We start from the raw sequence: 115343 nt of genomic DNA on the forward strand, positions 1-115343 counted from the left end.
ACTTCGGCGGCGCCGTCATCGACGAGAAATCGTTCAGGCGCAACGCGGCCGCCATCGATCGCGCCAAGAGTGCTGGGGTGACGATCGCCGCGGGCGGTGAATACGACGACAGTCAAGGGTATTTCGTCCGCCCCACCGTGCTGCTCTCGGATGATCCGACGGATGAGGCATTCTCCACCGAATACTTCGGTCCGATCCTGGCGGTGCACGTCTATCCCGACGACGACTACCAGCGCATCCTCGATGTCGTCGACACCGGTTCGCGGTACGGACTGACCGGTGCGGTTATCGCCGATGATCGTCAGGCGGTACAGACGGCCAGTGACCGGCTTCGTTACGCGGCGGGAAACTTCTATATCAATGACAAGCCCACGGGCGCCGTTGTCGGCCAGCAGCCCTTCGGCGGGGGCCGGGCATCGGGCACCGACGATAAGGCCGGATCGCCACTGAATCTGCAGCGCTGGCTGTTGCCCCGGTCCATCAAGGAAACCTTCGACGCTCCAACGGAACACCGATATCCGCATATGGATGATCCGGGTGCGGGAAGACGGGTAGCGGGGGAGCGTGAGGATGGCTGAGTGGTTCGGGAAGACGGCCAGGCCGGCCATTCTGGCGGCCAGCAGGTCGGCTCGGTTGCGGCATGCCGCCGAACGGATGCCACTGACCCGGCAGGTGGTGCGCCGCTTCGTCCCCGGTGAATCTCAGGAGGATGTGCTCGGGGCAAGCACCGTGCTGCTCGATTCGGGGCGGTTCATCTCGATTGACTACCTCGGTGAGGACACCACCGACAGCGAGCAGGCCACCCGCACGGTGTCGGCCTACCTGTCGCTGTTGGATGCGCTGGCCCAGCGCAGTGACACCGTGCATACCGGTGTTCGGCCACTGGAGATCTCGCTCAAGCTGTCCGCGCTGGGGCAGGCGTTGCCGCGCGATGGGGAGCGTATCGCCCTGGAAAATGCGCAACTGTTGTGTGCCAAGGCGGATCAAGCCGGAGTGTGGGTCACCGTCGATGCCGAGGACCACACCACCACGGATTCGACCCTGGGCATCGTCCGTGAACTGCGGGCCGACTTCCCGTGGCTGGGCACCGTGCTGCAGGCATATCTGAAACGCACCTACGCCGACTGCGGTGACCTGTCAGGCAAAGGCTCGCGCATTCGGCTATGCAAGGGTGCCTATGACGAACCCGCGTCCGTCGCGCACCGGGACCCGGAGGACGTGGACGTCGCGTACTTGCGCTGCTTGCGCGTGTTGATGGAGGGCGACGGGTACCCGATGGTAGCCTCGCACGATCCCGCCATCATCGAGGCGGCGACCCTGATGGCACGCGAGACCGGCAGGGGTCCCGGCGATTACGAGTACCAGATGCTCTATGGGATTCGTGATGCTGAGCAGCGCCGGTTGAACGCCGAGGGCCACCATATGCGGGTGTATGTGCCGTTCGGTGAGGAGTGGTACGGGTACTTTGTGCGACGTATCGCCGAACGCCCCGCGAACATGACCTTCTTCCTTCGTGCATTGGTCCCGGGAGGCTAGCTTTAGGCTGGCTTCATGCTGCTGAAGTCCCTTCACCCCAAGTCGCCAGATCTCGCGGACGCGGTCCGCATCGGTGAGGACAGCTGGGGGCGCGCCGACCTGGTGGGCGCCGCGACCGCAGCTGCTGAGCGCATCGGCGGTGCTCCGGGGCCGATCGCAGTACTCGCCCGGCCAACCATCGACACGGTCCTGGCAGTGGTCGCCGGACTCATCGCCGGTGTTCCGATTGTGCCGGTACCGGCGGACGTCGGCGTGGCGGAACGCCGCCACATCCTTGCCGACAGTGCTGCGGTGGCCTGGCTGGGCGAATCACCGGACGAATCAGAGGGATTGCCGCATGTGCCGGTGCGCCGGCACGCACGGTCGTGGCATCAGTACTCCGAACCGAACCCCGAGTCGACGGCGCTCATCGTGTACACCTCGGGGACCACTGGCGCGCCGAAGGGGGTGCAGCTGAGCCGGCGCGCGCTGGCCGCCAGTCTGGACGGCCTTGCGGACGCATGGGCATGGACGCCCGACGACGTTCTGGTGCATGGACTTCCGTTGTTCCATGTGCACGGGTTGGTTCTCGGTGTACTCGGGTCACTGCGCGTGGGAAATCGGTTTGTGCACACCGTCAAACCGACACCCGAGGCCTATGCGGCGGCGGGGGGCAGTCTGTATTTCGGCGTGCCGACGGTGTGGTCCCGGATGGTGGCCGACGAATCCTGCGCCCGCGCATTGTCAGCCGCGCGGCTGCTGGTATCGGGCAGCGCGCCACTGCCGGTGCCGGTTTTCGATGAGTTGTTGCGGCTCACCGGACATGCGCCGATCGAGCGCTACGGTGCTACCGAAACCGTCATCACGCTTTCCACGCGCGTCGACGGGGAACGACGCGCCGGTTGGGTTGGTCACCCATTGACGGGTGTCCAAACTCGCCTGCTGGGGGAGGACGGTTCCGTGGCCGCCCACGACGGGGAAACCGTTGGCCAGCTACAGGTTCAGGGACCCACACTGTTCAGCGGCTATCACAACCTGCCCGAGAAGACGGCCGAGGTGCTTACCGATGACGGGTGGTACCGCACCGGTGACGTCGCCGTCGTCGACGCCGATGGGATGCACCGCATCGTGGGACGCGAATCGGTTGATCTGATCAAATCCGGCGGTTACCGAATCGGTGCCGGTGAGATCGAAACCGTGCTGCTGGGGCATCCCGGGATCGTGGAAGTCGCGGTGGTCGGCGTGCCCGACGATGACCTGGGACAACGGATTGTCGCCTACGTTGTCGGCGACGTGACGGAAGATGACGTCATTGGCTTCGTGGCGCAACAGCTCTCGGTGCATAAGCGCCCCCGTGAGGTGCGCCGGGTCGATGCGCTACCCCGGAACGCCATGGGCAAGGTTCTCAAAAAGGAGTTGATCAGGTGAACGTGACCGAGGAGGTCGTTGACCAGATCAATTGGCACTGGACATCTCAACTGCGGCCCCGCCTCGATGGGCTCACCGACGACGAATATTTCTGGGAACCGGTGCGGGGCTGCTGGAGTCTGCGGCCGCGCGGCACCGCGACCACGCCGCTGCAGGGAGGCTCGGGCGACTACGTGATCGAATTCGCGGCTCCGCCACCCGAACCCGCGCCCGTTACCACGATCGCCTGGCGGCTCGGCCACATCCTGGTTGGCGTGCTGGGGGCGCGGATCGCCAGTCATTTCCCGGATAATCGGGCCGGGCCACCCGTCGATTACCTGACCTACGACTATCCGGTGACGGCGGCCGATGCCTTGGAGCGCCTTGACCTCATGTACGCGGCATGGCGGGACGGCGTGCTCAGTAAAGACGATGCCGCGCTGGCTTTTCCGGTCGGGCCGGCCGAAGGGCCCTGGGCCGAGAAACCGTTTCTGACGCTGGTGCTGCACATCAATCGCGAGCTGCTGCACCATGGCGCGGAGATCGCGCTACTGCGCGACTTGTACGCCTGGCAGTGATGTCCCGGAACCTATTTCGTGTTGAGGGCCTTGTTGATCCCGGCAGCGATTGCGGTCATCGCGCGCAACGTGGGGTGGTAGGCCATCGGTCCGTAGTTCAGTGGGGTTGCCGAGAACGTGTAGCCGTAGACCCAGGGATCCTTGGAACAGATATCGTGACCGCGGGTGAGACCGGCAGCGGATACCAGCAGCGACCCGGTCGCGCGAGCGGCTTCCTCAGTCTTGGCGACAAGTGTTTTCGCCAAGACGCGTGCGCGGTCGAATTGAGCGTCGGTGATCGGCATTTTGTCCGGGCAATACCCGGCATCGGGTAGGACAGTCGTGTAGTCGACATAGACGACAGTGGCATTCGGCGCTCGCCTGTGCGCCTCGCGGCCGATCTCTTGCAGGCTCGCGCCGACCTGCGCCACAGCCCTGTCGACCTCATCGTCGGCCCTGACGTCACAGACACTCAGCCGCCACGAAAACGACAACGCGCCGGGATCTTTCGCGCAGGACCAGGCGAAGAGGTTCGGCAGATAGTAGATATCGTTTCCGCCCGCGGTGATGGTGACAAGTGTGGTGTCGCTGCGGACCGCATCGAGCTGGGGTGGCTGAAAGTACTGGCCACCGTGCAGAACGTTCTGTGCGGTGGCCCCCGAACAGGTGACATCGGTCAGGTCGAGGTGACGCAGCCTGGCCAGCTGATGGGCGTAGTTGTTGTCAGACCGGATGCAAAGGACCGGGCTCGTCGGATCACGGTTGGGCACTCCCGGACCCGCCCCGAACGAACTTCCCAGGGCGACGTACTCGTGATTGCCTGTGGGGGCCCGCTTGCCCTGATACGCGATCAACGCGGTTGCCGTGCTCATCACCATGAGAACCGCGACGATGAACGCGCCAAAGATCTTCAGCGAGAGCAGCAACCCCCGCGCCAGCCGCGACCGTTGTGCCGGGCCTTGCGAAGGCGAGTCGGTCTCTTCCGGCGACGAGGACATTGCGGAACTAGTTGGCGTGCAGCGCCGCGTTCAGCTCGAACGCGCCACCGTCACGCGAGACCACCTCAACCGCGCCGGTCTGCGAATTGCGCCGGAACAGCAGGTTGTTCGCGCCGGAGAGCTCCAGCGCCTTGATGGTCTTGCCGTCGGGCGTGCCAACCTTGGTGCCCGCCGTGACATACAGCCCGGCCTCGACGATGCAGTCATCACCCAGGCTGATGCCCACACCCGAGTTGGCGCCGAGTAGCGAGCGCTGGCCCACCGAGATGACCTGGCTGCCACCGCCGGACAGGGTGCCCATGATCGATGCGCCACCGCCGATGTCGGAGCCGTCACCCACCACGACACCGGCCGAGATGCGGCCCTCCACCATGGAGGCGCCCAGCGTGCCGGCGTTGAAGTTGACGAAGCCCTCGTGCATGACGGTGGTGCCGGGCGCCAGGTGCGCGCCGAGGCGTACCCGGTCAGCGTCGGCGATACGCACACCCGTCGGCACCACGTAGTCGACCATCCGCGGGAACTTGTCGATGCCAAAAACCGTCACCACACCGCGCCCACGCAGTCTGGCGCGTACCGTCTCGAATCCCTCCACCGCGCAGGGGCCGAAGTTTGTCCACACCACATTGGTCAGCACGCCGAACAGCCCGTCGGTGCTGGCGCCGTGCGGCTGGATCAGTCGATGCGACAACAGGTGCAGACGCAGATAGGCGTCATAGGCATCAGCGGGTTTGTCGCTGAGCGAGCCAATGGTGGTGCGCACCAACACCTTCTCCACGCCACGATCCGGGTCCGAGCCGGCCAGCCCGGACAGCGCTGCGGGTGCTTCTGGCTCGAAGATTCGCTCGGTACCTGGGGTACCGGGGGTATCGGTCAATTCGGGGGCCGGGAACCAGGTATCCAGAACCGATCCGTCTGCCGCGATGGTCGCCAGGCCAAGTGCTACTGCTCCGCTCACGGTGTACACGCTAGCCTGAATCGATGGCGCTCGAACTCGCTGGTGACCCGATAGCCCTGACGGCTGCCCTGGTAGACATCCCCAGCGAGTCCCGGAATGAGACCCAGATCGCCGACGTGGTCGAGGTTGCCCTGCGGGAACAGACCACCGGATTCGAGGTCATCCGCAACGGCAACGCGGTGCTGGCCCGAACCAACCACGGCCACGGCACCCGGGTGATGCTGGCCGGACATCTCGACACCGTGCCCGCCGCCGATAACGTGCCCAGCCGTTGGGAACGCGGGGAGGGCGGCGACATCCTGTTCGGCTGCGGCACCGTCGACATGAAATCCGGTGATGCCGTCTTCCTGCACCTGGCCGCCACCGTGACACCCCGCGTCGACCTGACACTGGTGTTCTACGACTGCGAGGAGATCGAGTCCTCGGCCAACGGACTCGGCCGCATCGAACGTGAGCTCCCCGAGTGGCTCGACGCCGACCTCGCCATCCTGGGTGAGCCCACCGCTGGACTCATCGAGGCCGGCTGTCAGGGCACCTTGCGCGTGGTGATCCGTGCCGCGGGCACTCGTGCACACTCGGCGCGATCCTGGCTGGGGGACAACGCCATTCACAAGCTCGGCGCCGTTCTGGACCGGCTCGCCGCGTATCGGGCACGTATCGTCGATATCGACGGCTGCGAGTACCGCGAAGGACTATCGGCCGTACGGATCGACGGGGGCGTCGCCGGAAACGTCATCCCCGACGCAGCGGCGGTCACCGTCAACTTCCGGTTCGCGCCCGATCGCAGCCCCGAGCAGGCACTCGCGCACGTCCACGAGGTCGTCGGCGGACTCGATGTCGAAATCGAACTCACCGACTCCGCTGCCGGCGCCCTGCCGGGCCTGGATCGGCCCGCCGCCGCCGAATTGGTCGGCGCGGCAGGGGGAGTGGTACGTGCCAAGTACGGCTGGACCGATGTGTCCCGATTCGCGGCGCGCGGTATCGCCGCGGTCAATTACGGGCCGGGTGACCCCAATTTGGCGCACACCCGCGGCGAGCACGTTCCCGTCGAGCAGATCACCGAGGTCACCGAGGTACTCCGCCGGTACCTCAGCGTGTGACCGGCGCGGCGTACGTCCCCGGCGTCTGGCCGAGGGTGCGCCGGTACACGTCGATGAACGCGCTCGGCGTGGCCCAACCGCACTGGTGCGCCACATAGGTCACCGGCCGATCCTCGGCGAGCAGCCGCAACGCGTGATGAAGACGGATCTGGGTCCGCCACTGCGGATACGTCATGCCCATATCGGTGCGGAACAACCTGGTCAGCGTGCGCTCGCTGGCGCCCACCCGCCGTCCTAGATCGGCCACCGTCCACACCTGGGTGAGGTCTTCCTCCACCAACGCGCAGGCCTGCGCCAATCGATCGTCGTGTGCGGTGGGTAGCTTGAGCGCCTGCTCCGGGCTGTGCCGCAGCTGGTCGATGAGGACGACACGCAACCGTGCGACCTCGTCCTCGGGTAAGTCGCCGGGCGCCGAGCACGTGATGATCAGCTCGCGCAACAGCGGCGATACCGCGATGACTGTCGGGTTCGCCAGCTCCACGCGGTACATCTCGGGATCGAAGCCCACGGAATGAAACTCGGTGGGGCCATAGAAGCGATGTTGATGCCCGGCCCCCGCCGGTATCCATAGCGCCCGGTTCGGCGGGGCGATCCAGGTTCCGTCATCGGTGGTGACCGCGAGCACGCCGCTGGCCGGATACACGATTTGGTGTTCCTCGTGCCAGTGATGCTCGATGCGGTGCCCGCCGGCCACCGACATCACTCCGGTGATCTGGCGGTTAATCAACACAAGATGGCATTTTATCGGAGGCTTGCATGTTGGGGAATCCATAGCGTCGTCCCTCGTGACCGATTTGGCGAATGACGAACAGCTGACCGCCCATCCCGCGACGCCCTCCGCGCCCGCCCCCATTTCGGCGTGGAATCGCATGCGGTACTGGGTAATCGCGCATGCCGTCGACGACTTCTACCAGGGCTTGGTGCCCGCAGCCATCCCATTCTTCGTGCTGGAGCGCCACTACAGCTACGCGGCAGCGTCGGGTCTGGCGCTCGCCGCGACGCTGGGAAGCGCGTTGCCCCAACCACTGCTCGGTCTCATCGCGGATCGATGGCGGCTGCTGGGGATGGCTCCCGCGGGCCTGGCCGCGGCCGGAATCGGTGCGGGCCTGGCGGGGTTGGTGCCCGGCTATTGGCTGGTCTGGACCATGCTGCTCATCTCCGGTCTGGGCGTGGCGGCCTTCCATCCCGCCGCCGGCCGCGATGCCCGACGCGACGCGGGGGATAGCGCGACCGCGATGAGCTTGTTCGCCGCCGGAGGCAGCGTCGGCTTCTTCCTGGCGCCGGCGTTGGTGACACCCGCGCTGGTGTCCTCGGGACTGGGCGCGACAGCCTGGTTCATTCCGCCCGCCGTCGTCATGGGATTCGTGCTGTGGCGCTATCAGCTGCGGCAGGGTTCGGCGACCTCGGTGCCGCGGCGGCTGGCCGGGAGCGACCGCTGGGGGCCGTTCTCGGTCCTGGTTGCTGTCGAGGTGGTGCGCTCGGCCATCTACTTCGGCATGAACACCTTCATCGCACTGTACCTGATCAATCATCTGGGTGTTCCGGCAGCCATCGGTGGCCTTGGGTTAGCGATGTTCTTGGGCGGCGGCGTGATCGGGACGCTGCTCGGTGGCCGGATCAGCGACCGGATCGGCGTGATCGCCACCATCCGGGTCGGCAGCATCGCCGCGATTCCCGCGTTCGTCGCGCTGCGGCTCTGCCCGCAGCCGTGGATCGCACTGGCCCTGGCCGCCGTCGTCGGTGTCGCCGTCAACATCCCGTTCGCGGTGCTGGTCAAACTCGGCCAGGACTATCTGCCGACGCGTCCGGGCACGGCCGCCGGGGTGACGCTGGGTCTGGCCGTCAGCGTCGGCGGATTCTTCGTGCCGTTACTGGGCGTCCTGGCAGACCACCACGGACCGCAGGCGGTGCTGACCACGCTGTGCGTCGTGCCGATTCTGGCGATTGCGCTGGCCTACCTGCTGCCGCGACCCGAGCGGGAATAGCGGCTCAAACGCAGGGGGTTGGCCGAGAGGTGAAACTCGGAGTGGCCATCGGCCGACCCCTCAGCGTGCAGGGTGACACCAACCTCGTCGATGTCTTCATCGCGCACGGCCGCCGGGTCACCGACGCCGGGATTGGCACGTTGTGGCTCGGGCAGATGTATCACTACGACGCGATCACCATGGCTGCGGTGGTGGGACAAGCGATATCCCCGGAAAAACTCCGCACCGTGGGCGTTTCGGTCATCCCCATCAATCCGCGCCATCCCATCGAGGTGTCGGCGGCCGCACAGACCGCACAGGCCGCCACCCATGGCAGGTTCCAGCTGGGCTTGGGGCTCGGCGCCCCGGTGATCGAGGGCCCGAGCTATGGACTCCACGTGGACAAACCGATACGTCGTCTGCGCGAGTACCTCACCACCCTGCGGCAACTGCTGGACACCGGAACCGCGGACTTTCATGGTGAGACTCTCACCGTCGCACCTGAATTCACCACCTCGCAGCCCGGCGGCGAGAACATCCCCGTGTTGGTGGCAGCCATGGCGCCGCAGGCGCTGCGCGCCACCGGCGAGCTGGCCGACGGCACGATTCCGCTGCATGCCGGACCGCGCGCGCTCAGCCGGGAGATCGTCCCCGTCATCAACACCGCTGCCGAGCGCGCCGGACGGCCGCTCCCCCGTGTCATTGCCGGCGTGGCTGTCGTCGTCACCTCCGAACCCGAACGGGTGCGGGCATTGGCCATCGAGGACATGGCTTTCTACGAGAACATCCCGTCATACCGGAAAGTGCTTGACGCCGAAGGTGTTCAGCACACCGGAGAACTGGCGATCATCGGCGATGAGCTGCACGTCGCCACGGAGCTGCAGCGCTATTTCGACGCCGGGGCCACCGAAGTCTTCGCCAGCCATACCGAGCTGGGCGGGCCGCAGGACGAGGCCCGCACGCTGGCACTGCTGGGGGAGCTGTCCCGCGGGAATTGAGTTGCCGGCGGCCCCTAGGCTGGCTACGTGCCCGATCAACCACTAACCCAACTGCATGGACCGGTTCGGCTGCGCCGTGACCGATGTGAGAAGACCACCGCCGATCAACGTCTGCTGGACAGCCACGAATCAGGCGCGTGGACACACACAGACCAATGGCGAGTGTTGCGCATCCAGAGTGAGTTTGTGGAAGGTTTCGACGCGCTGGCGCAAACCCCCGAGGCCGTAACGGTTTTCGGTTCTGCCAGGACAAAGCCGGATTCCCCTGAATATCAATTGGGTCGAGACCTGGGTACCGCCCTGGTGAAGGCCGGCTATGCCGTCATCACCGGGGGCGGACCGGGCGCCATGGAGGCCGCCAACCGCGGCGCCAGCGAATCGGGTGGCTACTCGGTGGGCCTGGGCATCGAGCTGCCGTTCGAGCAGGGCCTCAACGAATGGGTAGACCTGGGCATCAACTTCCGCTATTTCTTCGTTCGCAAGACGATGTTCGTGAAGTACGCGCAGGCCTTCGTGTGTCTGCCCGGTGGATTCGGCACCCTGGACGAACTCTTTGAGGCGCTCACCCTGGTGCAGACCCGCAAGGTGACGCGGTTCCCGATCATCCTGCTTGGCACCGAGTACTGGTCGGGTCTTCTCGAGTGGATCCGCGGCACGATGCTGCCTGCCGGAAAGATCGGTGAGCAGGACATCGCGCTGCTCTCGGTGACCGACAGCGTCCAGGAGGCTGTCGAGATCATCCTTGCGTCGGCCGTCAACGGGAATGGGAACCACCGATGACCGCGATGAGCAGCGTGCGCGAAGAGCATCAGCCCCTGTCCGTCTGTGTGTACTGCGCCTCCGGCCCGCGTCACCCCGAGCTCTTGGACCTGGCGACTCGCCTGGGTACCGCCATCGCCGAACGCGGATGGACCTTGGTATCCGGGGGAGGCAATGTGTCGGCCATGGGGGCGATAGCCCATGCCGCGCGTGCTGCCGGCGGGCGCACCATCGGCGTCATTCCCAAGACGCTCGTGCACCGCGAGGTGGCCGATACCGACGCCGACGAGCTGATCGTCACCACCACGATGCGCGAACGTAAGCAGATCATGGAGGATCGGTCCGACGCCTTCATCACGCTGCCCGGCGGGATAGGCACCCTCGAAGAGGTCTTCGAAACCTGGACGGCCGGTTACCTGGGATTACACCAGAAGCCGGTGGTGCTGCTGGACCCCGACGGTCACTACACCGGACTGCTGCGCTGGCTCGACGAATTGCAGGACAACGGCTATGTGGCGGCCCCTGCCCGGGATCGGCTGCTGGTGCACACCGATATCGCTGCTGCTCTCGATGCATGCCGACCAACGGATTGACGGGGCCCTACCGTTCGTCAACAATGCGGTGAGCCATTGCCTACTGGGCGGTAAGAACGTGGATGACCCGCTTGCGGGAAGACCCACACGAGGATGACCCGCTAGCGGGAAGACCGACAACAGGGAGAACCAGATGTCCGCAAGCAGCACCATTCCGTCCACCGCCCGAAACCGGGTCCGGCTGACCGAGGTGCTCGCACAGCTTCCCTCGCTGGCGCTGGATTTGCCGATCATGGCGGGCGGCGTTCTGGGCGGCATCAAGGCGAACCCCAATGGCCGCCTCTCGATCGGCGCCCTGTTCGCCGAGCGCGCCGCCAAGTACGCCGACAACGTTTTCCTGCGCTTCGAAGGCAACGACATCACCTACGCGCAGGCCAACGCCACCGCCAACCGGTACGCGGCAACCCTGGCCTCGCACGGTGTGGGCCGTGGTGACGTGGTCGGCATCATGTTGCGCAACTCGCCGCAGACCGTGCTGCTGATGCTGGCGACCGTCAAGCTCGGTGCCATCGCGGGCATGCTCAACTACAACCAGCGCGGGCATGTGCTGGCCCACAGCATCGGTCTGCTCGACTCCAAGATGCTGGTCACCGATGCGGAGTTCGAGGAAGCCATCGGCGAATCCGGCGTCAACGTGGTCTCGCAGCTGACCACCGAGGAACTCGACCGGATGTCGGTATTGGCGCCCACCACCAATCCCAGCGCCACCGAGGCCGTGTTGGCCAAGGACCGTGCGTTCTACATCTTCACCTCCGGAACCACCGGGTTGCCGAAGGCCAGCGTGATGACGCACTACCGCTGGCTGCGCGGCATGTACGGCATCGGGAGCCTGGCCTTGCGCCTGCGGTCCAATGACGTGCTGTACAGCTGCCTTCCGCTGTATCACAACAACGCGCTGACCCTCGCGGTGTCGACGACGATCAATGCCGGGGCCACCCTGGCCATTGGCCGGTCGTTCTCGGTGTCGCGGTTCTGGGATGAGGTCATTGCCAGCCGCGCAACGGCTTTCATCTACATCGGCGAGCTGTGCCGTTACCTGCTGAACCAGCCGCCCAAGCCCACCGACCGGCAGCACAAGGTGCGCGTGATCATCGGCAACGGCTTGCGGGCCGAGCTGTGGGGTGAGTTCACCAAGCGATTCGGTATCAAGCGAGTGTGCGAGTTTTACTCGGCCAGTGAGTCGAACACCGCATTCGTCAACGCGCTCAACATCGACCGCACCGTGGGGCTCTGCCCGTACCCGCTTGCCTACGTCAAGTACGACATTGAGACAGGGGAGCCGGTTCGTAATTCGAAGGGGCTCTTGACCAAGGTCGGAGCCGGCGAGGCCGGGCTGCTCCTGAGCAAGGTCACCAGCATGTCCCCGTTCGACGGGTACACCGACCCGACCGCCTCGGAGAAGAAGCTGGTGCGCGACGCCTTCAAGAAGGGCGACACCTGGTTCAACACAGGCGATTTGATGCGCAACCTGGGCTGGGGTCACGCGGCGTTCGGCGACCGGCTGGGCGACACCTTCCGGTGGAAGGGCGAGAACGTCGCCACCACCGAGGTGGAGGCGGCGATCGACAACAACGATGCGGTGGAGGAGTCGACCGTGTTCGGCGTGCAGGTGTCGGGCACCGACGGCCGCGCGGGAATGGCTGCCATCAAATTGCACGATGGCGTCGAGCTTGATCCAAAGGCGCTGAGCGACACCGTTTATCAGTATCTTCCCGCCTATGCGCTGCCGCTGTTCATTCGGATTGTGGACAGCCTGGAGCACACCACCACCTTCAAGAGCCGCAAGGTGGAACTGCGTGAGCAGGCCTACGGCGAAACTGTCACCGATCCGCTGTACGTCCTGGCCGGTCGCGCGGAGGGATACGTCCCGTTCTATCCCGAGTACCCGGAGGAAGTGGCCGGCGGACAGCGGCCCAAGGGCTAGCGCGTCGTGACCCGGTGCGACCGGGTCGCCAAGATACCGTTCGACGTATGGCAGGGACTCGTCGCGCGCGGATAGCGAAGCGCCGTCGATTGCGGGTAAGTCGTGCCGACAACGACCTCACCGACGAGCAGTGGTCGGAGCTGGTGCGGGCCTGGGGTGGCTGTGCCTACTGCGGCGCGACAGAAACCGCGCTGCAGCGCGACTGTGTGCAGCCGATCTCGCGCGGTGGGCGCTACACCCAATCCAACGTGGTGCCGGCGTGCGCGTCCTGCAATTCCAGCAAGTGCAATGCGGAGGTGACCAGCTGGATGCGCCGCAAACGGTTCGACGAGACGGCGTTTCTGCGTCGCTACGTGGAGGTCACCCGGGCGCTGGCCTAGGTGGTGTAGACGCCGGTCGGCTCGTCGTGATAGCCCTTGGCGCCTATCTCACGCGCCAGCGGACTGCGGAAATCTGCTTCCGCGGCAAGGCAATCGAGGATGTGGCGGTAGTCGTACCGTGGCCGCCAGCCGAGTTCGGTTCGCGCCCGCGTGTTGACGTAGACGCGATCGATCGTCGGGAACATGGACCAGCCGCGCGCCGCATACAAGTCGGGTTGCTCCGGGAAATACCCAGCCACCATCGCGGGTGCATCGACGCGTAGTTGCGCGGTGTCGCCCGGCGCGAAGGGCGTTGTCGCCGAGATCACATACTTGGCCCAGCCGATGCCGGGGGCACATTGGGCTGCCAGCAGGTGCGCGTCGACCACATCGGCCAGATCCACCCGTCGGTACAGGTATTCGTTGGCCTTCGCGTTCTCGTCGCTATAGCGGTCACGCACCGTGTGGTTGTCGTCCTGTTCGGGGAAGAACCGTGAGGTGCGCAGCACGATGACCGGCAGGCCGCTGTCCTGATGCACCACCTGCGCGATGTCCTCGGCCGCGGTCTTGGTGGCGCCATAGATGTTCTTGGGCACCGGTGCGACGTCCTCCGTGATCCACGCCGCCTCATCCGTTCCGACCAGCGCATGGCCGAAGGCGCTGGTGGTGCTGGTGTAGACGAAGCTGCTGACGCCCGCTGCCGAGGCCTCTTCGAGGAGTGCGAGCGTGCCCTCGATGTTGGTCTCGACGAAGTCGGTACGCGGATGCGATCCGACATGCGGTTTGTGCAGGGTCGCGGTGTGCAACACCGAGGTCACCCCGGTCATCGCCTCGCCGACGAGGCGACGGTCGGCGATCGACCCGACGAGATCGGTGGCCGGACCCGCGGCTATGTCGATTCCGACCACGTCAGCCCCGGCGCGCTGCAACGTGCGGACCAACGCCTCCCCGAGATGGCCCGAGGACCCGGTGACCAGGAATCGATTCTCGCTCATGCGCTCATACTGCCCAGGCCCGCAATTCATTTCGCTCGCCGAGTGTGAAGCCAATGCGGGAAATCGGGCCACATTCCGCATTGGCTTCACACTCGGCGCGTGCAGGGCCGGGTCTGGCCTGCACAATGAGGGCGTGCTGGAGACCCCCTCGGACACTCTTCGCGTAAGCGGCTCGTCGTTCTGCGGGCGACCCGTGCGCACCGATCGTGCCCTCATCATGGCGATCGTCAACCGCACACCGGACTCCTTCTACGATCGCGGTGCCACCTTCACCGACGAAGCCGCCCAGGCCGCGGTGCATCGCGCGGTGGCCGACGGTGCGGATGTCGTCGACATCGGCGGCGTCAAGGCCGGCCCGGGAGAGAACGTCGACGCCGAGGCCGAGACCGCGCGGGTGGTGCCCTTCATCGAGTGGGTGCGTGGTGCTCATCCTGATCTGCTGATCAGCGTCGACACCTGGCGCGCCGAGGTGGCCGACAAGGCCTGTGCTGCGGGCGCCGATGTGATCAATGACACCTGGGCGGGGGCTGATCCCGAGCTGCCGGCCGTGGCGGCCGCCCATGGCGCCGGGCTGGTTTGCTCGCATACCGGCGGCGCGGTGCCGCGCACCCGGCCGTACCGCGTCAACTACGGAACCGAGGTCGACGGCGTCGTGCACGCCGTCATCGCCGAAGTGACCGCCGCCGCCGAACGTGCGGTGGCACTCGGGGTATCGCGAAACTCGATTCTGATCGATCCGACGCATGACTTCGGCAAAAACACCTTCCACGGGCTTGCTTTGTTGCGCCATGTAAACGATCTCGTTAATACCGGGTGGCCTGTGTTGATGGCGTTGAGCAACAAGGATTTCATCGGGGAGACTCTTGGTGTGGGACTCACGGAACGACTCGAGGGCACTCTCGCCGCCACCGCGCTGGCGGCGGCGGCCGGTGCCCGCATGTTCCGGGTACATGAAGTCGGGCCCACACGCCGCACGCTGGAAATGGTGGGTTCCATCGTCGGGACCCGCCAACCGGCGCGAACAGTGAGGGGGTTGGCATGACCTCAGTAGTTGGTATTGACCCAAGCTGGCTGGACACCCACAGCTGGAACCGGCCCGAATGGACGGTCGAACAGCTCATCGCCGCGAAGAAGGGCCGCACCGTCTCGGTGGTGCTGCCCGCGCTCAACGAGCAGGAGACCGTCGCTGCCGTCGTCGACACCATCAGCCCGCTGCTGGGTGGTCTGGTTGATGAGCTGATCGTGCTCGACTCGGGCTCCACCGATGACACCGCGATCCGGGCCGTGGCCGCGGGCGCGCGGGTGGTCAGTCGTGAGCAGGCGCTGCCTGAGGTGCCGCCGAATCCGGGCAAGGGTGAGGTGCTGTGGCGGTCGGTGGCCGCGACCACCGGTGACGTCATCGCATTCGTCGACTCCGACCTCATCGACCCCGATCCGATGTTCGTGCCGCACTTGCTGGGGCCGTTGTTGTTGGGCCAGGGCATCCATCTGGTTAAGGGCTTCTATCGGCGCCCGCTCAAGGTCAGCGGTGCGGAAGACGCCAACGGCGGTGGCCGGGTGACCGAGCTGGTGGCCCGGCCGATGCTCGCCGCTCTCCGACCGGAGCTCAGTTGTGTCGTGCAGCCGCTGGGCGGCGAGTACGCGGGCACCCGGGAGCTGCTGTCCTCGGTGCCGTTCGCGCCCGGATACGGCGTGGAAATCGGTCTCCTCATCGACACCTACGACAAGCTGGGGCTGGGCTCCATCGCTCAGGTCAACCTGGGCGTGCGCAGCCACCGCAACCGGCCCCTGGTCGAGCTCGGTGTGATGAGCCGGCAGGTGATGGCGACCATGCTGTCGCGATGCGGGATTCCGGACTCCGGCGTGGGTATCACGCAGTTCTTCGCCGACGGCGACGGGTTCACGCCGCGTAGCTCGACGGTGTCGCTGGAGGACCGTCCGCCCATGAACACCTTGCGCTAGGCGTCACGTCTTCCGGGTGTAGCCGAACTGTAGGTCCGGATGTCGGACCTCGCTGGCAAGATCGTTGTCGTGACGTTCGCACTGACGTATCTGCTGGTTCTTATCGCCGTGGCCGCCGTCTTGTTCGTGCTGGGCTCGATGTTGTTCGGTCGCGGCGAGGAGTTGCCGCCGCTGCCCAAGGGCACCACCGCTACCGTCCTGCCTGCCGAGAAGGTCACCGGGGCCGACGTGGATGCCGTCAAGTTCTCCCTGGTGTTCCGCGGGTACAAGGCCAGCGAGGTCGACTGGGTGTTGGACCGGCTTGCCCGCCAGGTCGACGAACTGCGTGCCGAGCTCGACGAGGTGCAGGCCGCCCGAGCCAGTATCGAAGCAAATGCCGACTAAAGAGCCCAGCCGCTGTTCCTGGGCCGTTGATTCGGCCGGGTCCACCTTGTACACGGAGTACCACGACAACGAGTGGGGGCGCCCGCTGTACGGGCGCGATGCCTTGTTCGAACGGCTCTGCCTCGAGGCATTCCAGAGCGGCCTGGCCTGGATCACCATCCTGCGAAAGCGTGAGGGTTTCCGGCGTGCGTTCGCCGGGTTCGCGCCAGAGAAGGTTGCCGGCTTTGGCGACAAGGATGTGGCCCGGCTGATGGCCGACGCCGAGATCGTGCGGAATCGCGCCAAGATCGAGTCGGCTATATCCAACGCCCGCGTCGTCCTCGATCTGGACACCGATCTTTCGGACCTGCTGTGGTCGTTCGCGCCGAAACGCCGCGCCCGGCCGCAGCATCTTTCGGACGTGCCTGCGGTGACCGACGAGAGCAAGGCCATGGCCAAGGAACTGAAACGTCGCGGGTTCCGTTTTGTGGGCCCTACCACGGCATATGCGCTGATGCAGGCCACCGGCATGGTGGACGATCATGTGCGTTCCTGTTGGGTTCCGCGAGCCGACACCACACCCTGCTGACGGTCCAGTTGAGGGTCTGCTGTCCCCAGATGCCCGCGATAGGGAAGAATGGCTCAGTGAAACGGCAGCTCAGATAGGGAACAATGGTCGGAGATGCCGAACACCCTTGGCTGGAATTTGGAGGGAGCACACGATGGCGGCCATGAAGCCCCGAACAGGCGACGGTCCTCTCGAGGCTACGAAAGAGGGGCGCGGAATCGTCATGCGAGTACCACTGGAAGGTGGCGGTCGCTTGGTGGTCGAGCTGACCCCCGATGAGGCTGCCGCGCTCGGCGACGAACTCAAGAACGTCACCAGCTAGTCCACGGCCCTCCGGGCGCTAGCTGCAGACCTTCTCGTAGATCTGCAGCGTCATTTCGGCGATATGCGCCCACGAGAACTCGTCGATGCACCGTGCTCTGCCGGCGTTGCCGTATGCGGTGGCGCGGGCCGGGTCCGCGACTAGTGCGTTGACCGCGTCGGCGAGGCCTGCCTCGAACGCCGCAGCTTCGCTGCTTTCGTACGCCACCAGGGTCCCGGTGACACCTTCGGCAACCACTTCAGGTATTCCGCCGACGCGCGATGCCACCACCGCTGTGCCGCACGCCATAGCCTCCAGATTCACGATGCCGAGCGGTTCGTAGATCGATGGGCACACAAAAACCGTTGCTGCGGAGAGCACTTCCCGCAACTTGGGAATGGGCAGGAATTCGCGTATCCAGTGCACGCCGGGCCGTGTCGCGGCCAACTCGGTGACGGCGCCGGTGATCTGCTCGGCGATTTCGGGGGTGTCGGGCTCGCCTGCGCACAGGATCAGCTGCACCTCCGGCGAGAAGCGATGCGCGGCCGCCACCAGATGTGCCAGCCCCTTCTGTCGGGTGATCCGTCCGACGAATACGACAATCGGGCGGGCCAGATCCACGCCGAGCTCGGCGAGTACCGACCCCGGTTGGGTGATCGCCGTCGCCGGATCTACCGGATACCAGGTCGCGGTGTCGATTCCGTTGCGCACCACATGAATCCGGCTGGGATCCAAACCGGGATACGTGACCATGATGTCGTCGCGCATCCCGCTGCTGACCGCGATGACGGCATCAGCGGCGTGCATGGCGGTGTGCTCCACCCACGACGACACCCGGTATCCGCCGCCGAGCTGTTCGGCCTTCCACGGGCGACGTGGCTCCAGGGAATGTGCGGTCAGTACGTGCGGGATGCCGTGCAGCAGCTTGGCCAGATGGCCCGCCATCCCGGTGTACCAGGTGTGCGAATGCACCACGGTGGCACCGGCGGCCGCGGCGGCCATCACCAGATCCGCCGACAGGGTCGTCAGCGCCGGGTTGGCGCCGTCCAGCGCGGGGTCGGGTCGGTGAACGAACGCGTTATCGCGCGGTGCGCCCATACAGTGCACGTCGACATCGCACAGTGTGCGCAGCTGCGCCACCAGTTCGGTGACGTGGACACCGGCCCCGCCGTACACCTCGGGTGGATACTCCCGCGTCATCATCGCCACCCGCGTCGTGGATGCGTCGCGTGTGGGAAGACGGTCGGTCATAGCCACGACCGTAGTAGGTGCCTCCGACTGCCGCTGCCTCTGGCTCGTCACGCGAGCGGCTCATCGCAGGCCCGCCACGGGGTGTAGCGCTGGCCGCTTCTGCCGACTGCCGATAGGTTGATTGCTATGAGGGCATCGCCACACGTTCTGGGGATCGTGCTTGCCGGCGGTGAAGGCAAGCGGCTTTACCCGTTGACCGCCGATCGTGCGAAACCGGCGGTGCCCTTCGGCGGCGCGTATCGGCTCATCGATTTCGTGCTGAGCAACCTGGTCAATGCGCGGTTCCTCCGTATTTGCGTTCTGACCCAATACAAGTCGCACTCGCTGGACCGGCACATCTCACAGAACTGGCGCCTGTCGGGTTTGGCGGGGGAGTACATCACCCCAGTTCCCGCCCAGCAGCGGCTCGGCCCGCGCTGGTACACCGGTAGTGCCGACGCCATCCACCAGTCACTCAACCTGATTTTCGACGAGGACCCCGAGTACATCGTCGTGTTCGGCGCCGATCACGTGTACCGGATGGATCCCGAGCAGATGCTCGACTTCCACATAGAAAGTGGAGCAGCGGTGACCGTCGCAGGAATCCGAGTGCCCCGCGCCGAGGCAACCGCATTCGGCTGTATCGACGCCGACGACACCGGACGCATTCGTGAGTTCGTCGAGAAGCCCGCAGATCCGCCCGGCACACCGGATGATCCTGATGCCGCATTCGTCTCGATGGGCAACTACATCTTCACCACCAAGGAACTCATCGACGTCATCCGCGCCGATGCCGAGGACGACCACTCCGATCACGATATGGGCGGCGACATCATTCCCCGGCTGGTGGCGGACGGTCGCGCGGCGGTCTACGACTTCAACACCAACCTGGTACCCGGAGCCACCGAACGCGATCACGCGTACTGGCGCGACGTCGGAACCCTCGACGCGTTCTACGACGCCCACATGGATCTGGTATCGGTGCACCCGGTGTTCAACCTGTACAACCGCCGCTGGCCGATCCGCGGCGAGTCGGAGAACCTGGCGCCCGCCAAGTTCGTCAACGGTGGCTCGGCGCAGGAGTCGGTGGTCGGTGCCGGCAGCATCATCTCGGCGGGATCTGTCCGCAACTCGGTGTTGTCCTCGAATGTCGTTGTCGACGACGGCGCCGTCGTCGAGGGCAGCGTGCTGATGCCCGGTGTGCGCGTGGGCCGCGGCGCGGTGGTCCGGCATGCGATTCTGGACAAGAACGTGGTTGTCGGTGTGGGAGAACAGGTTGGCGTCGATATTGAACGCGACCGGGAACGGTTCAATGTCAGTGCGGGCGGTGTCGTCGCCGTCGGCAAGGGCGTCTGGATCTGAGCTCAAGCGAGCACGGGATGTCGCAGCGCGCCAAACATCACCGTCCGTTGGCCTCCTGTAAGGCAGGCAGTGTGGCCAATCGGCTCACTGCCTGCCTGATTGCGGCCGGTTTGAGCTGTCCATAGCCGAGAACTAGTCCGGGGTTCAGCGGATCGGGATATGCCCGGTAGTCGTCGAGATCGGTGATGTAGATGCCGCGGGCGCGGGCCTGTTCTACGGTCGCTGAAGCTGAAACGTCTTGGCGCAGTGACGCCAAGACGTGTAACCCGGCCTCGGTGCCAGTGACGTGGGTGACGGCCGCGACCTTCTCCAGCGATTGCAACATGGTTGCGCGACGGTCTTGGTACAGCTTGCGGACGCGGGCAATGTGACGAGCCAGCTCACCGCTGGTGAGCAGGTGTGTGACGGCTTGTTGGACCGGGGCGGCCACGGTTGCGCCCAACATGTCGCGAGTTTCAAGGACGGATTCCAGCAGATGCGTGGGTACACGCAGATAACTGAGCCGCAGGCCCGGGTCCAGAACTTTCGACATCGTTCCCAGATAGATCGTGCTCGCGGCGGTGTCCAGGCCAGCCAGGCTGGGCAGTGGAGAGACCCCGAACCGGAATTCACTGTCGTAGTCGTCCTCCACGAGGATTACGTCTGCCCCATGCGCCCAACGCAAGATATGGCCGCGTATGTCGGGGTTGATTCGGTGACCCAGCGGATACTGATGGCTTGGTGTCAGATACGCCGCCTGGATTGACGTTTGGGTGGATTGAAGTCTCGTCAGGAGCTGGTCGGGGTCGGTGACATCCACCGGCACCCACTGCACGCCCAGGGCCTGGAAGATCCGTCGTATTGCGGGGTAGCCGGGGTCTTCGACGGCGACCGCTCGGCCTTGCCACTTGAAGGCAAGTGTGAGCAGGGTTAGGGCTTCGGCAGTTCCAGCGCACACCACAATTTGCCGCGGGTCGCAGGGTAGTCCGCGGGAGGATCGCAGGTAGGCGGACAGCGCTTCACGTAACGCCGGGCTGCCCGCGGGTGGGGGAGGTGTTGCGGACGGTTCGATAGACCGCCACGCCGCTCGCCAACCGACTCGCGAAACATCGTCGGGGTTGAGATCTCCTGGGCGCATGTCGATCTCGATGTCTTCGTCGGCTGAGAGTGCAGACTCGCCGTGACGGTGCGCGGTGCTATTCGTGGGGTGCGGGCGGTGTGAGACAACAGTGCCGGCCCCCTGTGAGGACTCGATCCAGCCTTCACCCTCAAGTTCTTGAAGCGCCGCCACGACGGTGCTTCTGGAGACACCCAGTCCTGCTGCAAAGGCACGGCTCGACGGTACCGACGATCCTGGGCTGAGCAGACCCGATTCCAGCGCACTCCGAAGTTGTTGGACGAGCTGTGTCCTAATACCCACCCGAGACGCGCGATCAACGCTCATCGGGATATCCAGAGTCAAGACAACACCTCACCGCCGCAGGTCACCTGTAGCATTTCACACCCGCACTGGACTGGTCGAAATCGAAGAATGTGGTCTGTCGTCACACCGTGGCTTCACGACACCATGAGTGGCATGACAGTGAGTACGACGAATGCCGATAGCCAACTGCTTGACAGCCCAGATCTTCTGGTGCGCCGCTACAAGTGGTTGCAACGGCGCGAACGTGGCGATCTGTTGGCGATTCTCGACGCAGGGACCATTGCGCATGTCGGATTTGTCCGCGCGGACGGTAAGCCGATGGTGATCCCTATGGCGTATGCACAGGACGGCGACTTCCTTCTGATGCATGGGTCCACAGGTTCAGGTCTGACCAAATCGGCCAACGCGGGTGTGGACCTCGTCGCCACGATCTCAATTTTCGATGGTCTCGTCTATGCGCAGTCGCTGTTTGATTCGACGGTAAATTATCGCTGTGCAATGATTTTCGGCAACGCCGAGCCGGTCTCGGCGGATGAGCACTTAGATTGCATCCGCATAATCTCCGATCGCCTCATGCCCGGTCGATGGGCAGAAGTGCGGCCGCCGACCAAGCGCGAACTCGCTGCCACGTATGTCTTGCGACTGCCGTTGGAAGTAGCCAGTGTGAAGGTGCGGGAAGGGCAACCCACCGAAGATGCTTGTACCGGGATATGGACGGGATACGTTCCCTTTGAGTCCGTGGTAGGAGATCCGGTATCGCAGCCTGGCGTCGATGTTGTTCAGGCTCAATCCATCACAACGGCCACGGACGTGTGGAGAGAGCGGCTGCAACGGCCATCATCGGACAGCTGAACCTCCCGGGCTTCTGACGCGCCGTGAGGCGCCTTCTCACCACACCAGTGGCACCAGCCTGCTGCGCACCTTCTCGGTGTATTCGTCGTAGCCCTGTAGATCGTGGCGCAGCATCTTCTCCTCGTCGAGGATGCGCACCACCAGCGAGGCGGCGGCCGGCGCGACGGCGAGTAGGCCCCAATACGACCCCAATGCCAGCGGGATACCCACCATCATCACCAGCGAGCCGGTGTACATGGGGTGGCGGACCAAGCCGTACAACCCGGTTGAGGTCACGGTCTGTCCGGATTCGACGGTGATGCTGGCGGCGGCGTAGTTGTTCTGGGCCACCACCAACGTGGCCGCTCCCAAACCGCCGATCACCAGCACTTCACCGACGATCACCAGCCAGGTCGGCACATGAGACCAGCCGAACCGGTGATCGAAGGCGCTCACCACGATAAGTGCCAGGAACGAGCTCAGTAGCATGGTCACCGCGAGTTTCTGCACGGGTCGAGTCTCCGCGATGGGTCCGCCACGTAAACGTCGCTGCAGCACTTCAGGATTGGAAGTCGCCAGGTAGATCGAAGAGGCCGTGGAGCTGATCACGAAAATCGCGAGGAAGACCCAGGCCTGCCAATAGTGGAATGTTCCAGCGGGCCAGAAGAGCGCCGCGCCGAACACCGCCAGGGCGATGATTCCCGAAACAAATGCTTGTACACCAGTTTTCATGGACTTTCCTTTTTCACATCGCGTCGCGTCGGCGGTATATATCGCCCGCGGCGGCAGTCAAACCGGAGCCGATCACCACAAGAAGAAACATGGTGAGCCACGGGTACTCGGCGGGAGCACTGACACGCATTACCGGAGAGAGCTTCACCAACCAGGACGGCAGCTGCAGGATCCCGGCGTAGAGCATGCCCACAGAGAACGCCACCACCAGCCAGCCAATCCAGCCCTGCCGCACTGAAACTGCGATGGCCGCTATACCGCACACCACCAATAGGGCCGGAATCTGCGCCAGCCCCGCGAGAGTGAGACGCCACACTAGATCCGGGTTGTGCAGTGTGCTCGCTGCGCCGAGTCCGCCACCGAAGCCGGCGATGGTCATCAGCAGCGCGCTGCCCAGGGCGGTCATTCCGACAGCGGACAACAGCCAGTTCCAGCGTGACACGGCGCGGGCCAGTACGGCCTCGGCGATGCCCGACTGTTCGTCCTTGGCGAGCTTCAGGATCGCCGACACCACATAGGCGGTGACCGCGATGGCGAGCACCTGGTTGAAGGTGGCGAAAATGCTGTCAAGACCATGGGCCTTGAATGCGCGGGCCAGCAGGGGGTTGGTGTCGATCGAATCTCGTAGACTCTTGGCCATCGAACCGAATGCCATACCGCCCAGGAAGATTCCGAATCCCCATCCGGTGAGCAGCCCGCGCTGCAGTTGCATGTTGAGCCCGAACACGGTCTTGATCTCAGGAGCGTTGGGGTTCTCGCCACGCGAGGGGAGTACTCCCGCGTCGTATTGGCGATGTCCCTCGAGTACATGCGCGGTCAGCATCAGTGCGAGCGTGGTGCCTACCAGCAGCAGAAACGGCCACCAACGCAGATCGACGAACGGTCGCATCTGTTGGGCCCACGCCAGCGGCGAGAACCAGCTGAGCGCACTGCCCTTGTTGTCGATGATGTCGCCGAGTCCACGAACCACGACCGCCGCCGCCAGGGCCGCCATCGCGGCGCCGCTGGCGGCTCGAGCGGTGCGCCAGAGCTGTGACGTGACGGCCGCGACGCCGGCGAAAACCATGGAGGCGCCGGTGATCCCGAGGCTGATGCCGAGACTGTTGGCAAAATCGAATCCCGCCGCGGACAGCGCCACCGTCATAGCGACCGCGAGGATGGCATTCATCAGCCCCACCACGACGAGTGCCGCGTAGGTCCGCGCCTGATGGCCGATCACTGCCGACATCACCAGCTCGGCCCCGCCAGACTCCTCTTCGGCTCGGGTATGGCGGACGACCGTCAGGATGGACATGATGGCAGCAGCGGCGATCATGACGGTCATGAGTTCGTTGGCGACCATGACCCCGACATCGGTTTCGTTGATGCCAAAGTTTGGGCCGCCCATGATGATTCCCGCCGGTGTCTTCATCATCGTGACCCGCGCCATCCGGTCGGCGGCGGTGGGATACATCGACTTGAACGCCAGTGGCGTGTAGGTCATCAGCAATGTCAGCCAGCCCACCCACATGCAGATCCGGAATCGGTCGCGGCGCAGTGCCAATGCGATCAAGGTGCTGATGCCAGTCAGTGGATGTCTTGGGGTTCCGTCCGCGATCGGGCGGCGGATGGGGAGTGTGGCGAAATCGGTGGTCACCGCGGCACACCCTGGTACTCGCGCATGAACAGTTCTTCCAGGGAGGCCGGTGCCACGCTGAGATCGACGATCCCGAGGCTTGCCAGCTGTTCCATGGTGCGGTCAAGATCGCTGCGGTCGACGGTGAAGGAAGCCCGGTTGCCGCCGATGGTGAGATCACGCAACTGTGGGATCGACTTGAGCCCTGCGGGATTGGCCAAGGTGCGTACCGTGACCGATGTCCGCATGAAGTGCCGTAGCTCGGCCAGCGAGCCGGAGAGCACGGTACGTCCGGCGCGGACGATGGTCACCCGGTGGCAGAGCTTCTCCACTTCGGCCAGAATATGGCTGGACAGCAGCACCGCGCAGCCCCGGGAGGACACCTCGGCCACGCACTGCTGGAAGACGGTTTCCATCAAGGGATCCAGGCCGGACGTCGGTTCGTCGAGGATGAACAACTCGGCATCGGAGCAGAACGCGGCGATCAAGGCCACCTTCTGCCGATTGCCTTTCGAGTAGGTGCGCGCCTTCTTGGTGGGATCCAGTTCGAAGCGTTCGATGAGTTCATTGCGCCGAGGGATTGAAATATGTTCGGCGCCTCGCATTCTGGTGAGGAAGTCAATGGCTTGTCCGCCGGTGAGGTTGGGCCACAGGGTGACGTCGCCCGGGACGTAGGCGATGAGTCTGTGCAGGTCGACTGCATTGACCCAAGGATCGCCGCCGAGGAGCTGTACCGTGCCGGCGTCGGCGCGAAGCAGACCGAGGAGTATCCGGATGGTGGTGGACTTCCCGGCGCCATTCGGTCCGAGGAATCCCGCCACTTCGCCATGCGCAACGGAAAGATCGAGACCGTCGAGGGCCTTGGTTTTTCCGAAAGATTTTGTAAGTCCGCGTATTTCGACAGCCAGATTCGGGTACGTCACGTGGTGCCTCCTTGTTGCGAGTTCTCTTCCTGTGTTGCTTTGGCTTGTGCGACAAAGGCATCCAGCATGGTGGGATCGGTCATGAGACCTTCGGTGTAGACCTCGATCGCGGGGAAGATCAGTTGATCGACATACCGGCGCAAGATCGTTCGGAGGTCCTCATCCGAGTGCATCTGCACGTAGATGGCCAGAGAACCAAGACCGTTCAGTGAAATCCACAATGCGCGCCTCTTGGGATCGCGACTTGGCTTGATGGTGCCCGCACGTACTCCGTCCTCGAGGTACTGCTCGGCATCGTCGATGGAGCGCTGTAGGAAGGCGCGACCCGGTTCTCCGCCGGACTGCACGCTGTGCAGCAGGTACCTGACCATTGGTGCAAAAGACTCGACCTCGTCGAGGGCGTCGAGCCATACCTGGGGATCGTTGGAGGTGATGGTTCGTGATTTCTCCGAGCGGATGTACTCCAGCAGGTACTCGTCCACCGACTCCCGGAGCCCATCCTTGGATCCGTAGTGGTGGATGACCAGCGCGGGGCTGACTCCCGCCGCGTCGGCGATGGCCCGCACGCTCGCGCGGTATCCCTGCTCGCCCCACAGCTTGATGGCGGCATCTCGGATACGGGCGGCGGCGGTGAGGTCGTCGACTGAACGCATGTTTAGGAGACTAAACAACTGTTCAGTCGAGGGTCAAGCATCGGACCCGCCGCGGGTTCGTGTCTTTACGGGTTTTTTGCGATTCCGGCGCAAAAAGCTGCCGTCCGAACGCTTGGGGCGTGCCGGACGGCAGGGGAGGAAGCGGGGAAACTCAGTCGCGGGTGGCGGCGAGCAGGCCGTCGCCCAGTGGGATCAGTACCGCGGTAAACCGGCCGTCGTCGGCGATGATGCGTGCGGCCTCGCGTGCTCCGACCACGTCGGGGTCGTTGGCGCCCGGATCGCCCGCGCGCCCACCTGCGGATATCCCGTGGATCACGACAGCCCCACCCGGACGGAGCAGCCGGATGCCCCCAGCCAGGAAGTCGGGTTGATCGGCTGGCGCCGCGTCGATGACGAGCAAGTCATAGGACTCATCTGCCAGCCGCGGCAGGACTTCTTGGGCACGCCCGCCGATCAGCCGGGTCCGCGATGGCGCAATGGCTGCCTCGGAAAAGGCCTGCTTGGCGCTGCGTTGGTGTTCGGGCTCCAGGTCGATGGTGGTCAGCACGCCGTCCTCACGCATACCTGAGAGCAGCCACAAACCGCTGACGCCGGCGCCGGTGCCGACCTCGACCACGGCCTTCCCGCCGGAAAGGCGTGCGAAGACGCTCAGGAGTGCGCCCACTGCGGGCGTCACAGGGCCCGCGCCCAGGTCAACGGCACGTTCTCGGGCGGCGGCGACGATTTCGTCTTCGGAAATGGCGCCCTCGGCGTGGTTGACCATTGCTTCGACGGGGGATCGGTCTGCGCTGCTGGTCACGATTCGATCCTGTCGAGCGGGAACGGATCTGTCCTGCGACACGCCGAACTCCTGATGGATCGAGCGGGTTTCTTGCTCACTAATCGCTGGTGAGATCGGATCGAGACCGCTTTCTCAGGAAGAGTTAAGTTGGCTCATAAGTGACCCACACCTAGGTGGTAGAGGGTCATTGCATGTCGCGATCCATCCTGAACCAGAGCCTGAGCGCCCCGCGCCAATCTGGGAATAACACCGGTGGCATCCGAGTTGATCGGGCTGTCAGCCTCCCCATTCAGGGTGAGGTCGCAACCGAACAGGAGGAACACGCGATTTCGCTTACGCGTATCAGCGAGCCCGAGTACACAGACTTCGCCGAGGCCATCAACCCTGACGAGCTATCCGGGACCGCAGTATTCGATGCCACTGGAGACCAGGCCGCGATGCCGTCCTGGGATGAACTGGTTCGTGAGCACGCCGACCGTGTGTACCGCCTGGCCTACCGGCTTTCGGGTAACCCCCAAGATGCCGAGGACCTGACTCAGGAAACCTTCATCAGGGTGTTTCGCTCCTTGCAGAGCTACCAGCCCGGCACCTTTGAGGGCTGGCTGCACCGCATCACCACCAACCTGTTCCTGGACATGGTTCGCCGCCGCGGACGCATCCGCATGGAGGCGCTGCCCGAGGACTACGACCGTGTGCCGGCCACCGACCCAGATCCCGAGCAGATCTACCACGATGCTCAGCTGGGGGCTGACCTGCAGGCTGCGCTGGATTCGCTGGCCCCGGAATTTCGTGCCGCAGTGGTCCTGTGCGATATCGAAGGTCTGTCCTACGAGGAAATCGGCGCGACCCTCGATGTGAAGCTCGGCACCGTCCGTAGCCGCATCCACCGCGGTCGGCAGGCGATCCGTGAGTACCTGGCCGCACGCTCCTCGACGTCCGCGCTCGCGGCCGCCGAGTAGCGCGCGACACCGTCGGCGCAGGTTGGTACGCAATGAGTACATTCGCGCGCTATCTTCGAGGTAGGTCGGTACTAGTCCGCCGGCCATTCCGAGTCGAAGGGAGCGTCGCCGTGGTGGATAGCGGCTCGTTCCGGCGGGCATTCTCGAGCTTCTCTTCCTTCTCGCGGCTGCCGTCCCCGTTCGCCTCGCAGAGCCAGGCTCCGGTGGGTGCCCCGCGCCAGTTCGGATCCACCGAGCATCTGTCCACCGAGGCGATCGCGGCGTTCGTGGATGGCGAACTGCGGATGAGCGCCCACCTGCGGGCGGCGCACCACCTGTCGATGTGCGCCGAATGCGCGTTGGAGATCGACGCGCAGCGCCAAGCGCGCAGCGCTCTCCGCGATTCCGGTGGGATTCGGGTACCGGGTTCACTGCTTGGGCTGCTCAGCCAGATTCCGCACATCCCGCATGACGTCACCCCGTCGCAACCGTCAGCACACGACGGCGACTTACCGCAGGCATTGGGGGGTGACGCGGTGCGGCCAGATAGCCGCGCACGCCGTAAGCGCCGGTAGGGTGGGCCGGTGACCGCAAATCAGGACACCGCTCCCCGGTTGGCGCCGCGCCCGGTTGACCGGCCGCCCGTCGATCCGGCTTCACAGCGGGCTTTCGGCCGTCCTTCGGGGGTATCCGGTTCATTCCAGGGCGCGGACAAGTACCGAGACCAGGGGGACTACACACCGCGGGTGGGTCCGCCCGACCCGGTGCTGGCGCAGGCTTTCGGACGGCCCGATAACGCGACTACTTCTCTGCAACGCCACCCCGCCGATGCCGGCAAGCTCAACGCCGTCGACGAGGGTCCGGACGCCGCGGAGGATCCATGGCGCGACCCCACAGCCCAGGTTCAGCTGGGCAGCCCCGCAGTCAACAAGGCACCCGTGGCGGTATCCGGTGCGCCGGCTCCGAAGCTGGGCGTGCGCGATGTTCTTTTTGGCGGCCGGGTATCCATCCCCGCGCTCGCCATTCTGGCGGCCGTCGCTCTGCTGATCGGCTTGGTCGGCGGCATCATCGGGCGCAAGACGGCGGAAGTGGTCGAGGCCTTCACCACCTCGAAGGTCACCCTGACCACCGATGACAACACCCAGCCCGACGAGTCCCGCTTCACCGCGGTGGCCAATGCCGTCAAGAGCTCCGTGGTGACCATCGAGGCCAGCTCGGATGACGAGGTGGCCCAGGGCTCGGGAGTCGTGATCGACCCCAAGGGCTACATCATCACCAATAACCACGTGATCTCCGACGCCGCGAAGAACCCCGGCAAGTTCAAGATCGAAGTCATCTTCAACGACAGTAAGAAGGTGCCCGCGAATCTCGTGGGGCGCGACCCGAAGACCGACATCGCGGTATTGAAGGTCGACAATGTCGACAACCTGACCGTGGCGCGCCTGGGTGACTCCGACAAGGTCGCCGTCGGCGCCGAGGTCATCGCGTTCGGTTCGCCGCTGGGTCTGCGCAGCACCGTGACCGGCGGCATCATCAGCGCGTTGCATCGTCCGGTGCCGCTCTCGGGTGAGGGCAGTGACACCGACACCGTGATCGACGCGCTTCAGACAGACGCCGCCATCAACCACGGCAACTCCGGTGGTCCGCTCATCGACATGAAGTCTCAGGTGATCGGCATCAACACCGCCGGAAAGTCGTTGAGCGACAGCTCAAGCGGTCTTGGTTTCGCGATTCCGATCAATGAGGCTGCCGAGGTTGCGCAGACGCTGATCCGCGACGGCAAGATCGTGCACGCGACGCTGGGCATCAGTAGCCGTACGGTCAGCAATGCGACTGCCACGGGCGCTGAGGTGGCCAACGTCAAGGCCGGCAGTCCCGCGGAAAAGGGCGGCATGCTGGAGAACGACGTCGTCGTCAAGGTCGGTAACCGGACGGTGGCCGACGCCGACGAGTTCGTGGTAGCGGTGCGGCAGTTGAAGATTGGGCAGGAAGCCACCATTACGGTGCTGCGTCAGGGTCGCCCCGTCGAGCTCAAAGTTACCCCCGGTCCAGACGGCTCCTGATGTTCGGCAGTGTCGGCTGGGGAGAGCTACTGGTCCTGCTGATCGTGGGGCTCGTGGTTCTCGGCCCGGAGCGTCTGCCCGGGGCAATCCGGTGGACCACCGAGTCGCTGCGCAAGGTGCGTGACTACGCCAGCGGTGCGACGGCTACGTTGCGCGAAGAGCTGGGGCCGGAGTTCGACGATGTGCGCAAGCCGCTCGCCGAGCTGCAGAAGCTGCGCGGTATGACACCACGTGCCGTGATCACCAAACACCTTCTAGATGGTGATGATTCGATGCTCGATTCGTTGACCCGGCCACTGGATGACGTGAAGAAGGCGGTCACCGAGCCAGCACCCACACCGGTCGTCAACCCCGAGCTCACCAAGCCCGTAGTGCCCGGGCCGACACGTTACGACGCCGACGCGACATAACCACCCCGTCCGTGAGCATGCTCGCGCAGGGGGCTTTAGCTTTAGTTACGCCGGGTGGTGTCGATGTTCAAGGACATGCCCGCCAGCCCCCGGCTGCGTGTCGAGAGTTTGTCTGCCACGGCCCGAAGAGCCTGGCCCGCAGCTGAGTCGGGCTGACTGAGCACGATCGGCAGCCCGTTGTCGCCGCCCTCGCGCACGGCAGGGTCCAGCGGGATCTGGCCGAGCATCGGTACCTTGGTGCCCACCACCCGGGTCAGGCTTTCGGCGACGGTGTCGCCGCCGCCGGAGCCGAACACCTCCATGCGGGTGCCGTCGGGCAGCACCAGCCAGGACATGTTCTCGACCACACCGACGATGCGCTGACGGGTTTGGGTCGCGATCGCACCCGCGCGTTCGGCCACCTCGGCGGCGGCCTGCTGCGGCGTGGTGACCACCAGAATCTCGGCACCCGGAATGAGTTGGGCCACCGAGATCGCCACGTCACCGGTGCCCGGTGGCAGATCCAGCAGCAGCACATCCAGATCGCCCCAGAACACATCGGCCAGGAACTGCTGCAGGGCGCGATGCAGCATCGGCCCACGCCACACCACGGGGGTGTTGCCCTGGGTGAACTGGGCGATCGAGATGACCTTCACGTCATGGGCCACCGGGGGCAGGATCATCCGCTCCACCTGGGTGGGCCGGTCGGAGGTGCCCATCATGCGTGGCACCGAGTGGCCGTAGATGTCGGCGTCGAGCAGCCCGACCGAAAGTCCCTTGGCCGCCATCGCTGCCGCGAGGTTCACTGTGACACTGGACTTTCCGACACCGCCCTTGCCGGATGCCACCGCGTACACGCGGGTGAGTGAGCCGGGCTGGGCGAACGGGATGACCGGTTCGGGGTTGTCGCCGCGCAGCTGCCTGCGCAGTTCGGTGCGTTGCTCGTCGTTCATGACATCCAGCTGCACTCGTACGGTGCCCACGCCGTCGACATCGGCGGCGGCCTGGGTGACCCGCTCGGCGATCTCGGCCTTCTTCGGGCACGCGGAGGTGGTGAGGTAGATCCCGATATCAACGTTGTGGGCGTCGTCGAACGTGATGTCCTTGACCATCCCCAACTCGGTGATGGGACGGCGAAGTTCGGGGTCGATAACCCCGGCGAGTGCGCTGCGCACGGCCGTGGTGAGCTCGGATGTCACTACCCGAGTCTAGGGCGTGCCGGTTAGGGCTTTGGCGCTGCCGGTGCGTGCGCAGGTCCGGGAGCCGGGCCCAACTCCACCGGGGGTGGCGGCGGGGCGAACGGATTGAACGGCTGCGGCGCCTGGTTGGGGGCGAACGGATTGAAGGGCTCGGCCGGAGGAGGCGGCGGCGCGAACGGGTTGAATGGCTCGGCGGGCGGAGGCTGCGGTGCACAGAAGAACATGCACGGAGCCTGAGGCGCTTCGGGTGCCGACGGTGTGGCTCCGGGTAGGCCCGCGACAGTAACGCGATCCGGTGTCAACGGGTTGACGATCGGCAGCTGGGCCAGCGGATCGTTAGGGGAGAGCCCGGCGACGTCGATGGCCGAGCCGGGGCCGAGTCCGCGAGATTCACCACCGAGGTGAGCCTTGCGTTCGGGCGCCACATCGGCAGCGGTCAGCGGCGGCAGGTTGAGCGGAATCACGCCGGTGGCGTAGCCGGCGGCCCAGGCGAGCACGTTCTGCGCGTAGGCCACCGAGTTGTTGTAGCGCAGGATGGCCGACATCACTTGCGAGTGATCCCGCAAATTCAATCCACCGCTGCATAAATACCGGGCGGCGGCCAGACTCGCGTCGAAAACGTTCTGTGGGTCGGCCTTGCCGTCGCCGTCTCCGTCGGAGGCGTAGCGACTCCAGGTGCTCGGCAGAAACTGCATGGGCCCGATGGCGCGGACGTACACCTGGGAGCCCTGAGTCCGGCTCTCTTCGTGGTCGATGATGACCTCGTTGCCCGGCAGCGTGCCGTCGAGAGTGGGGCCATAGATCGGACGGATCACGCGCCCCTTCACGTCCGTAGCACCGTTGTTGGCATGGCCCGATTCGATCCGGCCGATGCCCGCCAGCAGGTTCCAGCTCACCCCGCACCCGGGCTCGGCCTTGGCCATCATGCGTTCGGCGTTCTGATAGGCGTCCAACGCGATCTTCGGGATACCAAGACCCCCGGGGGCCATCAGGATCCCGGGCGGTGGTGGCGCAATGGCGGCGCTTGGTGCGATGCGGTACTGCGTCGGCGGACGCATCACGGTCACGAGATTCAGTTGGCCCATGTCGGCCTGCGCGGTGGCCGCAGAGACCGCGGGAACCGGAACGGGGACGACGGCCTGGCCGCTCACCTGGGCACTGCTAGCCGCAACCGCGAAGCCGGCGATGGCCAGAGTGCTGAGCCCACCGACACGCAGCCAGGGCACCGAGGCGGAGGTTTCTTTGACACGTGATGCCGCGTTACGGGCGTTCTTCACCGACGTCGCAACCCAACCCGGAAGCTCCACTCGGTTCCTTCCTTCGGGCCCGTTTCGCGGGCCCCTGCCAATATGTCAGGGTGCCATCTGTCGGCACTCATTCTGACCTATGCAGTCGTGACGGGTGTGACCGATGTGAACCGGGGAAACGATACCGGCGCGATCACGGCCGGGTTGCAAAATGGGCAAACCCCAGCGAATTTTGGATCGCCGCCAATCCGGCCTGAGCGCGCCGAGTTCGGCCTGTACGTCGGTTGCAAATTGACGGGTGGCTATCTTCCGGGCCGCACTCTCCGCGTCATCTGACTGACGGTCAGTATCTAGACGTGAACGTAATGAATTGATAGCGTTGCAGCATGACCGCATCACCGGATGTCGCCGTCCACTGGGAGCTTGGCTCCGATCGGCCCCGTGAGGACTACGGATTCTTTGGGCCGGATTCGCCGACGTGGAAGGTGTGGAGCAGCCCCACCGCACTGATCGGTTTCCAGCGCTCGGTGGTGCTGGAACATTTCGAGCCCCACCTGGCCGCCGCGGTGGCGGATTCGGCGGGTATCTATCGGGATCCGCGGGGGCGGATGGACGGAACCCTCGCCTACTTCCTCATCGTCGCGACCGCCGATTCGCGTACCGCGATCGAGGCCTCCGAGCACTTGCAGAAGGTTCATGCCCGTTCCAAGGGAATCGACCCGGTGACCGGAAAGCGCTACAGCGCCAACGACCCGGCCTCGCAGCTGTGGATCCATGTGACGGGCTGGCATTCGGTGCTCAAGTGCTACGAGATGTTCGGACCCGGGCCGTTGAGTCAGGCCGACGAGAACCGTTACTGGTCCGAGTGCGTGACCGCGGCCGAGCTGCAGACCGTTAATCCGGCCGATGTACCGCGGTCGCGTGACGAGGTTCGCGAGTACTTCGCGCAGATGCGTCCCACGCTGTGCACCTCCGAGCGCGCGCAGCACGCCATGCACTACCTGCTGCGCACCCCGCGGTCGGGCAGCAATCTGCGGTTCTGGGCGGTCAGTCGGCTGATGGCTCCGGCGACCATCGCGACCCTGCCGCGTTGGATGCGGGAACTGGGCCAATTCGACCAGCCTGGAATTGTCGATGTGGCGTACCGGCCGTTGGTATCTGCAGCGATGTCCGTCGCCAGCGTTCCGGCGATCGAAGACTCCATTGCGCGATTCGCCAAGTTACCGATGACAGCGACGACCCTGCGTGACTTCCACGCAGCCAAGGCGCCGGTTCGCACGGTCACCGTCACCCCTGCCGAGGCCAAGGAGCGGTACGGGAGGCGGGCCACCGCATAGGGCGACGCCTACGCTGACTACCTGTGACGGCTCCCGCGTACCGCCCACGTCGTACCACCCTGGCTGTTCCCGGTAGCAGCCAGAAGATGATCGACAAGGCGAAAACCCTTCCGGCAGACGAGGTTTTCCTGGATCTCGAGGATGCGGTCGCATCCCCGGCCAAGATCGAGGCGCGGCAGCGCATCGCCGAGGCGCTCAACGCCCCGGGATGGTCCGGGCAGCTGCTGTCGGTGCGTGTCAATGACTGGACCACCGAATGGACCTACGCGGACGTCGTGGAGGTCGTTTCTCGGGCCGGCGGCAACATCGACAACATCCTGCTGCCCAAGGTCACCGATGCCTCGCACGTGACAGCGCTGGATCTGCTGCTGACCCAGGTCGAGCGGTCACACGGGCTGCGGGTGGGTGCCATCGGTATCCAGGCACAGATCGAGAACGCCGAAGGGCTCACCAACATCGACGCGATCGCCTCGGCGAGCCCGCGGGTGCGCTCGCTCGTCTTCGGCCCGGCCGACTTCATGGCCAGCCTCGGCATGCGCACGCTGGTGGTGGGTGAGCAGCCACCCGGTTATGACGGCGAGGCGTATCACCATGTGCTGATGACCATCCTGGTTGCCGCGCGTGCGCACGGGATCGACGCCATCGACGGCCCCTACCTGAAGGTGCGCGACGTCGATGCGTTCCGGGTCGCGGCAAGCCGCTCGGCCGCGCTGGGTTTCGACGGGAAATGGGTGCTGCACCCCGCCCAGATCGAGGCGGGCAACGAGATATTCAGCCCGCGCCAAGAGGATTACGACAGAGCCGAACTGATCCTGGATGCCTACGAGTGGCACACCTCGGTGGCCGGCGGTGCTCGCGGTGCGGTGATGCTCGGCGACGAGATGATCGATGAGGCCAGCCGCAAGATGGCGCTGGTGATCGCGGGCAAGGGGCGCGCCGCGGGTATGGCGCGGCAGGCGCCCCCTTACGAGCCGCCGACGGGTTAGTAGGACCCCGATGTGCCGCTGCTCCCAGCGGCGATGATGATGAGAACCACTATCCAGAGCACGGGGATCACCGCGCCCAGGATGATGCCCGCAATCGCGATGCCTTTGCCGTCCTGCTGTCTGGTCTTGAGTTGATTCAGCGCAATGACGCCCAGGATGACACCGACGATACCGAGGATGATTCCCAGGTAGCAGGTGACGATGGCCGCGATCGACGTGATCAGCGAGGCGATGGCCAGCCCGTTGGTGCCGGCGGTCGGCCCATACGCCCCGTACCCATACGGGTCCGCGTACCCGGGGGCCGGATATCCGGGATACCCGCCCGCGACCGGATAGCCCGCCGGTGGCGGGTAGGCGCCGGGTTGCCCGGGCTGATAGGACGGATAGCCCTGGCTGTACTGGGGGTACGCGGGCGGTGCCGTCGGATACGGCGGAGGCGCGGTGGGATACGTGGGCGGCGCGGTCGGGTAGGCAGCGCTGGGATACGTGGCGCTCGGGTAACTCGGGTACGCGGGGTAGGACTGAGGAGCCCCGGGCGTTTCCCAGGCCGGTGAGACGTTTGGCGGCGCCTGGCTCGCCGTGGACGCGGCATCGGCCGGCGGGGCGGACTTCTCCAGGGACGGGTATTCGTATCCCGACGAGGGGTCAGGGCTGGCGCCGGAGTGTTCGTTACCCGGGGTAGTCATGGCGCAAACCTAGCGTATTGCGGGGTCTGTCGGCCGTGCCGCGGGTGGGAAAGTCGCAGGTCGCGGTCAAAGGGTCACCAACTGATGTCCCTGGGCGTTAAATAAGTGCTAGCTAGAGCGCCACCGTGCGCCGCCGACTCTCCAGGAGGATCGAACTCGTGGGACAACCGCTCACCCCCGGGCAACCACCGCGCTCGACGTCACAGCGTTCCCCGTTGTCTTCGTCGTTATCTCTGCCGACACCGCCGCAGGGCTGGCCTATCGGCTCGTACCCGACATACGCCGAGGCTCAGCGCGCCGTTGACTACCTATCTGACGAGCAGTTCCCGGTCCAGAACGTCACGATCGTCGGAGTGAATCTGATGCAGGTCGAACGGGTAACCGGCAGGCTTTCCTGGCCCAAGGTGCTCGGTGGAGGCATGCTCAGCGGCGCGTGGCTGGGTTTGTTCATAGGCCTGGTGCTGGGGATGTTCAGCACAAATCTGGCCGGATCACTCGTGGTGGGACTCACCGTCGGTCTGGTGTTCGGCTTGGTCACCGCCGCGGTGCCCTACGCCATGACGAGGGGCACAAGAGATTTCGCGTCGACGATGCAGCTTGTCGCGGGGCGCTATGACGTGTTGTGCGAGCCGGCGCAGGCTGAGGCCGCGCGCGACATGTTGGCCAAACTCGCTATCTAGGCCGGGCGGTCACGCGCCGTATGGCGCTGGCCTGCGGTGTTGCCGCTGGGTGCTGAGCCGGGTGGACAGTGGGACACTCGCACCGAACATGTTGCATGTCACCTGGTTTTCGCTCTACGGTTGCCGCGCGGGACGGGAGTGCCCGCCGTGCCGGCACGCGGAGGTGCCGAGCAACGTCAACGGACCAGGAGGCGGTCGTGCTGGAGTCGTCGGCCGGATGGTTCCGACGGAAGGGTGTGGCGCTGGGCTCGACCCTGCTGACCTGCCTGACGCTGGCTTCGCTAACCGGATGTGCTCGCTCCGACGACGGGGTCGTCATCCGCTTCTACACGCCGGCCAGCGAGGCCGGGACCTTTTCGGCTGCCGCGCAGCGATGCAACAGGGAATTGGGTGGCCGGTTCACCATCCAGCAGGTCAGCCTCCCGAAGCGGGCCGATGAGCAGCGATTGCAGCTTGCGCGGCGACTGACCGGTAACGACCGCACCCTGGACCTGATGGGTATGGACGTGGTGTGGACCGCGGAGTTCGCCGAAGCGGGTTGGGCGCTACCGCTTTCCGATGACCCGGCGGGCGTGACCGAGGCCGCCGCGCAACGTGATGCCCTCGCGGGCCCGCTGGAGAGCGCCCGTTGGAAGGGCAAGCTGTACGCGGCTCCGTTGAGCACCAATACTCAGCTGCTGTGGTACCGCAAGGATCTGGTACCCGAACCTCCCGCGACGTGGGATCAGACGGTGCAGGAGGCCGAAGCCTTCGCACGGTCGGGCGGGCCTAGCTGGATTGCGTTGCAAGGCAAGCAGTATGAGGGCCTGGTGGTTCTGTTCAACACACTGCTGGCGAGTGCGGGCGGCTCTGTTCTGGCGGGCGACGGCAAGACGGTGACACTGACGGATACCCCGGAGCACCGGGAGGCCACCGTGACCGCGCTGCGGACCATGAAATCGATTGCGACGGCGGACGGTGCGGATCCCTCGATCACTCAGACCGACGAGGGCACTGCGCGTTTGGCGTTTGAGCAGGGTAAGGCGGCTTTTGAGATCAATTGGCCGTTCGTGATGGCCAGCATGATGGAGAACGCCATCAAGGGCGGAGTTCCCTTCCTGCGTCTGGATCGGCGGCCGGACCTGACGGGCGCGATTGGCGGCGCGGGCCGGTTCGAGCCGAGCGATGAGCAGTTCGCCGCCGCCTTCGAGGCGGCCAGTGCGGCGCTCGGTTTCGCCCCGTTTCCGTCTGTGGTGGCGGGACGGCCCGCCAAGGTCACCATCGGCGGACTGAACATCGCGGTCGCCAGAACGACGCGCTACAAGGCGCAGGCCTTCGAAGCGCTGAACTGCCTGCGCAGCCGGGAGAATCAGAAGGCGACAGCCATCGAGGGCGGACTGCCCGCGGTCGACTCGTCCCTGTACGACGATCCCGAGTTCCAGGCCAAATACCCCGCGTACGCCATCATTCGCGATCAACTGGCCAATGCCGCGGTGCGTCCCGCCTCGCCGTACTACCAAGCCATCTCGACCCGGGTATCCGCGGTACTGGCACCGATCACCGCGATCGATCCGGAGCACACCGCTGACCAGCTGACCGATCAGGTGCAGAAGGCCGTCGATGGACGGGGGCTGATCCCGTGACCCCCACGACAAGCTCCGAAGGCAAGAAGGCCGAACGCAGGCTCGGGCTGTTGCTCATCGCACCGGCCGCGCTGTTGATGCTGGCGGTCACCGCGTATCCGATCTGCTACGCCGTGTGGCTGAGTGTGCAGAAGTACAGCTTCGCCAGCCCGCAGGATCGCAAGTTCGTGTGGTTCGACAACTACATCACTGTGCTCAGTGACAGATATTGGTGGAGCGCCCTTGTCGTCACACTTGTGATCACCGTGATTTCTGTGCTCATCGAGCTCGCGCTCGGACTGACCCTGGCGTTGGTGATGCACAGGACCATCTTCGGTAGGGGCGTGGTGCGCACCGCCGTGCTGATCCCATACGGAATCGTCACCGTGGCAGCGTCATACAGTTGGTACTACGCGTGGACGCCGGGCACCGGCTATCTGGCGAACCTGCTCCCGTCGGGCAGCGCGCCACTGACACAACAGATTCCGTCGCTTGCGGTGGTGATCCTGGCCGAGGTGTGGAAAACCACCCCCTTCATGGCATTGCTATTGCTGGCCGGTCTGGCTTTGGTGCCCGACGATCTGCTGAAGGCTGCTCAGGTCGACGGCGCCAACGGCTGGAGCAGGCTGATTCGCGTCACCATCCCGATCATGAAGCCCGCGATTCTGGTCGCGCTGCTGTTCCGTACCTTGGACGCCTTCCGGATCTTCGACAACATCTACGTGCTCACCGGCGGCAGCAACAACACGGGATCGGTATCGATTTTGGGGTACGACAACCTGTTCAAGGCCTTCAACGTCGGGCTTGGCTCGGCCATCAGCGTCCTCATCTTCCTGTGTGTGGCCCTCATCGCCTTCATCTTCATCAAGGGTTTCGGAGCCTCGGCGCCGACCGCGGACGGCGAGGACGGACGATGAGCACGCAGGATCCGCGCCGGGCCCGCCAGTTGACCGGCTGGGTGATCGCCGATGTGCTGGTGCTCTGCTACGCCCTGGTTCCGGTGCTGTGGGTGCTGAGCCTGTCGCTCAAGCCGTCGTCGTCGGTCAAGGACGGCAAGTTCTTTCCGTGGCCGATGACGCTGGACAACTACCGGGGCATCTTCAGCGGCAACGTCTTCACCTCGGCGCTGGTCAATTCCATCGGCATCGGGCTCATCGCGACGGTGATCGCCGTGAGTGTGGGCACCATGGCGGCCTATGCGGTCGCGCGGCTGGACTTCCCCGGCAAGAAGGCGCTTATCGGAGCGGCCCTGCTGATCGCGATGTTCCCGCAGATTTCGCTGGTGACACCGATTTTCAACATCGAGCGCTCTCTCGGCCTCTTCGACACCTGGCCGGGACTGATCATCCCGTACATCACCTTCGCGCTGCCCCTGGCCATCTACACGCTCTCGGCCTTCTTCCGGGAGACCCCTTGGGAATTGGAGAAGGCCGCCAAGATGGACGGCGCCACGCCGGCACAGGCCTTCTGGAAGGTCATTGCCCCGCTGGCCACCCCGGGCATCGTCACATCCGCGATCCTGGTGTTCATTTTCGCCTGGAATGACCTGCTGCTGGCGATCTCACTGACGGCCACCGACCGGTCCATCACGGCTCCCGTGGCCATCGCGAACTTCACCGGTAGTTCGCAATTCGAGGAGCCCACCGGATCGATTGCCGCCGGCGCCATTGTCATCACGGTGCCGATCATCATCTTCGTGCTCATATTTCAACGACGGATCGTCGCCGGATTGACCTCCGGCGCAGTGAAGGGTTAGCGATGGCTGAGATAGTGCTCGACCAGGTGTCCAAGACGTATGCGGACGGTTCCGCTGCGGTACAGGACGTCAGCCTGAGCATCGCCGATGGTGAGTTCATCATCTTGGTCGGGCCATCCGGCTGCGGTAAGTCGACGACGCTGAACATGATTGCCGGACTTGAGGACATCTCCTCCGGAGAGCTCACCATCGCCGGCGAGAGGGTTAACGAGAAGGCGCCCAAGGACCGCGATATCGCGATGGTGTTCCAGTCGTACGCGTTGTATCCGCATATGACGGTGCGCCAGAACATCGCCTTTCCGCTGACCCTGACCAAGATGAGCAAGGCAGATATCAACGCCAAGGTCGACGAGGCAGCGAAAATCCTGGATTTGACCGACTATCTGGACCGCAAGCCCGCCAACCTGTCCGGTGGTCAGCGACAGCGGGTGGCGATGGGGCGAGCGATCGTGCGCAGCCCCAAGGCGTTCCTGATGGACGAGCCGCTATCCAACCTCGATGCCAAACTGCGGGTGCAGATGCGCACCGAGATCGCGCGCCTGCAGAAGCGTTTGGGCACCACTACCGTGTACGTCACGCATGACCAGACCGAGGCGATGACGCTCGGGGACCGGGTGGTGGTGCTGCGTGGCGGAAAGGTGCAGCAGGTGGGCGCACCACAGGAGCTGTACGACACACCGGCCAACTTGTTCGTCGCCGGTTTCATCGGTTCGCCGTCCATGAACTTTTTTCCGGCGACGCTCACCGATGTGGGTGTGCAGCTGCCCTTCGGTGAGGTGACGCTCGATGCCGCCGTGTACGCGGGCATCACCGCCAAAAAGCAGTCCGGTGACGTGATTGTGGGCATCCGGCCCGAGCAGTTCGAGGATGCCGCCTTGGTCGACACCTACAAGCGGATCACCGGGTTGACGCTCACGGTCAATGCCGATGTGGTCGAGTCGCTGGGCTCGGACAAGTACGTGCACTTCACCACCGAGGGCGGCGCGGCGCATTCGGACGAGCTGACCGAGCTCGCGCAGGAATCGGAAGTCACCGACAACGAGTTCGTGGCAAGGCTTTCGGCGGCGTCCACGGTAGTCGCGGGACAGCCCATCGAGCTGATCATCGATACCGGCAAGCTGGTGATATTCGATGCCGATTCGGGGGAGAACCTTTCCCTGGCGGCCGCCGGCGCGTGAACAGCGCGGGAATGAACTCGGACGAGATTGTCCGCACGGTACATGCGCATCTGGCCGGCTATTTCACCGGTCGCGGTGCGGGGGAGCCGGATTCGGCATCCGTCACCTTCCTGGGTTCCGAGCCGTATGAGCTGCTGCGCTACGGTCCCGACGACGCCGGGCTGACCCATTTCGCCTCGGTGGGGGCCTGCAGATATCCGATGTCCGACCCGGGGGAGATGCTGGCCTCCGAACAGCTTGGGCCGCGGGCCGAGGTGCTGATCAGCTTGCGCGGCAATGTTTTCCCGGGCCTGGCCCGTTCTCTTGCGGTGCTGGCGGCTTCGCCTGCGGTGGAGGGTCTGGTGCTCACCGATGATGCGCTTGTCGACCTCGGCCAGCCGCTCTGGGACGACCCGGACAGGCAGGCCTTCACCGCGGTGCTGCTGCAAGCCGGCGATGTCCCGGATCTTCCACTGCCCGAGCCACTCTCGCCGGTCCGATTTCTGGCGGCGGTACCCATCACCGCTAACGAGGCCGCCTGGGTTCGACTCAAGGGAGCCGACGCACTCCGGGATGCGTGGCTGCAGGCCGATATCGACGTGATGGATCCGTCACGCGCCCACGCCCAGCCGAGCTAACGCGCTACAGCCACCCGTTCTTGCGGAAGTTCCGATACAGCAGCGTGCACACGGCGACCATGACGAGCAGGACGGTCGGGTAGGCAGCCGGTTCGGCCAACTCGGGCATGTGCTCGAAGTTCATGCCGTAGATACCGGCGAGCATGGTCGGAAATGCGGCAATACCGACCCAGGCGCTGATCTTGCGCATATCGGTGTTCTGCTGCATGGCCACCTTGCCGAGTGCGGCGTTCACCAGGGAGGTAAGCAACTCGTCGTAGCTTCCGATCTTGTCCGCCGCGTGGGTTTGATGATCGAGCACATCACGCAGATACCGGCGTACTTCCTTGGTGATGAGGTCGTTGTGGTCTTGGGTCAGCTTGCTGAGTGCGCTCGTGAGCGGGCTGATCGCACGACGCAACTCCACGACTTCGCGCTTGAGCATGTAGATGTGTTCGATGTCGGTGCTGGATCGTGGTGAGAAGACGTTCTGTTCCATCGCGTCGATATCGGTCTCGACGAGGTCGGACACCTCCATATAGGAGTCGACCACGCGGTCCGCGATGGCATGCATGACGGCGTATGGGCCCAGCCGCATGTGATCGGGATCCGCGTCCATCTGCGCGCGTACCTTCGCCAACCCGCTGTGGTCGCCGTGGCGCACCGTCACCACGAAGTCGCCGCCGACGAAGATCATGATCTCGCCGGTCTCCACGATCTCACGGGCAGAGGAGATCGATTCGTGCTCAACATAATTAACGGTCTTGAGAATCAAGAACAGGGTGTCGTCGTACCGCTCCAGCTTGGGGCGGTTGTGTGCGTGCACGGCGTCTTCGACGGCCAGCCGGTGCAGGCCGAAAGGTTGGGCGACCGCTTCCATCTGGTGTTCGTCGGGTTCGTGCAGACCCACCCAGACGAACCCGCGATCCAGCGAGCGCACCTTTTCCAGCGCGGCGGTCGGGGTGTACTTGCCCGGCAGCCGTACCCCGTCGACATAGACGGCGCAGTCGACGATGGCCCGGGCGAGGGGAACGGGGATGCGTTTGGCATCGGTCTCGGGTTCACGACCGCGGATGGGCGAACGCAACGACGACGGGGTGACCGACGGAAATCGCGCCATGATGTGGGCTCCCTGCTCGCATACCAATTCTGCGGAACCGTGCTGCGCGATGGTAACCCGTGAACCTGTGGCACCGCCTGGGAGACTGACGTCGTGGCATTCGATATCGCGGTGTTCACCTCAGTGTTCATCACCCTCGTGGTCATCATGGACCCTCCGGGTGCGGTACCTGTTTTCTTGTCGCTGACGGGACGGCAGCCGGCCGCCGAACGGCATCGTGCGGCGTGGCAGGCGCCCGCGGTCTCGTTGACGGTCATCTCGATGTTCGCGATCGGAGGCCAGGCGATTCTGGCCTACCTGCATATCGGGGTTCCCGCGCTGCAGGGGGCGGGAGGTCTGCTGCTGCTCATCACGGGTTTGTCGTTGTTGATGGGTGGGGCCACCAGTCATGACGCCGATAGTGGGGTCAATGTGGCTCTTGTTCCGCTGGGTACCCCACTGATGGCGGGGCCGGGAGCCATCGCGGCGACAATCATCGCGGTCCGTCAGGCGCAGGGGCAGGTGGGTACCTACCTAGCCATCGGTGCGGCGATCCTGTGCGTGCATGTGGTGCTGTATTTGACCCTGAGGTTCTCGACGGTGCTGATCAGGGTGCTGCGGGAGGGTGGAATCATGCTGCTGGCGCGGGTAGCCGGTCTGTTGCTGGCCGCCATCGCGGTGCAGATGATCGCCGAGTCGGTGCGCGGATTCGTGGCGGGTGCGTAACGGGCTGCTCACAGTTCCAGAGTCGCCAGAAGTGACCTCCGCCTCGGCCAGTAGTCTCACGCTGTGACCGCATCCGACGTTGTTGTGACAGATGAAGAGATTTTCGAAGCACATATCGACGGGAAGCTGTCGGTAGAGCTCAAGTCGCCGCTGGATACCCAGCGTGCGCTGTCGATTGCTTACACCCCGGGTGTCGCGCAGGTCTCGCGGGCCATCGCCGCCGACCCCAGCCTGGCCAAGAAATACACGTGGGCGCACCGTCTGGTCGCGGTGGTCAGCGACGGTAGCGCCGTGCTCGGTCTGGGCGATATCGGTCCGTCGGCATCACTGCCCGTCATGGAGGGCAAGAGTGCGCTGTTCAAGACCTTCGCCGGCCTCAACTCCATCCCGATCGTGCTCGACACCAAGGACCCCGACGAGATCGTCGAGACGCTGATCCGTCTGCGGCCCACCTTTGGTGCGGTCAACCTGGAGGACATCTCGGCGCCGCGCTGTTTCGAGATCGAGCGGCGCGTGATCGAGGCGCTGGACTGCCCCGTCATGCACGACGACCAGCACGGCACCGCCATCGTGGTGTTGGCCGCGCTCATGGGCGCATCGCGGGTGTTGGGCCGCAATCAGCAGTCACTCAAGGTGGTCATTTCCGGCGCGGGCGCGGCCGGTGTCGCGTGCGCCAACATCCTGCTGGCAGACGGCATCACCGATGTGACGGTGCTGGACTCGAAGGGCATTGTGCACACCAGCCGCGATGACCTCAATGAGTTCAAGGCCGACCTTGCCGCGCGCACCAACCCGCGTGGTCTCACCGGGGGACAGGCCGAGGCGCTCGCGGGTGCCGATGTGTTCCTGGGTGTTTCGGCGGGCAAGGTCGATGAGTCGCTGATCGCGACCATGGCGGACGAGAGCATTGTCTTCGCGTGCTCCAATCCCGATCCCGAGATTCACCCCCACATCGCGGCCAAGTACGCCGCGATCGTGGCGACGGGACGCAGCGACTTCCCGAACCAGATCAACAACGTGCTGGCCTTCCCCGGTGTGTTCCGCGGGGCACTGGACGCCGAGGCCACCAAGATTACCGAGCGGATGAAAGTGGCTGCGGCCGAGGCGATTTTCTCGGTTGTGGAACCGGACCTGGCGCCCAACAAAATTGTGCCGAGCCCGCTGGACCCGCGCGTCGGACCGGCCGTGGCGGCCGCCGTGCAGGCTGTTGCGCACGAGGTCGATGAGCCGTCCACGCGAAGAGGATCGGGCAGCGCCTAGCCGTCGATGTTCATTTCTCGCGTATGGACGGCGGGGCTGCTGGCGGCGGCGGCCGTTCTCGTCGGCTGTTCGGAAAACCACGGTCCGGCACCGTATCTGACGGTGGTGACGACCAATGACCCGCAGTATCAGGTGCTTGCACATATCTATGCGGCGGTGGTGCGGGCAACCGGTATCGACACCAGGGTGCGCGAGAGTGCTGATCCCGTAGCAGAATTAGACACCGGGATCGCGAGCGTCGCACCCGGGTTCACCGGCAGAGTGCTGCGGCAATTCGCGTCGCAGCAGCGGCCCACCGGTGACGAGGAGGCCACGTACACGGCCATGATCGCTGCGCTGCCCGCGGGTGTCGCCGCGGCCGACTATGGGACGGCCGCGGATCGTCCGGCGCTGGCGGTCGCCGCGTCCCCGGGCGCCTCGTCCAAGCCGACGCTGGCGGCCTTCGTTCGGCATTGTGATCAGCTGCTGCGTAGCGGGCAGGTCGGTCAGGGGCCCGTTCCGGTTCCGCGTATTGGGTCCTGCGATACCGGTGCCCCCCGTCAATTCGCCGGGGCCGGTGAACTTTTCGCGGCGCTCAAACGCGGCGAGATTGCGGTGGCCTGGACCAGCACGGCCAGCCAGAACCTGCCCGTCGACGGGGTCACGGTGCTAGATGATGGGAAGAACTGGCTTCCGGCCAATAACGTCGTTCCCCTCTACCGCCGCAATGAGCTGACCGAACCACAAGTGTTGTCGCTCAACAAGGTTGCCGGTGAGCTCACGACCGGCGATCTTTCGACCATGACGCGCGAGGTATCCGGCGGGGGAGACCCGCAGCGCGTGGTGGACACGTGGCTCAACGATCATCAGATTTTGCTGCGCGGCTAGCAACCGCCCCGCGACCTGCGTAAACGTGGCAGGCAATCAGATTGTGACTTGACCCGATTATTTGACACGTGGTACCTAAATGTCACTATGGCGATCCCACTGGGCCCCAATGTTGCGGCCACAGCACCTGTACGTAGCGACGGACTGTATCCGGGTGACCAGCCCGGATTACGGCTGCCCAAGGGAGTAGAGGGCTGGGCGCGGCCCGAGCTGTCCGCTGTCGTCCGGACTTTCGACTGGATGTTCACCAAGTACCGTCTCGGTGGCGGCGGTCTGAGCGTCTATGTCGATGGCGAACCGGCGTTGGATATCTGGGCGGGCGCGGCGGCCGCCGGGCAGGGCTGGACGCGAGACACCGGCGCCCTCGTCTTCTCGGCGTCGAAGGGTATCGCCGCAACGGTCATCCACCGTCTGGTTGATCGCGGACTGATTTCTTACGACGCTCCGGTTGCACGCTATTGGCCGGAGTTCGGCGCCAACGGGAAGTCCTCGATCACGGTCCGACAGGTGCTCGATCATCGCGCCGGGCTTTCGCGCCTTGAGGGAATCGCTTACCACGCAGAGGAAGTCGTCGATCACGAGCTGATGGAGCAGCGCCTGGCCGCGGCACCGGTCGACAAGTTCTACGGAAAGCGCGCGTATCACGCACTGACCTTCGGCTGGCTGCTCGCGGGGCTGGCCCGATCGGTCACCGGGAAGGACATGCGTGAGCTGTTCCGGACCGAGATCGCCGAGCCGCTTGGGGTCGACGGAATCCACCTCGGGCGGCCGCCGCGCACCTCACCGACCAAGGCTGCCTCGATGTACCCGTTCCTGGACTCGGTGGCGAACAAGCCCGTGGTGGGCAGGGTGCTGCCGACGGTGATCCGCGCCGTTGATCGCCTTCCGGGTTTCGAGGGTGCCATCGGCACGATGTACGAGCCGGGCATGGAGCGGATTCTCGCCGACGACGGCACGCTGAACTCGGCTCTGTACGACATGCAGGCACCCGCCGCCAATGCCGTGGCCACGGCGCCCGCGCTCGCCAAGATGTACGCCGCGCTGGCGGGCGCTGGCAGCGTCGAGGGCCGCGAGTTTCTTTCGCCGGAAACTGTTGCCGGGCTTGCTCGTAAGACCAATCTGAGCATCGACCGCACCATCGTGTTCCCCATGGGGATGCACCTGGGATACATGTCGTTGCCCATGAACGGATTCCGCGGTGGTTTCGGCCATATCGGGCTGGGTGGGTCGATGGGATGGGCGGACCCGAAGCGCAAGATCGCGGTCGGCTTCGCGCACAACCGGCTGCCGTTGACCATGGCGCTCGACCAGATCTCGTTTGCGTTCTTGTGGCCCCAGATCATCAAGGCTGTCGGTTGACATCGTGACGTTCCCCTAATCGGCGAGCCCCGATTGGGTATCTGTCCTGACATCTACTCGACAGCTCTTGTCTTGATGCCAAGTACCTGGTACTCAGTGTTACTTATGGCACAACCGCACGGCCTCGATGACGCGGCCGCAGAACCCTTCCGCCCGCCCTTCGCGTACCCGCCGCTGGAGCGCGGCATGGAGCTTCCGCCGGGGGTGAATGGATGGGCGCGTCCCGAGTTTCGGGGGGTGGTGCGCGTCTTCTCGCTCGCCTTCGCCCGGTACCGCGTCGGTGGTGGCGCCATCTGTGTATACGTGGACGGCGAGCCGGTACTCGACCTGTGGTCTGGGCTGGCACAGAAGGGCGTGCAGTGGACGCGTGACACTGCACCGGTGATCTTCTCGGCGTCCAAGGGTGTGACCGCCACCATCGTCCACCGGCTCGTGGACCGCGGGCTCCTCGACTACCACGAACCGGTCGCCAAGTACTGGCCGGAATTCGCCGCCAATGGCAAGCAAACGATCACTGTCGATGAAATCCTGTCGCACACCGCGGGTCTGTCGCGGCTGACGGGTATCGCGCACAACTACGAGGAGATGTTCGACCCGGACTTGATGGCGGACCGGCTGGCCGCGGCCCCCGTGGACCGCTACTTCGGCAAGCCCGCGTACCACGCCTTGTCGATAGGCTGGCTCATGGGACGGCTGGCCAAGGCCGTTACCGGCAAGGACCTTGAGGAGTTGTATCGCACCGAGCTGGCCGAGCCGCTCGGTGTCGACGGCATCTACATGGGGCGCCCACCCGTGGGTGCACCTTCGGAATCTGCCGCGCTGACACCATATTTGGATCGGGTCGCCCGATCCGGCTTCATCCGTCGCACGGCCCCTCCGGTCATGGGTGTGCTCGACAAGATGCCCGGCGCCAAGGGGGCCGCGTCGACGCTGTATCAGCCGGGTGCCGAGAGGTTGCTGGCCGATGACGGACACGCCAGTGCGGAGGTGATGGACCTGCGTTGTGGGGCGGGCAGTGCCTGCTGCACCGCACCTGCCCTGGCCAAGCTGTACTCCGCGTTGGCCGGTGACGGCAGCGTGGATGGAGTACGGCTGCTGTCGCCGGAGATCGCCAAGGGGCTGGGTCGCAAGCCCAGTTACCAGATCGACCACACGCTGGGGCTGCCGATGGGCTGGCACCGGGGATATCACTCCCTGGCAGTGCCGATGATCGGTGGCGGCTTCGGGCATATCGGCGCCGGCGGCTCATTTGGCTGGGCGGACCGGAAACGCAAGATCTCGGTCGCGATCGTGCACAACCGGCTGCCCAGCACGATGGTGTTCGATCAGACCGTCATCGGTACGTTCCTGCCGTCGATCATTCGCGCGGCGCGCTGACGCGGCAGCGCGAATGATCGACGGGGACGTTTACTTACTCGGCCGGGGCAGAACGTAGCGGGTCACCAGCGAGAAGATGTCCTGGTAGCGGGCCCCGGTCAGTCGAACGACCACGTCCAGGATCTTGGCGTCGGGACCGACCAGTACGCGTGGCTTCTTCTTGCGTACGGCGGTGAGGATGATGCGAGCGGCGGCCTCGGGGCTGGTGTTCGCGAGGTACTTGTCGAACATCGCGGCCCCGGCCTTGACGTCGTAGCCTTCCGCGGCGGTGGAGTTGCGCGCGATGGCGGTCTTGATGCCGCCGGGGTGTACGCAGGTGACCGCGACCGGCTTCTTGCCGATGATCATTTCCTGGCGCAGCGACTCGGTGAACCCGCGCACGGCGAATTTGGCTGAGTTGTAAGCACTTTGGCCGGGCATGGACAGCACGCCGAAAAGGCTGGACACGTTGATGACGTGGCCGTCGCCGGAGGCGATCAGGTGCGGCAGGAAGGCCTTGGTGCCGTTGACGACGCCCCAGAAGTCGACATCGATGATGCGCTCGATGTCCTTGAACTGGCTTTCCTCTACCTCGCCCTGGAAGGCGATGCCGGCGTTGTTGTAGATCTGGTTGACCTTGCCGAAGTGTTCCTTGATGGCGTCGGCGTAGAGCAGGAAGGCTTCGCGCTCAACGACATTGAGTCGATCCGCGCGGACTTCGGCGCCCAGGGCCTTCACCTGGCGTTCGGTTTCGGCCAGCCCTTCGGTGTCGACGTCGCTGATGGCGATCTTGGCGCCCGATCTCGCGAGTTCCACGGCCAACGCGCGTCCGATTCCCGAACCGGCGCCGGTGACCACGGCGACCTTGCCGCTGAAGCCTTCCATAAGTGTCTCCTTGTTAGACGACTGTCAAATAGTCAGAGTAATGGGTCAGTGGGAGCGCTTGGGCAGCAGGAACCGCGCGCCGAGAGCGAACAGATCCTGGTAACGCGCACCGGTCAGCCGGACCAGGACGTCGATCACCTTGGCATCCGGCCCGACGAGCACGCGTGGCTTCTTCTTGCGTACGGCGGTGAGGATGATGCGGGCGGCGGCCTGGGGGCTGGTTCGCGCAAGCAGGTCGAACAACTTCGCGAACTCGGCGGGGTCGTAGCCCTCGGCCATGGTGGCGTTGCGGGCCACATTGGTCTTGATACCGCCGGGGTGTACGCAGGTGACCGCGACGGGCTTCTTGCCGATGATCATTTCCTGGCGCAGCGACTCGGAGAAGCCGCGTACAGCGAATTTCGCTGCGTTGTAGGCGCTTTGGCCCGGGCAGGACATGACGCCGAAGATCGACGAGACGTTGACGACGTGGCCGTCGCCGGAGGCGATCAGGTGCGGCAGGAAGGCCTTGGTGCCGTTGACGACGCCCCAGAAGTCGACATCGATGATGCGCTCGATGTCTTTGAACTGGCTGGCTTCTACTTCACCGTGAAAGTCGATACCGGCGTTGTTGTAGATCTGGTTGACCTTGCCGAAGTGTTCTTTGACGACGTCGGCGTAGAGCAAGAAGGCCTCACGCTCGGCGACATTCAGGCGGTCGGATCTGACATCACCGCCGAGGCTTTTTATCTGGCGTTCGGTTTCAGCCAGGCCCTCGTTGTCGATATCGCTGATGGCGACCTTGGCGCCTGATCTCGCGAGTTCGACGGCCAACGCGCGTCCGATTCCCGAACCGGCGCCGGTGACTACTGCGACCTTGCCGCTGAAACCCTCCATGGGGCACTCCTGACAGATTTACGTTGTGAGCCTGACGTCAATCAGTGAGGGTAATGGATGGCAACCCGGCGTGGTCATGGCGGCGGTCAGGTCTTGAGGCCCACGCAGATCCAGTCGACGGAGATCAGTGGTGGCGTAATGGGGCGTTCCACCGGGCGCTGCACCACGACGTCGAAACCTGCGCGCGAGAACAAGCGCTCCATTTCGCCGGCCGTCGGGAAATGTGCAGGGCCGCGCTCACCCGTTCCGTTGCGCATCCAGCGACGTTCCTTCGGGCAGATCGTCGCGACCGCGGCCATGCCGCCCGGGGCCAGCACGCGGTAAAACTCCGCCAGCGCCGCGGGCTGGTCGAAGAAATGGAATGCGGACGTGGTCACCACGGCGTCTAGGGCGCCGTCGGCGAACGGGAGTTGCTCCGCGGGCGCCTTGCGCCACTGCACCCCGGCCGAGCGGGCCCTTGCCTTGGCGAGCATGCCGTCGGACATGTCCACCCCGTAGACGGTTGCCGACGCCAGCTCATCCTGGATGCGTGCGGCCAATATGCCAGTGCCACAAGCGATATCGGCGATACGTTGAGCATCGTGGTCACGTAACTGCCTGATGGTGTCCGTCTGGGCCGGGCTATAGATGTGGCGTTGCACGAAGGGGAAGTTGTACACCCGGGACATCAGAGTCCAGTACCGCGTGACCAGCTCGTTGAATGAACGCCGTTGGGCGATGGCCGTCATCGTTGAAACCTAGGAGTGGCGCCTGGATGACGTCCGCGACTCCGTGTGAACTTGGTGAAATACACGAGGGTCACGGCCGAAAGCTATGACCGGTCCCAATAACCCGAACTGCTCGTGATGAACCTGCGAGCAAACCACCGAACTCGTGTGCGGAACGGTAGGGTGCGCAAGGGTCTCGCGGACGTGATTCGTGAGGGATACGGGTATTCCACGGTGCAGTGGGAGAAGGTTGGAGTCCGCTGATGACGGCGTCACTCAGTGATCGGTTCATGCGTCGGCTGCCGGAGACGGCGCGCCGCGCAGTGGACTGTTTCGCTGCCGAGGTGCCGTACTACGGGATGTTGCCGCGTGAGGTTCTCGACGGAGAGATTACCGAGTTCACCAAGCAGCATTTCCGAATCTTCTCTCGGGTACTGGTGGAATCCCGGGCCCCCACGGAAGACGAGATCGCGGTGTCGATCCTGGCGGCATCCCGTCGGGCGCAGGAGGACATCCCGCTTCCGGCGATTCTGGCCGTCTACAACGTCGCCGCACGGGTGGGCATCGAGACGCTCCGGGAGCTGGCAACCCCTGACGAGGTCGGCGAGGTCCTCGCTATCAGTACGCAGGTGCAGCGATATCTACAGCTGATGCTGCCCGCTGTCACCACTGCCTATCTCGAAGAGCGCCAGGGTCTTTACAGTGCGACGACGGAGGCGCGGCGCGACCTCTTCGACGCGTTGGTCAAGGGGACGCAATGGGTAGAGGCCGCCGAGCGCGCCAACGTCACGCTGGCGCTGTCCTACAACGTGCTATTCCTGTACCTCCCGGAACCGGCGGTGAACACCGTGGTGGCACGGCGGCGTGCGCATCTGGTGCAGGACATCGTCGACGAGTACGCGCGCGAACCCGTGCTCACGTCGCTGGACGGCCGCGGGGGCACCATCTTGTTACCCGCGGTGGGCAAGGTGGAATCGCTGCTGCCATTGTTCTCGGAGGTGGCAGGGGGGCCGGTCACGCTCGGGGTCTCCGATGCCACCGACCCCGGCGAGATTGCCGCCGCCGCCGATGAGGCGCGCGAATTGACCGTGCTCGCATTGAGACTCGGTCGAGTGCCGGGGGCATATCGGCTTGCCGATCTGCTGCTGGAATACCAGATCACCCGTCCGGGTAGGGCTCGGGACCTGCTCGCCGCCACGGTTCAGCCGCTTGCCGCGCACCCTCACCTGCAACAGGCACTCAGTGCGTACCTACAGCACGAGCACGGGCGCCAGTTGGCGGCCAAGTCACTGCATGTGCATCCCAACACCCTCGACTACAGGTTGCGTCGGGTGGCCGAGCTCACCGGCCTGGACCCCGCGCAGCCGTCGGCCGCGCGGACTCTTGCCGCCGCACTGCTGGCGGTGAAGGCGCGCTGACGTCCCGATCAGAGTTTCCCGGCGAGCAGCTTCACAATCGCCACTATCTGCCGGACATACATGATCAGAGCGCGTGGCGCGAGAAATGTCGAAAGCACCGTTCGGACATCGGGTTGTGCCGGTAATGGCCTGCCGCGCATACGTTCGTCGAGCCAACCGAGCGCATCATGGCCGCCGGACAGTAACAAAAAGACACGTTCGCTGGCGCGGTCGCGTCGGTAGGTGACATGTGCGCCACCGGCGATGTAGTCCTCGGCGAGTTGGTCGGTGCTGTAAACCGGCAGGAGTACGTCGTGCATCGAGTGGTAGAGGTAGATCGGTGCGGTGGGGATGCGCAATCCCAGCGTCATGGCGTCCGTGAGCGCAGCGATCTCCGGTGTGTCCATCACTTCTTCGAGCGGGCGGACGAAGATCCTGTTGAAGTTGAGAAATGGCCAGTACAACAGTGCCTGGATGACGGTGAGGCGTTCGGCCTTCTCCACCATCCGGCGACCTCGCTTGGTGAGGTGCTTCTGCAGGTAGTCCTGGATTGAGGGGCTGACCCGCATCATGGCCGCCAACACGATGATGATGAGCCCCGAAGCGTATTGGCCGCTGAGCTGGTGCATGAGTGGGCCGGGTTGGGGAGCGGGCGCGCCGATCAATGCCCCGACCAGGTTGAGTTCGGGCGCGTACTCACCGGCTAGCTCGGCGGCCCAGGCGGTGGCGTTACCACCGGCCGAGTATCCCCAGACCGCGGCCGGTGTTTGGGCCGTCAGACGCGGGATGCCGTCCTCGCCGGATGCGGCAATGGTGGCGCGCAGCGCGTCCAGCACGTGGTAGCCGGGTTGTTTGGGCGCCATCCAGAGGCCCTTCGGTCCCTCATGGTCGCTGATGGTCACTATCCACCCCCGTTGGAGGGCGGCGACAGCCAGCAGAAACTCGTTCTGTGACTGATTGATGCCGAAGGTGCGGTGCTGCAGGTAGTACGAGGGGAATCGCTTGGGGGTGACGGCATCGATCGCGCTCTGGAAGGCGAGCAGCGGCGCTTTTCCTGTCGCGGTCTTGGGGACGAGCACTGTTGTCACGGTCGTCTCCGGGGACCCGTGCAAATCGGTGCTGCGGTAGAGCACCTGCCATGCGTGCAGTCGCAGCGGGATGAGTCCGAACAAGCCGATCTGAACGCGCCTGCGGCGCAGCGCCGTTCCGGGTGCTGTCTTCTCCCAGCCGCCGGGCGGCAAGAAGAATGGGTCGACCGGGGACGGCAATGGTTTACCGAGTTGCATTGGCCAGGCCTCGATCGGCTGAGTCGACGCGGGCGCAGTGCCGGCTGTCATCTGGCTCCTGTCCTTGGTGTGGTCGTCCCGTCCGGATTGAGTGACATTGATAGTAAGAAACCTCGGATGCGCGCAGCGTATTCAACAAGAATGGTCCACGGCAACGAATCGTCACCGAATCGGGGTTACCCCCTAAAGCGCGCATCGGACCTTGTAGTTCGTCACCGATCAAGCAAACGGCCGAATCCAATATTTGGACACGTGCCATTTTACAGGGTTCGCGATATTCGCTGCCCAGCGGGTTGTCGACAGCCGGTGGCACCGAAAAATGAAGTGCGATGCTATTTTCTGGTTAAGTTGCCGTGTCGGAGAATACGTGTCGCTGCGCGATGGCTAGAGACGGCCGAGTAGTAGCTTCGCGATGCCCCACTGCCAGCGGAGCTGGCTCACTGCCGCGCGTGCGGTCAAGCGAGAGCACAGTCTGGACATCGGGCTGGGGCGCCAAGGGCTCACCTGCCATCCGCGCTGCCAACCAGCCGAGCGCGTCGCCTCCGCCCGTGAGGGCGAGAGATATGTGCTCGCTCGCGTGGTCACGCCGGTAGGTGAGATTGACCCCGCGGGTGATGTATTGGTCGGCAAGGTAATCGGAGCCTCCGATCGGCAATAGCTGATCGTGGACGCCGTGATACAGATAGACCGGGGCCAGTGGAGTGTGCTGGCCGAGTTTCATCCGCTGGGTGATCGAGGCGATTTCGGGTGCCTTCATCAGTTCCTCGACAGTGTGATCGACGAGCTTGTCGAAATTCATGAACGGCCATCGCAGTACCGATTCTGCGAGGCTGACAGTGGCGGCCCTCTCGATAATCTGACGTCCCCTGGCGGTCAGGTGCCCGCCCAGAAAGTCGTGGGCGCTGTGATGTGCACGCATCATGGCGGCCAGGACCGGCAGGATAAGTCCCGAGGCGAATCGTCGACTGTGGTGTGGCACCAATGAGCCGGGTACGGCTGCCGGTGCGCCGAGCAGTGCTCCGACAATGTTGAGCTCCGGTGCGTACTCGGGGGCCATCTCGGCGGCCCATGTGCTGGCGGTGCCGCCGCCGGAATAGCCCCAGAGCCCGATCGGTGTGTCCTCGGGTAGTGGCGGCACTCCTCTCGTCCCGCCGGCGCGCAAGGTTGCGCGCACGCCGTCGAGCACGTGATAGCCCGGCTGCCGATCTACCATCCAAAAGCCCTGGGGCCCTTCGTGGTCGCTGACCGAGACGATCCATCCACGGGCGAGTGCGGCCACCATCAACAACAGTTCGTTCTGCGTTTGATTGAGGCCGAAGGAGCCCGGCAGCAGCCCGTACGACGGGAACGACCGCGATGTCACCGCGTCGATGGCGCATTGGTAGGCCAGCACCGGGCCTGTGACGTTGTGGGGTACCAGCACGGTGGTCACCGTGGTCTCCGGTGCACCGTTGAGGTCCGTGGTTCGGTAGAGCAGCTGCCAGGCCTGCAGGCGCAGGGGGACGATGCCGAATAAGGCGATTCGAACTTGCCTGCGCCGCAGCAGGTTCCCGGGCAGCGTGTTTTCCCAACCAGGTGGGGGAACGTAGAAGGGATCCCGCGGCGACGGTCTGGGTTTGGTGGTGAGCGGTGGCCACTCTTCGATGGGAAGCGTTATGGGTCCGCTTGCGGGAGCGGGCTCTGTGGTCATCTGGTGCAGCGTATTGAACACGCGCGCACTACGGCAGGCATCCAGCGACAGATCAGGCCCATCCCCTAAGGGACGGGCCTGATCTTGGGCTCAATCACTCCCTACCCGGAGGTGGGCGCAAATGCCTCGTCGATGATCTCCTGCTGCTCGACGGCATGCACCTTCGAGGAGCCGGACGACGGTGCCGACATGGCCCGTCGGGAGATCTTGGTGAGGCCGGTCAGGCGCGGTACCACCTCGGGCAGGTTCAGGCCGAACGTCGGCCACGCGCCTTGGTTGGCAGGTTCTTCCTGCACCCAAATGTACTGCGCATCATCCGGATACCGGCTGAGGGTTTCCTCGAGGCGGTAACGCGGGATCGGGTAGAGCTGCTCGATGCGCACGATGGCGACATCGTCGCGCTTGTCGGCGGTCTTGCGCGCCAACAGGTCGTAGTACAGCTTGCCGCTGGTCAGCAGGATCCGCTTGACCTTGCTGCGATCGCCGACCCCGTCCTCGTAGTTGGCTTCTTCGAGGACCGAACGGAACTTGCGGTCGGTGAAGTCCTTGATATCGCTGACCGCGGCCTTGTTACGCAGCATGGACTTTGGTGTGAACACCACCATCGGTCGGGTGATGCCGTCCAGGGCATGCCGGCGCAACAGGTGGAAGTAGTTGGCCGGTGTCGACGGCATCGCCACCGTCATGGAGCCTTCGGCGCACAGCTGCAGGAACCGCTCGATGCGGCCCGAGGTGTGGTCGGGGCCCTGTCCCTCGTGGCCGTGGGGGAGCAGCAGGACCACCTCGGAGAGCTGACCCCACTTGGCCTCACCGGAGGAGATGAACTCATCGATGATGGATTGCGCGCCATTGACGAAGTCGCCGAACTGGGCCTCCCACAACACCATTGCGTCGGGATTGCCGACGGAATAGCCGTACTCGAAGCCGAGCGCCGCGTACTCCGACAGCGCCGAATCGTGCACTACGAGGCGCCCGCCGGTGGGGTTGCCCTCGGCGTCGACGCCCACCAGCTGCAGGGGGCTGAACTCCTCGCCGTTGTGCCGGTCGATGATCACCGCGTGGCGCTGGGTGAACGTGCCGCGCTTGGAGTCCTGGCCGGACAGCCGCACCACCTTGCCCTCGGCAACCAGGGTGCCGAAGGCAAGTAGCTCACCGAAGGCCCAGTCGACCTTGCCCTCGTACGCCATTTCGCGGCGCCTGTCCAGCACCGGCTTGACACGGGGATGCACGCTGAAGTCCTCGGGTACCGCCAGGAAGGCGTCACCGATGCGCTGCAGCAGCGCCTTGTCGACGGCGGTGACCAGCTTCTGCGGCAGCTGTTGGTCCTCTTCGACCGACTCGCTGGGGCGCTGCTGGTATTTCTCCAGATCGCGGACCTCGTTGAACACCCGCTCGAGCTGGCCCTGGTAATCGCGCAGGGCGTCCTCGGCTTCCTTCATCGAGATATCGCCGCGGCCGATCAGGGACTCGGTGTAGGTCTTGCGGACACCGCGCTTGGTGTCGATCACTTCGTACATCTGTGGGTTGGTCATCGAGGGGTCGTCGCCCTCGTTGTGGCCGCGCCGGCGGTAGCAGATGAGGTCGATGACGACGTCCTTGTTGAACTTCTGTCGGAAGTCGACGGCCAGGCGTGACACCCACACGCACGCCTCGGGGTCGTCCCCGTTGACGTGGAAGATCGGTGCGCCAATCATTTTCGCGACGTCGGTGCAGTACTCGCTGGAGCGTGAATGCTCCGGTGCGGTGGTGAAACCGATCTGGTTGTTGACCACGATGTGGATGGTGCCGCCGGTGCGATAGCCGGGGAGGTTGGCGAGGTTCAGGGTCTCGGCCACCACGCCCTGGCCGGCGAATGCGGCGTCACCGTGCAGCATCAGCGGCACCACGGTGAAGCGGCCGCCGTCGGTGCCGTTGTCGAGGACGTCCTGCTTGGCGCGCACCAGGCCTTCCAGCACCGGGTCGACGGCCTCAAGGTGCGAGGGGTTGGCGGTCAACGACACCTCGATGTCGTTCTCGCCGAACATCTGGATATAGGTGCCCGAGGCGCCCAGGTGGTACTTGACGTCGCCGGAGCCATGCGCGAGCGCCGGATTCAGGTTGCCCTCGAACTCGGTGAAGATCTGCGAGTACGGCTTGCCGACGATGTTGGCCAGCACGTTCAGACGACCGCGGTGCGGCATGCCGATGACGACCTCGTCGAGGCCGTACTCGGCACTCTGGTCGATGACGGCGTCCATCATGGGGATGACGCCCTCGGCGCCTTCCAATGAGAATCTCTTCTGCCCAACGTATTTGGTGGCCAGGAAGGTCTCGAAGGCCTCGGCCGCATTGAGCTTGGACAGGATGTACTTCTGTTCGGCGACCGTCGGCTTGTCGTGCTTGACCTCGATGCGCTCCTGCAGCCACTTCTGCTGCTCAGGTTCCAGAATGTGGGTGTATTCCACTGCGGCGTGCCGGCAATACGCGTCGCGCAGCACCGAGAGCACGTCGCGCAGCTTCATGTACTCCTGGCCCTTGAACCCCGAGACCTTGAACTCGCGGTCCAGATCCCACAGCGTCAGGCCGTGGGTGAGCACATCCAGATCGGGGTGGCTGCGGAAACGGGTCTTGTCCAGGCGCAGCGGATCGGTATCTGCCATGAGGTGGCCCCGGTTGCGGTATGCCGCAATCAGTTCCAGCACACGAGCGTTCTTGTCGAGTATCGAGTCGGGGTTGTCGATACGCCAGCGCACTGGCTCGTAGGGGATGCCCAGCTCGCGGAAGATGTCGTCGAAGAAGTCGTCGGAGAGCAGCAGCTGATGCACCGTGCGCAGGAAGTCGCCGGATTCGGCACCCTGGATGATGCGGTGGTCGTAGGTGGACGTCAGCGTCATGAGCTTGCCGATGCCCAGATCGGAGATGCGCTCCTCGCTGGCGCCCTGGAACTCCGCGGGGTACTCCAACGCGCCGGCACCGACGATGGCACCCTGACCGCGCATGAGGCGGGGCACCGAGTGCACGGTGCCGATGGTGCCCGGATTGGTCAGCGAGATGGTGACCCCGGAGAAGTCCTCGGCCGTCAACTTGCCGTCCCGCGCGCGCCGCACAATGTCCTCGTAGGCGGTGATGAACTGGCCGAAAGCCATTGTCTCGCAGCCCTTGATGGCGGCCACGACAAGGGTGCGGTTGCCGTCCTTGCCGGGCAGGTCGATCGCCAGGCCCAGGTTGATGTGAGCGGGCGTTACGGCAGTGGGCTTCCCGTCTACCTCGGCGAAATGCCGGTTCATGTTCGGGAAGTCCTTGACGGCCTGGACGATGGCGTAGCCCAACAGGTGCGTGAAGGAGATCTTGCCGCCGCGGGTGCGCTTGAGGTGGTTGTTGATGACGATGCGGTTGTCGATCATCAGCTTGGCGGGGATGGCCCGGACGCTGGTGGCGGTCGGGATCTCCAGGGAGGCCGACATGTTCTTGACGACGGCGGCCGCGGCACCACGCAGTACCTGGGTTTCGTCACCCTCTGCCGTCGGCAACGGGGCGGGCTTCGGCGCGGCGGGGGCGGTGCTGGGTGCTGGGGCGGCGGTAGGTGCGGGCGCCGGGGTGGGGGCAGCCGCGGGGGCGGGTGCCGGTGCGACAGCCGCGGCGGGCGCGGCGGCTGCTTGACCATTGGCGGTGCCGGTTGCGGGCTCGGCTACAGATTCGGCCCCGAAGTCGGACAGGAATTCGTGCCAGCTGGAGTCCACCGAGGACGGGTCTTCCTTGAATCGCCGGTACATCTCCTCGACCAGCCATTCGTTCTGCCCGAATTGGGGATTTGAACCGTTCACGGCAGTCTTCGCCTCGCTCCGTCTCGTCCGATATTCAGTCGGTTGTTGACACTTGTGGTGTCGTTCTCTTAGCGACCCGTACCAGGCTAACGCGTCGCCATCGGGGGTGACATGCCGCCGTTGCATGACGGGGGCCACATCATCGGTGCCACTGATGGCTCAAGGGTGGCTACCCGATGAACAACCACCTCTGTCCTTGCCGGCTGCCGGCTAGCTGTCGGCCGCCACCAGCCGGAGCTGCACCGGCCATGCTGTCGGGGGGCGCCCAAAGGCATTGCGTGCGTTGGTGATTATTCGTTTGCCGATAAACCGGTTGCCGCCTGCGCCGATGACGGCTCCGATTCCGGCGGGCAGCAGCTTCCCTGCGGCCATGGCGCCGCGTTTCAGCGCGAACTTCTTGGTGAACCGCTTGAGCAGGGTGGCGTTCAAATGGCTCAGGGCGGGAATCGGCAGCGTCGAGGTGGCCTCGGCCAGCCAGCCGCCCCCGACGGTGCGGTCCTTGCCCAGCACGTCCGAGACCGTGGTCTCGCCGTCCTCGCCCAGCAGCACCGCGAGCACGAGCGTGTGCCGGTGCTCGATCTTGGCCAGCTCGATGTCGTGGACGGCGGCCAACGCCAGCGTGAAGAGCGAAGTCGCCTCCAGGAACAGCACCGCCTCGCCTGCGGTCGCCGACAGTGCGGCCAAGGTGCCAACCCCGGGGAAGGCGGCGGCTGCGCCGACTGCGGCGCCACTACCCATCACGGTCGCCAGGTACCGCTTCTCCAACATCGTGATGATGTCGGCCGGCGTCGCCGCCGGGTGAGAAGCTCGCAGCTTCTGGACATAGGCGCGGACCGCCGGCTCCTGGACCTTGGTGCTCTGGTCCAGAACGAGCGAGAGCAGCTTGCCCGACGCCCCGAATTTGGGTTCCTTGCCCTTGCCTCCCAGCGCGAGCTGTCGCTGCGGTTCGGTGATGCGAGTGCTCATCGGTGTGTTCCTTCAGTGCTGTGGTCTGGATGGGTCCACTGGTTGTGAGCGAAGATTTTTCCTCACAGTAGTGAAGACGATCGGCGCGTGTGTTTCGTTCCTGGGAACGCCGCCCAAGTGGGTGATTTGCGCGACGTTCTGGCTCCGACGGCCGGCGTGGGCAACCATTTTCGTGGTGGGGATCGGCCGACTCGCCCAGCGTTGAGCAAAGTCGTCACGGCTGTCGTCGCGGCAGCGAAAATCGCGGTGACGGGACAGGCGCACTGTGCTTCGATGTTGACGGACGGGTACCCACGTGTGTTGTCTATGACGACGGCGTGACGGACCTGTTGATCTGGGAAATTATCCCATCGGTGCTGATGACGCATCAAAAACGGGCGGCGTTTCCTCCTGGGTACGGGAGTGGAGACTTGACCAAGTGAGTGAGACGCAGCTCACATTTGTTAGGGAAGGGAAGGTTTTGCCACGTGCGCGCGCTGAGCACTGAGGTGAGTGCTGCCCCCGGTGAGACGGCCAGTGAGACGGCCATAGATGAGTCGACCGGCGCCGCTGCGCCGGCCGGTTCGGTGTCGCCTCCCGACACCCGGCTGGGCAGGGCATGGCTCATCACCGTGCTGGGTGCCATGGTTGCCTTGGGGCCGCTCACCATCGACATGTATCTGCCGGCCCTGCCCGATATCGGCGTAGATCTGCACGTCAATTCCACCCTCACACAGCTGACGCTCACCGGAACCCTCGTGGGGTTGGGCCTCGGACAGCTCCTGGTGGGTCCACTCTCTGATTCGCTCGGCAGACGTCGACCGCTGATCGCCGGCGCAGCCCTGCACGTCGTGGCCTCGATGGCCATCACCATCGCACCGAACATCGTGGTGTTGGGCGTGCTGCGGGCAATCGAAGGCATGGGTGCTGCCGCCGCCATGGTGGTGGCGATGGCCGTGGTGCGTGACCTGTACACCGATAAGGCGGCCGCCACCGTGATCTCCCGGCTCACGCTGGTGATCGGCATCGCGCCGATCCTGGCTCCGTCACTGGGTGCGGCCGTACTGGTCCATGGGTCATGGCAGAACGTATTCGCGGCCCTGTCCTGTCTAGGCGTGCTGCTGCTCATCCTTGCCGTGGTGGCATTGCCGGAGACGCTGCCCCCGGCCGCGCGACGTCCACTGCGGGTGGGGGCCATCCTGCGGACCTATCGCGATCTGCTGCGCGACAAGGTGTTCGTGGTCCTGGTGCTTGTCGCCGGTCTGTCGCTGTCCGGTCTGTTCGCGTATATCTCGGGCGCCTCGTTTGTCTTACAGGGCCAGTACGGCATGAATCAGCAGGTGTTCGCGATCGCGTTCGGCGCGGGCGCCATCGCGTTCGTCGCAGCTTCACAGTTGAATGTGTTGCTACTCAAGCGATTCGAACCACAGCAGATCGTGCAGTGGTGTCTGTCCCTGGCCCTGATTCCGGCGGTCGTGCTACTGGTGCTGGCCTGGTTCGGTATCGGCGGGCTCGTCGGCTTCGTGGCCCCGGTGTGGACGCTGATGGCGCTGATGGGATTCGTCATTCCGAATGCGCCGGCGCTGGCACTGTCTCGCCACGGCGAGGCGGCGGGAACTTCGGCGGCGGTGCTGGGCGCCGCGCAGTTCGGGGTGGGTGCGGTGATCGCGCCTCTGGTCGGGGCCTTGGGCAACAACGCGCTCGCCGTTGCCATCGTGATGATGATCGGGGTGGTGCTGGCTCTGGCTGGGCTGGCTCTCGTGAGAAATCGTGTCGCAGCCTGACCTGCGGCTAGATTCCGTAGCCGTGCATCCCGAATACCCGCGACCGTGGACGACGTTGTGGGTGGTGCTGTTCGGCCTGTTCATGATCCTGCTCGACTCGACGATCGTGTCGGTCGCCAATCCCGCCATCAAGGCCGGTTTCGAAGCCGACTATTCGGCGACGGTGTGGGTCACCAGCGCGTACCTGTTGGCGTACGCGGTGCCACTGTTGGTCACCGGACGACTCGGGGATCAGTTCGGCCCGCGGTCCATGTATTTGGCAGGGCTTGCGGTTTTCACCGCCGCTTCGCTGTGGTGCGGCCTCGCCGGGTCGATCGGTTGGCTCATCGCGGCGCGGGTGGTGCAGGGGATCGGTGCGGCGATGCTGACTCCGCAGACGCTGACGGTGGTGCAGCGGGTGTTCCCGCCGCAGCGGCGCGGGACCGCGATGGGCGTGTGGGGTGCGGTAGCCGGAATTGCGACTCTGGTCGGCCCGGTGGCCGGCGGTCTGCTGGTGGACGGGTGGGGTTGGCAGTGGATCTTCTACGTCAATGTCCCGGTGGGTGTCTTGGGAATGATCCTGGGCGCCATCTACATTCCGCGCATGCCAACGCAGCCGCATAGGCTGGATCTGCTCGGCATGGCACTCTCGGCCGTCGGCATGTTCGCGTTCGTTTTCGCGCTGCAGGAGGGCGAGAGCTTCCAGTGGGCCCCGGGGGTGTGGGCGATGATGGTCGCCGGCCTCGCGGTCCTGGGTGTCTTCGTGTGGTGGCAGTCCGCGAATCGGGGTGAGCCACTGATTCCGTTGCGGCTGTTCGCCGACCGCAATTTTTCGCTCGCCGGGGTCGCCATCGCGTCGATGAGTTTCTGTGTGATCTCCACCGGGCTACCGATGATGTTCTATACGCAACTGGCGTTGGGTTTTTCGCCGACCAAGGCGGCATTGACACAGGCACCCACGGCGATCGTGAGCGGGATCTTGGCGCCCGTGTCCGGCTGGCTTGTCGATCGGGTGCGTCCCTCGATACTGATCGGCGGTGGCATCGTGTTGATGATCGTCTCCACGTTGTGGTGGACGGTGTTGATGCGGCCGGAGACACAGATGTGGCAACTCCTGCTTCCCGCCGCGGGCATTGGTGCGGCCATGGCATGCATCTGGGGTCCGTTGGCGACCACCGCAACCCGCAATCTGCCGTCGACGGTGGCCGGTGCCGGGTCCGGGGTCTACAACACGCTGCGCCAGGTCGGCGGAGTGGTCGGCGCCTCGGCGATGGGGGCGTTGATGACAGCCCGGTTGGCCTCGAACATGCCTGCGATGGCACCCGATTCCGGATCCGCCGACCAGCTGGGGGCGTTGCCCGTCGGGTTGCGCGCGCCGTTCTCGACGGCGATGGCCCAGTCCATGCTGCTGGGTGTCGCGGCGTTGATGATTGGTTTGGTGGCCGCGCTGTTCATGCGACCCGCGGGCTCACAGGTAGGCGCCGTGCCCCTCGATCACGTTGTCCCCGTCGAAGATTAGAACCTCGTTGACGAGGCCGCCCTTATGGTTTCGGTAGTTGATGACCAGGGCCGTCGCGCCCACGTACGTGCCGACGGGTTCGAAATGCAGATCCGGGTTGCGGGTCAGGGCGTCGGCCCAATAGGCGCGGATGGCCTGCTTGCCGCGGAAGACTCCTCCGGTCTCCGGAGCGATCTGGGCGCCGTATGCGGAGGTAAAGACCGCGTCCTCGTCGAAGTGCTCCAGCACCGCCTCGATGTCATGGGCATTCCACGCCGCGAACCAGTCCCGGCTGAATTTCTCGGGGTCGACGCCGAGCGTCATGACTGCGAACTGAACAGCACGGCGGGGTTGAGGTACCCGGTCGGATCGAAGGCCGTCTTGACTGCCCGCATGGCGGCGATATCACCTGGTGTGCGGGCCATGCCGAGGTAATCGCGTTTGAGGGTGCCCACTCCGTGCTCGGAGCTGACGTTGCCGCCCAGCCCGGCGATCAGCGTCATCATGGGCTGATACAACGCGGTGGAGTCGGGGCAGCGCAACACATTTAAGTGCAGATTGCCCTCACCGACGTGGCCGAACAACACGGGTATCGCGTCGGGAACCGTGGCGGCGATCAGTGCGGCGGCGCGTCGTTCGAACTCGCCGATATGTGCCAGTGGCAGCGCCACATCGAATTTCAGCGGCGGACCGTGCAAGCCTAGCGCCTCGGCGATGGATTCGCGTACCTGCCATAGGCGTTCACGGGAGGTGCTATCCAGGCCGACGGCGGCATGCTCGGCCACGCCGGCCGCCTCGAGTGCCTCGGCCAGGTCATCGGTGGGGTCGCTGTCGCGGGCAAGTTCGATGAGCAGCAGCCAGGGGCTGTCGACGGGGCTCGGTATGCCCAACCTGGAGTCCATCAGTTCGAGTGCGGCAATACCGCTGAGATCACGGAAGATTCGGCTGGCCTCGACGAGCTGATCCAGGCTGCCGAACCCGGTGATCGCGGCGACGTTGTGTGTGGGAACCGGATGCAGGCGCAGTTCGAGTGCGGTGATGACGCCGAGGGTGCCTTCTGCGCCGACGAACAGGCTGGTGAGGTCGTAGCCTGTGTTATCGGCTCGAACATCGCTGTGGCGGTCCATAATCGAGCCGTCGGGTAGCACGACTTGCAGACCGATGACTTGCTCGCGCATGTTCCCGTAGCGCACCGTGCGCAGGCCGCCGGCATTGGTGGATGCCATGCCGCCGAGAGTGGCCGAGTCGCGTGAGCCGATATCGACGCCGAACTGCAGGTTCTCCTTGGTGGCGGCCTGTTGCAGTGCGGCCAGGGTGACACCGGAGCCGACGCGGATCCGGCGGTCGACGGTGTCGATGGGGCCGATATCGGTGAGTCGCTCGGTGGACAGCAGCACGTCATCGTGTTCGGTGACCGTGCCGGCGACCATGGAGGTACGTCCGCCCTGGGTGGTGACGGGGTGGTCGTGCTCCTTGCAAGCCTTCAGGATCGCGGCGACTTCCTCAGCAGAGCCGGGACGGACCAGCACGCTCGCGATGCCGCGGTAGCGCCCGGTCTGATCGATGGTTCGTCCCGCCAGCACGTCGGCATCGGTGCTGACGTACCTCTCGCCGACGATCTGGACGAGGGCACGGGCGAGCTCGGACATGGACCTCAGTGTGGCACGGTGCTATTGGTCGTGTCCGGGCTGAGTGCCAAAAACGCCCCCAGTTCCACCAGTCCGTCGGGTGTGGCGGGCAGATACTCGGTGAGCGCGGGAGACCGCACGATCACCGCCTGGAACTTCGCCCGGCTGATCGCCACATTCAAGCGGTTCCTATTCAACAGGAACGACATCCCGCGCGGCACGTCATCGACGGCCGAGGCCGTCATCGATACGAACACCACGGGAGCCTGCCGGCCCTGGAACTTGTCCACGGTCCCCACCAGCACCTCGCCCAAGCCGGCAGCGGCGAGCGTCGCACGCAACGTCAACACCTGGGCGTTGTACGGCGCCACCACCAACACGTCGGACTGCTCCAGGGGGCGGGTACCGGATTCGTCGGTCCAGCCCGAACCGATCAACCCGGCGATCTCGGTGGCGATGGCCTCGGCCTCCTGCGGACTACTGGTCGCATTTCCGGCGTGGTCGACGAACAGCGTCCGCACTCCGGGATCTTGCCCGGCCAAGGTGCGCGGCGGCGCCGCGGACTCAAGTTCACCGTCATAGGAAAGCCGCGAAACATGTTGGCACAGAGCAGGATGCATCCGGTACGAGCGCTCGAGAAAATACCCGCGACTGGCTGGTAGTGCGCCATGTCCTTCGACGAGCCAGCCCAGCGCCGAGGTGTCTACCGGCTCGGGATGCACACCCTGCGAGACCTGCGGTAGCTGCTGCGGATCGCCGAGCAGCAGCAGGTTCTGCGCTCCCCGCGCCACCGCAAGCGTATTCGCCAAACTGAACTGACCGGCCTCGTCAACGACCAACAGGCGCAGCGCGCCGTCGGCAACACGGGTGGTGTTCGCAAAATCCCATGCGGTTCCGCCAATTACGGCACCCTCATCGGCGTGAGATGCGATGAAGCCCGCGTAATCACTGTCGCGAATCTGGGTCCACGCGGCATCCCCGCTGTAGGGGGATGCCTTTTTGGCGACGCGTTCGGGTGGTACGCCCGCCGCGACCACCTGGTCGAGGAGGTGCTCCACGACTGCATGGGACTGCGCCACCACACCGACGAGCCAGCCATCGCGTGTCACGAGCTCGGCGATGACTCGCGCCGCGGTGAAGGTCTTGCCGGTTCCCGGCGGACCATGCACGGCAAGGTAGGACGAGTCCAGGTTGCGCAAGGCGGCGGCGATGGGCTCGACGTACCCATCGTCAGCGACTGGCGCCAACACGCCGCCACGAGGGTTGCGGCGCAATAGAATATCCAGGGATGCGGTCAGGGGCATCTCGGGAAGCCCATCGGCCACTCCCGCTGCCACGTCCTCGATGGCGGCCTCCAGCGCCTTGGTCATCACCGGCGGCCCGGGTGCCAGCGCCATGGGCATTTCCGAAAAGACCTCGCCGTTCTTCGGGGTGAGTTCCTGAATCGTCACATCGACGGGTACACCACCGGATTCGGTGATCTCCACAACGCTGGCAGAACCCGATGCCCGACGGTCGGGGTCTCCGCCGCCGAGTCCCGACGGCGCGGGCGGTTCGTAGAGTGCGTACACACTGTCGTCGAGGACGCCCCCGGCGAGATCGCCGCTCACCTTCACATGCCGTCGGAGCTTGCGCTGACTACCCGATTTATGCCAGTCCTGGACCAGCTCGGCGTCCTCCACGATGAAGACTCCGGCGGTATCTGCCCACTCGTCGACGGGATTGTTCAAGCGGTCGAAGTGGCTCCACCAGAAGGGCTTTCTTTCTCGGGTGTGGTACCCGCGCGCCGCCTGCACCATGGCGGCGGCGGTCTGATCCGCGGTCCGGTCGGCGGGGGCGCCGTCTCCGGCGAACTCGGCCAACGCCCGGCCCACGTCGTCGGGCTCCTGTTCTTGTTGCTCGACGGCGGGGGTCGATGACGACAGGTGGGTGATGCCGTGTTCGAAGGCGCGCACCAGCAGCCAATCCCGGAGCTTGCGTGTCGAGGCGCAGTCGTACCGGTTGTACTCGGCGATGGAGTCCAGCACTTCCTGCGCCGTGGGGTCGCCGTTATCTCGCAGCGCGCAATAGCGTGCGTATTCGTTGATCGAGTCGACCGCGGTGGTGACCTCACCGGAGCGCTTTCCCGATTCGATGAACAGTGGCTCCAATGCCTTGAGTCCGTATCCGCTGGAGCCGGAACGAATACTCTTGCGCACCACGGGATAGAGGTCGACCAATACGTTGTCACGCAACAGGTCGTCTATCTGTTCCTCGCCAATGCCATACCGGCCTGCCAGGCGCAGCAGCGCCGTCTTCTCATAGGCCGCGTAATGGTAGACGTGCATTCCCGGATAACGGCGGCGGCGCTTGGCCACCAGATCGAGAAAGGTGAGCAGGGCCTTCCGTTCGGTGCGGCGATCGTGGGCCCAAATCGGCCGAAACTTCTCATGTCCGGCTCGGTCGTATTCGAGCACTCCGAACAGATACTCCAGGCCCCACTGCATGCCGTCTTCGGTCCACAGCGGATCCCCCTCGAAGTCGAAGAAGATGTCACCCGGGTTGGGGGCCGGCAGCGTGCCCAACGGAATCGGGTCGGCAACCTCGAACTGTGGTGTGCCACTATCGCGTTGGCGAATCTGCAGGTCGGCCTGCGCCACCAATTGCTGCAGGTTGCGCGCCGACAGATCCGGGACTGGACCGGTGTGGGCGGCCAGCCGTGCGGCGGTGCCGACCCCGGCTTCCAGCAGCGCGGCTCGCTGGCTGACCCGCATACCCGCGACGAGAAGCAAGTCGTCGGTGCGCTCGACCTCAGGCTCACACGCCGGGCAACGGAAACAGGCTCGGACATGTTCATCGGACCACCGCACCGGGGCACCACCGACCAGGTGGCGATCGAGTAAGTCCTGCAACTGCTTTCGTCGTTGGCGATACACACCCACCAGATCTGCCGCCGGGTAGTCGATCGCCGAGCGGTCACCCAAAATAAGCCGTACCTCGGGGGATACCGGCACGCCCGTCGCCGTCAAACTGTCGGCATAGGCCGCCAATTGCAGCAGCGCCGTCACCTTGGCGCTGCGGGCCAGCTTGGTGTCACATACCTGATAGTGCTCGCCCTCCAAGACCACGAAGTCTGCGAAACCGATGAATCGGCCGTCGAACATCGCTGCCTGGTAAACGACCGGATGTCCCTGCTCGAAGGCATTTTTCGTCGCGGCGGCGGCCGCGTACAGGCCGTCGAGGGTGAAAGTAGGAGGGAAGGGAATGCTGGCCACCCCGGCACCGAAACGTGCCCGCAGCCCGGAAAGATGATGGGCCTCATGCGCGTCACCCAATGTCGCGGTGCGCGCCAATAGCTCATCGTCGCGTGGGGGTGCCGGCGCCCAGCCGAGCTTGGCGTCGAATGCCCGCAGTAGGGCATATTCGCAGCGCGCGGCGGAGGCTAGATCCGAAGCGCTGCAGACCACCCGGTCGTCGAGGACGAACACCCGCTCACTGTAGGTGCTGGCACCGACGGTGAGGTCTTACCTGGCCTGTTGCACCTTTTCCACGCCAGATCCGTTCCAGCGGAACGACACCACGCTCTCCAGACCCGGAATGCCGTTGGAGAAGTTGAGCACCACGGTATCCAGGGTGCTCGCCGACAGATCGATGGCGTTGTAGCCGTACGTATCGGGAACACCGTGGGAGATCACACCGCCCAGGTGGAAGAACACCGCACGAGTGGGGGGTTGCGGCTCGTGCGTATCCGCCGCGACGATGACCGCCGACAACGGCGCGCATTTGTTGTAGTTACCCGCCACCGGCACCGGGCTCCACGTGGCCTCGTTATTGGGCGCTGGGGGCAGCAGCGCGATCGCCGACGCGACGGCCGGATCCTTCAAGTTCACCGCGCAGTCATCCTGGGTCGACGGTGGCTTGGGCTTGACGGTCGGCCCCGGCTGCCCGGGGGCCGGCGCTGTCGACGGCGGCGACGCGATGGTGTTGGTGGGCGTCTTCGACACAGTGCTGTCGCCACCGGTGCACGCGGAAGCGAGCAGCGACAGCGGGACGAGCACGGCCGCCAGCACCGGCAGCGTCGTTCGCAGAACCATCCTTCGCACGGCCCCGGACACTACCGATATTTACCGAAGATGCCGCGGAGGCGGGAGTTGAGCGCGGTAGCGCCTAGACTCTTTAACGCCATGACCTCTACAGATATCCCCACGCCCGACACCGGCGATTCGAGTGCACCACCCGCGGATGACACTGTCACCTTCGCGGACCTTCAGATTGCCCCCGAGGTGCTGCGTGCGGTGTCCGACGTGGGGTACGAGACACCGTCGGCGATTCAGGCCGCCACCATTCCGCCGCTGCTGGCGGGCTCCGATGTGGTGGGTCTGGCGCAAACCGGAACGGGAAAGACTGCGGCATTCGCCATTCCGATCCTCTCGAAAATCGACTTGACCTCGAAGAACACCCAGGCGCTGGTGCTTGCGCCCACGCGCGAACTGGCCCTGCAGGTTGCCGAGGCCTTCGGTCGTTACGGCGCTCACATGCCCAAGCTCAACGTGCTGCCCATCTACGGCGGTCAGTCCTACGTGGTGCAGCTGTCGGGGCTGAAGAGGGGCGCCCACGTCGTGGTCGGCACGCCCGGACGTGTCATCGATCACTTGGAGCGCGGCACGCTCGATCTGTCCCATCTGGATTACCTGGTGCTGGACGAGGCCGACGAGATGCTCACCATGGGCTTCGCCGAGGACGTCGAGCGCATCCTGGCCGACACCCCGGAGTACAAGCAGGTGGCCCTGTTCTCGGCCACCATGCCCACCACCATCCGGCGGCTGACCAAGAAATATCTGCACGATCCGGTCGAGATCAAGGTCGAGGCCAAGACCTCGACCGCCGAGAACATCACTCAGCGCTTCATTCAGGTGGCCGGACCCCGCAAGATGGACGCGCTGACCCGGATCCTCGAGGTCGAGACCTTCGAGGCGATGATCGTGTTCGTCAGGACCAAGCAGGCCACCGAGGAGGTGGCCGACAAACTCAAGGCCCGCGGGTTCGCGGCGGCTGCGATCAACGGCGATATCAACCAGTCGCAGCGTGAGCGGACCATCAACGCGCTCAAGAGCGGCGCCATCGACATCCTCGTGGCCACCGACGTCGCCGCGCGCGGCCTGGACGTCGAGCGCATCTCTCATGTGCTCAACTACGACATCCCGCATGACACCGAGTCGTATGTGCACCGCATCGGCCGTACCGGTCGCGCGGGCCGCTCGGGTACGGCGGTGTTGTTCGTGTCGCCGCGCGAGCGGCACCTGCTGAAGGCCATCGAGAAGGCCACCGGTGCCCGGCTTGCCGAGGAGGCGCTGCCATCGGTCGACGACGTCAACGCCCAGCGGGTGACGAAGTTCCGCGATGCCATCACCGCTGCGCTCGCGGCGCCGGAGGTCGAACTCTTCCGCCGGCTCGTCGAGGACTACGAACGCGACAACAATGTGCCGGTGGCCGATATCGCGGCAGCCCTGGCGGTGCTGTCGCGCGACGGCGAGCAGTTCCTGCTCAAGCCCGACCCGCCTCGTGATCCACGTCAGGAGCGTGGCGAGCGCCCCGAGCGCGGGCCCCGCGAGCCGCGCACGCAGACTCCCGGACTGGCGACGTATCGCATCGCGGTCGGCAAGCGGCACAAGGTGATGCCGGGCGCCATCGTGGGGGCGATAGCCAACGAGGGCGGTCTGCACCGCAGCGACTTCGGGCACATCACCATCCGCCCCGATCACTCGCTCGTCGAGCTGCCCGCCAAGCTGTCGCCCAAGACGTTGAAGGCGCTGGAGACCACCCGAATCTCGGGCGTGCTCATCGAGCTGCGCCCCGCCGGTGGGGCCGATGGCGCCCGCCCCGAGCGCAAGTACACGGAACGCCGCCGCCCAGACCACAAGCATACGGATCACAAACGTTCGGAGGCGAAGCGTCCCAAGCGGTCCCCGAAGAAACCATGACGGCAGTCTCCCCTGTTGAAAGCGCCCCCGTCGTTCGCGCTTCCGGTCGGGTAGGCGCGCTCACCGGTGTTCGGGCGGTGGCCGCGACCCTGGTGGTGGCCACCCACGCCGCCTACAGCACCGGCAACTACGTGGTGGATGGGGTTTCCCCGTGGAAGGCCTACCTGCACCTGTTGCAGTCCCGCCTGGAGATCGGTGTGCCGATCTTCTTCGTGCTTTCCGGATTCCTGCTGTTCCTGCCCTGGGTGCGGGCCGCCGCCGACGGTACTGCCTCGCCCTCGGTGAAACGCTATGCCTGGCATCGGTTTCGGCGCATCATGCCGGCCTACTGGATTTTGGTGGCCATCGCGTACATCTGGTATCACATCCGCGACCAGTATCCGAACCCCGGACATACCTGGCTGGGGTTGCTCCGGAACCTGACCCTGACGCAGATCTATACCTCCAATTACGGATATCGCTATATCCACCAAGGCATGACGCAGATCTGGAGTCTGGCCGTGGAGGCCGCCTTCTATGTGGCGCTGCCCTTCCTGGCCTGGCTACTGGTCAAGAAACTCTGTGGCGGGCAGTGGCATCCGATACGGCTGTTGGGTGGCCTGGCTGCGCTTGCCCTGGTGACTCCGCTGTGGATGACGTTGGTGTACACCAACACCGCATTCCCGGACGGCGCGAAGCTGTGGCTGCCGGCCTATCTGTCCTGGTTCGTCGGCGGCATGATTCTGTCGGTGCTGGCCGTCATGGGTGTGCGCTGCTACGCGTTGGTCACGGTGCCGCTGGCCATCATCTGCTACCTCATCGTGTCCACGCGGATCGCGGGCGACCCCACCACCTCGCCGTGGGCGCTGCCGCAGGCGTTGACGAAGTCGATCTTTTACGTGGTGATCGCGACGCTGCTGGTCGCTCCCGCCGGGCTGGGTGACACCGGCTGGTACGTCAGGTTTCTCTCGTCGCGGCCCATGGTCTGGCTAGGTGAGATCTCCTATGAGCTGTTCCTCATCCACATGATCCTGATGGAGATCGTGATGGTGGACCTGCTGCACTACCACGTCTACACCGGGTCGGTGGTGATCGTGTTCCTGGTGACGATGGCGGTCAGTGTGCCCGCTTCGTGGTTGATCCATCGGACTGTGCAGGTGCTGCTGGCCTGGAGCTCACGTCTGCGGAAATCGCTGGCGCAACGAACGCAGTGAGCAGGGTCCGTTCGTCTTCCGGACTGTCCTCGGGATAGGCGAGTAGCGAGACAATCACCCGCACATACCATTTCGCCTTGGTATGGGTGTCGCTATCGGTTGCGGCACGCTTGATGAAAGACGCCACCATGGTGTTGATGACCTCGGAGTGCAAGCCGAGCGAGCCGCCGAAATACTCGCCCGGCCGGAACCATGCGGACAGCGTCGGATCCGCGCGCACCAGCCGCAGCGCGGTGACCATCGCCTCGGTCAGGAGTTCGGTGGGGTCGTCAATCCCGGCGACATGCTCGGTGACCTGCCGGGTGATCACACCCGCGGCCCGGTGGACATACGCGATGTGCAATGCTTCGCGATTCTCGAAATACCGGTAGAGAGTGGCGCGGGAACACCCAGCGGCCCTGGCGATCTCGTTCATACCGACGGCAGCCACACCGTCACGTACGAACAGCTCGGCGGCCGCGTCGAGGATCTTCTCCGCAGCCACCGATATCCGGGTGTCGCCCAGCCAGCTCATCTGAGCCCGTGCTCTCCGCGCCAGCGACTCATCGAAACATCATCGCACGCGGATGGGCACTGTCAGGGGCCTTCGCACATATGAACCGTCCGCCCAGCTGACTCCGTCAAGATCGACCTCGAAATCCGGTATGCGGGTGAGTAGTTCCTCGAGCGCTACCCGCGATTGCATGCGTGCGGCGGCGGCCCCCAGGCAGTGGTGATTCCCGTGGCTGAAGGTGAGAATGTTGCGCGGTTTCCGCAGGACATCCAACTCGCCTGCATCATCGCCATATTCACGTTCGTCCCGATTGGCGCTGCCGTAGAGCAGTAGCGCCCGCCGACCCGCCGGAATGGTGGTATCGCCAACGGTGACATCGCGGGTGGCGGTGCGCGCCAGGCCCTGTACCGGGGATGTCAGGCGCAGAAACTCCTCCACTGCTCCCGGGATGAGCGATCGATCGTCGATCAGCTTCCGGCGTTGTTCAGGGTTTTGGTGCAGCAGTTGTATTGCACCGCCGAGCATTCCGGTGGTGGTGTCGTTGCCACCCGTGACCATGGTGAAAGCGAAGCCGAGGATTTGCAGCGTCCCGGCGATATCACCGTCGGCTCCGACTCCGGCAGCGACGAGGTGCGACACGGTGTCGTCTTCGGGTTCTGCGCGCCGCCGTTCGATGAGGCCGGAGAAGTACATCATCAGGTCGCCGACCGTCTGCGCCACCTCGCCCTGCATGGCCTCGATGTCGATCGCGCCACCGGCCGCGGCCGCCACAATGTGGTCGGTCCAGCCGTCGAACTGGCTGCGGTCCTCCTCGGGCACCCCGAGATAGTGCGCAACCACCATGGACGGCAGTGGCTTGAAGAGTTCGACGACGATATCGCCCCCGCCACGCTCCTTCAGGCGCTCAAGACGCTCGACCACGAACTCGCGCACCTTCGGTTCGACGGCGGTGACCTGACGCGGGGTGAACCCCCGCGAAACCAGCTTGCGGAAGTCGGTGTGCGTGGGGGGATCTTGCATCACGAACGGGGGGTTGTCGCCCATGCCGGTTTTCTCCAGGTCGCCGTACATGACGGTGAGACCCTTCGCCGAGGAGAAGGTCTCCCAGTCACGTGCGGCCTCGTAGACATCGGCATGCCGAGTGAGCACGTAATAGTCGTCGGCAGGAGCATGTTCGGGCACCACGTGGTGCACCGGATCCTGGTCGCGCAGCGCGGTGTACATCGGCCACGGGTTGGTCCAATTATCGGAAGCTCCGGGGATGTAGCGCGGCACAACACTGTGAGACACATCGACTGACATGTCTTATGTGTAAGGCATGTCACCGGAAGTGTCAATACGCGGTGGCCGACTAGATCAGCGTGCCCGGGTTCAGGATGCCGTCGGGGTCGAGTGCCTGCTTGATCCGGCGGTTGACCTCAAGCACCTCGGGGCCGACCTGGTCGCCGAGCCACGGCTTCTTGAGTCGTCCGACGCCGTGCTCGCCCGTGATGGTGCCACCCAGCGAGATCGCAAGGTCCATGATTTCGCCGAAGGCAGCCTGAGCGCGCCGCGCTTCATCGGGGTCGTTGGGGTCGTGCACGATGAGCGGATGCGTGTTGCCGTCGCCGGCGTGTGCGATGACCGAGATCAGTAATCGGCGCTGGGCGGCAATGGCTTCCACGCCTTCCACCAGCTCGGCGAGCTTGGGCAGCGGGACGCCCACGTCTTCGAGCAGTAGCGGACCCTTTGCTTCCATCGCGGGGATCGCGAACCGCCGTGCCGCGACGAATGCCTCGCCTTCTTCCTCGTCATCGGTGGAAAAGACCTCGGCGGCATGGTGATCGGTGAAGACGCGGGCCATCAGCTCGGCATCGTCCGCCGAGGTCTTACCACGTTCATCCGAGCGGGCCACCAGCATGGCGCCGGCCCCGCGGTCCAGTCCCATCTTCAGCTTGTCTTCGACGGCATTGATCGCCGCCGAGTCCATGAACTCCAGCATCGAGGGCCGGATCTGCGCGGTGATCGCCAGCACCGCGTCGGTCGCATCGTGCACCGACGAGAAGGTTGCCACCACCGTGCACGGGGTGGGCTGCGAGGGGAGTAGCCGCAGGGTGACTTCGGTGATTACGCCCAAAGTGCCCTCACTGCCGACGAACAGTTTCGTAAGGCTGAGTCCGGCAACGTCTTTCAGGCGTGGTCCGCCCAGCCTGAGGATGGTGCCGTCGGCCAGGACTACGTGCATACCCAGGACGTAGTCGGTGGTCACGCCGTACTTGACGCAGCACAGTCCGCCGGCGTTGGTGGCGATATTGCCGCCGATGCTGCAGATCTCGTAGGACGACGGGTCGGGCGGATACCAGAGGCCGTGCGCTGCCGCGGCGGACTTCACCTCCGCGTTGAGGGCTCCGGGTTGGGTGATGGCCACCCGGGTTGCCGTGTCGATGGTGATGGTGCGCATCCGCTCGGTGGACAGCACGATGGCGCCGTCCTGGGCGGTGGAGCCTCCCGATAATCCGGTGCCCGCGCCGCGGGGCACGACGGGGATGCGATGCGCACTGGCCCATGTGAGAGTCGCGGAGACCTCTTCCGTGCTGCCCGGGCGTATCACCGCCAGCGGCGTCCCGGCGTCCGGATCGAAGGCGCGGTCCTGCCGATATGAGGCGGTGATATCCGGATCGGTGATGACCGCGCCGTCGCCGAGGGTGTCGACGAGTTCGTCCAGAGCTGCCTGGCTCATATCATTCGCGCTGTCGCGCCTGCGTCGATCGGTAGCACGGTGCCGGTGATATGTGAGCTCGCTTCGTCGACCAGGAACAGTACGGCGCGGGTGACTTCCTCGGGCTTGAGGAACGGCGCGTATTGCAGGTGCAGCGATGCGAAGACGGACTCGACGTCCTTGAGTGTCGGTTTCTCCAGATCGGGTCGCATGGTGCCGAATACGAAATCGTTTTGGGTCATGGGGGTTTCGATATTGCCGGGTGCGACGGCGTTGACGGTGATCCCGTAGCCGACGAGGTCGTGGGCCGCGCATTTGGTCAGACCGATGACGCCCCATTTCGACGAGACGTAGGACGCCTGGGCGAAGTTCGCGCTGTGTCCGAGCATCGACGACACGGTCACGATGCGGCCGTAGTTCCGTTTGATCATGCCGGGCGCGACGGCCGCGATGGTGTTGAAGGTGCCGGTGAGATTGGTGCCGATGACCTCGTCCCACTGTGCCGACTCGACGTCGGGCAGCAGCGCGATGGTGCTGATTCCGGCGTTGGTGATGACGATGTCGATGCCGCCCAGCGTGTCCTCGGTCTCGGCCACGAACGATTCGAGCGCGGCGCGGTCCTTCACGTCGATTTTCGCGGAAATGCACCGGCGTCCGGCCTTTTCGACCAGGGCGACGGTCTCGGCGAGATCGTCCTCGGTTGCCAGCGTATATCCCACGACATCGCTGTTCTCGCAGCGATCGCAGATCGCGATATCGGCGCCCGCCTCGGCCAGCGCCAGGGCGTGTGAACGGCCCATACCGCGCGCGCCGCCGGTGATCAGTGCAGTTTTTCCCTCGAAGTCAGCCACGAAGCCGACCCTACCGAGTCGGCTCCTCGTGGGGCTGCAGTTCGCCTTGGTCCAATTCGCGCAGAACGGGCATCCGGGTACTCGCGACGGCGATGAGAAGCATCGGTGCGCCAAGGATCATCAGGGTGGTGGCAACACCAAACTTATCGGCGATGGGGCCGGCGAGCATGAAGCCCAAGGGGCCCGCGCAGTATGCGGTGGACGTCATCACGCCGACCACGCGACCGCGCAGATGTTCTGGGGAGCGGGTCTGCATCACGAAGTTCGCGATCGGTGCTACCGGCCCGTAGATAAAGCCGAGGCAGGCGGCCAGCACCAGCAGCACACCGATCGGCGGGAGTAGTGACATGCCCAATGTGGTTGTGCCGGCCGTGAATGTCGCGCACAGCATGATGGTGCGGCGCTGGAAGTGGCGCACCATGGTGGCGTATCCGAGCGCCCCGAGCAGCCCACCCACGGAGATTGCCATGAGCATCCAGCCGAGTTGTTGCGGTGCGCCCGCATCGCTGAAGTGCTTGGGCAGCAACACACTTTCGATGGGTAGATAGAGCGCGGTGATCGCCATGTCGATCAGCGCGATGGTGCGCAGGATCTTGACGTTCCAGAAGAATTTCATGCCCTCGAGTACACCGCTGACCACACCCGTCGGCCGGGTTTCGTGTGCGGGCTTCCCTGCGCCCTCGACCTTGAGGAAGACGATGGCGATGATCGACACCACGAAGCTTGCCGCGGTCGCCCACATGGTGTTGACGCCGCCGATGGACGCGATGAGCATGCCGCCCAGGCCAGGGCCCACGATGTACGCGACATTGAAAGTCGCCTCATACCTGCTGTTCATCTTGTCCAGGGACCACCCGGCAGCTTTGGCGGCGGCCGGCAGCATGGACTCGCGCGCGGTGATGCCCGCGGGATCGAACATGGCGCCCAGTGCGGCCAATGCGGCCAGCAACGGGACGTTGAGTCCGGTGGTCATCGCAAGGATGGGAATGGCGGAGACAGACACAAGTGACAGGACGTCGGAGAAGATCGACATGACGCGCCGTCCGAAGAAGTCGACTGCTGTTCCCGAAATAAGCGTCGAAAACACCAGCGGCAGAGTGCCGGCCGCTGCCACGATGGCAGCGTCGGCGGCAGACCCGTTGCGTTGCAACACGAGCCAGGGCAGCGCGACGATGGAGACACCGTTGCCGATGGCCGCGACGACGGATGCGAAGAGCAGCAGAAGAACCGGCCCGCGATTCACCTGATTGATTGTCGGCGAATCCGCCGTCGGAATGGACATGTCGTCAAAAACGTAGCAGCGGGTCGTAGGGCTGGTCGAGCGAATTTCTTGGTTAGTTCGCCTGCACCGCTGTGCGGATGATCTGGGCGGTCGCTTCCAGATTGGGATCACGGCGAACCATGAATCCCTTTGCGAAGGCGAGCTTGTCGCCGCCCCGGCGGGGTACCACGTGGAGGTGCGCATGCATGACCGTCTGAAATGCGACGCGACCGTCGTTGAGCGCCAGGTTGGTTCCATCGCTTTGCAGTTCCGAGCCCCGGATGGCGTTGGCGATGCGCTGGCCCACCGTCATGATGGCGGCGGCGTCATCGGGCTTCAGGTCCGTCAGGTCCTGTGCGTGGGCCTTGGGGATGACCAGAGTGTGTCCGCGGGTGATGGGGCGGATGTCGAGAAAGGCGAGCGTCGTCTCGTCCTCGTACACGCGGAACGACGGTGACTCGCCGGCGACGATAGCGCAGAAGACACAGGACATGAGCACACCGTAGCGGTTGTGCGCTGGGTGGCCGCCCAATCCAATGTCTGTATTTGACAATAATTGGGCATTGCGGACAAGCTGTGCGGCATCCAAGCTGGGTTCATGGGTACGCGTCTTCCTCACCTGGTCGTCATCGTGGTCTTTCCTGGCATTGATGCCGTCGATGTGGCGGGGCCGGCAGAGGTGTTCGCGATGGCAAACCTGGTGCTGCCGGAGGGCGCCGCGCGCTATCAGGTGCGGGTTGCCGCCGCCCAGCGTGACTCGGTCTCGACCTCGGCCGGAATTCGTCTCGGCGTCGATCAGTCGCTTGACCAGGTGGGGCGGCCGGACACGATCGTGATCACCGGACGGGTAGACGTTGGTACGGACGGGTTGCCTGTCGCGATGGTCGACGACGAGGTGCGAGATTGGCTGCGCGTCAACGGCCAGGAGGCGGGACGTATTGCCGCGGTCTGCGCCGGCGCCCACATTGCCGCAGCGGCAGGGCTGCTTGACGGGCATCGGGCGACGACGCACTGGGGAACGGCCGCACAACTGGCGGCCGAGCACCCGATGGTGGAGGTTGACGCCGATCCCATCTTCGTACAGTCCGGCCGGATATGGACTAGCGCGGGCATCACCGCATCGATGGACCTGGCACTGGCTCTCGTCGGGCATGATCATGGCGACGAAATCGCCCTCAGGGTTGCGCAATTGATGGTGATGTATGTGCAAAGGCCAGGCGGGCAGAGCCAGTTCAGCGTGGCACTGTCCGTTCCGGCCGGTACCCGGCCGGATATCGCCGAGCTGCGGCGCTGGATCGGTGGCCACCTCACCGAGGATCTGTCCGTTGCGGCGCTGGCCCGTCGGCTGTCTGTGACGCCGCGCCATTTGGCGCGGGTCTTCCACGCTGATCTTGGCGTGACCCCGGGATTGTTTGTCGAGAACATGCGTGTCGAGCATGCTCGGCGGCTGCTGGAGCGTACCGATATGAACACAGAACGCATCGCGGTCGAGAGCGGATTGGGATCGGTAGAGACGTTGCACCGGGTGTTTCGTGCCCGCGTCGGCGCTACGCCCCGGGAGTATCGGCGACGCTTCGCGGCATCGCCTCACTAGCAGTGTTCAGGCCCGGGTGCCTGGGCGGCGAAATCTTCACTATTGCCAAATCATATGAAAGGCATTGTCATGCAACAAATATTCGTCGAGCTGTACAACTACCGGCCAGAATGGTCAGGGTTGAGCATTGCCGAACGGGAGGCGTTCGTGGGGGCTCTCGCCGGTGCACTCGGCAGATTTCGCGACCAGGGAGTCGAGATTGTGGCATACGGGGTCAATGACCTCGATACCGATCGCCGTGCGCCATATGACTTTTTCTGTGTCTACCGGGTCCCCGATGTGCGATTGCAGCGTGTGTTCGAAGCACAGATCACCGATTCGGGGTGGTATCGGTACTTCGAGCAGGTCAACATCAGCGGCGCGGCCCTCTCTCCCGCAGGCTCGCTGATGAAGAACGTCATGTTGCAACCAGCTGTACGGCAAGGGGAGCCTATTGCCGCGGCGCAGGCGTATCAGAAGCAACAGGCGATCGTGTTGGGCCACACGATGAGCTACATCGACGTTGGCCATGGGCGGCCAGTTGTGTTTCTTCATGGCGATATCATGTCGTCCTTCTTGTGGCACAACGTTATTCCGTATGCGAGTGCAGGGTTTCGGGCCATCGCTGTCGATCTCATCGGCGCCGGGGATTCCGGCAAGATTCCCGGCAGCGGAGAAGGCACCTATTCCTTCGGCCTGCACGCCAAGTACCTCGGCGCATTGCTCGACACGCTCGATCTGGGCGATGAGGTGATCTTGGTAGGACACGATTGGGGAGCGAACCTCGCGTTCGACTGGGCAATCAAGAATGAGGGTCGCGTGCGGGGGATCGCATTCACGGAAGCCTTGTTGCCGCCATTCGACTGGTCGGATTGGCCGTTGCTGGTGCGCGAACCGTTCAAATATATGCGCAGCCCGGAAGGCGGGCGAGATGTGTTGGATAACAACTACTTTCTTCATGCCGCGCGCGATAACCTCATGCGCGTCCTCGAACCCGCGGAGTGGGCGGAGATTGAGCGCCCCTATGCCCAACCCGGCGAAGATCGCCGTCCGACCTTGGATTGGCCGCGCTCTGTGCCCTTTGGTGACGACGACACCCCCGTCCGCGCGGTGCTGGAACACCAAGCTGCCTGGCTGGCGAATTCCACTGTGCCGAAGTTGCATCTCGCCGGTGTGCCCGGTGGCATCGAAGCCGTGGGAGGCCGGCGCCGTGACACCATTGCCACCTTCCCGAATCTCACGGTCGGCGAGGTCGCGGGACTGCATTGGACCCCGCTCGACGACCCGCATGCCGTGGGCGAGGCATTGGCCGCCTGGCTAGCCGTCGTCTGACGCTAGCAAGGGCCATAGGCTCTCAAATCCCTTGAACTGCTGTGGTTCCCTCTGTCACGTCAGGTGGTGGGACTTGTCGGCGGCATTGGGGTGTTGGAGGCGACGGTTGACGCCTTCTGTGACCCGTCACGCATCTGCAATTGGGCTGTGTGACACCTCACTCTCGAGCGCAATTCCCCGGTGCTCGGCCTGCTCTCGGGCGACTTCGGCGCGACAATCCCATTGCGGTAGTGGCGTATTCGGATCGTGGGCGCGGTGCACCGCACCGCCCTTCCGGTCGTGAGCTGCCACGCAACCTGTAGTTGACAGACTTCGTCTACCGGTTGCGAAGGCTATCGGCCGGTCTTATGGTTTGTGGTATCAGGTTCATGGCGAGAAATCGCCAAGTGCCAACGTTGTCACCTGATCGAAGCTCGAATCTATCGCCCACTGGCAGAGCCATTTTCGGCTCGCTTGGAGCGAACCAGACGGCAAAGATGAAAGGCACTCTGATACCCATGAGCAATCTGCTTAGCTACGACCAGGTTCACACCATTGTGCGTGAGGAATTGGCCGAGGTGCTCGGCATCGAGACCGAAGAAGTCACGACGGCGCCGATGGCTGACCAGGGCGTAGAGTCGCTCGACATCGTCGAGCTCCGGCGCAATCTGGAATCGAAGTTCCGCGTTACCTTCCCGCGCAGCAATGTTCTCAGCGCTCTCGCCGATGAGCTTGGCGGTAAGGACCGCGTGTATGACGCGGAAGGCCGGATCACCAAACTGGCTGAAGGTGCGTTGTATCAATCGGCGTTCGGCTACACGGCCGACGACTTCCAGGCCGGTGCTTGGCCGCACGAGGTTTCGGGGTCGACAACGACCGCCCATTGGGCGTCCATCGCGCATCGCCTCCTCAACCCTTCGGCTGGTCCGGTCACCGGCGATGAACTTCTGGTCGCCGATGTGCGGGAAACGCTTACTCAGGCCAACTCGGCTGTCGCATAGCGTCTTCAGCTAAAGCATCTGCACAGATGGAGCTACAGAAACGGTCACCTGATGACGACGATGTAGTCATCACAGGGATTGGACTTGTCGCGGGTACGGTTACCGATCCCGAGGAGCTATTTTGGCAGTTGAATGACGGTGTCTCCTTCATCCGGCAACACCAAGAGCATCGCGATGCCGAGTTGCCGGCGTCGGCTTCTGGGCATGTCGATGAGGAAACCGTGCGCAAGCTGGCCAGCGCTTTGCCGGAGCAGGCAGCCCGGGTTGGTGCGGCTGGCGTGCTCGGATGGCATGCGGCGGTGGAGGCTTGGAAGCGCAGTGGTCTGCCTAACCTTGCGGGCAGCGACCGGGTCGGTGTGTTTGCCGCGTGCAACAAGCTGGCCTTCGCGCCGGACACACTCGCGGATCTGTCCCGGCTCTATGACCGGCAGGCCGGCACGTTCGATCTCGACGCCTACCTGGACCATCTCGAGGCCGTATCGGATCTTCCGGATGAAATTCTGCAGTTTCTTCCGGATACGATGACCGCCTCTCTGGCCGAGTATTTCGGCCTCGGTGGGCCGCTGGTGACTCATGCGGAGGCGTGTGCCGCGGGCGGTGTGGCGATCGGCAGCGGTTACCGGCACATTTGCTCAGGCGAATTGGATGTGGCGCTGGTCGGCGGCGCCGAGCGACTGACTACCTACAGCATCGTCACGGCTTTCGCCGCGCTCGGCGCGCTCGCTCCTACCGGTGACAAACCAAGCGACGAGATAAGCAGGCCATTCGACAAGGGGCGCAACGGTTTCGTCATCGCGGACGGCGCCGCGTTCCTTGTGCTGGAACGACGCTCGCATGCCGAAGCGCGTGGTGCACAGGCGCTGGCAAGGGTCGCCGGCTACACGGGTACCGCTGAAGCGGTACGGATAACCTCAAGCGAGCGGGACGGTGCGACATACGCGGAATGTATGCGTGCCGCGATCGCTGATGCCGGTCTGAGTCCGTCAGACATACATCATGTGAACGCGCACGGGACGGGCACGCAAGCCAACGACGAGTGCGAAGCCGCAGCCCTGCACTTGGTGTTCGGTGCCGACGCGGCCTCAATTCCGTTGACCAGCACCAAGTCCTCGCTCGGTCATGGTTTTGCGGCAAGTGGCGCCATCGAAGCCGTGCTGTCGGCGATGAGTCTGCGTGAACAGGTTATTCCGCCCACGCTGAATTTCAGTGAACCGGATGATGTCACGAAAGGGCTCGATGTAGTCACCAAGGCACGGCACCACGAATTCGACACCGTGCTCTCCAACTCCTTCGGCTTTGGCGGCATGAACTGCACACTGATCCTGGCAAAGGAAGCGTGACACTCGATGAATCAACGCTTGGCGGTAGGACTGTGTAATCCGGGCTTGTATTCCGCAACCGGGCTTGGCGTGGAGACCGTATGGGAAGCACTGCGAGTAGGAAAAAAGAGCACTGTCCCAAACGAATTCATGTTCGGATCGTGGTCCGAGCTTCCTGAAGTCTTCGCAGTTCCCGATCCAGATGCGTCGACACTTGGCATCCACCGAAAAGCACTGCGCACGACGGTGAAACAAACTCGCTTGGCGATGTATGGGGCCCAACTGGCGCTGAAGGGCATCTCAGATGTTGGCCGCCCTGAGTGGGGCGCCTATCTCGGACTGCCCATGGTTCTCAGTCCTCTACTGCCGCAGTGTGATACGCCTGACCTTGGCGAGGTGGCGCAAGATCCCGAAAAGATCGCCGAGCTGTATCTTCGAGATATTCCACCGTTCTTCGCGCTGACAGATTCGAACAACACGGTGGCTGGCCATATCGCAATCCTGTTTGGGTTGACCGGTCCTACATCGGTGTATTCGCCCTTCTCCGACGCAGGCATGCAGGCGCTGATCGAAGGCGCACTCGCAGTTGCCGAAGGCGACTGTGAGAGCGCGTTGGTCGGCGCGGTAAGCCCGTCTATATCCCCGTGGTTGGCACTGCAATACGACGATCTGGACTGGAACGGAGCGATCCCAGGCGAAGCGGCGGCATTCTTTAGTGTCGGACAGTCCAGCGATGTTGTACTCACGGGTTACAGCCGTGGGTTCGCTACCAGCCAGACTCGCCCCGAGGTACTCGCCGACACACTGCGAAATGCGTTGCACGTGGCCGAAATATCGGTTGAGGACGTGGGCTGGATCCTGGCCGATAGCCCATGGACGGACGAGGTGGCCCACGCGCAGCATGCCGCGATCAGCAGCGTGTTCAACGACCAGGCACCGGTGTTCTCCGCGGAGCAGGCTATCGGAGTAACCGGGCCCGCTCAGCCCTTGGTGCACGTGTTGTTGGCCCGGCATGGACTGCTGCGCGGGCTACGGCTGCTCCCGGTGAACGGAAACGGCGACGATGCCGTGTCCGAAGAATCACTGTCAAACAATCAGGCGGTTGTGGTGCTCAGTTGCGGTGTCCAAGGACAGGTTTGCGCTGTCGTAGTGGAAAAGGTGGCGCGATGAGCGATGTGAACCAGCCCAGACACGGCAATCGTGTACTGGTGACGGGCCTTGGCGTGGTCTGTGGCCTTGGCATGAACTGGCAGTCCATGTGGGACGGATTGGTAAACGGGCGCTCGGCAATACAGGCATGGTCGCCGCCGGATGTTCCGAACTTTCCCGTCGGCTACGCGGCACCGGTAGACGATCAAGCGTTCACCGCGTTGTTTCCCGATTTCGGTGCGCCGATGGAGAAGCGCACCCGGTTCGGCCTCGCGGCCGCGCAGCAAGCACTGGAGGACGCCGGTGTGACGAACGCCGCGGCACTGGGCCGCGTCGGTGTTTCGATCGCCTCGGAAATGCCAGAACGTGAATCGGGAGAGTTGTTGAGTGCGTATGTCGATGGGGTCGTGGACTGGAAACGCGTACACGAACAGCAGATCGGCCTTGACCGGTCCCACGCGCCGTTGGCCACTGGAGATGCCTTGGCGACCGAAATCGCTAAGCGCTCCGGCCTAGCTGGTCCCACGCTGAACCTCAATACGGCGTGCGCCGGAGCAACACACGCACTCGGGCACGGCTTCCGGATGATCCGGCGCGGGGAAGCGGACGCGGTGATCGCCGGGGGAGCGGTTAGCCCACTGAATCTGCCGATAATGACGAGTCTGTACCTGCTCGGCGCCCCATCAACATCAAAACTTTACGGCGACCGACTGTGCCGGGCGTTTGACCGCGACCGCAGCGGGATGGTCACCGCTGAGGGGGCGGCAATGGTGCTCTTGGAGAGCGAGTCGTCGGCGCTGGCGCGCGGTGCGCACGTGTACGGCGAGGTGGCGGGATTTGGCAGCTCGCTGGACGCATATCAGGTGACCGCACCGCATCCGCAAGGAGGCGGGTCGGTTTTGGCGATGCAGCGTGCCCTTGCCGATGCTGGAGTCGCCCCGTCCGAGGTGGGTTATGTAAGTGCGCACGGTACATCCACCCCGCTGAGCGACGCGGCCGAGACAGCGGCGATCAAGGAAGTGTTCCGCACCGGTGAGCATTACCGCTCACTCATGGTCAGCTCTATCAAGACGATGCTGGGTCACATGCTCGCCGCGGCGGGCGCCCAACAGCTGATATCGACGGTGCTGTCGTTGCGCGACGGAATCATTCCGCCGACCCTGAACCTGGAGAACCCCGACCCGGCCTGTGACCTTGACTATGTGCCTGGCCAGGCCCGCAAGGCCGATATCGAGGTGGCAATCAACAACTCGCTCGGGTTTGGTGGGCTCAACGCTGCTCTGGTGGTACGCCGTTATGACAACTGAACATTCAGATCAATCAATAGTCGTGACCGGAACCGGCGTGGTGCTGCCGACGGGTCGTCACATCACGCCCTTGTGGGACGCTTGGACTGACGGGAAACCGGCTATCTCGCCGTACCTCGATCCGCTGGTCTCCACGCGCCGGATCACGCATTTCGGCCATGTACCGGCTGAGGTCGTGGAACAAAGCCGTGAAGCAGTGCCACACAGACAGCGGAAATACGGCACCCCATACACCTTCAACGCGGTGTTGGCAGCTCAAGATGCGATCGCCGAGGCTGGACCTGGCTGGGCGACCATCGATGACCATCGACGCGGACTATTTGTCGCACAAGACAATTCCACTACACCCAGCATCGGAACTTTCGCTCGAGGACTGACACAACTGGGTGAGGGCCGCGAAATCGATTTCGGCGCACTGACAAACGAGCTACTCATGAACGGAGGGCTTGATCCGTTCACCATCATTCATGCCCTTAACAACAACACGCTCGCATTGGTAAGCATCGTCCATGAGCTTCGCGGGGATTGCGCAGCGCTGGTCCAGGGCGAATCCGCGGCGGTCACCGCACTGCAACGTGCCAAGTTCAGTCTGCGTAACGGGCATTGCGATATCGCGCTGGTAGTGGGTGCGGGCAGCTACAACGAACCACTCACGCTGGCCGGGCATTACCGCCTGGGCCATCTCAGCAAAGACGCTGGCGGCGACGGCCAGCTGCGGAGTTTCGATAGTGCGCAAGACGGAACGGTCCTGAGCGAGGGCGCGGTAGCGCTGGTGTTGGAACGCTCGCGAGACGCGACCGCGCGCGGTGCCACACCGCTGGTCCAATTGTCTGACACGGTTGTCGTTTCGGGCAGCCGCGGCGCCGGGCCCGCACGCATCGCCCACCGTTACGGTGACATGCTGCACCAGAACGGGATTGGGACAGAGCAACTCGGCGCGGTGCTGGCCGACGGCAAGGCGGCCCCCGGCTACGACCTCGCCGAGATCGAACTGATCACCACCTTGTTCAAGGGCAGCGGCATACCCGTATCTACCGTTCGGCCGATAACCGGCACACCAGGTGCGGCCGGCCCGCTGGTTGATCTGGCACTGGCTGGGCGAATCTTCAGCGAAAATACTCTGCCGGCAATCGCCCATCTCGGGGATCCACTGTCTGATCAGCTGGAGTTCGTACAGGGCGGACCCCGAAAGCAGCGGATCGACTCAGTTCTGGGCACCTATACCAACTTCAACGGAATCTCCAGTGCGGTACTGGCCGAACGTCCAGGCGCAGCGGGCGCGGCCTGAACATCAGGACCACTTGAGCATCACAAACCAGGGAGAAACGTGTCTTTGAGCGGCAGAGAGTTTGAAGGTCAGGCTGCGCTTGTCACCGGGGCCTCACGCGGAATCGGACGTTCCATCGCATTGGCGCTTGCCGAACATGGGGCGGATATCGCATTGCACTACGGAAACTCGAAACCGGCAGCAGAAGAGGTCGCCGAAAAAATATCTGCATTGGGTAGACGGGTCCTCCTCTGTCAGGGCGACATAGCCGATCCGGCAGTGCCCGAGCTACTAGCGGATACCGTGCACGCCGAATTCGGCCGGATCGATGTCCTCGTGAACAACGCGGGCACCCACGGAGCCGGCCTGCTCCTTGACATCGCCCCGGACTATCTCGAGGAGACGGTGGCCACCAACCTCCTTGGCCCCATCCGGATGACGAGAGCTGTCGTCGCACACATGCTGGGCCAGCGATACGGACGAATCATCAATATTTCCTCCGTGGCCGCCGACAAGCCCGATAGCGGCCAATCTACTTATGCCGCAACCAAAGGTGGCTTGGAGTCGTTTACCAAAGCCATAGCCGTCGAGTTCGCGTCGCGAAACATCATCTCGAACGCGGTGGCGCCAGGCGTTATCTACACCGACATGGCGGAGATTACGCGTACTCATGTTCCCGCCACCTTCGAACGCTTGAAGGCCCAGATACTGGCCAAAGACTTCGCAAAGCCGGAAATAGTCGCCGATGCTGTCCTGTACCTCGCGAGCCGCCAGAACACCTACATCACGGGCGAGGTTCTCCATATCGACGGCGGGTACAAGATGAAATAGCGCTCAAAGGCGAAGAGCGCGAACGCAACAGCATTTCTCACACAGCATCCGCCGGGTTTCATCACAGACGGACGCCTCGACAGATCAAGGAGGACAGGTGCGCAGGACCGATGAGTTGTTGCCTGGCAATCCTTGGCTGCGCAGGCTCCGCGACGGGAACGGTGCGACGCGGGTGATCTGTTTCCCCCATGCAGGCGGTTCCGCCAGTTACTTCAGGCGATTGGCAAAGATGCTGCCCGTCGACACCGAAGTGCTCGCCGTGCAATATCCGGGGCGGGGAAATAGGTTGCGCGAGAAGCCGATAGAGTCAGTTCCCCTGCTCGCAGAAGGCATCGCATCGGCCCTACCCGCTAGCGATAAGCACGACGTACTGTTCGGTCACAGCCTCGGTGGCCACATCGCGTTCGAGGTTGCGCAGAGGCTGCCCGTTCGCAAACTTGTGGTGTCCGGCATCGTGGCACCGTCCAAGGTGGTCGATCTCGGTTACCGGCTACTCAACGAAGCCGAAGGAATCGAACGGATAGCGGCTTTGGGTGGCCTGCCACCCGAAATCCTCAACGACCCCTCGGCCCTCAGCGCTCTTTTACCGGTGCTGCGAAGCGATTTCACTGCCGGCGAGACATACACCCCACCGCCCGACGCGACCGTCGCGTGCGATATCACCGCGCTCATCGGTGACAACGACGTCTTGGCCCCACAGGAGCGGGTGAGTTCGTGGCGCGAACACACACGTGGCAATTTCGATCTGCGGATATTCCGCGGCGGCGGGCACTTCTACTTGGAAGACCACATCGACGAAGTAAGTGCCTGCCTCATCCAGGCGTTCAACGTCAGCCCAATCATCTAGGCGACTATGCAAAAAGCTTCTGCCGCAGAATTTCTGACCCCACTGGGAAAGCGAGGAAATGTGTACAACTACATCGTCACGTCCCCCGGGCAGGGTGTGCAGAAGCCGGGCATGCTCGATCCTTGGCTAGCCCTGCCCAATGCGCGCGATCGCATCGCTCTCTGGTCTGACGGGGTCAAGTTCGACCTGGTGACCGCGAGCAGAGATGAGAACTCTTTACGTGATACCGCCGTCGCTCAGCCCGTCATCATCGCGGCGGCCCTGCTGTCGCTGAGCCTGCTGCGTGAGAAAGTCGACATCTCCGGAGACGGCGCACTATTCGCCGGCCACTCGGTGGGCGAGCTCGCCGCTGGGGTTGGGGCGGGCTATCTGACTGAGGAGGCCGCGCTGACGTTGGCCGGCGTGCGGGGCGGTGCGATGTCGTCGGCATGCGCCCTCGCCGCTACCGGTATGGCCGCGGTGATGCCGACGAAACGGGGTGGCGCGTCAGATGAAGAGATTGTGGCCAAGACGCATGAACATGGCCTGTCAACCGCAAACCGCAACGGCTGCAACCAGTTCGTCGTCGCCGGGCCTCTCGACGCCGTCGAAAGTTTTGCTGACGCACCACCTGAGGGCATGCGTGTCATGAAACTGGATGTGGCGGGCGCCTTTCACACGTCGGCGATGGATTCCGCGATATCCGCGTTTGCGGAAGCAGTGAACAGCTGTCCGGTTTCGGCACCGTCATCTCCCATGATCGGCAATAGCGACGGGGCGATCATCGAAGGTCCCGTGGACTTCAAAAAGCGGTTGATCGCCCAGATCAACTCGGTGGTCCGTTGGGACCTCTGCGCTGCCGCGATCGCCGAGGCAGGAACCGCCGACACCCTGTTCATCGAACTAGCACCAAGCGGACCGTTGACCCGTCTGGCGGACCGTTTGGACGCAAAATTTCAGACCGTCGCCATCCGCGAGCCGGGGGACGTGGAGTTGCTCACCGGCGAGTTCGCCATTGATTAGCCACGTTCCGTGCGAACACTATGCGTAACAGGGTGAATAGCCGAGAAAGGAGGCAACGTGACAGACACGCGACCGCATCAGGGCACGGTGGACGCGCCTGGGGAGCCAATTCGTCCACTTAGCCGCCTGGAGACATACTTCACTTTTGGGTTTGGTCATTTCGGCGGGCAGTCAATGCTTATCTCGGGGGATTTAAATATCGAGGCGCTGAATGACACTTGTATTGAGATGCAGCTCCGCCACGAATCCCTGCGAAGCATCATCCGTAAGAATGATCAAGTCCCCGAGTTTGTGGCGACGCACCAACCGCCCAAATCGATCCGCGTATTCGAGGGAGAAGACCTTGGGACCCGGTCCACTGGGCGTGAGGCCGTATTCGATCAGACGCAGCAGCTTTTCTACGTCGATCTGCTTCTCGGGGACGGCCAGGCCCGCGTAACGTTCTTCGTCCACCACTCAATCGCGGACGGCCGCCACGGATCTGCGATCCTCATCGAGTTTTGGAGCCTTTACGTTCAGCGCGTCGAGGAAGGGCAGTTCCCGCCGATCCTCACCCAAAAATTCCCACAGTCGGGGGAGTACTTCCTGAACCGCACTCAGTATCCGGGCGCGGATCCGAGCGTGAAGGCGGATGAAGTATTGCGTGTGCCGCTGTGGGATGAGGCCGCGCTTGCCCAGAAACTCCCGCCCCCTCGGGAGCCCGCGCTCGCCAAACAGATGACGTTGGAAAAACTCGGCAGAGCAAGCCTCGCCCGCCTCGGCAATATCGAAAGCATCTCGATCAACGCGCTTGTATCCGCAGCGCTGATTCGTGCGCATGTCCGCGCTGGCGACCCAGTCCCACTGTATTTCTATCCGGTAGATCTTCGTGACTGTGTGACGCCTCCGGTTGCCCCCACCGAAGCGACCAACTTGCTCTCCAACGCATGGTTCGGCGATGTTGAGATCGGGCCGGACCTCGTCACACTCGCCAGAAAGATACATGTCCAATTCGACAGGGACTTAGCGGACGGCACAATTCACCGAACGCGTGTTAGAAATGAGCCAACGAAGCTTCTCGCTGATAAGTCTTTTGGTGGCGCAATTCATGCCACCCAGCTAGGTCGAATTCGTGTTCCCCGCCTACCGGGGAATCTGGTCGTGGACGACATCACGTCCAGTCATGCATCGGCATTGGGGCCAGCTATTTATACGTTCTTGTACGGTCGGGAAGTTTCGGTGTACACGATTGACTCGCTGAATCAACGACTGCGGGTGGGTTTCCTAGCCGGAAGTTACGAAAAGAGCGATGAGCTTCTCGCGCACATCGAAGACGAACTGACCGCGGCGATAGACGCTCGCGTCTGATGGCGTTCCCTCGAGGGCTCGGTGCGTTCGGGCGCAATGTTGTCCGGCGCGGCTGGTTGGTCGTGGTGATAGCGGTCGTGGCCTCGCTCGCATTCGTATCCGTCGCGAAGGTGCGTGAACTATCTGCCCCGTCGGGGCCGGTGGTGAGTCCGAAGGGCGCACCGAAGCTCCCGTCGTTCGCTCCTAAGCATGTGGTCTACATGGTGTTCGGGGAATCCGCGGGCACAGGGACGCTCACTTACCTCGACGTCGACAGCAGACCACACCGTGTCGACTTCACGACGTTGCCTTGGACGCACGAAGAAGTCACGACGCGTACATCGATGTTGGCCAATCTCATGGCCCAGTCAACGAGAGATGAACTCGGTTGCAGGATCATCGTCAACGGCGAGGTTCGCGACGAACAGGTCCAGAGTCGCGAGCAGGGATCGGTCGCATGCAAGGTGAAGTCGGCATGACCACCGCACGAGACGACGTGGCCCGTGGGTAACAAGCATGTGGGGCCCGACCGCGGCGAAAGGCGCCCTTTCGTCACGCACGCTGTTCGGGTGCTCGCGATCCCGATCGTCCTCTTCTGGGTCGGCGCTGCCGTTGCGGCTAGCTTGTTAGTCCCCAAGCTCGACGGTGTGACAAAGCAACACGCAGGGCCAATGGTTCCCCTGGATGCGCCTTCGCAGCGCGCAATGCTGCACATTGGCGAGAAGTTTCAAGAATCGACTTCCACGAGCCTCGCCTACATCCTGCTGGAGACCGAGGGGCGAATACTGGGGGATGCCGACCACAAGTACTACGACGAGTTGATCCGTTTGCTCGACGCGGACAAGCAGCATGTTCAGTTCATCATGAACATGTGGGGTAAGCCGATCACGGCCGCGGGCAGTCAGAGTCCCGACAACAAGGCCGCCTACGTGATGCTGCGTTTGGTCGGCGATATCGGCGAGGCCGCCGCCAACGAGTCCACCATCGCACTGCGCAAGACGGTGCAAAATACCCTTGAGCGAACCCCGCCCCCACCCGGACTCAAGGTGTACGTCTCGGGAGCGGCTCCGCTGTCTGCGGACCTGCTTGACGCCGGCGACAAAAGTATGAAGCGGGTGCTGCTTTTTACGATTGCCGTCATCATCATCATGCTGGTCCTGGTTTACCGTTCCATTTCATGCGTGCTGTTGATATTGATTACCGTCGCTTTTGAATTCACGGTATCCAACGGCATTGTTTCTTTTTTCGTGGTGCACAACATCATCGGCATATCGACATTCGCGACCAGCATGGTCGAATCACTCATCATCGCGGCCGGAACGGATTACGGCATCTTTCTGCTCGGCAGGTATCACGAGGCGCGCAATGCGGGCGAGGATCGGGACCGCGCGTTCTACACCACGTTTCACGGCGTATCGCACGTCATTCTGGGGTCGGGGCTCACCATTGCGGGCGCATGCCTCTGCCTCGGTTTTGCGCGGCTTGGCTACTTCAACACGATGGGGCCGGCCTGCGCCATCGCCATGTTGGTCACCGTCGCGGCGGCTTTGACGCTCGGCCCGGCCCTGCTCGCAATCGCAAGTAAATTTGGTCTTCTCGACCCCCGGCCAACCCGCGGGCAGTCCCGGGGATGGCGCAGGGTGGGCACGATCGTCGTGCGCTGGCCAAAGCCGGTGCTGGTGGCCTCAAGTGCGGCCGTACTGGTGGGAGCCGTATTTCTGCCGTCCTACCGGGTGAGCTACAACGAGCGGGCCTTCCAGCCGGTCGACACCCCAGCCAACGCCGGATTCATGGCCTCGGACCGGCATTTCGCCGGCGGAAAACTGAACTCGGAAATGCTCTTGATCGAATCCGATCACGACATGCGAAATCCCGCGGATTTCATCTCACTCGATCATATCGCCAAGACCATCTTCCACACGCCTGGGATTGCCCAAGTTCAAGGCATCACCCGGCCCGAGGGCCGTCCAATGGAGCGCGCGTCAATCGCCAACATACTGGCGGGACAGGGTAGTAGCAGTGGTCAACAGCTGCCATTTACCGAGAACCAAGTAGCAGATTTAGATAACCAAGTGGCCGTCATGGATCACACCATCTCGATCATGCAGACAATTCTTGGGCTCATGGATCAAATGACGCAACTCACCCATGACATGGTGGGGACAATGGAGGAGATGAAGGCACTCGCCGACCAGGTGGAAATAAACATCAGTGCCGTCGACGATTTCCTCAGACCTATTAAGAACTACTACTACTGGGAACCGCACTGCGCGGACATCCCCATTTGCTGGATGGGGCGCTCGATGTTCGATTCGATGGACAGCATCGACGGGATGACGGCACTGACAGCGGAGGCGCTGGCCTCCATGCAGGTCATGGACCAGCTGCTGCCCCGCATGCTCGCGCAGACACGCATGGCATTAAGTGACATGACCATCATGCGCGGGATGATGGTCAAGTCGCGCGGCACCCAGGCGCTGAACACCTACACCGCGGCCGATGACGCAAACGACATGATCGATATCGGTCAGGATTTTGACGATTCCCGTAATGACGACCTCTTCTATGCGCCGAAATATATCTTCAGTAATACTGACTTTCAGGTTGCTCTCCGGTTTCTTGTCTCGCCGGACGGCACCGCGGCCAGGTTCATCATCAACCATGACGGTGAGGCCCTGAGCCCCGAGGGGGTAGCCCATGTCAATGCCATCGAAAAGGCCGCCTATGAGGGGCTGAAAGGCACATCTCTCGCCGGGGCGAAGATCTACCTCGGAGGCTCGGCCTCGAATTATCGAGACATCGAACAATATGTAAAGTCCGATCTGCTGATCGCGGCTATCGCCTCGTTCACTTTGATCTTCGTCATAATGCTGATCATCACGAGGAGCATAATTGCCGCGTGCACCATTATCGGCACAGTAGCCTTCTCCTTCTCGGGAGCTTTTGGATTGGGTGTATTGATTTGGCAGCACATAGTTGGCCTGAACCTGCACTGGATGGTCCTGCCTCTTGCCTTTATCCTCTTGGTCGCGGTGGGTTCGGATTATAATCTGCTGTTAATCGCACGAATGAAGGAAGAATTGCACGGCGGAATTCAGACTGGGATCATACGGTCGGTCGGGTCAACCGGTGGTGTTGTGACAGCCGCCGGCTTGGTATTCGCATTCACCATGCTGTCCATGGTGCCGAATGATCTACGCGCCATCTCGCAAGTAGGCTCGATTATCTGTGTAGGCCTTCTGCTTGACACCCTGATTGTGCGCTCGTTTATCGTCCCAGCGATCGCGAGGATTCTGGGCCCATGGTTCTGGTGGCCGCGAGTCGTTCGTTGGCGCCCGGCGCATACTTCTAACGCAGCGCTCACGAGCGCGTCAAAGGGGGCGTGATTTTGATGCCCACCGCTGAACCGCTGCATGATGGCGCCGCACACAGAATCCATGCCAAGTCCCGAGAGTTTCGGATCGCGGCGGTTGGTCTGCTCCTCGCCGCAATGATCGGCCCCGGACAGTTGTATTGCCTTCAGGGAATTCTTCCGCAGGTCGCGCAGGGGCTGCATATCTCTCCGGGCGACAGCCAGCTTATTTTCCTGGCGGCATTCGCCGGCTTCGCCGTCGGGCTGATTCCGATCAGCCTGTTATCTGAACGCTATGGCAGGCGAAGTATCTTATTAACTTCATCTACACTCGCGACGTTGATCTGTCTGCTTCTGGTGTTCTGTAATGACCTTACTGAAATAGTCTTACTAAGAGGGCTCCAGGGCGCCCTGCTGGCGGGCGTTTCTGCCATCTTGATGGCATACATAGGAGAAGAGTTTGAGCCCCAGGCTGTCACCCCCGCGATGGGCGTATACGCGGCAGGAAACGCTCTAGGGTCACTATTGGGTCAAATGTTGCCGGCCTGGATCGTTGGCGGCACAGGTTCATGGAGATTGGCGCTCGGGGGGCTGGTCGTACTCGTACTTGTGGTAATCATTATTTCTGCTCTCGCGCTTCCACGTTCAAAATTCTTCGTGCCAAGCAAGGTTCCGTACGTCCGGGAATCTAAACTTTTTCTTTCTCACCTTTCAAACCCTCGGATGCTGGTTGTCTACCTGCTGGTGTTCTGCTTCATGGGCGCGATCATTTCGATATTTAATGCCTTACCTTTTAGGGTTGAATCGCCACCGTTTAACGTATCTCCAAGCGTGTACGGCACATTTTTCCTAGTTATCCTATTTGGTGTTTTTACCGCGAAGGCCTCGGGCACATTGGCCGCGCGAATCGGAATCAGGAACACTCTACTTCTGGCTGTTGTCTTGATGCTGGCCGGAGTAGCGCTGCTAGCCGTTCCCGTGGTGTGGATCATTGTGCTTGGAGCGGCGCTTGTCACCGGGGGAGGGTTTGCGGGGTACACGTGTCTCACGAGCCTGTCGGCGACGATCGCGCATAAAGGTAGAGCTCAGGCATCGGCGCTTTTCCTCGCATCCAGCTTCACCGGGAGCGCGATGTTGGGACTGATCGGTAGCCGGGTGCTCACGGACGTGGGATGGGACGGCCTACTGGTGTACATCGGCGTACTGATGGTGCTCGGTTTCTTGCTGGCGCTCACCGTCCGCGATACAACACGCGCCGATGCACATACGAAAGTAGGAAGTCATGACTAGCCCCGTTGATCCTGTCCTGATGTCAGTCCTCGAGGCGATCCCCACGGAGCAGCTCAATCGGCCCGAGGATTTGCCCCTGGTACGTGAGTCCCGTCGGCGCGCACCCACCGACAACGTGCCAACGATCGGCCGTGTGAAGGACATCGTGATTCCGGCTACCGATGCGCCCTCCGTTGCGGCGCGCATCTACTGGCCGGTGGGCTTCGAAGACGCCGGAGAACTCCCGCTTGTCGTCTATTACCACGGTGGCGGTTTTGCACTGGGCGGCATCGATTCTCACGATTGGGTCGCGCGGTCGATATGCGCACACATCGAAGCAGTGGTGCTGTCCGTGGATTACCGCCTGGCCCCCGAAAATCCCTATCCAGCCGCTGTCGACGATGCCTTTGTTGCGTTGACCTGGGTGGCAGAGCATGCCGCGGAGTTGGGAGCTGATCCGGCGAGGATCGCGGTAGCCGGCGATTCTGCCGGCGGCAACCTCGCGACCGTGGTTGCCCAGCTAGCGAAGTCCCGCAGTGGCCCACATCTAAAGTTTCAATTGCTCTGGTATCCGTGCACCACCAGCGACCTCACCTTGCCGTCGGTCGCCGAGAATTGTGACGGTCCGGTCCTGTCCCGGGACATCATGAGAATCTTTGGCGAGGCGTATCTCGGTGAGTTGTCCGAAACCGCCGACCCGGCGGCACTGCCCTTCACTGTTGCGCCGGTCAATGGGGACCTTGCGGGTCTACCGCCGGCATACATCGCCACCGCGCAACACGACCCGCTTCGAGACGACGGCACGATGTACGCGTCACTGCTCGCGGATGCAGGGGTGCCGGTCCAGCTGCGCAACGCCGCCACCCTAGTGCACGGCTACCTTGATTTCGCCAGCGTCGTCGCGGCGGCGAAAGAGGAATTCCTACTTTCGTTGGACGCCTGCAAAGCCGCGTTGTAGGGGTCACCTCGCCTTCGCTGCGTCGCCGCCATAATTGACCTGGGTAAGAACATCCGTCGCCGGCCGGGCCTGCTCTATTCGCCTTTGCTGTAAGGCTTTTGGAGCCGGTTGTACGTTCGTATCGAATTGCTCAGGGGGCAAATAGTTTTCGCACCACGGGAACGGCCCGACGTGCGTTTGCCGGCTCGCATGGTCGTGGTAAATGGGTACCCTCGGGGAGGTGTCAGACCTTGCGATTCAACTGTCAGAGTCCGGCCGGGATTGGCTGATTCATAGGCCGGTCGACATCGCCATCTACGTGGTTTTGGCGCTCGCGGTTCGATATGTGTTGCACCGGGCCATCGATAGCCTGGTGCAGGGTGCAAAGCGTACGGACCCCGGGGAACGTCCCAAACGCCAGTGGTGGAACTTCCTGCGCCGGGCGAAGGATCTGGGCGAGCAGGCGCCTCCCGACGAGGCCGATCGACGGCCTTCAACGATGCGCACGCTGCGCGGACGCGCGCAGGATCCGGTCCGCGACGCGCGCCGACGCAAACGACGGGCGCAGCGTGCGCAGACCCTCGGGTCCGTTCTCAAATCGGCTGTCTCCTTCCTCGTGCTTGTCTGGGTGACCCTGCAATCGCTCGCGATCCTGGGAGTGAATGTGGCCCCCTTCATCGCATCCGCGGGGATCGTCGGTGTCGCGCTCGGGTTTGGCGCACAGAACCTGGTGCGAGACTTCATCACTGGAATCTTCATGCTGTTCGAGGACCAATACGGTGTGGGCGACGTGGTCGACGTCGGAGACGCGGTGGGTACGGTCGAGAGTGTCGGCCTGCGCATCACCACGGTGCGCGATCTGCACGGGACCCTCTGGTACGTGCGCAACGGCGGGATTGCCCGGGTGGGCAATTTCAGCCAGGACTATGCGGTGGCATTCCTGCAGGTGCCCGTCGCCTACAGCGCCGACGTCGAGCTCGCCTGCAGGGTGGCACTCGAGACCGCGCAGGAGGCCGTCGAGGGTGACGTGCTGCGTCATCAGGTGATCGGGGCTCCTGAGATGTTGGGGGTGGACGGCATTACCGCAGACGCCATCAGTCTGCGGTTGACGGTGGCCGTCCGCGCCAACGCGCAATGGGCCGTGGAACGTGAGTTGCGCCGCCGCATTCTCGTCGCGTTCGACGAGAACGGCATCCGCCCGCTCCACCTGGATGGATTGGCGCGCGGAGCTGTAGAGACTCTCGAAAAAGCGGGCCGGTGACTCCCGTCGGCGCGCAGTACGCTGGTGACATGGCTGGTAAGGAAATCGACAAGCAGCGGGCAAATGCCGCGCTGGCTGTTATCCGGCAGCACCCGGGGATGGCGCTGTTCTTGGCGGCCCCGGTGTTGGCGGTCCTCGGAGCGGTGTGGTGGATCGCAGGTCTGGGCTGGGCGCTCGTTCTTACGGCGGTCATTGTGATCGCGGGCGGTGCCGCGATCGTCATGCGCCGCAGTTGAGATAGCTTCCCGGCTTCACGCGCCCCTGTCGTTGTTCGCTACAGGCGAACACCCGGCCATTTGTAAGCATGTAATTTTGTAATCATGAAACGAGATCAACAAGCCGACGCCTCCGACGCTGCGGATTGGTTCGCCGGGCGCCTGCCCGACGGGTGGTTCGGTGGCGACCCCGAAGTCGTCGTCGACCGCGAAGAGATCACGGTGATTGGCCGGCTGTCGGCCGACGAGGGCGACAAGGAGAGCGAAGCCCGCGCGGCGGGCCGGGCCTCTCGTTTTCGGGAAGAGACTCGCTCTCACCGAATGCGCATCGCCGACGAGGCGCAGGCCCGCTACGGGCGCAAGGTTTCCTGGGGTGTCGATATTGGCACTGCCGAAGAACCTGAGCGAGTCCTGTTCACGCACATCGCAGTTCCGGTGATGACCAGATTGCGTCAACCGGAACGGCAGGTACTCGACACCTTGGTCGAGGCCGGTGTCGCCCGATCGCGCTCCGACGCGCTGGCATGGGCGGTCCGTCTGGTGGGCGAACACGCTGAGGAATGGCTGGACAAACTACGTGCCGCGATGACCGAAGTTCGGGACCTGCGAACAGAGGGTCCGCAGTTCTAGGCCTGCGTCATCGCGAAGTAGGCGCCGCGACGGGCCACTAGTTCCGAGTGCGTCCCGCTCTCGACGACGCTGCCACCGTCCATCACCACGATACGATCCGCGTCCCGAATGGTGGAAAGACGATGGGCGATAATGAAACTCGTCCGGTCCCTGCGCAGCTCGGCCATGGCCCGCTGGATACGCAGCTCGGTGCGGGTATCGACAGAACTTGTCGCCTCGTCAAGGATCAGCAGCTGCGGGCGTGCCAGGAAGGCGCGCGCAATGGTGATCAGCTGCTTCTCGCCGGCGCTGATGTTCCCGCCGTCGTCGGTGATCGTGGTGTCGTATCCGTCGGGAAGTGTTCGCACGAATCGGTCCACGTATGCGGCACGCGCCGCCTCAAGAATCTCGTCTTCGGATGCGTCGGGACGCCCATAGGCGATGTTCTCGGCGATGGTGCCGCCGAAGAGCCAGGTGTCCTGCAACACCATGCCGATCCGCGATCGCAGATCGTCTCGGCTCATCGTCGAGATATCAACCCCATCAAGCAGTATCCGCCCGGAATCGACGTCGTAGAAACGCATCAGCAGGTTCACCAGGGTTGTCTTGCCCGCCCCGGTGGGCCCGACGATCGCGACCGTATGCCCCGGTTCGACGCGCAGTGAGAGCCCCTCGATCACCGGGGCGTCGGGGGAGTAGCCGAAGGTGATGTCCTCGAATTCGACACCCGGGGTCCCGGCGGGAACCGTGGCCGGGACCGATGGATCCGGCTCTTCCTCATCGGCGTCCAGCAGCTCGAAAACCCTTTCGGCGCTGGCGAGTCCGGACTGTAAGGTGTTGTACATCGCCGCCACCTGCGTCAATGGCTGGTTGAATTGCCGCACATATTGACTGAATGCCTGGATACTGCCCAGCGTCAGATCTCCCGAGGCGACCTTGAGGCCGCCGACCACCGCCACCGCCACGTAGCTCAGGTTGCCGATGAACGCTGTTGCCGGTGAGACCAGGCCCGAGAAGAACTGCGCGCCAAATGCGCTGCTATAGACCTTGGCATTCCTGTCGGCGAAGATGGCCTCTGCCTCCGCGCGATGCCCGTAGGTCTTGACGATGGTGAAACCGCTATACGTCTCTTCGATATGCGCGTTGAGCTTCCCGGTGTTGGCCCATTGCGCCACAAACAGCCCTTGCGATCGGCGGGCGATCGCGCGCGTCACCCACAGCGACAGGGGCACCGTCGTCAGTGCGATCAGTGCCAGCAGCGGCGAAATGCTGAGCATCATCAAAAGCACGGCGAGCAACGTCAATGCCGAACTCAGCAGTTGGTTGATGCTCATCTGCAGCGATGTCTGGATGTTGTCGACATCATTGGTTACCCGGCTGAGAATCTCCCCACGCTGACGGGAATCGAAGTACGACAATGGAAGTCGATGCAGTTTGTCTTCAACATCCGTGCGCAGTGCAACCACGGTGCGCTGCACGGTGATGTTGAGCAGTCGCGCCTGTACCCAGGCCAGGAATCCGGCGGTCAGGTACAAGCTCAGGGCCAACGCCAACGTCGTACCGATCGCGTGGAAGTCGACACCTTCCCCGGGTGTGACATTCATGCCGGAAAGCATCTGGGCGAACTGGCCGTCCCCCCGCGCGCGGGCGGCCTCGATCGCCTGTTCCTTGCTTTGGCCCGCGGGCAGCTCTCGCCCGACCACCCCGTTGAACAACAGGTCGGTGGCATGCCCCAAGATCCGTGGGCCGATCACCCCGATCGCGATACCGGTCATCGACAGGGTAATTACCGTGGCGGTCAGAAGACGTTGCGGGGCAAGACGCTTCACCATGCGTATCGCGGTGCCGCGGAAGTCGCGGGAACGTTCTGCCGGTCCCGTTTGTACGCCCCGAAAACCAATCGCGCGGGTCATGCCAACACCGCCTGGGAATCACAGATTTCCCGGTAGGTCCCGCAACACTCCACCAACTCGGCGTGGGTGCCCGCCGCGGCGACCCGGCCGTCTTCCAGCACTATGATCTGGTCGGCGTCCGCCACCGTCGAGATCCGTTGTGCCACCACGATCACCGTGGCCTGCGCGGCGACTACGCGTAGCGCCTCGCGCAGGCGCGCATCGGTGCCCACATCCAGCGCAGAGAACGCGTCATCGAACAGGTAGACACTCGGGCGACGAATCACGGCGCGGGCAATCGCGATGCGCTGACGCTGCCCGCCCGAGAAGTTGATGCCGCCCTGCGAGACCGGCATCTGTAGTCCGGCGGCATGCGCACGAACGAAGTCCGCCGCCTGCGCCACCCGGAGCGCCTCCCACATCTCGTCCTCGGTGGCGTCTGACTTGCCGTAACGCAGATTGCTTCCCACCGTTCCGGAGAACAGGTATCCGCGTTGTGGAACCAAACCCATTACCTTCCAGAGGTCTTCGGGGTCATAGCGTCGAACATCGTTACCTCCGACATGCACCGCCCCGGCGGTGACGTCGTGCAAACGGGGAATCAAGCTCAGCAGCGTGCTCTTGCCGCATCCGGTGGCGCCGACGACGGCGGTGACCGTCCCCGGCCGTGCGGTGAACGAGACCCCTTCCAACACGGCGCGTTCGGCGCCTGAATAACGGAACCCGGCGTCGGTGAACTCGACGGTCGGATTCAAGGCCCCGACAGGAACCGGGTCCGGCGGTGCGGTTATGGATCCCGTCGTATCGAACACTTCGGTGATCCGTTCGGCGCAGGCAGTGGCTCGCGGCACCATGACGGCCAGCATCGTGAGCATCATCATCGACATGAGGATCTGCAAGAAGTAAGACAGGAAGGCCACCAGCGATCCCACCTGCATCTGTCCCTGGTCGATACGCAACCCGCCGAACCAGATCAACGCGACACTGGAAGTGTTGATGACCAGCGAGGTGGCAGGAAGCATCAGGGCCTGCCAGCGACCCGCGGCCAGTGCAGCTTCCGATACCTCGGCCACGGCCCCGCTAAACCGGTTACGCTCCACGGCTTCCCGGGCGAATGCGCGGATGACTCGAATACCGGACAGTTGTTCTCGCATTACCCGGTTGATGCCGTCGATCAGGCCTTGCATGCGGCGAAAGATCGGCAGCATCGATCGCACGATGTACCAGTTGGCCACCGCGAGTGCCGGCATGCTCACCATGAGCAGCCAGGACAGTCCCGCGTTCTGGTGAATCGCCATGGCGATTCCGCCGATGCACATGATCGGGGCCGTCACCAGCATGGTGCAGGTCACCTGGACCAGCAGCTGCAGCTGCTGAACGTCGTTGGTGGTGCGCGTCAACAGTGTCGGTGCGCCGAACCGCGCGGACTCCTCGGCCGAGAACCCGGTGATGTGATGGAAAAGCGCCGACCGCATATCGCGGCCGAAGCCCATGCCGGTCCTGGATCCGAAGTACACCGCACCGATCGAGCAGGCGATCTGCACCAGCGTGACGCCGAGCATCACCGTGCCGAGCCGCATGATGATGTGCGTATCGCCGTGCGCCACCCCGTCGTCGATGATGGCCGCGTTGACCGTGGGGAGATACAACGAGGCCAGCGTGCTGATGATCTGCAGCGAGACGACCACCGCGACCAGGCTGCGGTACGGGCGCACGTAACACGGCAGGAGGGCCCGCAACTGACCCTGAGGCATGGGCACCACTGTCGCACACGCTCCCTGCGACAAACCTGCAGCTCAGTGGTTGACTCCGGTTTGTGCCGCTACAGTGCACATGTGAGGTTGGGCTTAGGTTCGCGCGGCGTGTGGGGCAAGTGTGCTGTCGCATTGGTGATGGTTGCGCTCGTGTTGACCGGCTGTTCGGGTGGTGACAAGTCCGATCAGCCCAATGGCACCGCTCCGAATGCGACGGCACCGGCGCAGACCAAGTCCAAGGGCGTCGACGGTCCGATGTTTACCGAGTGCGGCGGCATCAGCGATCAGGCGATGATGCAGATGACCAAGGTCGTGGGCCTGGTGGGCACCGCCAAGAACTCCGTCGGCTGCGTCTGGCTGCGTGGCGGGAGCATCGTGGGACCGCACTTCTCCTTCAACTGGTATCGAGGCAGCCCCATCGGTCGCGAGCGTGCGACCGAAGAGCGGACGCGCCCGAGCGTGGAGGACATCGAGATCGCCGGGTACAAGGGATTCATCGCCACCAACGGCTACCCGGGCACCGTGACCACTCTCTGTGAGATCGGCATGGATTTTGGAAACGACTTCATCGAATGGTCCATCAACTTTGAGCCGGGGACAGGCGCTCCGGACTCCTGTGACGTGGCCAAGCAGCTGACCGAGACGTCCATCAAGGCGGCCAAGAAATGATGTATCGGAAGACGAAGTCACTGTTCGCGGCGGCCTGCATCGCGCTCGTCGCATTCGGGTCCGCCGGCTGCGGCGGTACGGTCGACGGCGAGGCCGTCATGCCCGGCAAGGGTGACTCGGCGGAGGGCCCCAACGCCGAGCAGAAGTACCCCAACCTGCTCAAGGAATGCGAAGTCCTCACCACGGATGTGCTGGCCAAATCCGTCGACGCGGATCCGCGGGATATTCAGAGCACCTTCGTGGGAGCCCTGTGCCGGTGGCAGGCCATGAGCAAGAGTGGTGGTCTGGTCGACATCACCCGGTTCTGGTTCGAGACCGGCAGCCTCGACGCCGAGAAGGCCACAGCGAACAGCCTGAAGTACAACGTCCAGGAACGGGCGATCCAGGGAATCCCGTCGATTGTGATGAGGCCGCCGGACCAACCGGGTGCGTGTGGAGTTGCCAGCGACGCTGCAGGTGTTGTTGGATGGTGGGTCAACCCGCAGGGCCGAGGCGGAGACTCATGCACGCAGGCAATCAAATTGATGGAAATGACGCTGTCAGTCAACATCTGACACGTCGTGTTCGCTCGTGCCGTCTCACTGGGATGTTCCTGTGTGCCGTGCTGGCTCTGGGAATCCTGTTCTGTGCGGGCTGCTCTGGCGGCCACGGTGAACTTGACGGGCACGACGCGTCCTCCTCGCATGACGTCAGGGTCGGCCCCGGCTATTCCGAGTGCGGCAGCCTGACCACTCCCGACGTCGCGGCAGTGCTGCACCGTGCCGACCTCAAGCTGATCGCGAAGACTCCGGCGGGATGCACCTGGTCCCCGAACGGATATTGGGGCGCGCTCCCGAACGTCACCCTGTCCTGGTACCGCGGCAGCCCGATCGGCCGCGAGCGGGAGGGCGAGGAACGAACACGCGACGAGGTCAGGGACTTTTCTGCCGGGGGGAAGAACGGATTCATCAGTTCGACGTACGGGATGTGCGTCACGGCCCTGGAGTACGGAGACGACCAGTTCTTCGAATTGGCGGTCACGCTGCTCGGCGCCGGCCACGGCACCTCGTCGGCCGCGTGTCACTGCGCGATGAAGCTCTCCTCGCAGGTGGCGGAGAAGGTCTGAGAGACGGTTCGTCAGCGCGGCACGTGGAACGTGGTGAGCGAGGCCCCGCCCAGCTCGAGCCGTGACCACGGTGAGCGCGTCGTCAGCACCGCGATCGCCGACGTCGGAAACTTGGTGGAGATGCGGTTCGCGGCCTCCGCGCTACTGGTGCCGGCATTGGCGAGCGCGAGCGCCAGCTGCGATGTGGTGGGCTCATGCCCGACGACCAGCACGGTGATCGCCGAATCCGGGACCGCGTTGATCTCACCGAGAGTGATGCCCGGCGTCGAGTCGTAGAGCTTGTCGCTGAACCTGACGAGTTGGCTGTGTACCCCGGTCTGAGTAAGCGTCGCGCGGGTCCGTGTTGCGGTGGAACACAGCACCGCGTCAATCCGATTGAAGTTGTCTTGCAGCCAAGTTCCGGCCTGGGTGGCCTGTCGGGTGCCACGCAGGTTCAGCGGACGCTCGTGGTCGTCGACTCCGGGTGGATAGGCCGACTTCGCGTGGCGCATCAGGATCAGGGCGCGTTTGGCGTCATCCGGCATGTTTCGTACCGTAGCCGGGCTACGCGACGAGTGCCGGGCAAATGCCAGAGCTGTGGATAGACCTCCGGGCCGGGCCTACGGGTCAGGCGCGGCATCCCCGGGCTTGTCGGTCGACGGCAATAGACTTCGTTCGTGAAGTTCCTGCACACCGCTGACTGGCAGCTCGGCATGACTCGGCATTTCCTTGCCGGCGAGGCGCAGCCGCAGTATTCAGCCGCGCGTCGTGAGGCTATTGCCTCCCTCGGCGAGGTTGCTGTGGCGCAAGGGTGCGGCTTCATGGTGGTGTGCGGGGACGTCTTTGAGTCCAATCAGCTGGCGCCACGGGTCATCAGCCAGGCGCTGGAGGTCATGCGTGGCGTCGGGGTGGACATCTATCTGCTTCCCGGCAATCATGATCCGCTGGATGCCGCCTCGGTCTACACCAGTGAATTGTTCCTGGCGGAGAAGCCCGCGAACGTCCATGTGCTGGATCGTGCCGGTGTTCACCAGGTGGCTCCCGGCGTTGAGCTGGTGGCGGTGCCGTGGCGATCGAAGGCCCCGACACACGATCTGGTTGCCGAACAGTTGGACGGCTTACCCGCTGATGGCACCCGGCGCGTCGTGGTGGCCCATGGCGGCATCGACATTCTCGACCCCGATCCGACGAAACCCGCGCTCATCGCGTTGAAGGCGGTCGAGGACGCCATCGATCGTGGCGCGGTCCACTACGTGGCGCTGGGGGACAAGCACTCCCGAACCCAGGTGGGTTCCAGCGGGCGGGTCTGGTATTCGGGTGCCCCCGAGGTCACCAACTACGACGACGTCGAATCCGATTCGGGGCATGCGCTGGTGGTCGATCTGGACGAATCGGGTGCGGTGCGGGTGGATGCCCATCACGTGGGTAGATGGCGGTTCGTGACGCTGCGACGGTCGGTGGACAACGCGCGGGATATCGCCGATCTGGGGCTGAACCTCGAACTGTTCCCCGACAAGGAGCGCACGGTGGTGCGCCTGGCGCTGACCGGCACGCTCAGCGTGACCGATAACGCCGAACTCGAAGAGTGCCTGGACAAGTACACCCGGCTTTTCGCGAGCGTGCGGACCTGGGAGCGGCACACCGATATCGCGGTGGTGCCGGCCGACGGCGAGTTCAGCGATCTCGGTGTCGGCGGTTTCGCCGAATCGGCGATCGCCGAATTGAAGGAGATGGCGGCCGACGGTGGAGCATCCTCCGCTGATGCTCAGGGTGCGTTGTCGTTGTTGCTGCGCCTCACGTCTGGTGGGGGGCTTGGTAGCGCTGCGAAGGGCGGTGCGAAGAAAAGAGGGGCGGCGGCGTGAAGCTGCATCGGCTCTCGGTCACCAATTATCGCGGAATCACGCACCGCGACATCACCTTTCCTGATCGTGGCGTGGTGGTGGTGAGTGGCGCCAACGAGATCGGCAAGACGTCGATGATCGAAGCGCTTGATCTGCTGATCGAATCCAAGGATCGCTCCACCAAGAAGGACGTCAAGCAGGTCAAACCCACCTTCGCCGACGTCGGTTCCGAGATTGAGGCCGAGATCAGCTGTGGCCCATATCGCTTTGTGTATCGCAAGCGTTTCCACAAGCGCGCCGAGACGCATCTGACGGTCGTCGAACCGCGACGTGAACAGCTCTCCGGCGATGAGGCACATCAGCGGGTTCTGGACATGCTGGATGAGTCCATCGACATGAATCTGTGGAAGGCACAACGGGTTCTACAGTCGGCGGGGGCAGGTGTGCTCGATCTGTCGGCAAGTGATGCGCTCACCCGTGCTCTGGATTTGGCTGCGGGACAATCGGTTGCGCTGTCGGGCAGCGAGCCCGATCTGGTCGAGCGAATCGATGCCGAGTACGCGTTGTACTTCACCGGGACGGGGCGGCCTACCGGTGAATGGGCCAAGGCCGGTGCGCGTTTGACCGCGGCCGAGGACGCTCTTGCCGTTGCCCGCGCGGCCATGGTAGAGGTCGATCAGCAGGTCCGTGAGCACGACGAGCTGACCCGGGAGCTGGCGTCCGTCATCGCCGATCGTGCCGAGATAAGTCGTCGACTGGCTCCGTTGGAACAAGCCTCCCAGGCTGTTTCGACTCTCGTGCAGCAGCGCGATAATGCCGTCGTGGTGGCGGAGGCCGCGCAGGCAGCGACGGTGGCAGCCCAGGCGAAACGTGAAGAGCGGGTCCAGCTGGTCGCCGATATCCAGGCCCGCCGGACGTCCATCGAAGGTCTCGCCGAGCAGGTCGCCGCCACGGCAGAGGCGCACGGTATGGCGCAGCACGCGTGTGAAACCGCCCAGGCCGCGGCGGCTCAGGCGACGGAGGTGGTCGACGGCACCCGCGTGCAGCTGGAGACGGCGCGCGGCACGTTGGAGCGCGCACTGGCCCGGGACGAGGTGGACGGGTTGGCGGCCAGAGTGTCGCGTATCGACCTCACCACCCGGCAGTTGGCCTCGGTCGGCGCGGAGCTTGCGGCGCTGGTCATCACCGCGCAGACACTGAGCGCGATCGAGACCGCTGCGCGCGCCGTCGGCATGGCAGAGGCGGCATTGGAGACCGCCTCGGCGCAGGTCGAGGTACGCGCGCTCGCCGATGTGGAGATCATCGCGAACGGCGAGCGGCTGCGGGTCGAGGCGGGACAAGAGTGGGCGAGTGCCGCCACGGACACCATCGAGCTCACCGTTCCCGGCGTGGCAGTCGCCCGAATCATCCCGGGGTCCAACGCAGCTCAGCTGCGCGAGAACCTCGACACCGCCCGTGAAACGCTGGCGGGCGCACTGGCCGATGCCGGTGTCGCCGATGTCGGGCAGGCACAGAAGCAGTTCGAACGGCGTACCGAGCTGAATGCCGAACGCGACCGATTGACCGCGCTGCTCGATGGTCTGATGGGTTCGGAGCACCTTGACGCCCTGCGCGACAAGCTGAGCCGGTTGCGTGAGTTGGTACCGGAGGCCACCGGTTTGTGGGATGCGATCGACCCGACGCAGGCTCGCGCCGAGGTCGCCCGGCTGGTTGGTGAGGTGGAGCGTATGCAGGCCGAGGAGGTCGCCCACCGCCGGGCGGTCCAGGCCGCCGGTCAGCGGCTCACCGAGAAGGCCGCCGAGGCCATGGCGGTGCGGGAAAAGCGGGCCGCGCGCGCGGAGGAATTAGTGGCTGCCGAGCAGCGTCTTGCGCATGTGCGGTCCTCGGCTTCCGATGATCTGCTGACCGAGCGCCATGACCGGGCGGTCCAGGCGGCGGACTTGACCGCCCGGCGTGTCACCGATCTCGTGAGTCAGTTGGCGGCGCTGGAGGCCGACAGGGTGCGCACCGAACTTGCCGAGGTTTCCGCGCTGGCCCAGGCATTGGATCAGCGACACGAGTCGACGCGCGATCAGCTGCGCGATATCTCGGTGCGTCTGGAGGTGTTCGGCAGGCAGGGGCGTCAGGATCAGCTGGACGCCGCCGCTTCCGAGCGCGAATATGCGGCAACGGAATTCACCCGAATCGGCGCGAAGGCGCGGGCCGTCGACACGCTGCGATCGGTGATGATGCGGCACCGCGACGGTATGCGGTTGCGTTATGTCGATCCGTTCCGTGCGGAGCTGGAACGGTTGGGCCGCATGGTCTTCGGGCCCACCTTCGAAGTGGACATCGATAGTGATCTGAGTATCCGCAGCCGGACCTTGGAGGGCAGGACGGTGCCCTACGAGTCACTATCGGGTGGCGCCAAGGAGCAGCTTGGCATCGTGGCACGGCTGGCCAGTGCCGCATTGGTGGCACCTGAGGACGCAGTGCCCGTCATCATCGACGACGCGTTGGGGTTCACCGATAGCGACAGGTTGGAGCGCATGGGAGAGGTGTTCGGTGCGGTGGGCACCGAGGCGCAGGTGATCGTGCTGACCTGCAGCCCCGACCGGTACCACGCGGTCACCGGCGCGCAGCGAATCAGCTTGTCGGCCTGAGTGACTCAGAAGTAGGCGTTCGCGGGAAGCGGCGTGCCGTGCAGCAGGTTCTGTCCGATCACCCGGGCCTTGTAGTGCACCGGATTGTGCAGGCTGATGGTGCGGACATTGCGCCAGTGCCGGTCCAGGTTGCGGCTGCGGCTCGACGCGCTGGCTCCGCCTAGATCCAGCAGCTTGGTGGCGGCGTCGAGTGCGACGGCATCGATATGCACCTTGGCCTTGGCGACGGCGAGCTGCGCCTCCTCGGCCAGCTGCGCATCGGGTACGCCGTCGCGCAGGGATGCGGTAGCGGCATCGATGGCATCGGCCGCAGCGAGAACGGCGGCCTCCGCGGCAAAGGCGGTCGCGCTCAGCTCGCCGAGGGTGCGCTGCAGCAGCGGATCGTCCACCGGGCGCTCGGTGAGAGCGTGGCTGAAGTTGCGCTGACGGGAACGCAACAGCGCTGCACCGTCGTCCACCACCGAGCGCAGCACGCCGGCGACGATCGCCAGGATGTACAGCTGCAGCGACGCGTACTGCGTGGTGGGCACAGGGGCGGTGTCATATGGCGTTTCGGAAAGAATCTCGTCGGCGGCCACGTCGACTTGGGTGAAGATCGTGGTGCCGGTTCCGGTGCGCCGCTGGCCGAAGCCATCCCAGTCATCCACCAGCCGTACCCCGTCGCGGTCACCCGGGACGATGACCGATGCCACCGAGTCGCGGTCGGTGGTGGCGGTGACCGTCAGATAGTCCGCGAACAATGTTCCGGTGCTGTAGAACTTCTCGCCGTTCAACCGGTATCCGTCGCCGACCGGCAGCAGCCGGGTGTTGAACACCAGGCTGCCCACCGCGAGGGAGCCCTTCTCGCTGAACGCGTTGGCGAACAGATTGCCCTCGTTCACCTTGGTCAGCCAGGCGGCCGAGGTGGGATCAGCGAGGGTGCGCAGTCTTTCCTCGACGAACCAGAAGTGAGTGCGGAAGATGTGCGCGACGATGGGGTCAGCCTGCGCGACATCGATGATGGTGGAAAAGAGTTGTCGCACAGATAGTCCCGCGCCGCCGAGCTCGACGGGGATGCGGAGCCGTCCGATTCCCGCCTCCTTGAGCAGCCGAACCTGGTCAAAGGGATTCTCGTCGTCCAGATCGCGATCCCGGGCACCTTCGGCGACTTGGGCCAGCAGATTCCGGTAGGTCTCGGTGCCGGGCAGTGCACGGATTTCCAGGACTGACGGAGCGGAAGTCATGTCTTCGTTGTACGCAGCATGCCCAGCGGCGGCATCGCTTTGAATCACCCAGAACCGAAGCGGCAATATGGGTCACGATGATTCGCATGGTTCGGTCCTGGTCGCTCTACCTTCGCCGGCTCACCCTGTTGGGTGCCTTCGCGGTGGCCTGCCTGCTCCTGTTCACCCCAGGTGGCACCGTCCCGTCGGGACCTCCCGGGGCGGACAAGGTGGCGCACGTGCTGATATTCGCGATGTTGGCGGTGTGCTCGCGTTTCGCGAAGATCGACGAGAAACGTACGCTGACTTGGGTTCTGGTGTTCGCGGCATCTTCGGAGGTGATTCAGGCACTGTGGATTCCGCGCCGCGACGGGAGCCTGCTGGACCTCCTGGCCGATGCGATCGGCCTACTTACGGGGCTGCTGTTGTGGCGGAAGATTCGCCGCGGGCCTCGGCGGGCTCCGCAATGACAGTCATCACGGTGCGGGAGTGAGCCAGCCCGCTGGTGACCAGCTCTAGCTGACGCAGCGCGCGATTCAGGGCGCCGTTCGCGTCCGCGTCGGTGGGGTGATCGGTGTCCACCAGCATGCCGATGGTGTTGAGGATCGAGCCGGCGATGAGGTCCGCCGCGATCTCAAGATCCTCGGTGGAGTGGTGATTTGTCGCGGGATTGCGTGCGAGCTCCACCACCACGTCGTTGGTGAGCATTCGCATCTCGTTGTTGATGGCACGCCGGATCTGAGGCGAGCCGCCATGACGTTCACGTACCAGAAACCGGAAGTTGTTCGCGTGCTCGCTCACCCGGTCGACCATGAGACCGAGAATCTTGGCGGGGTTGTCACTGCCAGCCTCGCGCCGGGCTTGACGAAAGGTATCGCGAAGCGCACGAACACTCTCCTCAGCAAGAACGGTGCCCAGGTCTTCCATCGATTCGAAGTGTCGATAGAACGCGGTGGGAACCAAACCCGCGGACCTGGCCACTTCACGCAGGCTCACCGTTGCGAAGCCGCGCACCTTGAGTAGATCCAAGGTCCCGTCGAGCAATGCGCGGCGGGTGTGCAATTTCTTCTCGGCACGACTATGTCGCATGTCAATCAGTGTACGGGCGTACTCCTACTGTTTGACCTTGTTTCGTTCGAAACCGCGTTGATGTCTGGTATTGACAGGTTCATCTACGTTGCGCAGACTGGGTCCAGTGCACAATTGTTCACTATTTGGTTACTGAATCCGGAAGGACAGTGCAGCATGGTGGGACCTGTTGAGCGCAACGTAAACGTCGTCCAGGAAGTCGTGGAGTCGGTCGGTACGCGTGTCGGCCGGATCATCCGCATCATCACCAGGACGGTCGGAGAAGTTGCACGCGAGGTGAGCGGTGTCGTGGCTGACGGGTTCGAAATCGCCGAGGCCAGTAAGAGGGCGCGTGCCGACCACGAACGATGGGATGCGGCGGAAGATACCGACGAGGCCGAGGATGCTGCCGACGACGACGAAGCCGGCGAACTCGTCGACCTCGACAGGGTGGCCGGCGACAATGACACCGCTGATGACGAGGTCGATGTCGTGGCCGAAGAGGTGACTTCCGGATCAGAGTCCGAAGCGCACGAGAACGCCACCGAGCAAGAAAGAGTCTGAACGTGTCGGCTCCAGCGTTGCAGCCCGAACCCGTTCAGACGTCTGTCGCTACGGCGACCGGCGGATGCCCGGTCAACCATGATCTATACCCGGGCGGGCCCACCTTCCTGCGGTGGCACCACACCCGCGTCGGATACCTCAAGTCGTGGCGGCTGGCGCTCGGCGCGGTCTGGTCGACATACCGTCACACCATCTCGGAGTACCTCGCCGATCTACCGGGCCAGGACGACATTATCGTCGCGCGGGCGCCCATGCGAAAGACGGTGATCGTCCGCAATCCGGAATTGGCCCGCCATGTGCTGGTCGCCAACCAGGACAACTACATCAAGAGCGCCGAATATGACCTACTGGCAGTGGGTTTCGGTCGCGGGCTGGTAACCGATCTCAATGAGGGACTGTGGAATCGCAACCGCCGGTTGGTGCAGCCGATCTTCGCCAAGCGGCAAGTCGATCTCTTCGCGCCCCAGATGGCCGAGGCGGCCGCGCGCACGCTGGCCCGCTGGGACGAGCTGTACGCGCAAGGCGATCACGTCGATGTCACCGCCGAGATGAATTATCTGACCATGGATATCGTTGCGCAGACGATGTTCGGTATCGATCTGTCCGGCGATATGGCAGAGCGGATGCGCGTGAATTTCGCGCGCTTGCTGAAGCTCTTCGGAGTCGGCTACATCGCGGGAGCCGCGCCGCCGCTGCGCTGGGTGGTGGACAAGCTCGCCACCCATGGGCCAGATGAATTATCGTCACACACACCGAGATTAGCCATAAAGGCACTGCGTATCGGAGCGTCGGTGGTTGCGCCGCGGACCATGAAGGGCCTGCGCTGGGTAGAGCGCACCATCGACCAACTCATCGCCGACCACCGCAGCGGCCGGATCTCCAGGCAGGACAATCTGCTGGCTTTGTTGATGGCAGCTGAAGATCCGGAAACCGGTGCCAAGTACACGGATCTGGAAATCCGGGATGAGTTGATGACCTTTCTGGGTGCCGGCTTCGAGACGACCGCCGCGGCACTCGCATGGACCTGGTACTTGTTGTCCCGCAACGCCGATGCTCGGGAAAAACTGGGTGAGGAGGTCGACCGTGTGTTGGGCGGGCGGCTCCCGACAGCCGCCGATGTCGACGATCTACCATGGACCGCCGCCGTGCTGAACGAGGCCATGCGCGTATACCCGCCGATCCTCGGTCTCGCGCGCGCCGCGAAGGCCGACGATGTGCTCGGGGACTATCCGATACCAGCGGGGACGACGGTAACGGTTCTCATCGACAGCATCCACCACAACGATCGGGTGTGGGAGAACGCCAGGACCTTCGACCCGGCACGGTTCCTCAAGGAGAACCTCGAATCCGAACAGCGCAAGGCGCACATGCCATTTGGCGCGGGCAAGCGGATGTGCATCGCTTCGGGGTTTGCGAATCTGGAGGCCATCATCGGGATCGCCTCGCTGGCGCAGCAGTACGAATTGGATCTGGTGCCGGGGCAGAAGCCGCGCCGCGAGGTGACGTTTACCGGTGGTCCGGAAGGGGAGATTCTCATGCGCTTGCGTAAGCGGCATCCGTGACCACGACGACGGTACTCACCGACGACTTGCGTTCGGATCTATTGCGTCGATGGTCCGAGCCGCATCGCCGTCATCACGATGTCGTCCACCTGCGTGAGGTACTCGACGCCGTGGAACTGCTGGCGCAGGACGGCGCGGTCTTCAATCGCGACGCAGTCGAACTGGCCGCCTGGTTCCACGATGCGGTGTATGACATTGGCCGAGCGGACAATGAGCGTCAATCTGCAGATTTGGCCCGGAAGCTGTTGCCTCCCAATATCGGTGATGAAGTGGCGCGCCTGGTGATACTCACCGAGACACATCGCGTCGAACCGCACGATACGAACGGCGCCGTGCTCAGCGATGCCGATCTGTCCGTACTCGGTTCCGCTGCGGAACGTTATTCACGGTACGTGGATGCGGTCCGCGAGGAGTACGCGTCGATACCGGACCAGGTGTTCCGCCGCGAGCGCGCACGGGTGCTGCGCGCGCTTCTCGAGAAGACCGAACTCTTTCACACCGAGGTCGGCCGGGCGCGATGGGAAGCAGCCGCTCGGCGCAATGTTGAAGCGGAGCTACGCAGACTGGCTTGAGGAGTATCAGCGCCGTCGTATCGTGATGCGTCCGTTGTCCTTCGGGCAGGACGCGACTCCGCGTGAGTGCCACTTCTCGTTGGGGGCCGATGTCGTTTCAATGATGAAGTGCCGCAACACGGTCCGCAGCACGATGTCCATCTCCATATTGGCGAAAGCCGCCCCTACGCAGCGCCGGGTGCCTCCGCCGTACGGAACCCAGGAGTTGCCTGGCTTGGTACCCATGAACCGTTCGGGATCGAAGCGTTCGGGGTGGGGATAGGCGACGGGATCATCGTGCATCAGATTGATGCTCACCACGAGGGAGCGGCCCTGCGGGATGCGATAGGGCCCGATATCGACATACGGAGCCAGCACATGCCGACCCGCGAAGTCGATGACCGGCCGACTGCGTTGTACCTCAAGGATTGTCGCTTGGCGGTATTCGTTGCTTTCGGTCTGGGCTTCGTCGGACAGGCGCGACAGCACCCGCGGGTTGCGAGTGATGCGTTCGAAGGCCCACGCCAGGGTGGTCGCTGTGGTTTCGTGGCCGGCCGCCAACAGGGTGAGTAGTTCATCGGAGACATCGCTGCGCGACATGGTGGTGCCGTCGTCATAGGTGGAGCGCAGGAGCAGGGCGAGGATGTCGGTACGGTCCTCGAAATCCGGTGCGGCAAGGGCCTTATCGATGAGAACCTCGATCACCTTGTCGTAGCGTGCGCGCTTGGCCTTGAGAATGCCCCACGGGCTGAACCGGCCATAGTCGCGCTTGGGTTGTGGCAACCGGGTCATGCTGGAGGCCAACACCACCCACGGTGGGATCAGTTCGCGCAGCACGTCCAGCTCGGCCCCGTCGGCGCCGAAGACCGCACGCAGGATCGCGTTGAGCGTGATCCGCATCATCGGTTCCATGGTTTCGAACTGCTGATCCTCGGGCCATGACGCGCACTCACGCAACGTCTCTTCCTCGATGATCTGCTCGTACTGAACCATGGCCTTGCCGTGGAACTTTGGCGCGAGCAGTTTACGGCGATGCCGGTGTTCGTTGCGCTCCAGTGCGAAGACCGACCCGGGCCCGAGCTGCTGGCTCAGATTGGGCTGGATATTGCCCAGCACCTCGGTGCTGGTGGTGAATACTTGCCGGGCGAGGTCCGGGTCCGCCACGACCACCGTGTACCCGAACTTGGGAATGTTGATGGTGTAGACCTTCCCGTACTTCTTCGCCAGCCGGCTCGTAGTCCAGCGGCGCGAGGCCACAAAGGCGATGCCTTGGGCCAGCTTGGGAAGTGCCACGACCGGGGGAGCGACGGGTTCGGGAGTGTCGGCTGCTCGGTCGATGGTTGAGGTCTCGGTCACGCGACCCTCCACGGCGTTGCGGGTTAGTAGACATGTGTCTGATAACACAGCGTACATCTGTCATCTCGGTCACACCAGCGGAAATCGCGAGAGATTTCACCGGCGGGTCGACTTGACAGGGGTAACTCTGGCACCATGTATCTCGTTCGTCCCAGAAATCACTGAGGTCTTGGAGGACGCGTTGATCACACGTTGGATGACCGCCGTGGTCGTCAGTGCTGTCCTCGCGCTGTGTGCGCCCGCGACCACCACCGCCGAACCCCTGGCGGTGGGCAAGGACTTCTCGAAGCCGGCAATTGTCATCCTCGGATACGGCCTCAAGCCCGACGGCTCGATGCGCGACAAGCTCTATCAGCGCGTGGCAACCGGCAGGGCGATCGCCAACATGTTCCCGAACTCGTTCATCATCGTGACCGGCGGTAATCCGCAGAACGGTGTGTCCGAGGCCGAGCAGATGCGCAATATGCTTGTCGGCCTTGGCTATCCGTCCGACCGGATCATCGTGGAGCCGCGGGCGAACAGCACAGTGCAGAACGCGCAGTTCTCGGTGCCGCTGGCTAAACAGGCTGGCGCGTCGGGCATCATCCTGGTGACGAATTCGACCCACCAGCAGCGTGCCGATCGGAACTTCACCGACGCGGGCGGCAACGTGCTGGCTACCGCGAGCTTCCCCGACGGGGATGCGCCCACCAACATCGGTCAGCTCATGCGCGACATCATCAGCCCGTTCCGCTGACAACTGCTGACAACTACGGGACGACCACAGTTCGCCTGAAGGGAATGAACCCGGCAGAATTGTCGGTTAACCGACCAAGGCGCTCATCGGTGTGCGCCGCTGCGTGTCCAGGACACGCCGCATCAAGCCGCATACCGCACAGGAGCCCACATCTCATGACGGCCGTTGTCGATTCTCGCGCGCAGCCCGAGCCGCCCGTATCGCCGCGCGCACGCCGCGGCGCGATTCTCGCGCTGGCCATCGGTGGATTCGGGATCGGGACAACAGAATTCGTGGCAATGGGACTGTTGCCCAATATCGCGCACGGCCTCCATGTCACCGAGCCGGAGGCGGGCCACGTCATCAGCGCCTATGCGCTCGGTGTCGTCGTCGGCGCACCGGTCATCGCGGCGCTCACCGCCCGTGCCTCGCGCCGAACACTGCTCATCGCACTCATGATCGCGTTCACGATCGGCAACGCGGCCACCGTCTTCGCGCCGGGCTACACCGCGCTCATGGTGTCCAGATTCATCGCCGGGTTACCGCACGGCGCGTATTTCGGCGTGGCGGCCCTGGTGGCCGCACACCTGGCCGGCCCCGGCGAACGCGCCAAGGCAGTGGGGCAGACGATGCTCGGCTTATCGGTGGCCAACGTGATAGGTGTTCCGGTGGCGACGTGGCTCGGCAACACGGTCGGCTGGCGTTCGGCCTTCGCCGTCGTCGCGGTCATCGGTGCCATCACCATCGCGGCGCTATTGCGGTT

General features: G+C 64.0%; 108 protein-coding genes (2 of these 108 cut by a window edge). 70 read left to right on the forward strand and 38 right to left on the reverse strand.

Annotated elements, in window-relative coordinates:
- The 4 genes in view from pruA to B4393_RS01610 are tightly spaced (at most 15 nt apart) and all read left to right on the forward strand, a layout consistent with a single transcriptional unit that may run on beyond the window.
- Window positions 1–578, forward strand: the end of a protein-coding gene (gene pruA, locus B4393_RS01595; protein WP_078332646.1) for an L-glutamate gamma-semialdehyde dehydrogenase. The gene continues 1090 nt to the left of window position 1, outside the view; only the last 578 of its 1668 coding nucleotides appear in the window; its start codon lies off the left edge, out of view; its stop codon occupies window positions 576–578.
- Window positions 571–1536, forward strand: a complete 966-nt coding sequence (locus tag B4393_RS01600) for a proline dehydrogenase family protein (RefSeq protein ID WP_078332647.1) — start codon at window positions 571–573, stop codon at window positions 1534–1536. The genes pruA and B4393_RS01600 overlap by 8 nt, the downstream gene beginning before the upstream one ends.
- 15 nt (window positions 1537–1551) lie before the next feature.
- A complete protein-coding gene (locus B4393_RS01605) occupies window positions 1552–2943 on the forward strand; it encodes an acyl-CoA synthetase (protein WP_078332648.1) in 1392 nt (463 codons plus the stop codon).
- A complete protein-coding gene (locus tag B4393_RS01610; RefSeq protein WP_078332649.1) occupies window positions 2940–3500 on the forward strand; it encodes a DinB family protein in 561 nt (186 codons plus the stop codon). The genes B4393_RS01605 and B4393_RS01610 overlap by 4 nt, the downstream gene beginning before the upstream one ends.
- A gap of 11 nt (window positions 3501–3511) precedes the next feature.
- On the opposite strand, the gene B4393_RS01615 is transcribed toward B4393_RS01610, so the two are convergent.
- Both B4393_RS01615 and dapD read right to left on the reverse strand, forming a co-directional pair.
- Window positions 3512–4477, reverse strand: coding sequence for an SGNH/GDSL hydrolase family protein (locus B4393_RS01615; protein WP_078332650.1), 966 nt, complete (start codon window positions 4475–4477; stop codon window positions 3512–3514).
- Between the two features lie 7 nt (window positions 4478–4484).
- On the reverse strand, window positions 4485–5432 hold the full coding sequence (gene dapD, locus B4393_RS01620; RefSeq protein WP_078332982.1) for a 2,3,4,5-tetrahydropyridine-2,6-dicarboxylate N-succinyltransferase: 948 nt from the start codon (window positions 5430–5432) through the stop codon (window positions 4485–4487).
- Window positions 5433–5455: 23 nt separating this feature from the next.
- Between dapD and dapE the strand changes: the two genes are divergently transcribed.
- A complete protein-coding gene (dapE, locus tag B4393_RS01625) occupies window positions 5456–6532 on the forward strand; it encodes a succinyl-diaminopimelate desuccinylase (RefSeq protein WP_078332651.1) in 1077 nt (358 codons plus the stop codon).
- On the opposite strand, the gene B4393_RS01630 is transcribed toward dapE, so the two are convergent.
- Complete coding sequence (locus B4393_RS01630; protein WP_078332652.1) at window positions 6522–7262, reverse strand: AraC family transcriptional regulator; 741 nt, start codon at window positions 7260–7262, stop codon at window positions 6522–6524. The two genes, dapE and B4393_RS01630, sit on opposite strands and share 11 nt — an antisense overlap.
- A gap of 55 nt (window positions 7263–7317) precedes the next feature.
- Between B4393_RS01630 and B4393_RS01635 the strand changes: the two genes are divergently transcribed.
- The 6 genes from B4393_RS01635 (at window position 7318) to B4393_RS01660 (ending at window position 13150) form a co-directional block, all read left to right on the forward strand.
- On the forward strand, window positions 7318–8517 hold the full coding sequence (locus B4393_RS01635; RefSeq protein ID WP_078332653.1) for an MFS transporter: 1200 nt from the start codon (window positions 7318–7320) through the stop codon (window positions 8515–8517).
- Window positions 8518–8546: 29 nt separating this feature from the next.
- Entirely contained in the window at window positions 8547–9494 is a 948-nt protein-coding gene (locus B4393_RS01640; RefSeq protein ID WP_078332654.1) for a TIGR03564 family F420-dependent LLM class oxidoreductase, read from the forward strand.
- A gap of 27 nt (window positions 9495–9521) precedes the next feature.
- A complete protein-coding gene (locus B4393_RS01645) occupies window positions 9522–10274 on the forward strand; it encodes an LOG family protein (protein WP_070935983.1) in 753 nt (250 codons plus the stop codon).
- A 5-nt stretch (window positions 10275–10279) separates the two neighbouring features.
- Window positions 10280–10846 carry an LOG family protein gene (locus B4393_RS01650; RefSeq protein WP_109558365.1) on the forward strand — a complete coding sequence of 189 codons (567 nt, stop codon included), beginning with the start codon at window positions 10280–10282 and terminating at the stop codon, window positions 10844–10846.
- 133 nt (window positions 10847–10979) lie between these two features.
- Entirely contained in the window at window positions 10980–12770 is a 1791-nt protein-coding gene (gene fadD6, locus B4393_RS01655; protein WP_078332656.1) for a long-chain-acyl-CoA synthetase FadD6, read from the forward strand.
- 47 nt (window positions 12771–12817) lie between these two features.
- On the forward strand, window positions 12818–13150 hold the full coding sequence (locus B4393_RS01660; protein WP_070935978.1) for an HNH endonuclease: 333 nt from the start codon (window positions 12818–12820) through the stop codon (window positions 13148–13150).
- On the opposite strand, the gene B4393_RS01665 is transcribed toward B4393_RS01660, so the two are convergent.
- Entirely contained in the window at window positions 13147–14124 is a 978-nt protein-coding gene (locus B4393_RS01665; RefSeq protein ID WP_078332657.1) for an NAD-dependent epimerase/dehydratase family protein, read from the reverse strand. The genes B4393_RS01660 and B4393_RS01665 overlap by 4 nt on opposite strands.
- Window positions 14125–14341: 217 nt before the next feature.
- On the opposite strand from B4393_RS01665, the gene folP reads away from it, so the two are divergent.
- The 5 genes from folP (at window position 14342) to B4393_RS01690 (ending at window position 17339) form a co-directional block, all read left to right on the forward strand.
- Window positions 14342–15166, forward strand: coding sequence for a dihydropteroate synthase (gene folP, locus B4393_RS01670; RefSeq protein ID WP_078332983.1), 825 nt, complete (start codon window positions 14342–14344; stop codon window positions 15164–15166).
- A complete protein-coding gene (locus tag B4393_RS01675) occupies window positions 15163–16086 on the forward strand; it encodes a glucosyl-3-phosphoglycerate synthase (RefSeq protein ID WP_070935974.1) in 924 nt (307 codons plus the stop codon). The genes folP and B4393_RS01675 overlap by 4 nt, the downstream gene beginning before the upstream one ends.
- 69 nt (window positions 16087–16155) lie before the next feature.
- Window positions 16156–16470 carry a DivIVA domain-containing protein gene (locus tag B4393_RS01680; RefSeq protein ID WP_109558363.1) on the forward strand — a complete coding sequence of 105 codons (315 nt, stop codon included), beginning with the start codon at window positions 16156–16158 and terminating at the stop codon, window positions 16468–16470.
- The gene (locus B4393_RS01685) at window positions 16460–17038 is read left to right on the forward strand and encodes a DNA-3-methyladenine glycosylase I (protein WP_078332659.1); all 579 of its coding nucleotides are present in this window, start codon (window positions 16460–16462) and stop codon (window positions 17036–17038) included. Before B4393_RS01680 ends, B4393_RS01685 begins: the two co-directional genes overlap by 11 nt.
- Before the next feature lie 133 nt (window positions 17039–17171).
- Window positions 17172–17339 (forward strand): DUF3117 domain-containing protein, encoded by a 168-nt coding sequence (locus B4393_RS01690; protein WP_005059648.1) that lies wholly within the window; start codon window positions 17172–17174, stop codon window positions 17337–17339.
- Between the two features lie 18 nt (window positions 17340–17357).
- Here B4393_RS01690 and glgA read toward each other — a convergent pair whose 3' ends face one another.
- Entirely contained in the window at window positions 17358–18569 is a 1212-nt protein-coding gene (gene glgA / locus B4393_RS01695; protein WP_109558342.1) for a glycogen synthase, read from the reverse strand.
- 126 nt (window positions 18570–18695) lie between these two features.
- Between glgA and glgC the strand changes: the two genes are divergently transcribed.
- A complete protein-coding gene (gene glgC / locus B4393_RS01705; protein ID WP_078332660.1) occupies window positions 18696–19910 on the forward strand; it encodes a glucose-1-phosphate adenylyltransferase in 1215 nt (404 codons plus the stop codon).
- Between the two features lie 37 nt (window positions 19911–19947).
- Here the strand turns inward: glgC and pdxR are convergent, their stop codons facing one another.
- Window positions 19948–21333 (reverse strand): MocR-like pyridoxine biosynthesis transcription factor PdxR, encoded by a 1386-nt coding sequence (gene pdxR, locus B4393_RS01710; protein WP_078332661.1) that lies wholly within the window; start codon window positions 21331–21333, stop codon window positions 19948–19950.
- Between the two features lie 132 nt (window positions 21334–21465).
- On the opposite strand from pdxR, the gene B4393_RS01715 reads away from it, so the two are divergent.
- The gene (locus B4393_RS01715) at window positions 21466–22164 is read left to right on the forward strand and encodes a pyridoxamine 5'-phosphate oxidase family protein (protein WP_078332986.1); all 699 of its coding nucleotides are present in this window, start codon (window positions 21466–21468) and stop codon (window positions 22162–22164) included.
- 36 nt (window positions 22165–22200) lie between these two features.
- Here B4393_RS01715 and B4393_RS01720 read toward each other — a convergent pair whose 3' ends face one another.
- From B4393_RS01720 to B4393_RS01740, 5 genes are all read right to left on the reverse strand, one after another.
- Window positions 22201–22875, reverse strand: a complete 675-nt coding sequence (locus B4393_RS01720) for a methyltransferase family protein (RefSeq protein WP_078332662.1) — start codon at window positions 22873–22875, stop codon at window positions 22201–22203.
- 13 nt (window positions 22876–22888) lie between these two features.
- Window positions 22889–24511, reverse strand: a complete 1623-nt coding sequence (locus B4393_RS01725) for an ABC transporter permease (protein ID WP_078332663.1) — start codon at window positions 24509–24511, stop codon at window positions 22889–22891.
- On the reverse strand, window positions 24508–25413 hold the full coding sequence (locus B4393_RS01730) for an ABC transporter ATP-binding protein (protein ID WP_078332664.1): 906 nt from the start codon (window positions 25411–25413) through the stop codon (window positions 24508–24510). Before B4393_RS01730 ends, B4393_RS01725 begins: the two co-directional genes overlap by 4 nt.
- Window positions 25410–26066: a TetR/AcrR family transcriptional regulator gene (locus B4393_RS01735; RefSeq protein ID WP_078332665.1), complete on the reverse strand. Its 657-nt coding sequence runs from the start codon at window positions 26064–26066 to the stop codon at window positions 25410–25412. The genes B4393_RS01730 and B4393_RS01735 overlap by 4 nt, the downstream gene beginning before the upstream one ends.
- Window positions 26067–26217: 151 nt before the next feature.
- Window positions 26218–26865 carry an O-methyltransferase gene (locus tag B4393_RS01740; RefSeq protein ID WP_078332666.1) on the reverse strand — a complete coding sequence of 216 codons (648 nt, stop codon included), beginning with the start codon at window positions 26863–26865 and terminating at the stop codon, window positions 26218–26220.
- A gap of 173 nt (window positions 26866–27038) precedes the next feature.
- On the opposite strand from B4393_RS01740, the gene sigE reads away from it, so the two are divergent.
- The 4 genes from sigE (at window position 27039) to tatB (ending at window position 30258) form a co-directional block, all read left to right on the forward strand.
- Window positions 27039–27806, forward strand: a complete 768-nt coding sequence (gene sigE, locus B4393_RS01745; protein ID WP_078332667.1) for an RNA polymerase sigma factor SigE — start codon at window positions 27039–27041, stop codon at window positions 27804–27806.
- Window positions 27807–27916: 110 nt separating this feature from the next.
- Entirely contained in the window at window positions 27917–28360 is a 444-nt protein-coding gene (gene rseA, locus B4393_RS01750; RefSeq protein ID WP_109420541.1) for an anti-sigma E factor RseA, read from the forward strand.
- Window positions 28361–28369: 9 nt separating this feature from the next.
- Complete coding sequence (gene htrA / locus B4393_RS01755) at window positions 28370–29848, forward strand: serine protease HtrA (RefSeq protein ID WP_078332668.1); 1479 nt, start codon at window positions 28370–28372, stop codon at window positions 29846–29848.
- Window positions 29848–30258 (forward strand): Sec-independent protein translocase protein TatB, encoded by a 411-nt coding sequence (tatB, locus tag B4393_RS01760; RefSeq protein WP_078332669.1) that lies wholly within the window; start codon window positions 29848–29850, stop codon window positions 30256–30258. The genes htrA and tatB overlap by 1 nt, the downstream gene beginning before the upstream one ends.
- A 41-nt stretch (window positions 30259–30299) precedes the next feature.
- On the opposite strand, the gene B4393_RS01765 is transcribed toward tatB, so the two are convergent.
- Together B4393_RS01765 and B4393_RS01770 are read right to left on the reverse strand one after the other, a co-directional pair.
- Entirely contained in the window at window positions 30300–31436 is a 1137-nt protein-coding gene (locus B4393_RS01765) for an Mrp/NBP35 family ATP-binding protein (protein ID WP_109558341.1), read from the reverse strand.
- Between the two features lie 23 nt (window positions 31437–31459).
- Window positions 31460–32743: a lytic transglycosylase domain-containing protein gene (locus B4393_RS01770; protein ID WP_078332670.1), complete on the reverse strand. Its 1284-nt coding sequence runs from the start codon at window positions 32741–32743 to the stop codon at window positions 31460–31462.
- A gap of 326 nt (window positions 32744–33069) precedes the next feature.
- Between B4393_RS01770 and B4393_RS01780 the strand changes: the two genes are divergently transcribed.
- Together B4393_RS01780 and B4393_RS01785 are read left to right on the forward strand one after the other, a co-directional pair.
- Window positions 33070–34020: an oxygenase MpaB family protein gene (locus tag B4393_RS01780; RefSeq protein ID WP_070935947.1), complete on the forward strand. Its 951-nt coding sequence runs from the start codon at window positions 33070–33072 to the stop codon at window positions 34018–34020.
- A gap of 23 nt (window positions 34021–34043) precedes the next feature.
- Entirely contained in the window at window positions 34044–35006 is a 963-nt protein-coding gene (locus tag B4393_RS01785) for an HpcH/HpaI aldolase/citrate lyase family protein (RefSeq protein ID WP_078332672.1), read from the forward strand.
- Here the strand turns inward: B4393_RS01785 and B4393_RS01790 are convergent.
- Window positions 35003–35692 carry a DUF4190 domain-containing protein gene (locus B4393_RS01790; RefSeq protein WP_078332673.1) on the reverse strand — a complete coding sequence of 230 codons (690 nt, stop codon included), beginning with the start codon at window positions 35690–35692 and terminating at the stop codon, window positions 35003–35005. The two genes, B4393_RS01785 and B4393_RS01790, sit on opposite strands and share 4 nt — an antisense overlap.
- Window positions 35693–35850: 158 nt before the next feature.
- Between B4393_RS01790 and B4393_RS01795 the strand changes: the two genes are divergently transcribed.
- The 6 genes from B4393_RS01795 to B4393_RS01820 all read left to right on the forward strand — a co-directional run bounded on the left by B4393_RS01795 (window position 35851) and on the right by B4393_RS01820 (window position 41524).
- The gene (locus B4393_RS01795) at window positions 35851–36372 is read left to right on the forward strand and encodes a YflT domain-containing protein (protein ID WP_078332674.1); all 522 of its coding nucleotides are present in this window, start codon (window positions 35851–35853) and stop codon (window positions 36370–36372) included.
- Window positions 36373–36569: 197 nt separating this feature from the next.
- Window positions 36570–37994 (forward strand): ABC transporter substrate-binding protein, encoded by a 1425-nt coding sequence (locus B4393_RS01800; protein ID WP_078332675.1) that lies wholly within the window; start codon window positions 36570–36572, stop codon window positions 37992–37994.
- Entirely contained in the window at window positions 37991–38890 is a 900-nt protein-coding gene (locus tag B4393_RS01805) for a carbohydrate ABC transporter permease (RefSeq protein ID WP_078332676.1), read from the forward strand. The genes B4393_RS01800 and B4393_RS01805 overlap by 4 nt, the downstream gene beginning before the upstream one ends.
- Window positions 38887–39729, forward strand: a complete 843-nt coding sequence (locus B4393_RS01810) for a carbohydrate ABC transporter permease (RefSeq protein WP_078332677.1) — start codon at window positions 38887–38889, stop codon at window positions 39727–39729. Before B4393_RS01805 ends, B4393_RS01810 begins: the two co-directional genes overlap by 4 nt.
- A gap of 2 nt (window positions 39730–39731) precedes the next feature.
- Window positions 39732–40907, forward strand: a complete 1176-nt coding sequence (locus tag B4393_RS01815) for an ABC transporter ATP-binding protein (RefSeq protein WP_078332678.1) — start codon at window positions 39732–39734, stop codon at window positions 40905–40907.
- Between the two features lie 11 nt (window positions 40908–40918).
- Window positions 40919–41524 (forward strand): suppressor of fused domain protein, encoded by a 606-nt coding sequence (locus B4393_RS01820; RefSeq protein ID WP_078332988.1) that lies wholly within the window; start codon window positions 40919–40921, stop codon window positions 41522–41524.
- A gap of 4 nt (window positions 41525–41528) precedes the next feature.
- On the opposite strand, the gene corA is transcribed toward B4393_RS01820, so the two are convergent.
- Window positions 41529–42623, reverse strand: a complete 1095-nt coding sequence (corA, locus tag B4393_RS01825) for a magnesium/cobalt transporter CorA (protein ID WP_078332679.1) — start codon at window positions 42621–42623, stop codon at window positions 41529–41531.
- 93 nt (window positions 42624–42716) lie between these two features.
- Between corA and B4393_RS01830 the strand changes: the two genes are divergently transcribed.
- The 5 genes from B4393_RS01830 to B4393_RS01850 all read left to right on the forward strand — a co-directional run bounded on the left by B4393_RS01830 (window position 42717) and on the right by B4393_RS01850 (window position 48191).
- Window positions 42717–43328 (forward strand): MarC family protein, encoded by a 612-nt coding sequence (locus tag B4393_RS01830; RefSeq protein WP_070935932.1) that lies wholly within the window; start codon window positions 42717–42719, stop codon window positions 43326–43328.
- A 63-nt stretch (window positions 43329–43391) separates the two neighbouring features.
- A complete protein-coding gene (locus tag B4393_RS01835) occupies window positions 43392–44588 on the forward strand; it encodes an NAD(P)-dependent malic enzyme (RefSeq protein ID WP_070935929.1) in 1197 nt (398 codons plus the stop codon).
- A 6-nt stretch (window positions 44589–44594) separates the two neighbouring features.
- Window positions 44595–45455, forward strand: a complete 861-nt coding sequence (locus B4393_RS01840) for a glycine betaine ABC transporter substrate-binding protein (protein WP_078332680.1) — start codon at window positions 44595–44597, stop codon at window positions 45453–45455.
- Between the two features lie 87 nt (window positions 45456–45542).
- Window positions 45543–46814 (forward strand): serine hydrolase domain-containing protein, encoded by a 1272-nt coding sequence (locus tag B4393_RS01845; RefSeq protein WP_078332681.1) that lies wholly within the window; start codon window positions 45543–45545, stop codon window positions 46812–46814.
- A gap of 105 nt (window positions 46815–46919) precedes the next feature.
- On the forward strand, window positions 46920–48191 hold the full coding sequence (locus B4393_RS01850) for a serine hydrolase domain-containing protein (protein WP_078332682.1): 1272 nt from the start codon (window positions 46920–46922) through the stop codon (window positions 48189–48191).
- A 30-nt stretch (window positions 48192–48221) separates the two neighbouring features.
- On the opposite strand, the gene B4393_RS01855 is transcribed toward B4393_RS01850, so the two are convergent.
- The 3 genes from B4393_RS01855 to B4393_RS01865 all read right to left on the reverse strand — a co-directional run bounded on the left by B4393_RS01855 (window position 48222) and on the right by B4393_RS01865 (window position 50659).
- Entirely contained in the window at window positions 48222–49055 is an 834-nt protein-coding gene (locus B4393_RS01855; RefSeq protein ID WP_078332683.1) for an SDR family NAD(P)-dependent oxidoreductase, read from the reverse strand.
- A gap of 45 nt (window positions 49056–49100) precedes the next feature.
- Window positions 49101–49931 (reverse strand): SDR family NAD(P)-dependent oxidoreductase, encoded by an 831-nt coding sequence (locus B4393_RS01860; protein ID WP_078332684.1) that lies wholly within the window; start codon window positions 49929–49931, stop codon window positions 49101–49103.
- 86 nt (window positions 49932–50017) lie between these two features.
- Entirely contained in the window at window positions 50018–50659 is a 642-nt protein-coding gene (locus B4393_RS01865) for a class I SAM-dependent methyltransferase (protein ID WP_070935918.1), read from the reverse strand.
- A gap of 242 nt (window positions 50660–50901) precedes the next feature.
- Between B4393_RS01865 and B4393_RS01870 the strand changes: the two genes are divergently transcribed.
- Window positions 50902–52056: a PucR family transcriptional regulator gene (locus tag B4393_RS01870; RefSeq protein WP_078332685.1), complete on the forward strand. Its 1155-nt coding sequence runs from the start codon at window positions 50902–50904 to the stop codon at window positions 52054–52056.
- Between the two features lie 8 nt (window positions 52057–52064).
- Here B4393_RS01870 and B4393_RS01875 read toward each other — a convergent pair whose 3' ends face one another.
- From B4393_RS01875 to B4393_RS01890, 4 genes are all read right to left on the reverse strand, one after another.
- On the reverse strand, window positions 52065–53372 hold the full coding sequence (locus tag B4393_RS01875; RefSeq protein ID WP_078332686.1) for a lipase family protein: 1308 nt from the start codon (window positions 53370–53372) through the stop codon (window positions 52065–52067).
- Between the two features lie 292 nt (window positions 53373–53664).
- Window positions 53665–55011 carry a lipase family protein gene (locus B4393_RS01880; protein ID WP_236743092.1) on the reverse strand — a complete coding sequence of 449 codons (1347 nt, stop codon included), beginning with the start codon at window positions 55009–55011 and terminating at the stop codon, window positions 53665–53667.
- Between the two features lie 101 nt (window positions 55012–55112).
- Window positions 55113–58814: a multifunctional oxoglutarate decarboxylase/oxoglutarate dehydrogenase thiamine pyrophosphate-binding subunit/dihydrolipoyllysine-residue succinyltransferase subunit gene (locus tag B4393_RS01885; protein ID WP_078332687.1), complete on the reverse strand. Its 3702-nt coding sequence runs from the start codon at window positions 58812–58814 to the stop codon at window positions 55113–55115.
- 210 nt (window positions 58815–59024) lie between these two features.
- Window positions 59025–59780: a hypothetical protein gene (locus B4393_RS01890; RefSeq protein WP_078332688.1), complete on the reverse strand. Its 756-nt coding sequence runs from the start codon at window positions 59778–59780 to the stop codon at window positions 59025–59027.
- Window positions 59781–60043: 263 nt separating this feature from the next.
- On the opposite strand from B4393_RS01890, the gene B4393_RS01895 reads away from it, so the two are divergent.
- The 3 genes from B4393_RS01895 to B4393_RS01905 are packed head-to-tail and all read left to right on the forward strand — an operon-like array spanning window position 60044 to window position 63041.
- Entirely contained in the window at window positions 60044–60202 is a 159-nt protein-coding gene (locus B4393_RS01895) for a DUF1942 domain-containing protein (RefSeq protein WP_078332689.1), read from the forward strand.
- 45 nt (window positions 60203–60247) lie between these two features.
- On the forward strand, window positions 60248–61543 hold the full coding sequence (locus B4393_RS01900; RefSeq protein WP_078332690.1) for a Bcr/CflA family efflux MFS transporter: 1296 nt from the start codon (window positions 60248–60250) through the stop codon (window positions 61541–61543).
- Between the two features lie 22 nt (window positions 61544–61565).
- A complete protein-coding gene (locus B4393_RS01905; protein WP_109558252.1) occupies window positions 61566–63041 on the forward strand; it encodes a DHA2 family efflux MFS transporter permease subunit in 1476 nt (491 codons plus the stop codon).
- On the opposite strand, the gene B4393_RS01910 is transcribed toward B4393_RS01905, so the two are convergent.
- The 4 genes from B4393_RS01910 to B4393_RS01925 are packed head-to-tail and all read right to left on the reverse strand — an operon-like array spanning window position 62991 to window position 68721.
- On the reverse strand, window positions 62991–63344 hold the full coding sequence (locus B4393_RS01910; protein ID WP_078332691.1) for a YybH family protein: 354 nt from the start codon (window positions 63342–63344) through the stop codon (window positions 62991–62993). The two genes, B4393_RS01905 and B4393_RS01910, sit on opposite strands and share 51 nt — an antisense overlap.
- Window positions 63341–64669, reverse strand: a complete 1329-nt coding sequence (locus B4393_RS01915) for an FAD-binding oxidoreductase (protein ID WP_078332692.1) — start codon at window positions 64667–64669, stop codon at window positions 63341–63343. The genes B4393_RS01910 and B4393_RS01915 overlap by 4 nt, the downstream gene beginning before the upstream one ends.
- Before the next feature lie 5 nt (window positions 64670–64674).
- Window positions 64675–68115, reverse strand: a complete 3441-nt coding sequence (locus B4393_RS01920; protein WP_078332693.1) for a TM0106 family RecB-like putative nuclease — start codon at window positions 68113–68115, stop codon at window positions 64675–64677.
- 36 nt (window positions 68116–68151) lie between these two features.
- Window positions 68152–68721, reverse strand: coding sequence for an LppP/LprE family lipoprotein (locus B4393_RS01925; RefSeq protein ID WP_078332694.1), 570 nt, complete (start codon window positions 68719–68721; stop codon window positions 68152–68154).
- A 90-nt stretch (window positions 68722–68811) separates the two neighbouring features.
- On the opposite strand from B4393_RS01925, the gene B4393_RS01930 reads away from it, so the two are divergent.
- Together B4393_RS01930 and B4393_RS01935 are read left to right on the forward strand one after the other, a co-directional pair.
- Entirely contained in the window at window positions 68812–70608 is a 1797-nt protein-coding gene (locus B4393_RS01930; RefSeq protein ID WP_078332695.1) for a DEAD/DEAH box helicase, read from the forward strand.
- Window positions 70605–71801: an acyltransferase family protein gene (locus B4393_RS01935; RefSeq protein WP_070935895.1), complete on the forward strand. Its 1197-nt coding sequence runs from the start codon at window positions 70605–70607 to the stop codon at window positions 71799–71801. Before B4393_RS01930 ends, B4393_RS01935 begins: the two co-directional genes overlap by 4 nt.
- Here the strand turns inward: B4393_RS01935 and B4393_RS01940 are convergent.
- Genes B4393_RS01940 through B4393_RS01965 form a run of 6 tightly spaced genes read right to left on the reverse strand, consistent with a single transcriptional unit; the run spans window position 71704 to window position 77597 of the window.
- A complete protein-coding gene (locus B4393_RS01940) occupies window positions 71704–72315 on the reverse strand; it encodes a TetR/AcrR family transcriptional regulator (RefSeq protein WP_078332696.1) in 612 nt (203 codons plus the stop codon). The two genes, B4393_RS01935 and B4393_RS01940, sit on opposite strands and share 98 nt — an antisense overlap.
- 39 nt (window positions 72316–72354) lie before the next feature.
- Window positions 72355–73596 carry a cytochrome P450 gene (locus B4393_RS01945; RefSeq protein WP_078332697.1) on the reverse strand — a complete coding sequence of 414 codons (1242 nt, stop codon included), beginning with the start codon at window positions 73594–73596 and terminating at the stop codon, window positions 72355–72357.
- A 49-nt stretch (window positions 73597–73645) separates the two neighbouring features.
- Window positions 73646–75013 carry an FAD-binding oxidoreductase gene (locus B4393_RS01950; RefSeq protein WP_078332698.1) on the reverse strand — a complete coding sequence of 456 codons (1368 nt, stop codon included), beginning with the start codon at window positions 75011–75013 and terminating at the stop codon, window positions 73646–73648.
- Complete coding sequence (locus B4393_RS01955; RefSeq protein WP_078332699.1) at window positions 75010–75843, reverse strand: mycofactocin-coupled SDR family oxidoreductase; 834 nt, start codon at window positions 75841–75843, stop codon at window positions 75010–75012. Before B4393_RS01955 ends, B4393_RS01950 begins: the two co-directional genes overlap by 4 nt.
- A 10-nt stretch (window positions 75844–75853) precedes the next feature.
- Window positions 75854–77125 (reverse strand): MFS transporter, encoded by a 1272-nt coding sequence (locus tag B4393_RS01960; protein WP_078332700.1) that lies wholly within the window; start codon window positions 77123–77125, stop codon window positions 75854–75856.
- Window positions 77126–77177: 52 nt separating this feature from the next.
- Window positions 77178–77597: an HIT family protein gene (locus tag B4393_RS01965; protein WP_078332990.1), complete on the reverse strand. Its 420-nt coding sequence runs from the start codon at window positions 77595–77597 to the stop codon at window positions 77178–77180.
- Window positions 77598–77702: 105 nt separating this feature from the next.
- On the opposite strand from B4393_RS01965, the gene B4393_RS01970 reads away from it, so the two are divergent.
- From B4393_RS01970 to B4393_RS02055, 18 genes are all read left to right on the forward strand, one after another.
- Window positions 77703–78698 carry a GlxA family transcriptional regulator gene (locus B4393_RS01970; RefSeq protein WP_078332991.1) on the forward strand — a complete coding sequence of 332 codons (996 nt, stop codon included), beginning with the start codon at window positions 77703–77705 and terminating at the stop codon, window positions 78696–78698.
- Between the two features lie 69 nt (window positions 78699–78767).
- Window positions 78768–80009 carry a haloalkane dehalogenase gene (locus B4393_RS01975; protein ID WP_157901264.1) on the forward strand — a complete coding sequence of 414 codons (1242 nt, stop codon included), beginning with the start codon at window positions 78768–78770 and terminating at the stop codon, window positions 80007–80009.
- 476 nt (window positions 80010–80485) lie between these two features.
- Window positions 80486–80989, forward strand: coding sequence for a phosphopantetheine-binding protein (locus B4393_RS01980; protein WP_078332702.1), 504 nt, complete (start codon window positions 80486–80488; stop codon window positions 80987–80989).
- A gap of 26 nt (window positions 80990–81015) precedes the next feature.
- A complete protein-coding gene (locus B4393_RS01985; protein ID WP_078332703.1) occupies window positions 81016–82329 on the forward strand; it encodes a beta-ketoacyl-[acyl-carrier-protein] synthase family protein in 1314 nt (437 codons plus the stop codon).
- 6 nt (window positions 82330–82335) lie between these two features.
- Window positions 82336–83478, forward strand: coding sequence for a beta-ketoacyl synthase N-terminal-like domain-containing protein (locus B4393_RS01990; RefSeq protein WP_078332704.1), 1143 nt, complete (start codon window positions 82336–82338; stop codon window positions 83476–83478).
- Window positions 83475–84764 carry a beta-ketoacyl-[acyl-carrier-protein] synthase family protein gene (locus B4393_RS01995; RefSeq protein WP_078332705.1) on the forward strand — a complete coding sequence of 430 codons (1290 nt, stop codon included), beginning with the start codon at window positions 83475–83477 and terminating at the stop codon, window positions 84762–84764. The genes B4393_RS01990 and B4393_RS01995 overlap by 4 nt, the downstream gene beginning before the upstream one ends.
- A gap of 22 nt (window positions 84765–84786) precedes the next feature.
- On the forward strand, window positions 84787–86052 hold the full coding sequence (locus tag B4393_RS02000; RefSeq protein WP_078332706.1) for a beta-ketoacyl synthase N-terminal-like domain-containing protein: 1266 nt from the start codon (window positions 84787–84789) through the stop codon (window positions 86050–86052).
- A 39-nt stretch (window positions 86053–86091) separates the two neighbouring features.
- Window positions 86092–86862 (forward strand): SDR family NAD(P)-dependent oxidoreductase, encoded by a 771-nt coding sequence (locus B4393_RS02005; RefSeq protein ID WP_078332707.1) that lies wholly within the window; start codon window positions 86092–86094, stop codon window positions 86860–86862.
- Window positions 86863–86959: 97 nt separating this feature from the next.
- Entirely contained in the window at window positions 86960–87709 is a 750-nt protein-coding gene (locus B4393_RS02010) for a thioesterase II family protein (protein WP_078332708.1), read from the forward strand.
- A 60-nt stretch (window positions 87710–87769) separates the two neighbouring features.
- On the forward strand, window positions 87770–88711 hold the full coding sequence (locus B4393_RS02015) for an ACP S-malonyltransferase (protein WP_078332709.1): 942 nt from the start codon (window positions 87770–87772) through the stop codon (window positions 88709–88711).
- A 57-nt stretch (window positions 88712–88768) separates the two neighbouring features.
- Window positions 88769–90058: a phthiocerol/phthiodiolone dimycocerosyl transferase family protein gene (locus B4393_RS02020; RefSeq protein ID WP_078332710.1), complete on the forward strand. Its 1290-nt coding sequence runs from the start codon at window positions 88769–88771 to the stop codon at window positions 90056–90058.
- The gene (locus tag B4393_RS02025; protein ID WP_078332711.1) at window positions 90058–90516 is read left to right on the forward strand and encodes an MmpS family transport accessory protein; all 459 of its coding nucleotides are present in this window, start codon (window positions 90058–90060) and stop codon (window positions 90514–90516) included. The genes B4393_RS02020 and B4393_RS02025 overlap by 1 nt, the downstream gene beginning before the upstream one ends.
- Before the next feature lie 24 nt (window positions 90517–90540).
- On the forward strand, window positions 90541–93423 hold the full coding sequence (locus B4393_RS02030; RefSeq protein ID WP_078332712.1) for an MMPL/RND family transporter: 2883 nt from the start codon (window positions 90541–90543) through the stop codon (window positions 93421–93423).
- A gap of 5 nt (window positions 93424–93428) precedes the next feature.
- Complete coding sequence (locus B4393_RS02035; RefSeq protein WP_078332992.1) at window positions 93429–94679, forward strand: MFS transporter; 1251 nt, start codon at window positions 93429–93431, stop codon at window positions 94677–94679.
- On the forward strand, window positions 94672–95616 hold the full coding sequence (locus B4393_RS02040; RefSeq protein WP_078332713.1) for an alpha/beta hydrolase: 945 nt from the start codon (window positions 94672–94674) through the stop codon (window positions 95614–95616). Before B4393_RS02035 ends, B4393_RS02040 begins: the two co-directional genes overlap by 8 nt.
- A gap of 202 nt (window positions 95617–95818) precedes the next feature.
- Window positions 95819–96856 carry a mechanosensitive ion channel family protein gene (locus tag B4393_RS02045; protein WP_078332714.1) on the forward strand — a complete coding sequence of 346 codons (1038 nt, stop codon included), beginning with the start codon at window positions 95819–95821 and terminating at the stop codon, window positions 96854–96856.
- A 29-nt stretch (window positions 96857–96885) separates the two neighbouring features.
- Entirely contained in the window at window positions 96886–97092 is a 207-nt protein-coding gene (locus B4393_RS02050; RefSeq protein WP_078278713.1) for a hypothetical protein, read from the forward strand.
- A gap of 84 nt (window positions 97093–97176) precedes the next feature.
- A complete protein-coding gene (locus tag B4393_RS02055) occupies window positions 97177–97701 on the forward strand; it encodes a hypothetical protein (protein WP_078332715.1) in 525 nt (174 codons plus the stop codon).
- Here B4393_RS02055 and B4393_RS02060 read toward each other — a convergent pair.
- Both B4393_RS02060 and B4393_RS02065 read right to left on the reverse strand, forming a co-directional pair.
- Window positions 97698–99593 carry an ABC transporter ATP-binding protein gene (locus B4393_RS02060; protein ID WP_078332716.1) on the reverse strand — a complete coding sequence of 632 codons (1896 nt, stop codon included), beginning with the start codon at window positions 99591–99593 and terminating at the stop codon, window positions 97698–97700. The genes B4393_RS02055 and B4393_RS02060 overlap by 4 nt on opposite strands.
- Complete coding sequence (locus B4393_RS02065) at window positions 99590–101311, reverse strand: ABC transporter ATP-binding protein (protein WP_191987140.1); 1722 nt, start codon at window positions 101309–101311, stop codon at window positions 99590–99592. Before B4393_RS02065 ends, B4393_RS02060 begins: the two co-directional genes overlap by 4 nt.
- A gap of 153 nt (window positions 101312–101464) precedes the next feature.
- Between B4393_RS02065 and B4393_RS02070 the strand changes: the two genes are divergently transcribed.
- From B4393_RS02070 to B4393_RS02080, 3 genes are read left to right on the forward strand one after another with little or no spacing between them, the layout of a single operon-like run.
- Window positions 101465–101995 carry a DUF3558 domain-containing protein gene (locus B4393_RS02070; protein WP_206676405.1) on the forward strand — a complete coding sequence of 177 codons (531 nt, stop codon included), beginning with the start codon at window positions 101465–101467 and terminating at the stop codon, window positions 101993–101995.
- The gene (locus tag B4393_RS02075; protein WP_078278703.1) at window positions 101992–102549 is read left to right on the forward strand and encodes a DUF3558 domain-containing protein; all 558 of its coding nucleotides are present in this window, start codon (window positions 101992–101994) and stop codon (window positions 102547–102549) included. Before B4393_RS02070 ends, B4393_RS02075 begins: the two co-directional genes overlap by 4 nt.
- Window positions 102550–102581: 32 nt before the next feature.
- Window positions 102582–103100 (forward strand): DUF3558 family protein, encoded by a 519-nt coding sequence (locus tag B4393_RS02080; RefSeq protein WP_078332719.1) that lies wholly within the window; start codon window positions 102582–102584, stop codon window positions 103098–103100.
- Window positions 103101–103111: 11 nt separating this feature from the next.
- On the opposite strand, the gene B4393_RS02085 is transcribed toward B4393_RS02080, so the two are convergent.
- The gene (locus B4393_RS02085; protein ID WP_070935863.1) at window positions 103112–103624 is read right to left on the reverse strand and encodes a SixA phosphatase family protein; all 513 of its coding nucleotides are present in this window, start codon (window positions 103622–103624) and stop codon (window positions 103112–103114) included.
- A gap of 132 nt (window positions 103625–103756) precedes the next feature.
- On the opposite strand from B4393_RS02085, the gene B4393_RS02090 reads away from it, so the two are divergent.
- A complete protein-coding gene (locus tag B4393_RS02090; protein ID WP_078332720.1) occupies window positions 103757–104941 on the forward strand; it encodes a metallophosphoesterase family protein in 1185 nt (394 codons plus the stop codon).
- Window positions 104938–107562, forward strand: a complete 2625-nt coding sequence (locus B4393_RS02095) for an AAA family ATPase (RefSeq protein WP_078332721.1) — start codon at window positions 104938–104940, stop codon at window positions 107560–107562. The genes B4393_RS02090 and B4393_RS02095 overlap by 4 nt, the downstream gene beginning before the upstream one ends.
- Window positions 107563–107567: 5 nt before the next feature.
- Here the strand turns inward: B4393_RS02095 and B4393_RS02100 are convergent, their stop codons facing one another.
- Window positions 107568–108851, reverse strand: coding sequence for an acyl-CoA dehydrogenase family protein (locus B4393_RS02100; RefSeq protein WP_078332722.1), 1284 nt, complete (start codon window positions 108849–108851; stop codon window positions 107568–107570).
- 20 nt (window positions 108852–108871) lie between these two features.
- Between B4393_RS02100 and B4393_RS02105 the strand changes: the two genes are divergently transcribed.
- On the forward strand, window positions 108872–109234 hold the full coding sequence (locus B4393_RS02105) for a VanZ family protein (protein ID WP_236743093.1): 363 nt from the start codon (window positions 108872–108874) through the stop codon (window positions 109232–109234).
- On the opposite strand, the gene B4393_RS02110 is transcribed toward B4393_RS02105, so the two are convergent.
- The gene (locus tag B4393_RS02110; protein ID WP_078278689.1) at window positions 109176–109853 is read right to left on the reverse strand and encodes a TetR family transcriptional regulator; all 678 of its coding nucleotides are present in this window, start codon (window positions 109851–109853) and stop codon (window positions 109176–109178) included. The genes B4393_RS02105 and B4393_RS02110 overlap by 59 nt on opposite strands.
- Window positions 109854–110009: 156 nt before the next feature.
- Between B4393_RS02110 and B4393_RS02115 the strand changes: the two genes are divergently transcribed.
- From B4393_RS02115 to B4393_RS27420, 3 genes are read left to right on the forward strand one after another with little or no spacing between them, the layout of a single operon-like run.
- The gene (locus B4393_RS02115) at window positions 110010–110396 is read left to right on the forward strand and encodes a hypothetical protein (RefSeq protein ID WP_078332993.1); all 387 of its coding nucleotides are present in this window, start codon (window positions 110010–110012) and stop codon (window positions 110394–110396) included.
- A 2-nt stretch (window positions 110397–110398) separates the two neighbouring features.
- The gene (locus B4393_RS02120; protein ID WP_078332724.1) at window positions 110399–111958 is read left to right on the forward strand and encodes a cytochrome P450; all 1560 of its coding nucleotides are present in this window, start codon (window positions 110399–110401) and stop codon (window positions 111956–111958) included.
- Window positions 111955–112530, forward strand: a complete 576-nt coding sequence (locus tag B4393_RS27420; RefSeq protein ID WP_078332725.1) for an HD domain-containing protein — start codon at window positions 111955–111957, stop codon at window positions 112528–112530. The genes B4393_RS02120 and B4393_RS27420 overlap by 4 nt, the downstream gene beginning before the upstream one ends.
- A 6-nt stretch (window positions 112531–112536) precedes the next feature.
- On the opposite strand, the gene B4393_RS02130 is transcribed toward B4393_RS27420, so the two are convergent.
- Window positions 112537–113877 (reverse strand): cytochrome P450, encoded by a 1341-nt coding sequence (locus tag B4393_RS02130; RefSeq protein WP_078332726.1) that lies wholly within the window; start codon window positions 113875–113877, stop codon window positions 112537–112539.
- 157 nt (window positions 113878–114034) lie between these two features.
- On the opposite strand from B4393_RS02130, the gene B4393_RS02135 reads away from it, so the two are divergent.
- Window positions 114035–114601 carry a YdcF family protein gene (locus B4393_RS02135; RefSeq protein WP_078332727.1) on the forward strand — a complete coding sequence of 189 codons (567 nt, stop codon included), beginning with the start codon at window positions 114035–114037 and terminating at the stop codon, window positions 114599–114601.
- Between the two features lie 155 nt (window positions 114602–114756).
- Window positions 114757–115343: the 5' portion of an MFS transporter gene (locus B4393_RS02140; RefSeq protein WP_078332728.1), read on the forward strand. Its footprint extends 631 nt past the window's final position; only the first 587 of its 1218 coding nucleotides appear in the window; it begins with the start codon at window positions 114757–114759; its stop codon lies beyond the right edge, outside the window.

The sequence above is a fragment of the Mycobacteroides franklinii genome, from assembly GCF_002013895.1.
GTDB lineage: Bacteria > Actinomycetota > Actinomycetes > Mycobacteriales > Mycobacteriaceae > Mycobacterium > Mycobacterium franklinii.

Bases quoted from the DNA above. Each gene is read 5' to 3' on its own strand.
- B4393_RS01965 (WP_078332990.1), bottom strand. From the start codon at position 77,597: ATGTCCTGTGTCTTCTGCGCTATCGTCGCCGGCGAGTCACCGTCGTTC.
- B4393_RS01810 (WP_078332677.1), top strand. From the start codon at position 38,887: ATGAGCACGCAGGATCCGCGCCGGGCCCGCCAGTTGACCGGCTGGGTG.
- tatB (WP_078332669.1), top strand. From the start codon at position 29,848: ATGTTCGGCAGTGTCGGCTGGGGAGAGCTACTGGTCCTGCTGATCGTG.
- B4393_RS02085 (WP_070935863.1), bottom strand. From the start codon at position 103,624: ATGCCGGATGACGCCAAACGCGCCCTGATCCTGATGCGCCACGCGAAG.
- B4393_RS01945 (WP_078332697.1), bottom strand. From the start codon at position 73,596: ATGTCAGTCGATGTGTCTCACAGTGTTGTGCCGCGCTACATCCCCGGA.
- B4393_RS02110 (WP_078278689.1), bottom strand. From the start codon at position 109,853: ATGCGACATAGTCGTGCCGAGAAGAAATTGCACACCCGCCGCGCATTG.
- B4393_RS01880 (WP_236743092.1), bottom strand. From the start codon at position 55,011: ATGACCACAGAGCCCGCTCCCGCAAGCGGACCCATAACGCTTCCCATC.
- B4393_RS02070 (WP_206676405.1), top strand. From the start codon at position 101,465: ATGGTTGCGCTCGTGTTGACCGGCTGTTCGGGTGGTGACAAGTCCGAT.
- B4393_RS02105 (WP_236743093.1), top strand. From the start codon at position 108,872: ATGGTTCGGTCCTGGTCGCTCTACCTTCGCCGGCTCACCCTGTTGGGT.
- B4393_RS01975 (WP_157901264.1), top strand. From the start codon at position 78,768: ATGCAACAAATATTCGTCGAGCTGTACAACTACCGGCCAGAATGGTCA.
- B4393_RS01850 (WP_078332682.1), top strand. From the start codon at position 46,920: ATGGCACAACCGCACGGCCTCGATGACGCGGCCGCAGAACCCTTCCGC.
- sigE (WP_078332667.1), top strand. From the start codon at position 27,039: ATGTCGCGATCCATCCTGAACCAGAGCCTGAGCGCCCCGCGCCAATCT.
- B4393_RS01790 (WP_078332673.1), bottom strand. From the start codon at position 35,692: ATGACTACCCCGGGTAACGAACACTCCGGCGCCAGCCCTGACCCCTCG.
- B4393_RS01855 (WP_078332683.1), bottom strand. From the start codon at position 49,055: ATGGAAGGCTTCAGCGGCAAGGTCGCCGTGGTCACCGGCGCCGGTTCG.
- folP (WP_078332983.1), top strand. From the start codon at position 14,342: ATGGCGATCGTCAACCGCACACCGGACTCCTTCTACGATCGCGGTGCC.
- B4393_RS01600 (WP_078332647.1), top strand. From the start codon at position 571: ATGGCTGAGTGGTTCGGGAAGACGGCCAGGCCGGCCATTCTGGCGGCC.
- B4393_RS01720 (WP_078332662.1), bottom strand. From the start codon at position 22,875: ATGAAAACTGGTGTACAAGCATTTGTTTCGGGAATCATCGCCCTGGCG.
- B4393_RS01685 (WP_078332659.1), top strand. From the start codon at position 16,460: ATGCCGACTAAAGAGCCCAGCCGCTGTTCCTGGGCCGTTGATTCGGCC.
- glgA (WP_109558342.1), bottom strand. From the start codon at position 18,569: ATGACCGACCGTCTTCCCACACGCGACGCATCCACGACGCGGGTGGCG.
- B4393_RS01890 (WP_078332688.1), bottom strand. From the start codon at position 59,780: ATGAGCACTCGCATCACCGAACCGCAGCGACAGCTCGCGCTGGGAGGC.
- dapE (WP_078332651.1), top strand. From the start codon at position 5,456: ATGGCGCTCGAACTCGCTGGTGACCCGATAGCCCTGACGGCTGCCCTG.
- B4393_RS01845 (WP_078332681.1), top strand. From the start codon at position 45,543: ATGGCGATCCCACTGGGCCCCAATGTTGCGGCCACAGCACCTGTACGT.
- B4393_RS02075 (WP_078278703.1), top strand. From the start codon at position 101,992: ATGATGTATCGGAAGACGAAGTCACTGTTCGCGGCGGCCTGCATCGCG.
- B4393_RS01870 (WP_078332685.1), top strand. From the start codon at position 50,902: ATGACGGCGTCACTCAGTGATCGGTTCATGCGTCGGCTGCCGGAGACG.
- B4393_RS01860 (WP_078332684.1), bottom strand. From the start codon at position 49,931: ATGGAGGGTTTCAGCGGCAAGGTCGCAGTAGTCACCGGCGCCGGTTCG.
- B4393_RS02050 (WP_078278713.1), top strand. From the start codon at position 96,886: ATGGCTGGTAAGGAAATCGACAAGCAGCGGGCAAATGCCGCGCTGGCT.
- B4393_RS02025 (WP_078332711.1), top strand. From the start codon at position 90,058: ATGGCGTTCCCTCGAGGGCTCGGTGCGTTCGGGCGCAATGTTGTCCGG.
- B4393_RS02060 (WP_078332716.1), bottom strand. From the start codon at position 99,593: ATGACCCGCGCGATTGGTTTTCGGGGCGTACAAACGGGACCGGCAGAA.
- B4393_RS01715 (WP_078332986.1), top strand. From the start codon at position 21,466: ATGACAGTGAGTACGACGAATGCCGATAGCCAACTGCTTGACAGCCCA.
- B4393_RS02080 (WP_078332719.1), top strand. From the start codon at position 102,582: ATGTTCCTGTGTGCCGTGCTGGCTCTGGGAATCCTGTTCTGTGCGGGC.
- B4393_RS02035 (WP_078332992.1), top strand. From the start codon at position 93,429: ATGCCCACCGCTGAACCGCTGCATGATGGCGCCGCACACAGAATCCAT.
- B4393_RS01675 (WP_070935974.1), top strand. From the start codon at position 15,163: ATGACCTCAGTAGTTGGTATTGACCCAAGCTGGCTGGACACCCACAGC.
- B4393_RS01980 (WP_078332702.1), top strand. From the start codon at position 80,486: ATGAAAGGCACTCTGATACCCATGAGCAATCTGCTTAGCTACGACCAG.
- B4393_RS01910 (WP_078332691.1), bottom strand. From the start codon at position 63,344: ATGACGCTCGGCGTCGACCCCGAGAAATTCAGCCGGGACTGGTTCGCG.
- B4393_RS01940 (WP_078332696.1), bottom strand. From the start codon at position 72,315: ATGAGCTGGCTGGGCGACACCCGGATATCGGTGGCTGCGGAGAAGATC.
- glgC (WP_078332660.1), top strand. From the start codon at position 18,696: ATGAGGGCATCGCCACACGTTCTGGGGATCGTGCTTGCCGGCGGTGAA.
- B4393_RS02040 (WP_078332713.1), top strand. From the start codon at position 94,672: ATGACTAGCCCCGTTGATCCTGTCCTGATGTCAGTCCTCGAGGCGATC.
- B4393_RS01815 (WP_078332678.1), top strand. From the start codon at position 39,732: ATGGCTGAGATAGTGCTCGACCAGGTGTCCAAGACGTATGCGGACGGT.
- B4393_RS01615 (WP_078332650.1), bottom strand. From the start codon at position 4,477: ATGTCCTCGTCGCCGGAAGAGACCGACTCGCCTTCGCAAGGCCCGGCA.
- B4393_RS01840 (WP_078332680.1), top strand. From the start codon at position 44,595: ATGTTCATTTCTCGCGTATGGACGGCGGGGCTGCTGGCGGCGGCGGCC.
- B4393_RS01970 (WP_078332991.1), top strand. From the start codon at position 77,703: ATGGGTACGCGTCTTCCTCACCTGGTCGTCATCGTGGTCTTTCCTGGC.
- B4393_RS01995 (WP_078332705.1), top strand. From the start codon at position 83,475: ATGAGCGATGTGAACCAGCCCAGACACGGCAATCGTGTACTGGTGACG.
- B4393_RS01820 (WP_078332988.1), top strand. From the start codon at position 40,919: ATGAACTCGGACGAGATTGTCCGCACGGTACATGCGCATCTGGCCGGC.
- B4393_RS02055 (WP_078332715.1), top strand. From the start codon at position 97,177: ATGAAACGAGATCAACAAGCCGACGCCTCCGACGCTGCGGATTGGTTC.
- B4393_RS01865 (WP_070935918.1), bottom strand. From the start codon at position 50,659: ATGACGGCCATCGCCCAACGGCGTTCATTCAACGAGCTGGTCACGCGG.
- B4393_RS01990 (WP_078332704.1), top strand. From the start codon at position 82,336: ATGAATCAACGCTTGGCGGTAGGACTGTGTAATCCGGGCTTGTATTCC.
- B4393_RS01985 (WP_078332703.1), top strand. From the start codon at position 81,016: ATGGAGCTACAGAAACGGTCACCTGATGACGACGATGTAGTCATCACA.
- B4393_RS01660 (WP_070935978.1), top strand. From the start codon at position 12,818: ATGGCAGGGACTCGTCGCGCGCGGATAGCGAAGCGCCGTCGATTGCGG.
- B4393_RS01875 (WP_078332686.1), bottom strand. From the start codon at position 53,372: ATGACAGCCGGCACTGCGCCCGCGTCGACTCAGCCGATCGAGGCCTGG.
- B4393_RS01605 (WP_078332648.1), top strand. From the start codon at position 1,552: ATGCTGCTGAAGTCCCTTCACCCCAAGTCGCCAGATCTCGCGGACGCG.
- B4393_RS01915 (WP_078332692.1), bottom strand. From the start codon at position 64,669: ATGTCCGAGCTCGCCCGTGCCCTCGTCCAGATCGTCGGCGAGAGGTAC.
- B4393_RS01925 (WP_078332694.1), bottom strand. From the start codon at position 68,721: ATGGTTCTGCGAACGACGCTGCCGGTGCTGGCGGCCGTGCTCGTCCCG.
- B4393_RS02115 (WP_078332993.1), top strand. From the start codon at position 110,010: ATGGTGGGACCTGTTGAGCGCAACGTAAACGTCGTCCAGGAAGTCGTG.
- B4393_RS01650 (WP_109558365.1), top strand. From the start codon at position 10,280: ATGAGCAGCGTGCGCGAAGAGCATCAGCCCCTGTCCGTCTGTGTGTAC.
- B4393_RS01960 (WP_078332700.1), bottom strand. From the start codon at position 77,125: ATGTCCATTCCGACGGCGGATTCGCCGACAATCAATCAGGTGAATCGC.
- B4393_RS01780 (WP_070935947.1), top strand. From the start codon at position 33,070: ATGACCGCATCACCGGATGTCGCCGTCCACTGGGAGCTTGGCTCCGAT.
- fadD6 (WP_078332656.1), top strand. From the start codon at position 10,980: ATGTCCGCAAGCAGCACCATTCCGTCCACCGCCCGAAACCGGGTCCGG.
- B4393_RS01950 (WP_078332698.1), bottom strand. From the start codon at position 75,013: ATGAGCCAGGCAGCTCTGGACGAACTCGTCGACACCCTCGGCGACGGC.
- B4393_RS01930 (WP_078332695.1), top strand. From the start codon at position 68,812: ATGACCTCTACAGATATCCCCACGCCCGACACCGGCGATTCGAGTGCA.
- B4393_RS02045 (WP_078332714.1), top strand. From the start codon at position 95,819: ATGGGTACCCTCGGGGAGGTGTCAGACCTTGCGATTCAACTGTCAGAG.
- pdxR (WP_078332661.1), bottom strand. From the start codon at position 21,333: ATGAGCGTTGATCGCGCGTCTCGGGTGGGTATTAGGACACAGCTCGTC.
- B4393_RS01665 (WP_078332657.1), bottom strand. From the start codon at position 14,124: ATGAGCGAGAATCGATTCCTGGTCACCGGGTCCTCGGGCCATCTCGGG.
- B4393_RS01690 (WP_005059648.1), top strand. From the start codon at position 17,172: ATGGCGGCCATGAAGCCCCGAACAGGCGACGGTCCTCTCGAGGCTACG.
- B4393_RS01935 (WP_070935895.1), top strand. From the start codon at position 70,605: ATGACGGCAGTCTCCCCTGTTGAAAGCGCCCCCGTCGTTCGCGCTTCC.
- B4393_RS01735 (WP_078332665.1), bottom strand. From the start codon at position 26,066: ATGCGTTCAGTCGACGACCTCACCGCCGCCGCCCGTATCCGAGATGCC.
- corA (WP_078332679.1), bottom strand. From the start codon at position 42,623: ATGGCGCGATTTCCGTCGGTCACCCCGTCGTCGTTGCGTTCGCCCATC.